General features: G+C 43.2%; 115 protein-coding genes and 2 tRNA genes. 25 read left to right on the plus strand and 92 right to left on the minus strand.

What is annotated here, in order from left to right; translation table 11 throughout:
• Window positions 1–413: 413 nt before the first annotated feature.
• The 3 genes from IOD06_RS11455 to IOD06_RS11465 all read right to left on the minus strand — a co-directional run bounded on the left by IOD06_RS11455 (window position 414) and on the right by IOD06_RS11465 (window position 6,132).
• Window positions 414–3,800 carry an ESPR-type extended signal peptide-containing protein gene (locus IOD06_RS11455; RefSeq protein WP_194620999.1) on the minus strand — a complete coding sequence of 1,129 codons (3,387 nt, stop codon included), beginning with the start codon at window positions 3,798–3,800 and terminating at the stop codon, window positions 414–416.
• Between the two features lie 491 nt (window positions 3,801–4,291).
• Window positions 4,292–5,194 carry a CDP-diacylglycerol--serine O-phosphatidyltransferase gene (pssA, locus tag IOD06_RS11460; protein WP_227670035.1) on the minus strand — a complete coding sequence of 301 codons (903 nt, stop codon included), beginning with the start codon at window positions 5,192–5,194 and terminating at the stop codon, window positions 4,292–4,294.
• 62 nt (window positions 5,195–5,256) lie between these two features.
• A complete protein-coding gene (locus tag IOD06_RS11465; protein WP_010196880.1) occupies window positions 5,257–6,132 on the minus strand; it encodes a 23S rRNA (adenine(2030)-N(6))-methyltransferase RlmJ in 876 nt (291 codons plus the stop codon).
• Between the two features lie 140 nt (window positions 6,133–6,272).
• Between IOD06_RS11465 and IOD06_RS11470 the strand changes: the two genes are divergently transcribed.
• The 3 genes from IOD06_RS11470 (at window position 6,273) to dapE (ending at window position 8,871) form a co-directional block, all read left to right on the plus strand.
• Window positions 6,273–7,025: a 2OG-Fe(II) oxygenase gene (locus IOD06_RS11470; RefSeq protein WP_194621000.1), complete on the plus strand. Its 753-nt coding sequence runs from the start codon at window positions 6,273–6,275 to the stop codon at window positions 7,023–7,025.
• 59 nt (window positions 7,026–7,084) lie between these two features.
• Window positions 7,085–7,549: a hypothetical protein gene (locus IOD06_RS11475; RefSeq protein WP_194621001.1), complete on the plus strand. Its 465-nt coding sequence runs from the start codon at window positions 7,085–7,087 to the stop codon at window positions 7,547–7,549.
• A gap of 107 nt (window positions 7,550–7,656) precedes the next feature.
• The gene (gene dapE, locus IOD06_RS11480) at window positions 7,657–8,871 is read left to right on the plus strand and encodes a succinyl-diaminopimelate desuccinylase (RefSeq protein WP_194621002.1); all 1,215 of its coding nucleotides are present in this window, start codon (window positions 7,657–7,659) and stop codon (window positions 8,869–8,871) included.
• 190 nt (window positions 8,872–9,061) lie between these two features.
• On the opposite strand, the gene IOD06_RS11485 is transcribed toward dapE, so the two are convergent.
• The 6 genes from IOD06_RS11485 to IOD06_RS11510 form a co-directional block, all read right to left on the minus strand.
• A complete protein-coding gene (locus IOD06_RS11485; protein ID WP_194621003.1) occupies window positions 9,062–9,544 on the minus strand; it encodes a GyrI-like domain-containing protein in 483 nt (160 codons plus the stop codon).
• Between the two features lie 107 nt (window positions 9,545–9,651).
• Window positions 9,652–9,861: a Fe-S cluster assembly protein IscX gene (gene iscX, locus IOD06_RS11490; RefSeq protein ID WP_010196865.1), complete on the minus strand. Its 210-nt coding sequence runs from the start codon at window positions 9,859–9,861 to the stop codon at window positions 9,652–9,654.
• Window positions 9,862–9,955: 94 nt separating this feature from the next.
• Window positions 9,956–10,519, minus strand: a complete 564-nt coding sequence (locus tag IOD06_RS11495; protein ID WP_194621004.1) for an acyl-CoA thioesterase — start codon at window positions 10,517–10,519, stop codon at window positions 9,956–9,958.
• A gap of 159 nt (window positions 10,520–10,678) precedes the next feature.
• Window positions 10,679–12,058: an NAD(P)(+) transhydrogenase (Re/Si-specific) subunit beta gene (locus tag IOD06_RS11500; protein ID WP_189586389.1), complete on the minus strand. Its 1,380-nt coding sequence runs from the start codon at window positions 12,056–12,058 to the stop codon at window positions 10,679–10,681.
• 14 nt (window positions 12,059–12,072) lie between these two features.
• Window positions 12,073–12,420 (minus strand): proton-translocating transhydrogenase family protein, encoded by a 348-nt coding sequence (locus IOD06_RS11505; protein WP_201574529.1) that lies wholly within the window; start codon window positions 12,418–12,420, stop codon window positions 12,073–12,075.
• Between the two features lie 143 nt (window positions 12,421–12,563).
• Window positions 12,564–13,730 (minus strand): NAD(P) transhydrogenase subunit alpha, encoded by a 1,167-nt coding sequence (locus tag IOD06_RS11510; RefSeq protein WP_194621005.1) that lies wholly within the window; start codon window positions 13,728–13,730, stop codon window positions 12,564–12,566.
• 480 nt (window positions 13,731–14,210) lie between these two features.
• On the opposite strand from IOD06_RS11510, the gene yaaA reads away from it, so the two are divergent.
• The gene (yaaA, locus tag IOD06_RS11515) at window positions 14,211–15,011 is read left to right on the plus strand and encodes a peroxide stress protein YaaA (protein WP_189586344.1); all 801 of its coding nucleotides are present in this window, start codon (window positions 14,211–14,213) and stop codon (window positions 15,009–15,011) included.
• Between the two features lie 152 nt (window positions 15,012–15,163).
• On the opposite strand, the gene IOD06_RS11520 is transcribed toward yaaA, so the two are convergent.
• The 3 genes from IOD06_RS11520 to IOD06_RS11530 all read right to left on the minus strand — a co-directional run bounded on the left by IOD06_RS11520 (window position 15,164) and on the right by IOD06_RS11530 (window position 17,947).
• Complete coding sequence (locus IOD06_RS11520) at window positions 15,164–15,541, minus strand: hypothetical protein (RefSeq protein WP_189586340.1); 378 nt, start codon at window positions 15,539–15,541, stop codon at window positions 15,164–15,166.
• A gap of 367 nt (window positions 15,542–15,908) precedes the next feature.
• On the minus strand, window positions 15,909–17,558 hold the full coding sequence (gene groL / locus IOD06_RS11525) for a chaperonin GroEL (RefSeq protein WP_189586337.1): 1,650 nt from the start codon (window positions 17,556–17,558) through the stop codon (window positions 15,909–15,911).
• A gap of 95 nt (window positions 17,559–17,653) precedes the next feature.
• Window positions 17,654–17,947: a co-chaperone GroES gene (locus tag IOD06_RS11530; protein WP_025652227.1), complete on the minus strand. Its 294-nt coding sequence runs from the start codon at window positions 17,945–17,947 to the stop codon at window positions 17,654–17,656.
• A gap of 851 nt (window positions 17,948–18,798) precedes the next feature.
• Between IOD06_RS11530 and IOD06_RS11535 the strand changes: the two genes are divergently transcribed.
• Window positions 18,799–19,569, plus strand: coding sequence for a DUF3108 domain-containing protein (locus tag IOD06_RS11535; RefSeq protein ID WP_194621006.1), 771 nt, complete (start codon window positions 18,799–18,801; stop codon window positions 19,567–19,569).
• 90 nt (window positions 19,570–19,659) lie between these two features.
• Here the strand turns inward: IOD06_RS11535 and IOD06_RS11540 are convergent, their stop codons facing one another.
• Complete coding sequence (locus tag IOD06_RS11540) at window positions 19,660–20,133, minus strand: hypothetical protein (RefSeq protein ID WP_194621007.1); 474 nt, start codon at window positions 20,131–20,133, stop codon at window positions 19,660–19,662.
• Window positions 20,134–20,173: 40 nt separating this feature from the next.
• A complete protein-coding gene (gene wrbA / locus IOD06_RS11545; RefSeq protein WP_194621008.1) occupies window positions 20,174–20,791 on the minus strand; it encodes an NAD(P)H:quinone oxidoreductase in 618 nt (205 codons plus the stop codon).
• 321 nt (window positions 20,792–21,112) lie between these two features.
• Between wrbA and IOD06_RS11550 the strand changes: the two genes are divergently transcribed.
• The 3 genes from IOD06_RS11550 (at window position 21,113) to IOD06_RS11560 (ending at window position 25,835) form a co-directional block, all read left to right on the plus strand.
• On the plus strand, window positions 21,113–22,666 hold the full coding sequence (locus IOD06_RS11550) for a YihY/virulence factor BrkB family protein (protein WP_194621009.1): 1,554 nt from the start codon (window positions 21,113–21,115) through the stop codon (window positions 22,664–22,666).
• A 161-nt stretch (window positions 22,667–22,827) separates the two neighbouring features.
• Entirely contained in the window at window positions 22,828–24,444 is a 1,617-nt protein-coding gene (locus IOD06_RS11555; protein ID WP_194621010.1) for a DUF2254 domain-containing protein, read from the plus strand.
• Between the two features lie 116 nt (window positions 24,445–24,560).
• Complete coding sequence (locus IOD06_RS11560) at window positions 24,561–25,835, plus strand: sodium:proton antiporter (protein ID WP_194621011.1); 1,275 nt, start codon at window positions 24,561–24,563, stop codon at window positions 25,833–25,835.
• 318 nt (window positions 25,836–26,153) lie between these two features.
• On the opposite strand, the gene IOD06_RS11565 is transcribed toward IOD06_RS11560, so the two are convergent.
• The 3 genes from IOD06_RS11565 to IOD06_RS11575 form a co-directional block, all read right to left on the minus strand.
• Window positions 26,154–26,702: a DUF2127 domain-containing protein gene (locus IOD06_RS11565; RefSeq protein WP_194621012.1), complete on the minus strand. Its 549-nt coding sequence runs from the start codon at window positions 26,700–26,702 to the stop codon at window positions 26,154–26,156.
• Window positions 26,695–27,789 (minus strand): dihydroorotase, encoded by a 1,095-nt coding sequence (locus IOD06_RS11570; RefSeq protein ID WP_141629679.1) that lies wholly within the window; start codon window positions 27,787–27,789, stop codon window positions 26,695–26,697. Before IOD06_RS11570 ends, IOD06_RS11565 begins: the two co-directional genes overlap by 8 nt.
• Window positions 27,790–27,960: 171 nt before the next feature.
• On the minus strand, window positions 27,961–29,034 hold the full coding sequence (locus IOD06_RS11575; protein WP_194621014.1) for an aspartate carbamoyltransferase catalytic subunit: 1,074 nt from the start codon (window positions 29,032–29,034) through the stop codon (window positions 27,961–27,963).
• A 408-nt stretch (window positions 29,035–29,442) separates the two neighbouring features.
• Here IOD06_RS11575 and IOD06_RS11580 point away from each other — a divergent pair, with 408 nt between their 5' ends.
• Together IOD06_RS11580 and IOD06_RS11585 are read left to right on the plus strand one after the other, a co-directional pair.
• Window positions 29,443–30,426 (plus strand): class 1 fructose-bisphosphatase, encoded by a 984-nt coding sequence (locus tag IOD06_RS11580; RefSeq protein WP_194621015.1) that lies wholly within the window; start codon window positions 29,443–29,445, stop codon window positions 30,424–30,426.
• A 102-nt stretch (window positions 30,427–30,528) separates the two neighbouring features.
• The gene (locus tag IOD06_RS11585; protein WP_194621016.1) at window positions 30,529–31,323 is read left to right on the plus strand and encodes an RNA methyltransferase; all 795 of its coding nucleotides are present in this window, start codon (window positions 30,529–30,531) and stop codon (window positions 31,321–31,323) included.
• Between the two features lie 115 nt (window positions 31,324–31,438).
• Here the strand turns inward: IOD06_RS11585 and IOD06_RS11590 are convergent, their stop codons facing one another.
• The 9 genes from IOD06_RS11590 to IOD06_RS11630 form a co-directional block, all read right to left on the minus strand.
• Window positions 31,439–32,629, minus strand: coding sequence for a cupin-like domain-containing protein (locus IOD06_RS11590; RefSeq protein ID WP_194621017.1), 1,191 nt, complete (start codon window positions 32,627–32,629; stop codon window positions 31,439–31,441).
• Window positions 32,630–33,003: 374 nt separating this feature from the next.
• Window positions 33,004–33,936 (minus strand): electron transfer flavoprotein subunit alpha/FixB family protein, encoded by a 933-nt coding sequence (locus tag IOD06_RS11595; RefSeq protein ID WP_010196802.1) that lies wholly within the window; start codon window positions 33,934–33,936, stop codon window positions 33,004–33,006.
• 132 nt (window positions 33,937–34,068) lie between these two features.
• Window positions 34,069–34,818 carry an electron transfer flavoprotein subunit beta/FixA family protein gene (locus IOD06_RS11600; RefSeq protein WP_010196801.1) on the minus strand — a complete coding sequence of 250 codons (750 nt, stop codon included), beginning with the start codon at window positions 34,816–34,818 and terminating at the stop codon, window positions 34,069–34,071.
• Window positions 34,819–35,257: 439 nt separating this feature from the next.
• On the minus strand, window positions 35,258–35,818 hold the full coding sequence (locus IOD06_RS11605; RefSeq protein ID WP_189586303.1) for a DUF421 domain-containing protein: 561 nt from the start codon (window positions 35,816–35,818) through the stop codon (window positions 35,258–35,260).
• A gap of 263 nt (window positions 35,819–36,081) precedes the next feature.
• A complete protein-coding gene (locus IOD06_RS11610) occupies window positions 36,082–36,294 on the minus strand; it encodes a cold-shock protein (RefSeq protein WP_010196799.1) in 213 nt (70 codons plus the stop codon).
• 355 nt (window positions 36,295–36,649) lie between these two features.
• On the minus strand, window positions 36,650–37,075 hold the full coding sequence (locus IOD06_RS11615; protein WP_194621018.1) for a hypothetical protein: 426 nt from the start codon (window positions 37,073–37,075) through the stop codon (window positions 36,650–36,652).
• 235 nt (window positions 37,076–37,310) lie between these two features.
• Complete coding sequence (gene ilvC, locus IOD06_RS11620) at window positions 37,311–38,327, minus strand: ketol-acid reductoisomerase (RefSeq protein ID WP_189586298.1); 1,017 nt, start codon at window positions 38,325–38,327, stop codon at window positions 37,311–37,313.
• 168 nt (window positions 38,328–38,495) lie between these two features.
• Complete coding sequence (ilvN, locus tag IOD06_RS11625) at window positions 38,496–38,993, minus strand: acetolactate synthase small subunit (RefSeq protein WP_010196775.1); 498 nt, start codon at window positions 38,991–38,993, stop codon at window positions 38,496–38,498.
• Window positions 38,993–40,792, minus strand: a complete 1,800-nt coding sequence (locus IOD06_RS11630; protein ID WP_227670040.1) for an acetolactate synthase 3 large subunit — start codon at window positions 40,790–40,792, stop codon at window positions 38,993–38,995. Before IOD06_RS11630 ends, ilvN begins: the two co-directional genes overlap by 1 nt.
• A 909-nt stretch (window positions 40,793–41,701) precedes the next feature.
• Here IOD06_RS11630 and IOD06_RS11635 point away from each other — a divergent pair.
• Window positions 41,702–42,205 carry a DUF4124 domain-containing protein gene (locus IOD06_RS11635; RefSeq protein ID WP_010196759.1) on the plus strand — a complete coding sequence of 168 codons (504 nt, stop codon included), beginning with the start codon at window positions 41,702–41,704 and terminating at the stop codon, window positions 42,203–42,205.
• Between the two features lie 29 nt (window positions 42,206–42,234).
• Here IOD06_RS11635 and IOD06_RS11640 read toward each other — a convergent pair whose 3' ends face one another.
• Window positions 42,235–44,037 carry an NAD(P)H-hydrate dehydratase gene (locus tag IOD06_RS11640; RefSeq protein ID WP_194621020.1) on the minus strand — a complete coding sequence of 601 codons (1,803 nt, stop codon included), beginning with the start codon at window positions 44,035–44,037 and terminating at the stop codon, window positions 42,235–42,237.
• Window positions 44,038–44,228: 191 nt separating this feature from the next.
• Here IOD06_RS11640 and queG point away from each other — a divergent pair, with 191 nt between their 5' ends.
• Window positions 44,229–45,455, plus strand: a complete 1,227-nt coding sequence (gene queG, locus IOD06_RS11645; RefSeq protein ID WP_194621021.1) for a tRNA epoxyqueuosine(34) reductase QueG — start codon at window positions 44,229–44,231, stop codon at window positions 45,453–45,455.
• Between the two features lie 102 nt (window positions 45,456–45,557).
• Here the strand turns inward: queG and lysM are convergent, their stop codons facing one another.
• The 6 genes from lysM to IOD06_RS11675 all read right to left on the minus strand — a co-directional run bounded on the left by lysM (window position 45,558) and on the right by IOD06_RS11675 (window position 50,095).
• Window positions 45,558–46,067: a peptidoglycan-binding protein LysM gene (lysM, locus tag IOD06_RS11650; RefSeq protein ID WP_010196747.1), complete on the minus strand. Its 510-nt coding sequence runs from the start codon at window positions 46,065–46,067 to the stop codon at window positions 45,558–45,560.
• Window positions 46,068–46,368: 301 nt separating this feature from the next.
• Window positions 46,369–46,605, minus strand: coding sequence for an acyl carrier protein (acpP, locus tag IOD06_RS11655; RefSeq protein ID WP_025652201.1), 237 nt, complete (start codon window positions 46,603–46,605; stop codon window positions 46,369–46,371).
• Window positions 46,606–46,877: 272 nt separating this feature from the next.
• Window positions 46,878–47,612, minus strand: a complete 735-nt coding sequence (gene fabG / locus IOD06_RS11660) for a 3-oxoacyl-ACP reductase FabG (RefSeq protein ID WP_240216692.1) — start codon at window positions 47,610–47,612, stop codon at window positions 46,878–46,880.
• A complete protein-coding gene (gene fabD / locus IOD06_RS11665; RefSeq protein ID WP_194621022.1) occupies window positions 47,603–48,571 on the minus strand; it encodes an ACP S-malonyltransferase in 969 nt (322 codons plus the stop codon). Before fabD ends, fabG begins: the two co-directional genes overlap by 10 nt.
• A gap of 428 nt (window positions 48,572–48,999) precedes the next feature.
• Window positions 49,000–49,182, minus strand: a complete 183-nt coding sequence (rpmF, locus tag IOD06_RS11670; protein ID WP_010196743.1) for a 50S ribosomal protein L32 — start codon at window positions 49,180–49,182, stop codon at window positions 49,000–49,002.
• Between the two features lie 319 nt (window positions 49,183–49,501).
• The gene (locus IOD06_RS11675; protein ID WP_194621023.1) at window positions 49,502–50,095 is read right to left on the minus strand and encodes a DUF177 domain-containing protein; all 594 of its coding nucleotides are present in this window, start codon (window positions 50,093–50,095) and stop codon (window positions 49,502–49,504) included.
• 185 nt (window positions 50,096–50,280) lie between these two features.
• Between IOD06_RS11675 and IOD06_RS11680 the strand changes: the two genes are divergently transcribed.
• Window positions 50,281–51,024 carry an elongation factor P hydroxylase gene (locus IOD06_RS11680; RefSeq protein ID WP_194621024.1) on the plus strand — a complete coding sequence of 248 codons (744 nt, stop codon included), beginning with the start codon at window positions 50,281–50,283 and terminating at the stop codon, window positions 51,022–51,024.
• Window positions 51,025–51,284: 260 nt separating this feature from the next.
• Window positions 51,285–51,905 (plus strand): L-threonylcarbamoyladenylate synthase, encoded by a 621-nt coding sequence (locus IOD06_RS11685; RefSeq protein ID WP_010196739.1) that lies wholly within the window; start codon window positions 51,285–51,287, stop codon window positions 51,903–51,905.
• 74 nt (window positions 51,906–51,979) lie between these two features.
• Here the strand turns inward: IOD06_RS11685 and rplQ are convergent, their stop codons facing one another.
• The 33 genes from rplQ to IOD06_RS11850 all read right to left on the minus strand — a co-directional run bounded on the left by rplQ (window position 51,980) and on the right by IOD06_RS11850 (window position 71,957).
• On the minus strand, window positions 51,980–52,339 hold the full coding sequence (gene rplQ, locus IOD06_RS11690) for a 50S ribosomal protein L17 (RefSeq protein ID WP_010196736.1): 360 nt from the start codon (window positions 52,337–52,339) through the stop codon (window positions 51,980–51,982).
• Between the two features lie 19 nt (window positions 52,340–52,358).
• Entirely contained in the window at window positions 52,359–53,366 is a 1,008-nt protein-coding gene (rpoA, locus tag IOD06_RS11695) for a DNA-directed RNA polymerase subunit alpha (protein ID WP_021813386.1), read from the minus strand.
• A gap of 81 nt (window positions 53,367–53,447) precedes the next feature.
• Complete coding sequence (gene rpsD, locus IOD06_RS11700) at window positions 53,448–54,089, minus strand: 30S ribosomal protein S4 (protein ID WP_010196731.1); 642 nt, start codon at window positions 54,087–54,089, stop codon at window positions 53,448–53,450.
• Between the two features lie 48 nt (window positions 54,090–54,137).
• Window positions 54,138–54,527 carry a 30S ribosomal protein S11 gene (gene rpsK, locus IOD06_RS11705; RefSeq protein ID WP_010196728.1) on the minus strand — a complete coding sequence of 130 codons (390 nt, stop codon included), beginning with the start codon at window positions 54,525–54,527 and terminating at the stop codon, window positions 54,138–54,140.
• 20 nt (window positions 54,528–54,547) lie between these two features.
• Window positions 54,548–54,904 (minus strand): 30S ribosomal protein S13, encoded by a 357-nt coding sequence (gene rpsM, locus IOD06_RS11710; protein WP_010196723.1) that lies wholly within the window; start codon window positions 54,902–54,904, stop codon window positions 54,548–54,550.
• A 252-nt stretch (window positions 54,905–55,156) separates the two neighbouring features.
• Window positions 55,157–55,273 carry a 50S ribosomal protein L36 gene (gene rpmJ / locus IOD06_RS11715; RefSeq protein WP_010196721.1) on the minus strand — a complete coding sequence of 39 codons (117 nt, stop codon included), beginning with the start codon at window positions 55,271–55,273 and terminating at the stop codon, window positions 55,157–55,159.
• 31 nt (window positions 55,274–55,304) lie between these two features.
• Window positions 55,305–56,636, minus strand: a complete 1,332-nt coding sequence (gene secY, locus IOD06_RS11720; protein ID WP_173240232.1) for a preprotein translocase subunit SecY — start codon at window positions 56,634–56,636, stop codon at window positions 55,305–55,307.
• A gap of 19 nt (window positions 56,637–56,655) precedes the next feature.
• Entirely contained in the window at window positions 56,656–57,096 is a 441-nt protein-coding gene (gene rplO, locus IOD06_RS11725; RefSeq protein WP_010196716.1) for a 50S ribosomal protein L15, read from the minus strand.
• Complete coding sequence (rpmD, locus tag IOD06_RS11730; protein WP_010196714.1) at window positions 57,096–57,275, minus strand: 50S ribosomal protein L30; 180 nt, start codon at window positions 57,273–57,275, stop codon at window positions 57,096–57,098. The genes rplO and rpmD overlap by 1 nt, the downstream gene beginning before the upstream one ends.
• 20 nt (window positions 57,276–57,295) lie before the next feature.
• The gene (gene rpsE, locus IOD06_RS11735; protein ID WP_010196711.1) at window positions 57,296–57,811 is read right to left on the minus strand and encodes a 30S ribosomal protein S5; all 516 of its coding nucleotides are present in this window, start codon (window positions 57,809–57,811) and stop codon (window positions 57,296–57,298) included.
• A 2-nt stretch (window positions 57,812–57,813) separates the two neighbouring features.
• A complete protein-coding gene (rplR, locus tag IOD06_RS11740; RefSeq protein WP_010196708.1) occupies window positions 57,814–58,164 on the minus strand; it encodes a 50S ribosomal protein L18 in 351 nt (116 codons plus the stop codon).
• 11 nt (window positions 58,165–58,175) lie between these two features.
• Window positions 58,176–58,709 carry a 50S ribosomal protein L6 gene (gene rplF, locus IOD06_RS11745; RefSeq protein ID WP_010196707.1) on the minus strand — a complete coding sequence of 178 codons (534 nt, stop codon included), beginning with the start codon at window positions 58,707–58,709 and terminating at the stop codon, window positions 58,176–58,178.
• Between the two features lie 223 nt (window positions 58,710–58,932).
• Window positions 58,933–59,331, minus strand: a complete 399-nt coding sequence (gene rpsH, locus IOD06_RS11750; protein ID WP_010196706.1) for a 30S ribosomal protein S8 — start codon at window positions 59,329–59,331, stop codon at window positions 58,933–58,935.
• 11 nt (window positions 59,332–59,342) lie between these two features.
• On the minus strand, window positions 59,343–59,648 hold the full coding sequence (gene rpsN / locus IOD06_RS11755) for a 30S ribosomal protein S14 (RefSeq protein ID WP_010196705.1): 306 nt from the start codon (window positions 59,646–59,648) through the stop codon (window positions 59,343–59,345).
• A 12-nt stretch (window positions 59,649–59,660) separates the two neighbouring features.
• A complete protein-coding gene (rplE, locus tag IOD06_RS11760) occupies window positions 59,661–60,197 on the minus strand; it encodes a 50S ribosomal protein L5 (RefSeq protein ID WP_010196704.1) in 537 nt (178 codons plus the stop codon).
• 21 nt (window positions 60,198–60,218) lie between these two features.
• Window positions 60,219–60,536: a 50S ribosomal protein L24 gene (rplX, locus tag IOD06_RS11765; RefSeq protein ID WP_010196703.1), complete on the minus strand. Its 318-nt coding sequence runs from the start codon at window positions 60,534–60,536 to the stop codon at window positions 60,219–60,221.
• 8 nt (window positions 60,537–60,544) lie between these two features.
• Complete coding sequence (gene rplN, locus IOD06_RS11770) at window positions 60,545–60,913, minus strand: 50S ribosomal protein L14 (RefSeq protein WP_010196702.1); 369 nt, start codon at window positions 60,911–60,913, stop codon at window positions 60,545–60,547.
• A 181-nt stretch (window positions 60,914–61,094) separates the two neighbouring features.
• A complete protein-coding gene (gene rpsQ, locus IOD06_RS11775) occupies window positions 61,095–61,367 on the minus strand; it encodes a 30S ribosomal protein S17 (RefSeq protein WP_010196699.1) in 273 nt (90 codons plus the stop codon).
• The gene (rpmC, locus tag IOD06_RS11780; protein ID WP_010196696.1) at window positions 61,364–61,561 is read right to left on the minus strand and encodes a 50S ribosomal protein L29; all 198 of its coding nucleotides are present in this window, start codon (window positions 61,559–61,561) and stop codon (window positions 61,364–61,366) included. Before rpmC ends, rpsQ begins: the two co-directional genes overlap by 4 nt.
• Window positions 61,561–61,974, minus strand: a complete 414-nt coding sequence (gene rplP, locus IOD06_RS11785) for a 50S ribosomal protein L16 (RefSeq protein ID WP_010196693.1) — start codon at window positions 61,972–61,974, stop codon at window positions 61,561–61,563. Before rplP ends, rpmC begins: the two co-directional genes overlap by 1 nt.
• Before the next feature lie 3 nt (window positions 61,975–61,977).
• Entirely contained in the window at window positions 61,978–62,706 is a 729-nt protein-coding gene (gene rpsC / locus IOD06_RS11790; RefSeq protein WP_010196691.1) for a 30S ribosomal protein S3, read from the minus strand.
• A 3-nt stretch (window positions 62,707–62,709) separates the two neighbouring features.
• A complete protein-coding gene (rplV, locus tag IOD06_RS11795; RefSeq protein WP_010196689.1) occupies window positions 62,710–63,039 on the minus strand; it encodes a 50S ribosomal protein L22 in 330 nt (109 codons plus the stop codon).
• A 10-nt stretch (window positions 63,040–63,049) separates the two neighbouring features.
• Window positions 63,050–63,325, minus strand: a complete 276-nt coding sequence (gene rpsS / locus IOD06_RS11800; protein ID WP_010196682.1) for a 30S ribosomal protein S19 — start codon at window positions 63,323–63,325, stop codon at window positions 63,050–63,052.
• A gap of 12 nt (window positions 63,326–63,337) precedes the next feature.
• Window positions 63,338–64,165 (minus strand): 50S ribosomal protein L2, encoded by an 828-nt coding sequence (gene rplB, locus IOD06_RS11805; RefSeq protein WP_010196679.1) that lies wholly within the window; start codon window positions 64,163–64,165, stop codon window positions 63,338–63,340.
• An 11-nt stretch (window positions 64,166–64,176) separates the two neighbouring features.
• Window positions 64,177–64,527, minus strand: a complete 351-nt coding sequence (gene rplW / locus IOD06_RS11810) for a 50S ribosomal protein L23 (protein WP_010196677.1) — start codon at window positions 64,525–64,527, stop codon at window positions 64,177–64,179.
• Window positions 64,524–65,126 (minus strand): 50S ribosomal protein L4, encoded by a 603-nt coding sequence (rplD, locus tag IOD06_RS11815; protein ID WP_010196673.1) that lies wholly within the window; start codon window positions 65,124–65,126, stop codon window positions 64,524–64,526. Before rplD ends, rplW begins: the two co-directional genes overlap by 4 nt.
• A 14-nt stretch (window positions 65,127–65,140) precedes the next feature.
• A complete protein-coding gene (gene rplC, locus IOD06_RS11820; protein ID WP_010196672.1) occupies window positions 65,141–65,779 on the minus strand; it encodes a 50S ribosomal protein L3 in 639 nt (212 codons plus the stop codon).
• A 48-nt stretch (window positions 65,780–65,827) separates the two neighbouring features.
• Window positions 65,828–66,139, minus strand: coding sequence for a 30S ribosomal protein S10 (rpsJ, locus tag IOD06_RS11825; protein ID WP_010196670.1), 312 nt, complete (start codon window positions 66,137–66,139; stop codon window positions 65,828–65,830).
• A gap of 407 nt (window positions 66,140–66,546) precedes the next feature.
• Complete coding sequence (locus tag IOD06_RS11830; protein ID WP_194621025.1) at window positions 66,547–68,157, minus strand: Rne/Rng family ribonuclease; 1,611 nt, start codon at window positions 68,155–68,157, stop codon at window positions 66,547–66,549.
• A 171-nt stretch (window positions 68,158–68,328) separates the two neighbouring features.
• Complete coding sequence (locus tag IOD06_RS11835) at window positions 68,329–68,994, minus strand: nucleoside triphosphate pyrophosphatase (protein WP_194621026.1); 666 nt, start codon at window positions 68,992–68,994, stop codon at window positions 68,329–68,331.
• 161 nt (window positions 68,995–69,155) lie between these two features.
• Window positions 69,156–69,641 (minus strand): rod shape-determining protein MreD, encoded by a 486-nt coding sequence (gene mreD, locus IOD06_RS11840; protein WP_194621027.1) that lies wholly within the window; start codon window positions 69,639–69,641, stop codon window positions 69,156–69,158.
• A gap of 136 nt (window positions 69,642–69,777) precedes the next feature.
• Window positions 69,778–70,644: a rod shape-determining protein MreC gene (gene mreC, locus IOD06_RS11845; protein ID WP_010196660.1), complete on the minus strand. Its 867-nt coding sequence runs from the start codon at window positions 70,642–70,644 to the stop codon at window positions 69,778–69,780.
• 284 nt (window positions 70,645–70,928) lie between these two features.
• Complete coding sequence (locus IOD06_RS11850; RefSeq protein WP_010196659.1) at window positions 70,929–71,957, minus strand: rod shape-determining protein; 1,029 nt, start codon at window positions 71,955–71,957, stop codon at window positions 70,929–70,931.
• Between the two features lie 671 nt (window positions 71,958–72,628).
• Here IOD06_RS11850 and gatC point away from each other — a divergent pair.
• The 7 genes from gatC (at window position 72,629) to IOD06_RS11885 (ending at window position 78,822) form a co-directional block, all read left to right on the plus strand.
• Window positions 72,629–72,943 carry an Asp-tRNA(Asn)/Glu-tRNA(Gln) amidotransferase subunit GatC gene (gene gatC, locus IOD06_RS11855; RefSeq protein WP_194621028.1) on the plus strand — a complete coding sequence of 105 codons (315 nt, stop codon included), beginning with the start codon at window positions 72,629–72,631 and terminating at the stop codon, window positions 72,941–72,943.
• A 70-nt stretch (window positions 72,944–73,013) separates the two neighbouring features.
• The gene (gene gatA, locus IOD06_RS11860; RefSeq protein ID WP_194621029.1) at window positions 73,014–74,510 is read left to right on the plus strand and encodes an Asp-tRNA(Asn)/Glu-tRNA(Gln) amidotransferase subunit GatA; all 1,497 of its coding nucleotides are present in this window, start codon (window positions 73,014–73,016) and stop codon (window positions 74,508–74,510) included.
• Window positions 74,510–76,036, plus strand: a complete 1,527-nt coding sequence (gene gatB / locus IOD06_RS11865) for an Asp-tRNA(Asn)/Glu-tRNA(Gln) amidotransferase subunit GatB (RefSeq protein WP_189586262.1) — start codon at window positions 74,510–74,512, stop codon at window positions 76,034–76,036. Before gatA ends, gatB begins: the two co-directional genes overlap by 1 nt.
• A 114-nt stretch (window positions 76,037–76,150) precedes the next feature.
• Window positions 76,151–76,227: transfer RNA gene (locus tag IOD06_RS11870), tRNA-Pro, on the plus strand.
• 199 nt (window positions 76,228–76,426) lie between these two features.
• Complete coding sequence (locus IOD06_RS11875; RefSeq protein ID WP_194621030.1) at window positions 76,427–77,455, plus strand: hypothetical protein; 1,029 nt, start codon at window positions 76,427–76,429, stop codon at window positions 77,453–77,455.
• Window positions 77,456–77,589: 134 nt separating this feature from the next.
• Complete coding sequence (locus tag IOD06_RS11880) at window positions 77,590–77,769, plus strand: hypothetical protein (RefSeq protein WP_194621031.1); 180 nt, start codon at window positions 77,590–77,592, stop codon at window positions 77,767–77,769.
• A 102-nt stretch (window positions 77,770–77,871) separates the two neighbouring features.
• Window positions 77,872–78,822 (plus strand): DUF1853 family protein, encoded by a 951-nt coding sequence (locus tag IOD06_RS11885; protein WP_194621032.1) that lies wholly within the window; start codon window positions 77,872–77,874, stop codon window positions 78,820–78,822.
• Between the two features lie 36 nt (window positions 78,823–78,858).
• Here IOD06_RS11885 and IOD06_RS11890 read toward each other — a convergent pair whose 3' ends face one another.
• From IOD06_RS11890 to IOD06_RS11925, 8 genes are all read right to left on the minus strand, one after another.
• Window positions 78,859–79,389: a DUF2726 domain-containing protein gene (locus IOD06_RS11890; RefSeq protein WP_194621033.1), complete on the minus strand. Its 531-nt coding sequence runs from the start codon at window positions 79,387–79,389 to the stop codon at window positions 78,859–78,861.
• Between the two features lie 296 nt (window positions 79,390–79,685).
• Window positions 79,686–80,888: a LysM peptidoglycan-binding domain-containing protein gene (locus IOD06_RS11895; RefSeq protein ID WP_194621034.1), complete on the minus strand. Its 1,203-nt coding sequence runs from the start codon at window positions 80,886–80,888 to the stop codon at window positions 79,686–79,688.
• A gap of 335 nt (window positions 80,889–81,223) precedes the next feature.
• On the minus strand, window positions 81,224–82,579 hold the full coding sequence (folC, locus tag IOD06_RS11900; RefSeq protein ID WP_194621035.1) for a bifunctional tetrahydrofolate synthase/dihydrofolate synthase: 1,356 nt from the start codon (window positions 82,577–82,579) through the stop codon (window positions 81,224–81,226).
• Between the two features lie 182 nt (window positions 82,580–82,761).
• On the minus strand, window positions 82,762–83,724 hold the full coding sequence (accD, locus tag IOD06_RS11905; RefSeq protein WP_189586383.1) for an acetyl-CoA carboxylase, carboxyltransferase subunit beta: 963 nt from the start codon (window positions 83,722–83,724) through the stop codon (window positions 82,762–82,764).
• 467 nt (window positions 83,725–84,191) lie between these two features.
• Entirely contained in the window at window positions 84,192–85,016 is an 825-nt protein-coding gene (trpA, locus tag IOD06_RS11910) for a tryptophan synthase subunit alpha (protein WP_194621036.1), read from the minus strand.
• A 53-nt stretch (window positions 85,017–85,069) separates the two neighbouring features.
• Window positions 85,070–85,831, minus strand: coding sequence for a hypothetical protein (locus IOD06_RS11915; protein WP_194621037.1), 762 nt, complete (start codon window positions 85,829–85,831; stop codon window positions 85,070–85,072).
• A gap of 157 nt (window positions 85,832–85,988) precedes the next feature.
• Entirely contained in the window at window positions 85,989–87,191 is a 1,203-nt protein-coding gene (trpB, locus tag IOD06_RS11920) for a tryptophan synthase subunit beta (protein ID WP_025652166.1), read from the minus strand.
• Window positions 87,192–87,383: 192 nt separating this feature from the next.
• Window positions 87,384–88,055, minus strand: coding sequence for a phosphoribosylanthranilate isomerase (locus IOD06_RS11925; RefSeq protein ID WP_194621038.1), 672 nt, complete (start codon window positions 88,053–88,055; stop codon window positions 87,384–87,386).
• A gap of 171 nt (window positions 88,056–88,226) precedes the next feature.
• Between IOD06_RS11925 and IOD06_RS11930 the strand changes: the two genes are divergently transcribed.
• Window positions 88,227–89,861 carry a deoxyribodipyrimidine photo-lyase gene (locus IOD06_RS11930; protein WP_194621039.1) on the plus strand — a complete coding sequence of 545 codons (1,635 nt, stop codon included), beginning with the start codon at window positions 88,227–88,229 and terminating at the stop codon, window positions 89,859–89,861.
• 82 nt (window positions 89,862–89,943) lie between these two features.
• Here IOD06_RS11930 and IOD06_RS11935 read toward each other — a convergent pair whose 3' ends face one another.
• Together IOD06_RS11935 and IOD06_RS11940 are read right to left on the minus strand one after the other, a co-directional pair.
• Window positions 89,944–90,168: a hypothetical protein gene (locus IOD06_RS11935; RefSeq protein ID WP_194621040.1), complete on the minus strand. Its 225-nt coding sequence runs from the start codon at window positions 90,166–90,168 to the stop codon at window positions 89,944–89,946.
• Window positions 90,169–90,463: 295 nt separating this feature from the next.
• Window positions 90,464–91,231: a DUF4230 domain-containing protein gene (locus tag IOD06_RS11940; protein ID WP_194621041.1), complete on the minus strand. Its 768-nt coding sequence runs from the start codon at window positions 91,229–91,231 to the stop codon at window positions 90,464–90,466.
• Window positions 91,232–91,845: 614 nt separating this feature from the next.
• Between IOD06_RS11940 and IOD06_RS11945 the strand changes: the two genes are divergently transcribed.
• Entirely contained in the window at window positions 91,846–93,564 is a 1,719-nt protein-coding gene (locus IOD06_RS11945) for a proline--tRNA ligase (protein ID WP_194621042.1), read from the plus strand.
• Window positions 93,565–93,651: 87 nt separating this feature from the next.
• Here the strand turns inward: IOD06_RS11945 and IOD06_RS11950 are convergent, their stop codons facing one another.
• The 5 genes from IOD06_RS11950 to IOD06_RS11970 form a co-directional block, all read right to left on the minus strand.
• Window positions 93,652–94,053 carry a lysozyme inhibitor LprI family protein gene (locus IOD06_RS11950; RefSeq protein ID WP_194621043.1) on the minus strand — a complete coding sequence of 134 codons (402 nt, stop codon included), beginning with the start codon at window positions 94,051–94,053 and terminating at the stop codon, window positions 93,652–93,654.
• An 84-nt stretch (window positions 94,054–94,137) separates the two neighbouring features.
• Window positions 94,138–95,013: an NADPH-dependent 7-cyano-7-deazaguanine reductase QueF gene (gene queF, locus IOD06_RS11955; protein ID WP_194621044.1), complete on the minus strand. Its 876-nt coding sequence runs from the start codon at window positions 95,011–95,013 to the stop codon at window positions 94,138–94,140.
• Between the two features lie 106 nt (window positions 95,014–95,119).
• Window positions 95,120–95,893 (minus strand): ABC transporter permease, encoded by a 774-nt coding sequence (locus tag IOD06_RS11960; RefSeq protein WP_189586377.1) that lies wholly within the window; start codon window positions 95,891–95,893, stop codon window positions 95,120–95,122.
• 32 nt (window positions 95,894–95,925) lie between these two features.
• Entirely contained in the window at window positions 95,926–96,888 is a 963-nt protein-coding gene (locus IOD06_RS11965) for an ABC transporter ATP-binding protein (protein WP_189586204.1), read from the minus strand.
• 426 nt (window positions 96,889–97,314) lie between these two features.
• Window positions 97,315–97,995 carry a cytochrome c5 family protein gene (locus tag IOD06_RS11970; RefSeq protein WP_194621045.1) on the minus strand — a complete coding sequence of 227 codons (681 nt, stop codon included), beginning with the start codon at window positions 97,993–97,995 and terminating at the stop codon, window positions 97,315–97,317.
• 363 nt (window positions 97,996–98,358) lie between these two features.
• Between IOD06_RS11970 and IOD06_RS11975 the strand changes: the two genes are divergently transcribed.
• Window positions 98,359–98,435 (plus strand) — tRNA-Arg (locus IOD06_RS11975).
• A gap of 692 nt (window positions 98,436–99,127) precedes the next feature.
• Here IOD06_RS11975 and IOD06_RS11980 read toward each other — a convergent pair.
• On the minus strand, window positions 99,128–99,517 hold the full coding sequence (locus IOD06_RS11980; RefSeq protein WP_194621046.1) for a DUF6122 family protein: 390 nt from the start codon (window positions 99,515–99,517) through the stop codon (window positions 99,128–99,130).
• A gap of 387 nt (window positions 99,518–99,904) precedes the next feature.
• Here IOD06_RS11980 and IOD06_RS11985 point away from each other — a divergent pair, with 387 nt between their 5' ends.
• A complete protein-coding gene (locus IOD06_RS11985) occupies window positions 99,905–100,264 on the plus strand; it encodes a hypothetical protein (RefSeq protein WP_227670038.1) in 360 nt (119 codons plus the stop codon).
• 48 nt (window positions 100,265–100,312) lie between these two features.
• Here IOD06_RS11985 and IOD06_RS11990 read toward each other — a convergent pair whose 3' ends face one another.
• From IOD06_RS11990 to IOD06_RS12035, 10 genes are all read right to left on the minus strand, one after another.
• Window positions 100,313–101,605: a hypothetical protein gene (locus IOD06_RS11990; RefSeq protein ID WP_194621047.1), complete on the minus strand. Its 1,293-nt coding sequence runs from the start codon at window positions 101,603–101,605 to the stop codon at window positions 100,313–100,315.
• 147 nt (window positions 101,606–101,752) lie between these two features.
• On the minus strand, window positions 101,753–102,589 hold the full coding sequence (gene tatC, locus IOD06_RS11995; protein WP_194621048.1) for a twin-arginine translocase subunit TatC: 837 nt from the start codon (window positions 102,587–102,589) through the stop codon (window positions 101,753–101,755).
• On the minus strand, window positions 102,586–102,972 hold the full coding sequence (gene tatB / locus IOD06_RS12000) for a Sec-independent protein translocase protein TatB (RefSeq protein ID WP_194621049.1): 387 nt from the start codon (window positions 102,970–102,972) through the stop codon (window positions 102,586–102,588). The genes tatC and tatB overlap by 4 nt, the downstream gene beginning before the upstream one ends.
• A gap of 55 nt (window positions 102,973–103,027) precedes the next feature.
• Complete coding sequence (gene tatA / locus IOD06_RS12005) at window positions 103,028–103,312, minus strand: Sec-independent protein translocase subunit TatA (RefSeq protein WP_194621050.1); 285 nt, start codon at window positions 103,310–103,312, stop codon at window positions 103,028–103,030.
• 77 nt (window positions 103,313–103,389) lie between these two features.
• Window positions 103,390–106,065 (minus strand): copper-translocating P-type ATPase, encoded by a 2,676-nt coding sequence (locus tag IOD06_RS12010; protein ID WP_265087676.1) that lies wholly within the window; start codon window positions 106,063–106,065, stop codon window positions 103,390–103,392.
• A gap of 140 nt (window positions 106,066–106,205) precedes the next feature.
• Entirely contained in the window at window positions 106,206–106,484 is a 279-nt protein-coding gene (locus IOD06_RS12015) for a DUF5676 family membrane protein (protein ID WP_194621051.1), read from the minus strand.
• A gap of 113 nt (window positions 106,485–106,597) precedes the next feature.
• Entirely contained in the window at window positions 106,598–107,251 is a 654-nt protein-coding gene (locus tag IOD06_RS13800; protein WP_194621052.1) for an isoprenylcysteine carboxylmethyltransferase family protein, read from the minus strand.
• Window positions 107,248–107,397: a hypothetical protein gene (locus IOD06_RS12025; RefSeq protein WP_194621053.1), complete on the minus strand. Its 150-nt coding sequence runs from the start codon at window positions 107,395–107,397 to the stop codon at window positions 107,248–107,250. The genes IOD06_RS13800 and IOD06_RS12025 overlap by 4 nt, the downstream gene beginning before the upstream one ends.
• 30 nt (window positions 107,398–107,427) lie before the next feature.
• Window positions 107,428–108,771: an APC family permease gene (locus tag IOD06_RS12030; RefSeq protein ID WP_227670039.1), complete on the minus strand. Its 1,344-nt coding sequence runs from the start codon at window positions 108,769–108,771 to the stop codon at window positions 107,428–107,430.
• Window positions 108,772–108,915: 144 nt separating this feature from the next.
• Window positions 108,916–109,243, minus strand: a 328-nt coding sequence (locus tag IOD06_RS12035; RefSeq protein WP_194621054.1) for a DUF305 domain-containing protein, incomplete at its 5' end; no start/stop codon positions are given.

The raw sequence follows: 109,243 nt of genomic DNA on the forward strand, positions 1-109,243 counted from the left end.
GGGTTATTAATGTGTAATCTACACACTAGTTACTTCCAGCTCGTCTTGATGAGGGCGTATTATAGACGCTTTAAATCCTGTGTCAAGAGGTAATTTCTATTTAGTTTGAAGTAAATGTCTCATCACTCATTCTAAACAGCCTTCCCTTTCAACTAGGGCGCATTATACGGGGTTTTAAGACTGGGTCAAGGGGTTTGATAGACTTATCTCATCTAAATAGAATCAGTTTATATATTTTAGACTATTATTTTAAACATTTGAGCTAGCGCACTGAGAGTATTGTATGTACAAAACATTGCTATCAAATGGCTAGTAGGACGATATAAGCCTTATAGGAATTAAACAAAGCCAATTCAGAACTGGCTTTGCTTAATATTTAGATTAGAGAGGTATTGATTGATTTAGTCGTCTATTTACCAGCCAAAACCTACACCTACCCCTGCAGATGATTCATCGTCACTAAAGGCACCACTAAAGGTCAATGACGTGTTATCAGAAACTACACGCTGATAACCGATAGCTACTGCTTGCTCGCCTCCTTGAAAGCCCATACCTAGACCTATGCGATTGCGCTGATTCATTCCACTCACACTAGTGCCCATGTTTTGAATAGCAGCGCTCATCGCTCCGACTTTATCGATACGCTGATCTTGCTCTTTGAAGCGTGAATCCACATCGCCCCTAAATGAGTTTAAGTTCTGATCGATTGTTGCAAAACGCTGATTGGTATAGTCATTAGCAGTATCTAAAGTTTGACTATCGCCCGCTTGGCTCTGTGCTAGATTGACTGCGTCATGGGAGTCAACACCAGCGGCAACATTGGTAATTCGGCGCTGGTTAGCCGCGCTACCCACCGATACGGTGTTATCAGCACTGGTCTGTGATCCTGCGCCTAACGCGACAGAGTTATCATTAGTCACACTGCTATTAGCACCGATAGCCACTGCATTGGCTGCTTGGACGTTCACCGACTCACCGATAGCAACGGAGTTTGAGGCATTAGTCTCCTTCGCAAAAGTTGGTGAGCCATTGGTATCAACTGTTGCCGCTGTAGCACCCACTGTTGCGTTGCTACCTAGTACTACTGAGTTACTGGTAGTATCACCAATGATGTTGTCGTTACCAACTGCATAATTGGCGTTACCACCAACAATATTAGGATCTCCAAACGCACCTGATCGATCACCTGAAACGATGTTGCCATTACCCACGCTGGTAGATTGATCGCCAGTCACTGTATTATTAGTGCCCATAGCGATGCTGTCCTTACCTTTAGATTGAGCGTTAACCCCAATTGCTATCGCACCGTCAGCAGTAGCGCCATTACCGTTATAATTACCTGCATCTTCACTGTCACTAGAGCCATTAACGCTAAAGAATCGAGCTTGGCTGTCTTCGATTTTACTTTCTAATTCAATTTTAGCTTCTTCGCTAATACCTGAATCACCTTTGTCTCCTTTAGCGCCGTCGATACCATCCTGACCTGTTAGTCCTTGAGCACCATCAACACCGTCTTTACCGTTAGTGCCATCAGCTCCATCTTGACCATTAATGCCGTCTACGCCATTAGTACCATCCTGACCGTTGATCCCATCAACACCATTAGTGCCGTTTAAACCATCTGTTCCGTTTTGACCTGCTGGACCTTGAGCTCCATCAGCACCATCTTGACCATTAATGCCGTCTACGCCATTAGTACCATCAGCACCATTAATGCCGTCTACGCCATTAGTACCATCAACCCCATTCTGACCGTCAATACCGTTTGTTCCATTGATGCCGTCAGATCCTGCTGGACCAGTTGGACCCTGTGCGCCAATTTCACCTTGATCGCCTTTAGGTCCAGGTGTTAGCTCAATCGCATTTATCTGTGTTTGCAAATCTGTCAACTTGCCATCAACTGCGGTAAATGCTGAACCGACATCACTGTAGTCAGTGTTATTGATACGATATTTGGGTGCTTGAAATACACCCATGCTGTTAAGCTGCGCGCCCCCACCCAAAGCAGCTGCTACATTGCCGAAATAAGAGATACCTGTTGTTTCTAACCTTTTTAACTGAGCAATATTAACGGCATCAGTATCAGATGTCCCTGCCGCTACGCCAGTGATTTGGCGAGTTTGCCATTGGCTAGAGCTGGCATTGCTGGTATCACCAACACTAACGGCACCAAGAGTTGATTGCCAAATAGGGCTAGTATCGCCATTAGCTGAATAACCTGCCGCGCCAGTTACGGTAGTCGTTTTACTTTTCGATCCTAAGGCAATGCTGTCACGCTTATCAGCCACTGCGTTAGTACCGAGCGCAACTGCTCGGATACCACTCGCCGTAGCACCGATGCCTAGAGCTTCGTAGTCACTCTGTGCAAACTCAAAAATTTGACCGCCAGTACCATCATCTTTAAAACGTCGACCATCATTATTAGTCTGAATGGGGGTAGTAGCCGCAGTAAAGTCCGCTTGCACAGTAGCACCTTCAACAGCAGCTACTGCAAATGTACTGCCACTACCGAGTGCAGTAGCCCCACTAGCATCGGCTCTACTATAACCACCTAATGCTGAGCTGGCATAGCCTGACGCTATATTGCTATAACCCACTGCTGAGCTATTGTTACCTGTGGCTTGGTTAAGGTAACCTGATGCTGAACTATTAAGACCTGAGGCAAAGTTGGCACGACCCATCGCTGAGCTGTCACTGCCTAAAGATCTGTTTCCCGTACCCAACGCTGAGCTATTATTAGATGAAGATTGGTTAGCTACACCTATCGCTGTGCTAGCAATACCAGAAGCTGTGTTAATACGACCCACTGCTGCGCTTTCATTAACTGAAGCATTATTGCCACGACCTATTGCTGAACTGTCATTACCCGAAGCAGTATTATCGTTACCCAATGCTGAGCTACGTTCACCAGAGGCCTCATTGCTATAACCCACTGCTGAGCTATTCAGCTTTGAGGCTAGGTTTAGACTACCTATTGCAGTACTACGGTCCTCAACAGTCGAGTTGTCGCTACCTATTGCCAAGCTATATTGACCTCCAGAGGTATTAATATAACCTACTGCTGAGCTAAATCGACCAGAGGCTATGTTCCTATGCCCTGCTCCTAAAGCCATTTGCCCATCCACTGTGTTGCTAGAACCTACCGCCGTACTATAAGTGTTATCTACGCTGTTTAGTATACCTAATGCAGAACTTCCTAGCTTATCAGCGCTATTTTGCGATCCTATAGCAGAACTAGCAATCCCTAAAGCTCTATTACCAGAACCTATCGCTGAACTATTTTCACCAGAGGCAGTATTAGTGTTGCCTACCGCTGAGCTATATAGACTTGATGCTTCATTTCTATGGCCCATTGCTGAGCTAAAAGCATTTGAAGCGGTATTGACATAACCTATTGCTGTTGCATTAGTATTCAAAGCTCTATTTTGGAAACCTACTGCTGAGCTGGATAAACCTGAAGCGGTATTGACGTAACCTATTGCTGTTGAATTGGCATTCAAAGCTTGGTTTTGAATACCACAAGCTATAGATGTATTTTGTGGAGCGACACTTCCATTTGGTCCACTGAACTGCGTTAAGCACACTTCCGCTTGACTACTCATCGCTGTCAATCCTAGCACTGAGCCAATTGCAACAGCAATGGCATGGCGACGTAGCGATGCGCCTGTTTTGCTAGTTGGCACAGTACCAACTTGACCTGATGTGTTGCTAGATTTTCCACCCGACTTACTGATTTCACTAACGGCGGTATAGCAACCCGTAGAACGATTAAAAACAACGCGGTAAACATGGTTTAACATGAAAGTATCCTAAGTGTATGTAGCATTACTGGTAAGGTATTTGATTATATTGTCGTAAAAAAAGAGCTGTGTTTTGTTGTAGCAAATAAACAACGGATGAGCTGTTCTACTAAAATTACGTACAGCCATTTCTGTCTTACTACCTAGCAATCTTGATTTTTCAAAATGAGGATAAAAATCAGTAGTTTCAAAGAAAAATAATGTATAAATTTGTAAAATTACATTTCTAGTGTATCAAAAATATTTATAATTTGTAAATAATAAATATGATATTACGGATAAACGGCAGATAAGATGTGAACTATTAAAGAACAGCTCATAATAGATTTATAAATAGCTGAGTAGCCCGAGAGCCTGTACTCAAAAATAAGCTGTCCTAGCACCAAATAAAAGCCATAAAAAAACCGCTTATTAAAAATAAGCGGTTTTTTTATGGCTTTATCTTACACTTTTAACTATTGTGAGGAATACAGCAGAATGTTTCAGTCATATTAACGCCAAGCCTTGGCTTTCAACGTCGTGAATATACCCGACAACGCATAAATAATACCAATCGCTAAAATACCAACAGGGATGTCATAAAGCACAATACTCATGACTAGTACCCCAATGATAAGAACCACAAAAGGTACTTTCTTTTTGTCAAATTCCTTAAAACTGTAGTATTTAACATTACTGACCATCAGTAAACCGCAAATAACGACCCAAGCCGCGAACAAGAACATGACAAGTGTATCGTACTGTCCTATCCACTGGTTATGGTCTATTGCTACCATAACAGCTGCGGTGACCAAAATTGCAGCAAGTGGACTTGCTAAACCAACAAAGTATTTTTTGTCGACAGTACCAACCTGCACATTAAACCGTGCCAAGCGGAAAGCACCACAAGCCGTGAATACAAAGGCACAGCCAAGACCTATACGACCCAAGGGCTGTAGCGCAAAACTATAAATCAAGATGGCAGGTGCAACGCCAAACGCTAGCATATCGGCTAAAGAATCATACTGCTCCCCAAACGGACTTTGGGCATTGAGCATGCGTGCGACGCGACCATCAGCCCCGTCAAGAATTGCGGATAAAAAGATGGCTAAAGAGGCTTTGTAAAACTCACCTTGCGTACTCACCAAAATCGAGTAAAAGCCTGACAATAGTGACAAAGTAGTGATCAAATTGGGCGCTAAATACACACCGCGACTGACCACACGTTTCCCTTCAGCAACTTCTGCCTCAATCACCTCAAAGGTCAAGCCATCGTAGCTATCATTATCCGCTAAGCGGATATTAAACTCATGCTCATCAACAAAAGGTGGCTGGGTGGCTGCATTATCTTGCAACAAACCATCGTTTTGAGGCGCATTGTTTGGTTGGCCGGTAGGTGGTTGCACGTTTGTCATCTTAATATCCTTATTGGCCGACATTGCTATTCGTTTACTAACACCCTTATTTACTGACGTCATTATTCGCCGACGAGCCAGCGCACATTGGTCGCACTATCAGGCGTTAAGTCTGGGGCATTGGCAACTTTTAGTACTGGCTGCAAGAAACGTAGAATTTCACGCGCATGGTTATCGAACTGCCATGGCGGATTGATAATCAGCATTCCTGTGCCGTTAAGACCCACGGCGATATCGTTAGGATAAATATTTAGCTCACAAACCAACTGACGTCTCATTTCAGTACGTTTTAGCTTTTTATAGAACAGCTCTACCGCCTCAATGTTTTTGATCGGGAACCATAACGCATATGTGCCTTGTGGCCACTTATTATAAGAGTGCACCAATAGATCGATCAGGCGAGTAAAATCTTTGTGTTCTTGCTCGTAAGGAGGGTCCAAAAATATGAGACCACGACGTTCTTGTGGTGGAATAACGGCACGAATACCTTCAAACGCATCACGATGATGAATGCCGATTGGCAGTTTATGTAGCTGATAGTTAAGCGCATCGTACTCACTGGCTTTGGCTTCAAACGCTTCGCCGCGCACGCCTGCATCTGGATTTTTTTCGATATGATGCGCAATCCACCAAGGCGAACCAGGATAGACTTTTTTGTCATAAGTGAAACGGGCTTGCTTGATACCTTCTATATAGTCTTTGACAGCAGGCGGTGCTTTTTCGACATCGGCTTTTACTAAAGATTGGATACCACCTTTAGCTTCTCCTGTCTTGCGCGCCTCTTCACTGGCAAGTGAATACAATCCACGACCGCCATAAGCATCAAGCACATAAAAAGGTTTGTTTTTTTGCCCCAGCTGGTTGAGTAATTGTACCAATAAAATGTGTTTGACCACATCAGCAAAGTTACCAGCGTGGTAGGCGTGTTTATAGTTCATAAGTTCAAAAGTTTAAATAAGAAAAATTGCATCTATGGTAGCATAGGCAGAGTAAAAGATAACGATGGTTTTGGTAAAAAGGCATCGATTGGCTGTGTATTGTCAGCTAATTGAGTGTTTATTGATAACGGCGAGACGAAATGACGAAGATTACTAGCAATCTTGAGGTGACACAATTGGTTGTCGATCAGCCAATTGGTCAGGATAATCCGCCTCTGCTGTTTGTCCCAAGTGAAGACTATAGCCATGAGCCGCCAACTCAACACGTCCTGCAAACATCTGACTTTGACGTTGATTGGGAAAACAAGCTAACAGATACGCAGTTTGATAAGTTTGTAGAGGATGGCTGGCTAATCATTGATGATGTCTTTGACAGTACTGCATTATTAGCGCTACAAGCGGAAAGTGGTTTTATTGACTATCGTGATGCAGAGCTGACTGCTGGCATTCGCCTCAGTGATATCCGTGGTGATAAAATCCGCTGGATCACGGAAAATTTCTTTGCTGGTTATTATTATTTGCAAAGTATCAATACACTTGCCGCTTTGTTCAATCGCAGTTTGTTTGCTGGTATTCGTCATAGTGAAGCGCATTATGCTTGCTATCCAGTTGGTTTTGGCTATCAATGGCACAGTGACAATCCGGCTGGTCGTGACGAACGTGTTATTTCGGCCGTGTTTTATCTCAATGATGAATGGGCATCAACTGACGGCGGCGCACTAGAAATCGTCGATACACATGGCATTCATCATAACGTCATGCCTGTCGCCAACAGATTGATCATATTTGCCAGCGATCTACAGCATCAAGTACAAATCGCTCATCGCCAACGCTACTCTATTGCGACTTGGTTAAGGCGCGATGATGCTATAGTCTTGATTGCGCCACTATGAGCGTAAATTTGATACTAGCTATTATTTGAAATAAGCCTTGTTAACTAAGGATAATGACAATGCATAGGGCCTTGTTTAGAAACTTTCTCTTAATTATTATATTCCCTCTGGTTGTGAGCTGTGAGACGCTTAATCATCAAGCTCCTACTCAACAACACAATGAGTTCTTTTTTACCTATTATTTGCCGAAGTCCACTCCTGAAAAACCTATAATAATTAATCCGACCGCTATTACTACTGAATTCAAATATGAGGATGGATGTCTACTTGCATTTGATGGAAGTAAATGGATGACACCTGTATTTCCCGAAGGACATGCAGCTTTTGATAGTCATAATAAGACTTTAAAACTACTAGGAACAAGTTATAAAATGGGTGATGTCATTTCTGCGGGTGGCTATGTGAGTGCTTACAATAGTGACAAAGTTAAAAATTATAGTAATACGCTAGCCGAAAAGTGTATTACAGAGTATCTAGCAATATATTACGGTGATTATGAGAAAATTTACTTGGATAAAAATTAAAGTTATTTTGAGCATCATAATTGATAAACATCAGCATTAGATAAATCTTATAAAAATAAGCCAGATTTTATCACAAGAAATATTAAATCAACTTATCTAGGAATGTCATGAGTTCAGAAAATAATAGTAAAACCCATCAGCAAGAAACTCTAGATTTAAGTATTGCGTTATTGGAACGACCTTCCGTCACCCCAGATGATGATGGCTGCCAAGATATGTTGTCAGAACGATTAGCGCAAGCGGGGTTTGACTGCGAGTTTATGTATTTTGGCGATAGAGATAAGACTGGCGAGCATGCTGAAGTCAAAAACTTATGGGCGCGCCGTGGCACAGCCGATCCAGTTATTTGTTTTGCTGGGCATACCGATGTCGTACCAACAGGCGATGAAAACAATTGGACTTATCCACCATTTACGCCAACTATCGCTGACGGTTATCTATGGGCGCGCGGTGCTGCTGACATGAAAACAGGGATTGCCGCCTTTACTGTCGCAGCCGAGCGTTTCGTTGCTAATCATCCTAAGCATAAAGGCTCTATTGCTTTTTTAATCACCTCAGATGAAGAAGGCCCATCAATTAACGGCACCGTCAAAGTCATTGAAACCTTAGAAGCACGTCAAGAAAAAATCACCTATTGCTTGGTTGGCGAGCCATCAAGCACCGATACGTTGGGTGATATTATCAAAAACGGTCGCCGTGGCTCATTGGGTGCGGTGCTAACTGTCACTGGTAAGCAAGGTCATGTCGCTTATCCGCATCTCGCGTCCAATCCCATCCATGCCGCTATGTCAGCATTAGCAGAACTGACAAACGCCACTTGGGATAACGGCAATGACTACTTCCCTGCGACGTCTCTACAAATTTCTAATATAAATAGTGGCACAGGCGCGACTAACGTCATTCCTGAGACACTTAAAGTCGTGTTCAACTTCCGCTTTTCAACGGAAACGACCGAAGATGAGTTAAAGGCGAAAACGCACGCCATTTTTGATAAGTATTTTACGGATAGCCAGATTTTAGAGAATAAGGCCAGTTATGATATCCATTGGAAATTGTCAGGTCAGCCATTTTTGACCCCAGAAGGTAAGCTAGTGTCTGCTTGCCAGCGTGCGATTAAAGCAGTGACCGATGTTGATACTACGTTATCTACGTCTGGCGGCACATCAGATGGACGCTTCATTGCGCCAACGGGTGCACAAGTGGTTGAGCTTGGCGTGCGTAATGCCACGATTCACCAAGTTGATGAAAAAGTTGAAGTTGATGATTTAGGAAAGCTTGCGCAGATTTATGAGGGGATTTTAGAAAATTTACTACTGGACTAATTGTAGTTATTTAAAGTAAAAAAGCGCAATCTGATTTAGATTGGCGCTTTTTTATTTATGATTTTGATAGGCATTAATTCAATAACTTAAGTTAATTACTAACTGATAGCTTTTATCAATGCACTTTCATGTTTTTTGCAGCCAATTTTAGATAGAAACTGTCTTTTGGCGGCTTATAACACGAATAGCTTTATTCAATACCAATATAAAGATCTATTTGCCCAAACTCTAGATTACCACCGATATACTGCTCAAAATCGACCTGATAAGTTCTAGTATGCTCACAGCTTGGATCGTTAAAGTAAGTCCAAGCATTCTCCCAAGCGTTCATCACTGTATTAGGCATTCGACCTTGTTCAGAGAATACCAAGTATTTCCCTGCAGGAATGCTGACCGTTACTAAATTGCCAGCACTTTGCTGCTCTTGCTCACTGTCTACTTTCCAACTCGCTACGACATCAAAAGCGCCTACTAAATCATCACTCTCATAGTTATGAAAAACACCATAAATGTCTTCACCTTCAGAAAGCTGCTTCACATGGTTTTGGTAGAATTTTTGCCATAAACGACCCAATTTAGCAGTGTCATGGCTGATTTCAGCGTTATTAGTGGTACGAGCACTGATGCCTTTGCAAACTATCGCTTCAGATAGCTCTTTAATTTGTGAAGTCATGATAGCACCTGTCCTGTATATTTAGTCGATTTTTTATTTGAAATAGTACGTAGATTATAGTTAGTTGCTTATAGAGTACGTAACTTATAGTTAGTAGCAAAGTTACTCTAATCCGCTTCATCAATCCAGTTCATTTGAATGGCTTCTAAGATGCCTTCATTTGATTTTTGTGGATCATCATCAAAGCCTTCAAGCTCGGTCACCCAACGATGCAAATCTGTAAAACGTATGTACTGTGGATCGGTCTCTGGAAATTTTTCATAAAGCTCGATAGCGATATCTAAGCTGTCTGTCCATTTTAGTTTTTGTGGAATCATAATGGTACCTTCTTTTTTAATTTTAAGAAAAAATGTTATCGCTTTAATAGCCCCCATCCTACCAAAATTCGTCTTATGATTATAGGCAAGTTCGTTAAGCTGTCTCTGTTGCTTCAGCTGGCTCAGCAGATTTGGTAGACTTAACTGCTACTTGGTGTTCATTCCACGTGGTAATCGTATCCGTCATCTGCTCGCCTGTCATATCCAATACCTTTGGTGTACGCATACCGTTATCGTCTGTAAAAACAAACTTAGTCATGCCGACGCCCATTAGCTGGTTTTTTACAAAGAAGCGATGCTCAAAATATACATATTTGTGATCCCATCCTGCGACCGCACTACTGAGCGTCATTTTGTCCAAAAACTTAATTTGCTTAAGATAAATCATCTCTTGCATGGCGATGACCCAGTTTAGGGGCTTAATACCTTTTTGATGACAGTGCTTCATTACCCATCGCGTAATGTTTAGCTCAATAAAAGATAGGTAACGGTAGTTAGGTAGATGGTCGCGAAAACCCATATCATGTGGCAATATTCGATAATGGCGAACTGTCGGTGCAGTCAATGTCTCTATACTGAGCGTCTCACTCACTGATTGTTGCTTAAGTTGTTGTTTTAGCAAACTAACCATAATAAAAAAACGTATCAACATATTCATAAATAACCTTCTTAACTCTTATTTTGTATAAACTTATTTGATGTAAACAATGATTGAATATAAGCGAGGCGTACCTTAACGCAAAAAAAGCCACCTCAGTGACTTTTTTATTTAAAAGCTTATATTTAGAAGTAAATATTTAACCGCTTACTCTAAAGATTAATGAGCGCCATTGATACTACGTACCATCTCTTCTACCATCTTTTTCGCATCGCCAAAAATCATCATGGTTTTGTCCATGTAGAACAAGCTATTATCAAGTCCTGCATAACCCGTACTCATCGAACGCTTGATAACCATGACTGTTTGCGCTTTGCTGACTTCTAAGATTGGCATACCAAAGATTGGTGAAGTCGGATCATCTTTTGCAGATGGGTTGACCACGTCATTGGCACCGATCACTAAGACCACATCCGTACTAGCGAAGTCTGAGTTAATCTCATCCATCTCAAGAATATCGTCATACGGCACATCTGCTTCAGCCAATAGGACGTTCATGTGTCCAGGCATACGACCAGCAACTGGATGAATGGCAAAACGAACGTTAACGCCTTCTTCTTTTAACAGCTCATACAGCTCTTTTACTGCATTCTGCGCGCGACCTTGCGCCATACCATAACCTGGTACGATCACAACGTTGCTGGCATTGGCCATCAAGAAGCCTGCATCTTCTGCTGAACCAGCCTTGTAGTTCTTTGGCGCGCCATCGTCTCCGCCTGCTGCCACAGCTGACGTGCCCATACCACCGAACAGTACGTTGAGTAATGAGCGGTTCATAGCTTTACACATGATATAAGACAGAATCGCACCTGATGAGCCGACCAGCGAACCTGCGATAATAAGCATTGAGTTGCCGAGGGTAAAACCAATACCCGCTGCTGCCCAACCTGAGAATGAGTTCAATAGTGATACAACCACTGGCATATCGCCGCCACCGATTGGTGCAATCCACATCCAACCAAAGATGACCGCAATCACTGCCATTGCATAAAAGGCAGGTAATGAATCAGTGACGAAATACATGCCGCCAAACCCGATCATCGCAATAAACAGTAGCGCTTGGACAGGTTTGACCCATCCTCCGACCAATGTTTTGGCCCAGCTCTTCGCCGCCAATTTACCGAAAGCAAATACTGACGCTGAGAAAGTAATCGCACCGATAAAGCAACCGATGAACAATTCGACACGAGCAACCGCGCCATGCTGCTGCTCAGTATGCAATACGGTTGCCAAGGCAATCGCAACTGCTGCCAAACCGACGAAAGAATGCATCAAGGCAACGGTTTCTGGCATTTGGGTCATCGCGACCGTTTTTGCCTTCCACATACCGACGACCGCACCCAATACCATGGCACCAATAATCAACCAAAGAACAGGGCCTTCTGCTAAGAAGAAAGTGGTCACAACAGCAATCGCCATCGCCGCCATACCAAAGCGGTTGCCGCGAATAGCCGTTTTTGGACTAGATAAACCACGTAGGGTTAAAACGAAAAGAATAGCGCCGACTAGGTAAAACCAATCCGCATTTGCCGCAATCATTGTTGAAAAATCATTCATGCGTTGCCTCCATTTTCAGTCGTCCCAGTTTCAAGAGCGGGTGCTTTTTTCACTTTGGGTTTAAACATCGCAAGCATACGCTCAGTCACGGCAAAACCACCAAAGATGTTGACACTGGCTAGAAATACCGCAAAGGCACCCAGCAAGCTGGTTGGTGTAAATATAGAGCCATCAATCGTGACGGTCTGTAGCATCGCACCAACGATGACAATACTTGATAATGCGTTGGTGACGGCCATCAATGGTGTGTGTAGTGCAGGCGTAACGCCCCAAACCACGTAGTATCCGACAAAAATAGCGAGCACAAATACAGTGAAAATCGCTACAAATGGTGTACTACTCATGGCGGCACCGGCTGGCGCGGCAGCTAAAATAGTGGCAATCATCTTATCCTCCTAAAAATTTATTCGTTACTGGCAAATGTATGGTGACAACGTTAGTAGTAACAATGTTGTGATGACAGGCTGTAAAAACTTAGCCAGTCAAACTAGCGTTTGGCCAGTCGTACCTGACTGTCATGTGTCACCGCCAGTGCGCCCTGAATCTCGTCTTCCATGTCTAAGTTAAGTGCCAAGTTAGCTGATGCGTCACCTGCTGAAGCGTCATCGCCAGCAGGCGCAATTAAGGTTGTGATAAAGTTAACCAAGTTGTTGGCATACAAATCTGAAGACTGCGCCGCTAGCATCGATGGAATATTGGCGGCACCAACAATACGCACGCCATTGTCCGTAGTGATGGTTTCGTTAGGCACACTGCCTTCTACGTTGCCGCCCGTTCCAGCAGCCATATCGATCAGCACTGAGCCTGCCTTCATTTTGGCAAGCGTTGCCCCGTGCACCAAACGTGGTGCATTACGACCAGGAATCTGCGCCGTCGTAATCACGATATCGGCATTGCTTAACGCTTTGTCTACCACAGCGGCTTGGTCTTTGATATATTGCTCTGATGGTGTCCACGCATAGCCGCCTGTCGCTTTGGCTTTTTGCGCTTCTTCTTCACTCATCGGTACATCAAGCCATTTACCGCCTAGGGATTCAACTTGCTCTTTAGCAGCAGGACGTAGATCACTGGCTTCTACCACTGCGCCTAAACGCTTTGCCGTCGCAATGGCTTGTAAACCTGCAACCCCAACCCCTAAGATGACCACTTTGGCAGGCTTAACTGTACCCGCTGAGGTCATGAACATTGGAAAAGGACGTGAGTATTCATTCGCTGCCAGTAATACCGCTTTATAGCCGGCAAGGTTGGCTTGTGATGACAAGACATCCATATTCTGTGCGCGTGACAATGTGCGCGGCAATAACTCCATCGCAAAAGCAGTAGCGCCTTTGGCAGCATAAGCATCTAGCTGTGTATTACGATACGGGTCGAGCATCCCAACGACAATTTGACCTGTGGTCAAATGTTCTATCGCCGCAGCAGGTAAGTCATTGACCGTAGTAATAATTCGAGACTGTGTAATGACCTCGGCGCTACTACTGGCAATCTCGGCACCGGCAGCTTGATACATTTCATCAGCATAATATGCTGCTTGACCTGCACCTGACTGTATGACGACTTCAAACCCAAGCTTACGCAATTTTTTGACTGCGTCTGGGGTTATCGCTACGCGACTTTCGCTCGCGATATCTGCACTGATTACACCGATTTTCATACCGTCTCCTTACTTACGTCTTAATGACTACTTTTAATACCCTCAACGCACATTGAAAAAGCACAGGGGACAAAAAAACCTTTGGTCACTACTGGTTTAACATTAACGACCAAAGATTATCAATTTAATAAATGATAGCTGGTTTGCCATCATGCCTTTTTATTATAGAGATATCATCGGCTAACTTTCATTGACTAATGATGACCCACAAGTAAAATAAAAAGTTAGGCATTTACACCATCTGCATAACTTTTATTGTTATATTAAAAATTTTTATTTTTCAACTAACTTGTCAGCCCTTATGGTACATAGGCTAAGAGAATCAGTAACGACCTGTGACATAACTATAAACTACCAGTATACTGTTAAAAAATACAAAACCGCGACGAGTAAGTCAAGTTAAACCTGTGTATATCGTATAATGAGAAAGCTTGACACCTCAATAGGTCGGTCATTGATTTACTATGATAAGGAATAACGATGTATTTTGTACTCTCCCCTGCCAAATCTTTGAATGAAAAAGACACTGTGCCAGTCAATTTAGGCAACTACTATAGTCAGCCTGAGCTGATTGAGCACTCACAGGCACTGATGAAAATCCTGAAGTCAAAAGAGCCGATTGATTTGCAAGAGCTGATGAGCATCTCTGATGATTTGGCACAGCTGAATGCACAGCGTAATCAGGACTGGTCTTGGAGTGCTAATACTCACTTTACGGACAGTAATGCTAAGCCCGCAGGCTATTTGTTTGATGGAGATGTTTATACGGGTCTTGATATGTATCACATGGACAAAGACACCGCCATTTACGTCAATGAACATCTGGGTATTTTGTCCGGTCTTTATGGCGTGCTAAAGCCACTGGATTTTATTCAGCCGTATCGACTTGAGATGGGTACTAAGCTTAAAAATGAGCGTGGCGATAATTTATACGAGTTTTGGGGCGAAGAAATCACTGAGATTATTAATAAGCGCATGGCTGATAGCGATGACAAAGTTTTGGTTAACCTTGCTTCTAATGAATACTTTAAAGCGGTAAAGAAGAAAGCCTTGAATGCGGAGATTATCACGCCAAGATTTGAAGATGAAAAGAATGGCCACTATAAAGTCATTAGCTTCTATGCCAAAAAAGCGCGTGGACTAATGGTGAAATATGCGGCAGATAATAAGCTGACCAATGCTGAACAGCTAAAGCAATTTGATTTGGCTGGATACTACTATTGTGAAGATGCTTCTGATGATAAAACGTGGACGTTTAGACGGGATGAGGCGAGTCAGTAGCAGTAATACCTTCAATCAACCTCTGCCTGTGATTAATCTCTAATTGTAAGACCCTAATAAATATAAAGTCTATTAGGGTCTTATTTTATGTATATAGAGTAAGTGACTCATAAAGTATGGCTTTTAAAATTGTTGATGAGAGAACGAATAAATTATAGAGAAATCTCAACCTCTATCTTAATTGGTCTTTTTAGATGAATAGTCACTTTAATATTAATAGACGCTGCTTCTGGCGGCTCATTATCTAAAGCGCCATTGACGATATGTGCTATTTTCATCGCTTCTATATCTTTGAGCTCAAAGCCGCTCGCTTTGGCATTTTTCATAACCTTTTCGTAAATCTCCTTTTCATTGGTATTGCGTTCTTTGTTATTAAACGACAGCTGCATCACTTGTGGTCGTTCAACCCGAGACATGCTCATCGCTTTTTGAGACGTTTGCATACTATTCTGAAATTTATATTCAGCTGAACTAGGAACAGAAAATAGAGCTAACGCTGATACTGCCATCACAATCGATAGTATTTTCATCTGTTAATTCCTTATGGTTTGATTGATTGCTTGCGACTCATAGCGAATATATTCGCTATAACAACTATATCTTAATAATCAGTTAATTGAAAATTTAAATTTATATTAGAAATATTAATCAAATTTGATATAAAAAACCTCAGTAAGCTCAGCTCGCTGAGGTTTTTCTGTGTACGCTAACTATTGTATTAAACGCAAAAAAGCCCTGCTATCTTTCGATAACAGGGCTTTTATGATTAAACAGACTTTGTGACGTTGGTAATATTTCTAGCGAAAAGCGATTTGTCGAGGAAGACGAGCGAAAATAGTACCTATTGTACATTAAGCGCATCTGACGAAGAAAAATCGCTTTGTAGTAAAAGTAAAATTACATCATGCCGCCCATTCCACCCATACCGCCCATTCCACCGCCAGCACCCATGCCAGCCATACCGTCATCGCCTTGTGGCAAATCGGTAATCATAACTTCAGTGGTTAGCATTAGACCGGCAACAGAAGCAGCGTTCTCTAGCGCTGAACGAGCGACTTTAGCTGGATCAAGGATACCCATCTCTAGCATATCGCCATATTCGCCAGAAGCTGCGTTGTAACCGTAGTTACCGCTACCGCTCTTCACTTCGTTGACTACCACTGAGGCTTCTTCGCCAGAGTTGGTCACGATTTGACGTAATGGTGCTTCCATCGCGCGACGTAAAATATTGATACCCGCGTTTTGGTCGTCGTTATCACCACGTAGCTCAGACAATGCATTCATTGCACGAACTAGTGCAACACCGCCACCAGGGACAACGCCTTCTTCAACTGCGGCACGAGTGGCATGTAGCGCATCATCAACGCGATCTTTCTTCTCTTTCATTTCAGTTTCAGTCGCAGCGCCAACTTTGATAACGGCAACGCCGCCAGCCAGTTTAGCCATACGCTCTTGAAGCTTTTCTTTGTCATAGTCAGACGTTGATTCTTCAACTTGACGTTTGATAGATTCAACACGGTTTTCGATATCTGCTTTGTTACCAGCGCCATCGACGATCACAGTGTTTTCTTTACCGACAGTGACTTTCTTAGCGGTACCAAGTTGCTCTAGAGTAGCAGTCTCAAGGCTCAGACCAATCTCTTCAGAGATAACCGTACCGCCAGTTAGCGTTGCGATATCTTCTAGCATCGCTTTACGACGATCGCCAAAACCTGGTGCTTTAACGGCACAAGTTTTTAAGCCGCCACGCATGTTGTTCACAACTAGAGTTGCCAATGCTTCGTTTTCTACGTCTTCAGCAATGATTAGCAACGGCTTGCTCTGCTGCATGACTTGCTCAAGTAATGGTACGATCTCACGGATGTTGCTGATTTTTTTGTCAACCAATAAGATATATGGGTTTTCAAATTCAGCAGTCAGGCTGTCTTGCTTGTTCGCAAAGTACGGGCTGATATAACCACGGTCAAACTGCATACCTTCTACGACTTCTAAGGTATCTTCAAAGCTTGAACCTTCTTCAACCGTGATAACGCCTTGCTTACCGACTTTTTCCATCGCTTGAGCAATCAATTCACCGATTTTGGTGTCTGAGTTGGCAGAGATAGAACCAACTTGGGCAATCGCTTTTGAATCGTCTGCAGGGGTAGATAGCAAATGGATTTGCTCAACAGCTGCACGTACCGCTTTATCGATACCGCGTTTTAGATCCATTGGGTTCATGCCAGCGGCAACTGATTTCATGCCTTCTTGCAAGATTGACTGAGCCAATACCGTTGCAGTCGTTGTACCATCACCAGCGACATCGTTGGTACGGCTAGCGACTTCACGAACCAATTGAGCGCCCATGTTTTCAAATTTGTTTTCAAGCTCGATTTCTTTGGCAACCGAAACACCATCTTTAGTGATGGTAGGTGCGCCAAACGACTTATCGATTACCACGTTACGACCTTTAGGGCCTAGTGTTACTCGTACTGCATTTGCTAGAACGTTTACGCCGTCCATCATTTGTTTACGGGCATCTATGCCGAATTTTACGTCTTTTGCCATGTTAAATTACTCCACTATTATAAGTATGAGAATGCAATTAAATGTTTCAATGATATTGTCAAAAATGCGCTGAGTATAAAAACACTCAAAAAGGACTAGCCTTCTAACACACCCAATACATCAGATTCTTTCATGATAAGTAGTTCTTCGCCGTCAACCTTGACAGTTTGACCAGCATATTGACCGAACAAGACTTTGTCGCCAGCTTTTACATCTAACGCGCGAGTTTCACCGTTGTCACGAATCTGACCGTTACCAGTTGCTAGTACTTCACCTTGTGAAGGCTTTTCTTGAGCAGAACCAGGAAGCAAGATACCACCAGCCGTTTTTGTTTCTTCTTCTATGCGGCGGACAACAATACGATCATGTAAAGGACGAATATTCATCAATATGTCTCCAATAATTTAGTTATTTACAATAAGGGTTTATTTGAATTAATGGTCTCAATACCAATATCTATAAGCATTACCGCTTAAAAGCAGCATTCTAAAGATAAGCTTTGAGCTTGTATCAAAAAGTGGGGGCAAGATGGGCTAGCTTCAAGTGTAAACGCCAAAAATTTACAAGATTATTCTAGGGTCTGTTGAACATTCAAATATTAGGACTGCTGATCGATAACATCGCATCAAACTAGGCGTAAACCGACGATAATGTCGAGACCTTAGCTAGGTTTATAACAACGTTTGGGGCAATTTTAGCATCAGCCTTTCAGGGCAGGGATATTTTTTGCCAATACATGGCGAAATTGTCTACCCTAGAATGACTAGGCGTCAAAAATTTCACTGCGTATTGTCTAAAAAATAGCCACTGCCAGTGCCATATTTGAATGTTCAATAGACCCTAATGATAAGTCAGTATTCAGTGTTTTCTATCATTTAATATTATTTAGCAAATGCAATGTACGAACTTTGGAAAAATGAGAAGTGAATATATTGAGGAATGTTGGCTGGATAAAAGGCTGAATGAAAGACTGAATGAAAGGCTGCTAAATCGCGGTACTTAATATAAAACCTATGTTTTATTTGTCTCTTATTTCTGACTTTACAGCAAGTTACCTCTAACCGTTGTATTAAGCTTTATAGCAACATTTGCTACAAGCACTACACGTGCCAGTCTGCTGTTGCTCTTGAAAATGTAACAGAGTATGACCATTATAGGGGCTAGAAATATAAGCTATCAACATAATAAGAACTATCGATAAAAGCTGCTATATCAGCATCATATTAACTAAGGAACATCCATGAGTTTTTTATCAAAAAATAAAAAGTCATCAATAGCCGATTCTAACAACACCACACGTAGCAAGTCCAAACTCTTAACTGCCTTGACCTCGGGCGTTAGTATTGCTGCTATCGGAGCTTTAAGTATGACCGCACCTACCCTTGCCAGAGCAAAAACCATTCAACCATCGAACGCCAATTATAGCTTTACCGTTGAAGACAAATATAAAGGCACGGCTACCCGTACGCTCAACAAATCGGGCAATACATGGAAGTACAATGTCAATGCACGGGTGGCTGGCGTCGCAAGTGCGGCACAAAATAGTACGTTTACCATCAATGGTAACAATGTGATCCCAACTCAGGCCAGTACCACCTATAAGCTCCTAGGTATTGGACGTACACATAAATTAGACTTTAACCCAAGTAGCAAAAAGGTCACCAGTAACTATAGAGGTAAAACCTCAACCATGAGTATGGCGCAGCAAGCCTTTGATGATTTGAGCCTTGAGGTGCAAATTCGCCAAGATTTACTGAACGGTAAATTCTCAGGTAATTACTATATGGCGAAGAAAGATAAAATTGAGAAAACACCCTTTAAAAAATCTGGCAATACCAAAATCACCGTGCCAGCCGGTACCTTTGATACCGTGCGTGTCGATCGTATCCATGATGACGACAGCCGCTCTACCAGTTTTTGGTTAGCGCCAAGCTTAGATTATTTACCGGTAAAAGTAAGTCAGATTAACGATGGCAAAAAGATGGACTTAGAATTAACCAAAGTCAATTAAGGCTTTTATCATACCAGTAAAAAGACGAAAAAAAGCGGCGCTCTAATGCAGAGCGCCGCTTTTTTATGCTGGTAAATCAAGAATAAACGACTAGCGAGAACGAGGCTGCTTAACGACATTATTCATCGATGGTAGACGCTTTAGTAAAATAAATAACCAAACATTGATTGCAAATAGTAAGACAAAATCAAGCAAATAGACCAGAATTTCAATCACGCTGCTGCCATAAAAACGAGTAAACAGCACGACCCCACTAGCCCCTAAGTACACCAAGGTCAGCATACTGCCAATCAATAGCATATAGGGCGAGCGGCCGCGTAATATCACTGGTGTCAAGATAAAAGCCGGAATCAACCACAGCGTTTGCCAAGCGATGCCACCAATGATATCAGGGCTAGTCGGATTAAAAACACTGATCATAATCGGCAAGGCCAGTAACCGGTATGCCATCCAAACCAACCACGTGAGCAGCAAGCGTTGACGCATCGGTGCAATAGGCTTGCCAGCGTCAGTAGCTTTTTCTATTGGGGCATTAGCCTCGTTATCAGAACGGTTAATAGCCATTAGAAGTATCTTTTCCTTATAAGCAATATATCAGTGCGGCTTAGCGACCAAAGTTAGCCTGTGCTAAAGCCGTCGCCGTAATGGCAAGTCTACGACCTTGCGCAATTGCCAGTTCACGCTCATCAGCAGATACCGGTTGATCATGCAACGCGCCGCTAACATGACTCACGCCATAAGGCGTACCACCACGATTGGTACGATTGAGGGCGGATTCTGCATACGGTATACCCACGATCATCATGCCATGGTGCATCAACGGTAACATCATGGTCAGCAGTGTCGTCTCTTGACCACCGTGCATCGAGCCGGTCGCTGTAAATACCGAAGCTGGCTTGTTTTGTAGATTGCCTGCCAACCAAAGGGTGACAGTATTGTCCCAAAAGTATTTCATGGGCGCGGCCATATTGCCAAAGTGCGTCGGACTACCAAGCGCCAGACCGCTGCAACCTTTGAGATCATCCATCGTGCAATACAAATCACCTTCGTCCGGTATCGCAGGCTTGCTTGCCGTGGTTTCGGGTGCAACGGTAGGCACAGTACGGATACGTGCGGTCATGCCAGCATCCTCAATCCCTTGTGCAATCGCATATGCTAATGTCTTAGTCGTACCATAACTCGAATAATAAAGCACCAAAACATAAGGGGTGGTCTGACTCATTAGCAAAACTTCCTCATAAAATCGTCGACGTTATTGTCTTTATCAGTATTCGCAGTGTACCAGCGTTTTACGCTGCCATTAGGCAGTCAGTTTTTGCACAGCCACTTCTATGCCTGTGTATCGTCCAAAGTTAAACACTAAAATATATGTGCACATTATGCCCCAGTCATTGACTGACATGCAAACAAACGCTGCTCGACATTGTAGCGAGCCAAACCCGTTAACGGTGGCTACCGTGCATTTTGACACAATTATTTGGCAGATGCGGGCGGTACATTTTTGTTACACTATTGTCACTCTTATCGCTGCTAAATGGTCGACATGGAAAACTTATTAAAAAAACTCCCATTTTTACACCAACGATGGTTTCAGTTCTTACGATTTTTGATTCGGCACTTTTTTGAAGACAACTGCCAACAAAAAGCGGCGTCACTTACCTATACGACCATGCTATCTATTGTACCGATACTAACAGTACTACTGATGATTTTATCCTCAGTACCAGCATTGGCTTCGGTCAGAGCACAGATTTATGAGGTGATTTATAGCAACTTGCTGCCACAATCAAGCATGCAGGTCAGCGAGTATATCAATAGCTTTGCGGAAAAATCATCAAACCTCACCATCATTGGTGCGATGGTGTTATTTTTTACGACCATCATGACTTTGACGACCATTGAGCGCGCTTTTAACCAAATCTGGCGCGTAGAAAATCGTTCAGGTGGCATCAAAAGCATGCTGCGCTATTGGACCATCGTTACCCTAGGGCCGCTTGTGTTGGGTACGGCATTTATCGCCTCAAGTACCGTGCAAAGCCTGAGTTTTTTAAACCGCCAAATTGCGGGTTATGGTATTGATTGGTCTTTTTGGGTACAAGCCGTCTCAATTGGCATCACCATCGCTGGTTTTATCGGGATGTATTGGTTTATCCCAAAAGCTCGCGTGCCAGCAAAAAATGCAGCGATTGCCGGTATCTTTGTTGCCATCGTCTTTGAGTTGATGAAGCATCTTTTTGGTACTGTGATGGCAAACTTTACCAGTTACGAGGCGATTTATGGTGCTTTTGCCGCGCTACCTATCTTTTTATTATGGATATATTTGTCTTGGAATTTAATTTTATTAGGGGTTGAGATTAGTTATACCTTGACGATTTTTGAAACTGAGGAAGTCTACCCGCGCCATCCGCTGCTTAGCTTGTTAGACATGCTAAATCTCGTGTATACCCATCACTTAGAGGGTGAAGCGGTTAGCGAGCAAGCACTACGTAATGTGCTGGGCCGCAAAGAGTTACCAAAGTGGTATACCTATATTAACTATCTGCAAGATAGCAATCTCATTACCATGACCGAAGACGATGACTATGTGCTCAAAAAGGACTTGCGCAACATGACGTTATGGGACTTTTATCGTACATTGCCTTATCCGCTACCTATCAAGGATGAGCTGGACGAGATGAATCAAGAAGATCAGAAACCTTGGTTAAGCCTGTTGGTCGCTCGATTTGAGAATACTGAGGCATTTGCCAAAGCACAGCTAAACTTACCATTGGGCACTATCTTCACAAACAGTGAGCCTCGCAAAAAATCAGCAAATGACGACGCTGACTCTCATCCGCATAAGAGGGACAAACTGTTTAGAAAAACGATGACTACCCCAACTCAGCAATTAGCCAAAGATACTTCAGATGTTCATAATGATGTCCCGCATTTTGACCCTGTGGCGTATGATAAAGACAGCGATGTAGACTGCGACAATCATGACCATGAAATTGTTATTCCTAAAGACACTGGCGAACAACCAGTAAAAACCGATGCTGGTAGACGCGAAGGTAAAAACACTATCATTACTGAAGCAGACAATCCAAAAGCAATATGAGTAAAATCAGTAATTGAGCGGTAATAGTACGGTTAGCAAGGGAAACCCACCCCGGTTGGATGTCATGCTTGCCGTACTTTCTTGTATTGAACTGATGATGAATTTAACCAACAAAGCAATATAACTGTCAAATAACTATTATTTTGGATACCTCAATACCTATGGCAGCCAATGACCATGCTAAAAACAGCCTCTTTACCCGCGCTGTCAATAAAGGACAAAACGGACTAAAAAATCTCGCACAGTTATGGTCGCTAAAGACGCTAACCGACTTGCCTGATCGCTTTAGAAACCTTTGGGAGCATTTGATTGGCTCTTATTGGTTTATCCCGACTGCTTGTGTACTCGTGGGTATAATACTCGCGCCTATCTTAGTCACGATTGATGAGCACTTTGACCGTGAAACCGTCAGGGAGCTCAGTTTTGCCTTTACGGGCGATGATGATGCGGCACGCGCAATTATGACCGCGATTGCAGGGGCGGTACTTGGCGTCGCAGGCACCACGTTTTCGATAACTATTGCCGTATTATCAATGGCCTCCTCGCAATTTGGGCCGCGATTGTTACGTAATTTTTTGACAGATACGCCAAACCAATTTGTCTTAGGTGCGTTTATCGGTACCTTTAGTTATAGTTTATTGGTCTTAAAGTCGATTCATAAGTATGACGTTGCATTTGGTGTGCCGCAGTTAGCAGTAACCTTTGCCATTATCATGGCGATTATCTGTGCCTTGTTATTAGTATATTTTGTCCAACATATGGTACATGCCATTCAAGCATCGCATGTCATTCAAAATGCCAGCAACGATGCGATTAAAAGTATTTACCATTGGTATAGTGACCAGTGTGATATCACACATCAGCGTGATGTTGAAGACAATGACGTTGAGCAGTTTTACGCTTGGCCGAAGACGACCATCTATTCGCCAAGCTGTGGTTACTTACAACAAATTTATCTAGAATCGTTAATCACATTGACACAAGACTACGGTGGCGTGGTGCAACTCCATGCCAATCTTGGCGATTTTGTCACTGACAAAAACGTTATTGGCTATTTTTATCAACGCCCCGCTGATCATCCAAACAACCTAAAGAGGACGAAGACAGCACACTTGGCTGTTATTCCGCGTACACCCGATGGCATGTTTTGGCAGCGCTTTGCCACCTGCATACGTATTGAGCAGCGCGTAACACACTCTAATGATATCGCTTATAGTCTAGGACAAATGACCGAGATAGCCGTGCGTGCCCTGTCTCCTGGTATCAATGATCCCAAAACGGCGGTCAATTGTGTACAGTCACTGACCACTTGCTTGAGTATTATCATGCGTCGTCAACCACCAAGTCCTTATCACTTTTATACGCCACCAACGCAAAACGACGACGCTGATACTAGCAAAGAGCAACGATTTACAATGCTAGCTGTCGTCACTCATACACCAAGAATATCAGACTTTATTGATACTTCACTTGGTGAGATACGCCGTTACGCAACTGCCGATTTGATGGTGCTAAAAGCCCTCTGTCAGGCAATGGTCGATCTGAACTACGCTCGAGTAAATACAGCACAACAGCAAACCCTGCTGCACGAACTGAAATTGGTTGCGCGCGCAGGCGAGGAAAATCTGAGCTATATCGAATTAATCGATGATCTAAAAGCCATGTGCCAACAGGCAACGCAATTTATCCTTGACGACGACTCTGCTCATCAATATTTTGCATATGTTGGTGAGTTTGCTGCCCACATTGATAAGGCGTTACAGACAGAATCAAGCTAATGATCTGAGTTATTGGCACATCAAATGCCAGCAGATAAGAACAAACACTCTATTGACGCAACACTCATAAGCTTTTGGCTTAGAGATATCTTTACATTCACCCTGAGACTTCTTTCATGGCATCTACCACCAGTCTGACCATCCTTGAAATCAGCGCGATTTTTTTATCTATTACCGCTTTATTGACCTATGTTAATCATCGTTTTATTGGTTTGCCCACCACCATTGGTGTCATGGTCATCTCCATTCTCTTATCTATCGGCGCGATTTTTTTGGGCTTTTTAGGCTTTGACCAGCTCATTGATTATGAGGTCAGCTTATTAGAGCAGCTTGATTTTACTGAAGTACTACTCGACGGCATGCTTTCTATGCTGTTATTTGCAGCAGCGTTGCACGTCAATATTAGTGATTTAAAACGTTATAAATTACCCATTGGTATTCTTGCAGGTATCGGCACCATAGTGTCATCGTTACTCATTGCCACTGCCCTGTATTTTATGCTGCCCCTATTTGACTTTGGCCTACCCTTTCTGTGGTGCTTATTGTTTGGTGCTTTAATATCACCGACTGATCCGATTGCAGTCATGGGTATTTTGGCATCGGCTGGTGCGCCAAAAAGCATCGAAACGGTCATTGCTGGCGAGTCCTTATTCAATGATGGCATCGGCGTCGTTATTTTTGTCTTGCTGCTTGGTATTTTGTCTAGCGGTGATATTCCAACCGCTAATTATGTAGCACATACCTTGGCTGTCGAGGCTGGTGGCGGTGTTGTCTTTGGCTTAGTGCTCGGTGCGATTTTGTATTATTTAATAAAGAGCATTGATAGTTATCAAGAAGAGGTGCTATTAACCTTAGCAGGTGTCATAGGTGGCTACGCGCTGGCCAGTCATTGGCATTTATCAGGGCCACTGGCCATGGTAATGATGGGATTAATGGTCGGCAACCGCGGTCGCGAGCTGGCAATGAGTGATAAGACTCGCCACTATATTGATTTGTTTTGGGAGTTAATAGACGAGATTCTCAACGCTATTTTGTTTGTTTTGATTGGTCTTGAAGTTGTGATAATCGCCTATTCGGGTAACTTATTTATCGCAGGTGGTCTGACCATTATCATCGCTCTATTAGCAAGGCTGATCGTGGTTGGCATGACTACTAAGACCTTTAGTCGTCAACTTAACTTGCCAGCTGGTGCATGGAAAGTGCTGACATGGGGCGGATTGCGCGGTGGTATCTCGGTTGCCCTAGTACTGCAATTGCCTATGGGCACAGAGCGCGATATCTTATTGGCACTCACTTATGCCGTCGTCATTTTCTCCATCTTGGTGCAAGGGTTGAGCGTCGGCAAAGTCGCCAAGAGCATTCGTACGGATGAGAAAACCGTTGAGCTATAGTCAAAGAACTCTAAAACGCTACGATACTGCTGATATTACTTTTCACTGACTATGTAAACAATAAAAATACCAATCATAAAAGCTTGCAGATAATAAAAACCCAGTATAAAGCCATTAACTTTATGCTGGGTTTTTTAATCAGTATCTATAGTCAAGGAATGTTAGAATCGCTACAAGGCAACCGAGTATAGATGTATATTTAATACCTCAAGCGAGGTTAACGCTGTAACGCTTTTATAGTGGATTGACTATAGTACACTGAGTCCATCTAGGGCAGGTAACACCGTAGCGGTTTAAAAGTGCTCTGACTATAAAACTTTATATTAGACCTTTTTGCTTCATATTACGATACACCACAATAACGATGACAATGTTTAAAATAAAAATAGCCAGCTTAAACCAGTCAAAGGGACGGGCAATCAAATAATACAGTTCTATAGGAATAAATATTCCGTAGCCGATGACGCTGAACCAATAGGCCCATGTCTTATCTTGCCACAAGCCATAAGCTTCAATGAAACGTATCGCTGCATAGACAAATATAAATAATAGAAATAAAGGCCAATTTTTACTTGCCTGCTGGGCAATCCGCACGATGCTGTCGATTTGCGGTGCAAGAAAATGACCAAAGTTCTGCTGCCAAGTTTCTGTGGCAGTGGCGAGCCAACGCTCAAGGTCAGTATGCCATAACCATAACGCGACTGCCCCGAGTAGCGCGCTGACCCCTTTAGCCACTTCATAGACGGCTACCGCTTTAATCGACTCACTAGATTCACCGCGTAACCTATCATCATGACTTGACCGGTCATGGCGATTAGCCCTCGAAGATGTCTGTAAATCCTCGTCCCGTTGGGGAAAATTAGCCAAAGAACGTCTCCACGACGCGCCCTTGCAATTTCTGATTAAAGAACGGCGTGTTTTTACCATTTGACAGCATCGATTGCGCAGTGACTTGCCACTCGATATTCGGATCGACCAATACGGCACCGCCAATGTGTTCATATTGCGTGCTAATGCCAGCGATTTTTGCAGGATTTAGACAGATTTTATCGACCAACTGCTCTAGCGTTAATACGTCATCATTGACCAGTTGACATGCCAGCGCCATAAAGGTATCGAAGTTTGAAATACCGGGTGTACAATCGGCAAAGGGCGCTTTTTTGGCAGTACTGTTCAATGGCTCATGATGACTACAAATCGCATCAATGGTGCCATCTTTTAATCCACGACGGATGGCTTGCTGATCTGTATTACTGCGCAGTGGCGGTAACACGTAAGCTTGGGCATTAAAACCCTCTAAATTATCATCGGTTAAATACAACTGATGCATGGCCACATCACAAGTAACCGGCAAACCTTTATCCTTCGCCCAGCGCATTAGCTCAATGGAAGACTTACATGACAATTGGCTAAAATGAGCAGCAATTCCCGTTTCTTCGACCATCAATAGCTGAGTAGACAAGGCCACAGTCTCTGCAATCCATGGAATACCTTTTAGTCCATGATATGAGGCAATATAGCCCTCATGTGCCACCCCATCTCCTGACAGACTGGACTCGTCAGGATAAAAGAATACTTTCATCCCAAAGGTTGCAGCATATTCTAAAGTACGCAGCAATACCAAATCATTGGCAAAAGGTCTACGCGCATTAGACACAGCAATACAGCCCCCTTTTTTGAGTCCTGCGATATTAGATGGACGCTCACCTTCCAAACCTGCCGTTAGTGCACCCAAGATATGCAAATAAATACCGCCATCTTCAAGCGCGCGCTCACGCAAACCTTTTAACAGCGAGCCGTTTTCTAAGATAGGATTGGTATCGGGTGGCGTCACTACATGCAAAAAACCATTGGCTCGAGCAGCGCAACCTTCTGACTTTAGCGTACCGTGTTGTTGTTGGCCTGGTTCACGTAGACGGGCACACAAATCAACCAACGGTGGCAGCAACCACATCTCGCGTCCAGCCTCAAGGCTAGCCAGCTTATCTCTCGCAGTATCTGAAAGTGATGCTTTAAAAGTATCAGGGAGATGGTCAATGAGCGGTGCATCAGTATTGAGCATAGTAGACATGAGCGTTATTACCGTATCAATAAAATAAGTGAGAATAAAACAGCGCGGCAGCGATTACTTACCAGCTGCTTGATGAGCGCGTTGACCTTCCATCGCAAGCGACAATACCGCCATACGAATAGCAATACCGTTATTCACCTGCTTTAAAATCACAGATTGTGCCCCATCGGCAACGCTAGAGGCAATCTCCACCCCACGATTCATAGGTCCTGGGTGCATCACCAACGCATCAGGTTTAGCAAGTGCGACCCGCTCTGGAGTGATGCCATAGTGCTTATAGTATTCATTTGATGACGCCAGTAATGGCGAGCCAATACGCTCGTTTTGAATTCTCAAGCCCATAATCACATCGCAGTCTGTCACGCACTCATCCATATTTTCATAAACTTGTACACCAAAACGCTCAATGCCTTTGGGCAACAATGTACGTGGTGCGCAGACACGAATATCTGTAACGCCTAGCGTTTGCAAGGCGCTGATGTCCGAGCGCGCGACGCGTGAATGCTTTATATCCCCAACGATTGCCACCGATAATTCTTCAAAAGGACGCGGCGCTTCACGGTGAATGGTGAGCATATCCAGCATGCCTTGGGTCGGATGGGCATGCCAGCCATCACCGCCATTGATGATAGCAATGTCTGGTGTGACTTCGGTCGCCATAAAGTGGGCAGCGCCTGAAGCAGAATGGCGTACGACAAAAATATCCGCCGTCATGGCTTGTAGGTTCCACAAGGTATCTCGCAGGCTTTCGCCTTTTTTAGTGCTAGATCGTTCAATATCGATATTGAGCACATTAGCACCCAGACGTTTTTCTGCCACTTCAAAGGTCGTGCGCGTACGCGTTGATGGCTCAAAAAACAGATTCATCACCGTGTAGCCTTCCAGCTCAGGACGATTGATTAATTGTCCATTATCATCAAAAAATGTCTCAGCTTTAGCAATAATCGCCTGCAATTGGGCTTTATTTAACCCTTCTACGCCCAAAAAATGCCGGATGCCGCCATCTATATTAAGCTGTGGACGACTTAACGAGGTATTTAGTTTTTGATGAATGGTATCGGGGTCGAATTTGGCATAATCTGTCGGTGAGATGCTGTGTGTTGCGCTACTATCAATAGAATTTGACATAATGACAAGTCTTTATCGTTGGTTTATATGAGTCAATAATAACGGATTATTCATCTTTGTTTGTTCATTTATAACGGATACGCACAGATACAGGGACATTTAGGCGCTTATTTGCTACAATTTACCCTAATAGTATAAGCGATGTAAAACAAGTTCGGCAGCGCTATTAGATATCGGCAGTGCTATTAGATAATAGTCATAGACCTATACCCACCACAATAAAAAACCAGTACTCTAAAACTATCAATGAATAATAACAGAGATAGTGTAGCTGATTTTGTGTGTGGGACAAAGACGCCGTACCACCTATTTAAATATTTACCTGCTCCAAGAGTGGTTAATGCTACCTGCAAACTGCTTTAGCGCTTATCTTTTTTCAAATTTCTAGGCCATTTATTAGGAAGCCTCATGACGACCTTAGCACACTATTTAAACGCCAATGCGACCAGCCCTGCACTGAATGACGTCATTACGACGGTCACAGACGTTGGCAAAACTATTTCGCAGTTGCTTAGAAAAGGGGCGTTGGCAGATATCTTGGGTGAAGCCGGCAATCAAAACGTCCAAGGCGAAGAGCAAAAAAAACTAGACGTACTGGCAAATGATTTATTGCTTGATGCGTTGGAAAAAAATACCCATTGCGCAGGTGTTGCCTCAGAAGAGCTTGATGATGCTACCGCCGCCAATGCTGATGGCAGTCTTTTGGTATTGTTCGACCCCCTTGATGGCTCATCAAATATCGACATCAATATGGCAGTGGGCACTATTTTCTCTATTTTACCGTATGAGCGTCAAGGTCAGACAAGTGAAAATAGCGATTATTTGCAAGCGGGTAATAAGCAGCTAGCAGCTGGCTATTTATTATACGGCACTTCTACCGTCCTAGCATTGACCATAGCAGATAAGGTTGTCATGTTTAGCTTAGATCCAGACACCAATGACTATGTACTCATTGAAGACCATGTCCAAATCGATGCTGATACAAGCGAGTATGCGATCAACAGCTCAAATTATCGCTACTGGCGCGCACCCATGCAACAGTATATCGATGAATTGATTGCTGGCGAAGCTGGTGTGCGTGGTCGCGATTTTAACACCCGCTGGGTTGCCGCCATGGTTGGTGATGTGCACCGTATCTTATGCCGCGGTGGTCTCTTCACTTATCCGTTTGATACCAAATACGCTCACAAAGCAGGGAAATTGCGCTTGATGTATGAGGCCAACCCAATGAGCTTATTAATCGAGCGTGCTGGTGGCGGTGCTACTGATGCTGTCCATCGTATCCTAGATATCGAACCGACGGATATTCATCAGCGCGTCCCAGTGGTACTCGGTAGCAAGAATGAAGTCAATTATATTAAAGACTTACATGTAAAGCACACTGATAAATAAGTCAGCTGAACCAGTCCGGTAACACTCATTATAATGTCCATTATTGATGTGGATTTATAATGAGTGTCCAAATTCTCTATCTTTTTTTCTAAGCGATCCATTATGGTAGCAAATCCCACCGAGCTGATTACCTCAGATAAAAATACGACGGTCAAACTGGTCAAGGCACTATTGGCGCAAGCTCGACAGCGTAAAAAACAAGGTCAAACTGTCATCGAAGGGATTCATCTCATCGATGCAGCTCTACGTAGCGACTACCCGTTTACCCAAATATTGCTAGCAGAATCCGCCCATAACCATTCTGAGGTGCAGCAGGTTTTAACTCGTCTGCCGACTTATACGCCTATTCTAACGCTATCAGACTCGCTATATGAGAGTATTCGTAGCTTGGGTACGGGTATCGATATCATGGCGCTTATCAATATACCGACGCCTAGCTTAGCGATAATTAATGATGACTGCCTGATTCTGAATGATGTCCAAGACAGTGGTAATGTTGGTACATTACTACGCACCGCAGCAGCAATTGGCATCAAGAACATACTCTGTACCGATGCCACAGCACAAGCATGGTCTCCTAAGACGCTAAGATCAGGTATGGGTGCGCAGTTTGCCCTAACTATCTATGAAGGTCTAAGTGTGCAAGACATCTTAGATTATGTCCAAGTACCACTTTTAGCGACCAGTTCACATACCGATACGATTATTTATCAACATGACTTAAAAGAACCAATCGCTTGGATTATGGGACATGAAGGTCAAGGCGTTTGCGATGAATTGATGCAGTGTGCCACCCCTATCGCTCTACCACAGCCCAATGGTCAAGAAAGCCTCAATGTCGCCATTGCAGGCTCATTATGCTTATATGAAACGCTACGTCAAAGAAGCTACTCTTAAAGCGCACTGTCATTTATGTAGTAAAGATAAAAGATTGATAAAAAAATGACTGAATAAATATATTTATTCAGTCATTTTTTTATTTAGATCTGATTCGTTCAACTCTACATACACATTAGTTTTGTGCTTCCATAAAGCTCGCGGAATAGTTGTTCGGTGCATTAAAGTTAGTAAAACTAATACTAATAGATTTTTCCAGTCCATTCACACAATGCCACCACCCGATAGGAATGAATAATGCATCGCCAGCTTCAATAGTGATTTCAACTGGGGTCACATGCCGCATCAAAGGATGGTTCTTCAGATCGAAAGTAGGAAAATCCACTTCACTGTATACGTGCAAATCATTGTATAACCAAGGTACTTGCCATGCTGGAATCAATGTTACTTTCTTAGCACCATATACTTGAACCAGCATATTATTGGTCAAATCGTGGTGTAGCGGTGTAAAGGTTCCTTTGGGTCCCATCCAAAAATACGTACTAAAGGCCGCATCATTGTCCAAAAGCTGTCGATAACCTTTACCAAAATCACCGATGTCATCAAGTGCCGGTTTAATGGTTTCAACGTTTTGTTGCGTGTTATTAGCAGTCATATAATAGTTGTTACTTTCACCGTCATTTTCTATCATATTGACAAATTCAGACATCAGCATTGATTTACGATACTTATCAGAATGACGTTCAAAAAGCGCATCATTCTCGCGGTTGAACTGCACCTGAATTTCTGCATCTCCCAACGTATCTGCAAAATACTGTGGGCTCCATTTTTTTAGTGCTGGCCAATGGTCAATACCTTTTTTCAGTACCACAGGCTTATGTTTACTATAGTAATCTTTAATAAACACCTCAAACGGTGGCGTATCGATCACATCAATTTTCTGATTATAACCAGGATCTAACTTGGCCAAGTCATCGCAGGTGCTAAGCAGCCATTCTCGTTTTTTTAGGAGCTTAGCGGCTTTAATGCCTGCTTGTAGGTAAGGACTTTTAGAAGCCGTCTCTATTTCTAGTAATATCTCCGCATGACTAAACCCTTGCTGCGTCAATACGTTCGCAATACTGTTTTTACTCGTGCCTTCAAGCAAATTGGTAGCGACCCATTCTTTCCAGTTATTTGGTAGCCTACGAATCGGTTGTTTACTGTCGTTTGCTGCTACCTTAAAATCATCACTCAGTGCGACTTTTATTTGAGCATCTGAAAAGCGATTATCCTTTAGTGTTTGAACGATTGTCTCTGTTTGAACACCGCGCATCATATTCGTTGCTACCCAATCATTCCATTCCTGAGGTAAGCGTTCTGACATGTTTAATCCTGCCTCCATTAGTATCTCCTAATCCCTTAACGTACTAATTAATTGGTCTATCATTTAGTCATCTATAGTCAGATCAATCTAAAAAAATACAAATCAAATGATAGTATCAGTATATTAGCTGACATTTATCCATTTGACTAGCGTGTGCCCTCATTTTGATAGGTCTTATAAAATCGAGATAAATTCTAAGGCGTATTACCATTTTGAAAATAGTAATAAAAACAAGCTAAATTACAGCGATATAAAAAGTGGCATAGAAAATATCAGCATCTAAAATATCCCATAAAAAAGCCCCCGATTCATTGAATCGGAGGCTTTACGATTTATCATAGATTAAGCGATATCAGATGCTTAATCGTTCAAGCTTAAACCTTGCTGGTTAGCTCAGGCAATGCTTCAAACAAATCAGCTTCTAAGAAGTAATCCGCAACGCTAGCGATAGGCGCTTCTGGGTCATTGTTGATAGCAACGATGACTTTAGAGTCTTTCATACCAGCTAGATGCTGAATAGCACCTGAGATACCAGCAGCGATATATAGATCCGGTGCAACGATTTTACCCGTTTGACCGACCTGCATATCGTTTGGTACATAGCCTGCATCAACAGCAGCACGTGATGCACCAACCGCTGCGCCTAATTTGTCGGCTAATGGCTCGATGTACTTAGTGAAGTTCTCACCATTGGCCAATGCACGACCACCAGAGACAACAATACCAGCTGAGGTCAATTCAGGACGGTCAGATTTCGCCATCTCTTCGTTAACAAAGCTTGATTTACCTGTTTCTTGTACGTTATCGATTGCTTCAACTGTGGCTGAACCACCTTCGCTCGCGACTGGATCAAATGCGGTCGTACGTACAGTCAATACCACTTTATCTTCTGATGTTTTAACAGTCGCTGTTGCGTTGCCTGCATAGATAGGACGCTCAAAAGTTTGCGCATCTACGACAGCAGAGATTTCTGACAACATGCTCACATCAAGTAATGCCGCAACACGTGGCATGAAGTTTTTGCCAGTCGTTGTAGCAGGTGCAATGATATGGCTGTAATCACCAGCAATATCAGCAACCAATAGCGCTATGTTACCAGCCAATTGATGCTCATAAGCTGCATTGTCAGCCAATAGTACTTTAGCCACGCCTTCAGCTTTTGCTGCTTCATCAGCCACTGCTTGCGCGCCGCTACCAGCGACCAATACATGGACATCACTACCCATTTGTTTAGCAGCAGCGATAGTGTTTAAAGTTGCCTTTTTTAGACTGGCATTGTCATGTTCTGCATATACCAAAATTGCCATTGTTTTTATCCTTTATTTGTTCGTATCATCTATTCATGTGGTCATCTGTTCATAAAATTATTCGTACGCTTAGCTTTAAAATACACGAGCAGCGTCATGATAATTTTACACAGAATACGCTATAACAAAGTACTAGATTACTTTTGCTTCGTTTCTTAGCTTATCGACCAATTCATCAACTGACTTCACTGTAATACCAGCTTTACGTTCAGCAGGTGGCACAACTTTAATAATCTCTTGCTTAGAAGCCATATCAACACCAAAATCAGCTGGCGTTTTTTCATCAAGTGGCTTTTTCTTCGCTTTCATGATGTTAGGCAGTTTGGCATAACGTGGCTCATTCAAGCGCAAATCAGTTGTAATCACCGCTGGCAAGTCAAGCGCAAGCGTTTGTAAACCACCATCGATTTCACGTGTGACGTTGACTTTATCGCCTTCAACTTTCACTTCTGAGGCAAACGTACCCTGACCAATGCCCATCAATGCGGCTAGCATCTGACCAGTTTGGTTGTTGTCGTCATCAATCGCTTGCTTACCCAATAGGATAATATCTGTAGATTCAGACTCAGCAATGCTTTTCAGAATCTTAGCGATTTGCAGTGGATAAGGCTTGGCGTCAGTCAATACTAAAACACCACGATCAGCACCCAATGCTAGCGCTGCACGGATTTGCTCTTGTGACTCTTTTGGACCAATAGACGCAACAATGATTTCATCAATCACACCCGCTTCTTTTAGACGAACGGCTTCTTCTACTGCAATTTCATCAAAAGGGTTGATTGACATCTTAGTGTTAGATAGATCCACGCCAGAGTTATCAGCTTTTACACGAACTTTTACGTTATAATCAATGACACGCTTGACCGCTACTAATGCTTTCATACGTTCCTCGTTTATTAATGTTATGAATTAAAAAATTGTCAGTTAAGAACCAAAGGTTCATCTTTTAAACTGTCGTTCAAAGTGCTACTTAAGGTCGTTACTGCCTCAACAGCAAATTAATAGTCAGAAATGCCAAAACAATACCAAAGGGTATCGGTCTACTATTCCCTACTCATCAAATCTGTTAAAGCTAAGCCAACCGTTATTATCAGACCTATCTATCTTGCGCGAGCAGCGCCTTAAGGTCAAGGCAGTGCCGTGAATAATGCGTCATAAATTTGTCACTATTCTTAAAAAAATAGTTTATAGACCTATTATTTACGGTTTCATTCTAATAAGGGGCTTAACCTTTTGCCCTTTATAGCATTATCATCGCATTACTTACTTAACGTTTTGTTATTATTTATCACCTCAATGCTTTTTATGCCCTTAAAACAATTTATAAAGTGCTTTTATCAGGCTTAATCAACAAATCACTATCACGAATATCATCAAACAACGACCAATCGGGAATGGTGTTATCATTTTTAATGACACTCATGTCCCCTGTGGTTTCCATAATAACTGCAAAGACTTCGCTCTTGGATTTGAGCCCATTTTTGCGTAGTACTTCTTGCACATCACTGGTACTCAAATTCGCTTCTTTTAGGTTATCCAAAAAATATTCACCATGCGCCATCAGTATGATGGCCTGATTATCAATCAAGGATTTCAAGGGTTTGACTTTACGTCTGATAACTGAGATAACCCCTTGAATCATAAATAGCACAGCAACGGCGAATAAGCCTTGTAACAAAGACGGGCTATCGGACAACACTGTTGAGGCCAGTATGCTACCAATACCAACTGTCATGGCAAAATCATGGCTCGAGAGCTTAGAAAAACTTCGTAGCCCCATCAATCGCGTAAATAACATGAGTCCTAAATAAAACCCAAGCGCTGATAATGAAATACCCAATACTTGCTGCCATTCAATTGAAAACCATGTATGCCACTTCATAAAACACCCTCTTTCCTGCATTTTTATTACGTAAATACGTTACATTATCTGGAATCATCGACCGTTCAAACCGCTAGTATTTAACGACAGTTATTTTCAATGTGAAATAAATGGCACAAAAAAAGCAACCTGATGAGAGGTTGCTTTTCTTTAAAGTCTAAACAGTATTTTTATTGTTTTAACAAACAAAGAAATCTATACATCTTATTAAAATTAACATTGCTGAGAATACTGTTAACAGTGATACTCAACAGCCGTTAAAATTAGATGGCTTCGATTTGCTCAGCTTGTGGGCCTTTTTTGCCATCACCTAAGATGAAAGATACTTTTTGGCCTTCAGCTAGGGTTTTGAAACCGCCACCTTGGATAGCGCTGTAGTGAGCGAATACGTCTTGTCCGCCATTGTCTTGAGCGATAAAACCAAAACCTTTAGCTTCATTAAACCACTTTACAGTGCCTTCAACTTTATCTGACATAAATTTTCCTGACTCTTTAACTGTTGGCGAGACGTGTGTCATCACCGATTAATTGATATATACCCTAGATTCTTTGCTGAATGCGACGGCTCAAACTCATAATATATCAAAGAGATAACTTATGGTTTTCGCCTCAAATCCATTGAGTACAGCTTGATTATAACAGTTTTTTTTGACTGCAACATATTAAATTACAGAGTTTTGTAAACAATATAAGAAGCCTTTAATCACCATTTAGCACCGTACTTTAATGGCTCGTTATCTCTTCTAGACCCTGTTTATTACTTTCAATTTCAATATTCTTGTTATATATATTCAATAATAAAAATTAGATCCTATCACTTTTTGCATACATTTACTGTGCTATAGGTAGCCATGGTGAGGTCAACACCAGTAAGCAAAGGGCAAAAAATATCAAAGAAAACGATTGGCTATAAGCAATATACTTAGCTGGTATGATCAAATCTTTGGGTGAATCTGGGATACCTTTACGCTTTAACAATTTGGTGCCGTAAACCCAACCAAACACCGTATAAATCCCGTATGCCGCAGGTACTGCAACCGCTAACGGCGTTAGATCGATCACGTATAACATCACCACAGAGATAAAAAACCATGAAGTGTCTAGCAGCGAGCTGATTTGAAAAAACTTAGATTGTGGCAGCTTGCCATCGGTGCCTTTGAGCATCTCACCTTCGATCCAAATCAAAACAGCCACGACAGCACTAAGAGTAATATACACGAATTGCGGCGTTAGCCAGTCTGGAAAAGATATTTGCACAACATACAACCTGTAATCTATGGAAAAAATAAGAAGAGAAACAACCATCGACATAGTCATCTAACTGAACCGACGACGCTTGCTTATATTGGGTGCTATTGCTAGTTTTCAACCGTTACTATTGAGACATTTTCAAAAATATCTTTGTATTGATAGCAATAAAAAACCCGTGCTATCACTTGATAACACGGGTTTTTTTAAGGCTTCTTAAGCCTTATTATCATAAAATATTGACTTAGTTTTTGTCTTTATCAATGATTTTATTACCACCAATCCATGGCATCATACCGCGTAGCTTAGCACCAGTGATTTCAATTGGATGCTCAGCATTGTTACGACGACGAGCCGTCATTGATGGATAGTTGGTAGCACCTTCACTGATGAACATTTTTGCGTATTCGCCAGACTGGATGCGTTTTAGCGCGTTACGCATGGCTTCGCGTGATTGCTCATTGATAACTTCATTACCAGTGACATATTCGCCGTATTCAGCGTTATTACTGATTGAGTAGTTCATGTCAGCGATACCGCCTTCATACATGAGGTCAACGATAAGCTTAAGCTCATGCAAACACTCAAAGTAAGCCATTTCTGGCGCATAGCCCGCTTCTGTTAGCGTTTCAAAACCCATTTTTACTAGCTCAACAGCACCGCCACAAAGTACGGCCTGCTCGCCAAATAGATCAGTTTCAGTTTCATCTTTGAACGTGGTTTCGATGATGCCTGAACGACCACCACCAACACCAGCTGCGTAAGACAAAGCTAATTGCTTGGCTTGACCTGAGGCGTCTTGATAGATAGCGATCAAATCTGGAATACCGCCACCTTTGGTGAATTCGTTACGAACTGTGTGACCAGGTGCTTTCGGGGCAACCATGATGACATTAAGATCGCTGCGAGGAACGACTTGGTTATAATGAATCGCGAAACCATGAGCGAAAGCTAACGTAGCCCCTTCTTTGATGTTAGGCTCAATCTCATTGTTATAAAGCTCTTTTTGGAACTCATCAGGGGTCAAAATCATAACCACGTCAGCAGCTTTAACTGCATCAGCAACTTCAGCAACCTTTAGACCAGCGTTTTCCGCTTTTTTCCATGAGCTTGAGTTTGCACGTAGACCAACAGTCACATCGACGTCTGAATCTTGTAGGTTAAGTGCGTGTGCATGGCCTTGTGAACCGTAACCAATAATCGCAACTTTTTTGCCTTGGATAATCGATAGATCGCAATCTTTATCATAATAAACGTTCATAAATAGAGTCCTTTTCCTCAATCATGGCGTGCCATGGATAGTAAACGCCTATGCAGTAGCCATTATCGTAAAATGGTCACTAACATAAGCGTTATGTTAATGGTAAATAGATAGATTATAACTAAAATGATTTTGATTAACTATTCAGTTGCTCAGCCACTAAGCGTATTAAATACTCAGTGTTTTTTCTCCACGTGCAATACCAATCACACCCGAACGTACCACTTCTAAGACACGTTCTCGACCGATAGTATCGATAAAACCATCTAGCTTAGCCGTATCACCAACGATCTGAATCGTATAGAGGTTGGCATTGACGTCAACAATTTGTGCACGGAAAATATCTGCGCTGCGTTTGATCTCTTCACGTACGCTACCCGTTGCGCGAACTTTGACTAGCATTAACTCGCGCTCAACGTGAACGGTGTCTGATAGATTAAGCACTTTAACCACTTCAATCAATTTATGCAATTGCTTGGTGATCTGCTCAATTCTTTCAGGAGAAGTAATCGTCGTCACTGTCAGACGCGAAATACTCGGATCTTCCGTTGGGGCGACGTTTAAGGTTTCGATATTATAACCACGTTGTGAGAACAAGCCGACTAACCGCGACAACGAACCCGCTTCGTTTTCCATCAATACCGAAATCAGATGTTGTTGTTGCATTAGGTACGCTCCCCTTTGGTTAACCACATATCACGCATCGTCTGTCCAGCGATTTGCATTGGATACACATGCTCATTACGATCGACATAAACGTCAATAAATACCAGCTTGTCTTTCATTGCCATGGCTTCTGCAATCTGTGCTTCCATGGTGGCAGGATCAGTAATCTTGATACCGACATGACCATAACTTTCAGCTAGCTTTACAAAGTCTGGTAATGAATTCATATAAGATGACGCATGACGACCCTCATACAGCATATCTTGCCACTGTTTTACCATACCCAACTGCGCGTTGTTTAGGTTCAAGATTTTGACCGGTAGATTATATTGCAGGCATGTCGATAGCTCTTGAATATTCATCTGAATAGAGCCTTCGCCAGTAATACAGACCACATCACGATCTGGATTAGCAAGCTTGGCTGCCATTGCATATGGTAAGCCAACGCCCATCGTACCTAAACCACCCGAATTGAGCCATTGACCTGGCTCTAGATAAGTATAGTAAAGCGCGGCAAACATCTGATGCTGACCGACGTCACTGGTGATAATGGCGTTGCTGTTGGTCACTCTGTCTAGTGCTTGTACGACACTTTGTGGCTTGATGCCGTTTTCGGTACTGGTGTCATAACGCAGACCATGACGCTTACGCCATTCATTAATCTGTGACCACCAATCTAGTAGGGCATGCTGCTCCAATTCTTTATCTTCACCGATAATCTCTAACATATCCGTAAGAACCGATTTTACGTCACCAACGATAGGAATGTGGGCAAGAATAGTCTTGGAGATAGAAGCTGGATCGATATCGATATGAATAATAGTCGCATTCGGGCAGAATTTTTTGACATTATTAGTGACACGGTCATCAAAACGCGCACCAACCGCCAAAATAACATCTGCATGATGCATGCTCATGTTGGCCTCATAAGTGCCATGCATACCGAGCATGCCCAAGAACTGACGATCAGAGCCAGGGAACGTTCCCAAACCCATTAGCGTATTGGTCACTGGCAAGTTTAGACGATGTGCAAGTTCGGTCAGCTCTTTATGGGCTTTACTCCAAATCACGCCACCACCAGCATAGATAACAGGACGCTGCGCTGATAATAAGGTCTCAACCGCTTTTTTGATTTGGCCGCCATGCCCCTTCACTGAAGGCTGATACGAGCGTATAAACACCTCTTCTGGGTATTCGTAGGCATATTTTTCGCTAGGCGCGGTCATATCTTTTGGTACGTCAATTACGACAGGACCTGGACGACCAGACTGCGCAATAAAAAAGGCTTTTTTGACAATCATTGGAATTTCGCTAGCATGGCGTACTTGAAAGCTATGCTTAACGATAGGACGAGAGACCCCGATCATATCGGTTTCTTGGAACGCATCTTCACCGATTAGGCTGCTTGGTACTTGACCTGAAATCACGACCATCGGAACTGAGTCCATGAAGGCGGTGGCAATAGCTGTTACTGTATTGGTAGCACCAGGACCTGACGTGGCCAGCACGACACCTGTGTTACCAGTCACTCGCGAATAAGCATCTGCCATGTGGCCAGCTGCTTGCTCATGACGCACTAAAATATGTTCGATGTTTTCTTGCTGAAACAACGCGTCATAAATGTGCAGCACTGCGCCGCCTGGATAGCCAAAAATATATTTGACACCCTCATCCGTCAGCGATTGCACCAGCATCTCAGCACCAGATAGCATCACAGGCTGCTTGCTACCTTCAGCAAGACGTTGTTGCTTTTCTTCAAAATTTTTGGCGGCATTACCTGTTTGGGTATGTCCCGTCATATTCGGACTTTGCGTGGTTTGCGTGGTTTGCGTGGTTTGCGTCACTGTCATCACCTTTTTTTGCGGCGAGAATTTGCATTATTTTATAAAAGAAAACAACCACGTTTGGGCGTTATTTTAAATCTTATAAAAATGATTGCCAATCCTTGTCCATATCAAGAATGTCTGCCCACTATATTTAAGCAATCGCGTCGTACAACGCAAGATAATACTCAAACACAGCAATGTATTTGGGGTCAGTTTTGTGACAGGAGTTTATCGATATACCATGACAAGATACGAATGCATCTATAAAAGAGGCTTATTACTTATGAGCGATAGTGTTTGTAGAAGAGGCGCTGCTATAGCTAAAGTCATAAAATAATTCTAATAGCCAATACTACGTCATAAGATCATCTGATCTTATAATAGGCTAATAAAAAACATCATAACCAAATATTGTTTTGCATTTAATGCAAGCAATACAACCGCAAAAATCCACACTTAGCGTATTTCAAATAATAAGTTTATCTTAGTCATTGTAGACAGATAAGTCCGGAGACAACATATACAGTCATTAATAATAATCGCTATGATCATCATTTTTGCCATATCATTATCACAAAGAAAATAAAACGACGTAAGCTACCGATAAGTAACCCGCAGTTCTCATTCTCAAGTGCCACGGCAATATCATAAAAGCCGCTCACTGACCAATCAACTGCTATTATATTCAATGGTTTGAGTCCTATTGTCAAGAAAAACTTCTAAAACCCACCCCTAACTATTAGTTATTAAATAATGTACATTCATAAGCATTATTTGCTAAAATCAAACGCTACTGTATTCATATTGTTATTTATCGATGTAAATACTGCCTTTAAATAAATATCTACCTTCATTTTTTACCCCCTTAAGAGGACCGCTACTATGGCATACACGTCTACCATACATACCCCTGCCAAGCTGCTCATCAGTATCAGTACTGCGTGTATGATAATGCTGTCAATGAATGCCAGTCATGCTATCCAAGTGTATAAATCGATTGGTACGCATGGTGAAGTGAAGTACAGCCAGCATGCGCCGCAAGAGGGTAGAAATATTGAAGTGATCGAATTTCGTAGCGATGGTAGACAGAACAACGCAGGTCAGCTAGCGGGTAAAACAGAAGCTAACCAAAATACACCTACTCAAAGTGCAGAAGAACAGCGCGTTGCCCAGCTAGAAGCACGTATTAAGGATCAAGAAGCGCAGGCTAATGCACAGCGCTGCCAATCACTGCGTAATAACCTAACCAATCTAAACGTTGGCGGGCGCATCTATGAGATGGATAGTGATGGCAAACGTGAATACTTAGATGGTCGCGAAATCGAGCTTAAGCGTGAGCGCGTGCAGCAGGCCATCACTCAGTATTGTAATGGCTCTACGACCTAATCTTGATGTAATACGGCATACTGCTCTACTTAATTTTGATTGGTAATCAGTTGCATCACATGACGAATGGCTGCTGGCATATCTTGCGCTTGTAGCCCGCGCTGTCCAATCAGTAGCGAGCTATTATGTTGGTAATGGTCAGTATCATTCACCAAGGCGTCTCCTGCTAGCGCATGCAGCAGAACCGCTTGGTGTAAGCAGCGCGCTTCGTCTTCTAGATCTTTTTGTGCCAACAGCCCAGCAATCACCCCAGATAATACATCGCCCATGCCAGCGGTGGCCATGCCAGCATTACCTACGCCGCAAACATAAATATACGCTTGCGAACCCTTGTGTTCTAATACCCTTAGCTCCAGTACCAATGAACCAGCGCCTTTTAACACCCAATCACCGCCATAAGTTTTAGCACACTGTTTTATAGCTGCTAATCGATCATTTTCTACTACACTAATTTTCTTATCAAGCAATCTAGCCGCTTCACCACTATGCGGCGTCAAACAAACCTGATGATCCATGCTGTGTTGTCGCAGCTGAGCGATGAGTTCGTGTTTATGAGGATGCTCACGACTCTCCATCTGCAATGATGCCAAATGATAAAGACCATCTGCATCAATGACCAGTGGCTTCCCCTCTGCTATAGCAGCCTGAACATAACTGATGAATAATGCTTGTGCCTTTTTATCACGCCCCAATCCCATGCCAATGGTAACGACGCTAGCGTCCTTAATTAATGTTTTCACCCCCTCTTTATCATGCAAATCAATCGTCATCGCATCGGGTAATGACGTTAATAAGGCGCCATGAAAGGCATCGTGACAAGCCACGGTAATTTTGCCCGCACCTGTCGCCATGACGCTACTGGCAGATAGTATGGCTGCCCCGCCCATACCTTGCGAGCCATCAATGCGATTACCACCAATGACCAAGACGTGACCATAGCTGCCTTTATAACTGTTCTGTCGACGAGCATTTAAAGCGTGCGCTACAGTCACTAAAGTGGCGGCTGAGTTGTTTGACTGAGTCGGTATTAACGGTATATCAATCACGCTCCCGCTATAGTCCATGCCATCTTTGGTATGTAAGCCGAATTTACGGGCAATCAAACACAGCGTCACGTCAGCTTTTATGGCAATGCGCTCAAATACTTGACCAGTAGAAGCCACTAAGCCACTCGGGATATCAACGGCAATTGCCAAATCATCATTTGATTGCGCTACTTTGTTAAAGGTGCTAATAGCCTGCTCGTAAACACCTTCAGGTGCACGGTCCAGTCCGATACCAAATAATGCATCGATATAAATATCAGCTTGCCAGTCCGCTCCTTTTAGCTCACTTTGATTGGTACCACTATCCTCAAAGCGTTGATAATTCACCTTAGCAGAGAGCGCTATTTGTTGCGCTTGCTTAGCATCGGATACAACGTCGTGTTTGTCTACTTTGTTAGCAATTTCTACTTGATAATCTGTATCTAGATCCTCGGCAGCATAGCCGACTGCGATTACTTTTACCTCCCAGCCTGCCTGCTGCAAATAGTAAGCTATAAGCCAACCGTCACCGCCATTGTTCCCCTTTCCTACCCAGATACTCGCTCGTTGCTGACAACTATTACGTCGATAGACTTTATGATCAGCTGAGGCACCAGCTTTCAGATATTTTTTCTCATAGAGCTGTTCTATATGCTGCGCCATTTGCCAAGCAGCTTGCTTCATTAATCCAAAGCTGTCATAACCTTCTGCAAACCATGCTTGCTCCATAGCGTAGACTTGCTCGCTGCTATATAGGGCTATCGGTCTCGTTGTGTCTGATGAAAATACATTGGATTGAGTTTGCATACCGTTCCTCGATTATTTTTATTGGTTTTTTATCATATCAAAACTTGCTGGTTACTCGCTTGTCTAAGCTTAGCAAAAGCTCACTTTGACTTATGTATCAATATGAAATGTGAGATTATTTGCTTTTATACTTGCGCTCTTAGCTCACTGGCTTATCATATCGGTATTCACTCTATTGCCTGCTATCACACATGAATAATCCTTCTAAAGTAAACTTGCCTGTCCCTTTAAGTCAGCAGAAAACGTCTCCTGAGCCTAACCCTGCGCCCGAAAAAAAGATTACTGTGAGTAATAGCCCAACGTTTGCTACCACCGCAGAGGTAAAGCAATGGATCAAGGCTCAAGCACAGTCTTTAGGGTTTGCCGACTGTGGTTTCTTATCCGTGCATCATCCTTTATTTACTCAACAAATTGAACAATTGCAACGGTGGCTGGATAAAGGCTATGAAGGCCAATTGCAGTTTATGCATAACAATCACCACCTACGTGCGCATCCTGCCCAACTGGTAGAAGGGGCAAAAACCATCATCAGCGTGCGTATGGATTACCTCACTCAGACACCTACCCCGCGTGCGGTCACTGATGATGATCATCCCAATCAAGGTATCATTGCGCGTTATGCCAGAGGCCGTGATTATCATAAGACGATGCGCAGCCGCTTAAAACAATTAGCCTTAAAGATAGAAGCGATGCTTGCTGAATGGCAGCATCTAGATATTGGAGCTGATGCAGAATTTATTTTTAGACCTTTTAGTGACTCTGCCCCTATCTTTGAGCGTCCTATTGCAGATGCAGCAGGACTTGGCTGGACGGGCAAGCATACGCTATTGCTAAACAAACAAGCGGGCTCATTCTTTGTGCTGGGTGAGTTGTTTATGAGTCTTGAGTTACCGGATGATGAACCAGTAAAAGAGCACTGCGGCAGTTGCAGCGCCTGTATTGATATCTGCCCAACCCAAGCGATTGTCGCACCCTATGAGCTCAATGCTTCTGCCTGTATTTCTTATTTAACGATTGAGCATGATGGCATCATTGATACCAAATATCGACGCGCAATTGGCAATCGCGTCTTCGGTTGTGACGACTGTCAGCTCATTTGTCCGTGGAATCGCTACGCCAACCTTACAACCGTAGAAGATTTCACGCCACGGCATCAGCTTGATAACAGCAGTTTGCTTGAGCTGTGGCAATGGCAAGAAGCAGAGTTTATGAAAAAAACTGAAGGCAGTCCGCTCAGGCGCACAGGGTATGTGAACTTTTTGCGCAATATCGCCATTGGACTTGGCAATGCTAATCCCAGTATAGAAATCGTCACTCATCTACGATCTAAGTTAGGCCTGCATAACGACATGCTGGACGAACATATTCATTGGGCGCTTACCGAACAAACTGAGAAATTAAATATCAGTAATCGGTAAACCTATGCCTTTTAGATACAAAAATGCCTCTTATTAAAGAGGCGTTTTTTACTGTATTAAACATGCTGATGCTAATTAAGCTTAGGATTTATGGACTAGGGATTAAGGCTTAGGAATGCGTAATACTTGACCAGGATAAATTTTGTCTGGATCAGACAACATAGGCTTATTGGCTTCAAAGATTTTTGTATAATCACCAGATGAACCATAAACATCTTTAGCAATCTTAGATAGGCTGTCACCAGACTTTACGGTATACATCGTAGATTCAGGCGCATCTTCTTCGATATCAATGTTATCAATGACTTTAGCGACGTTTTGGACATTACCAATAGCGATAATGGCTTTTTCACGGTCGGCCTGTGTTTTGGCGTTACCGCTGATTTCAGCAGTATCCGTCGAACCGTTATATTTAATTTTTAGGTTACTGATATTGAGGTTCTGCTGCTGGATGCGACGTAGCAAAATGTTGGCAACCGATTGTGCTGAAGGCTCACCGCTGGCGACAGGCGTACTAGCGTCTGCTTTGGTTTCTGATTTAGCGTCATGCTTTTCGTCGTCACGGTTAAAAATCTTATCACCGATGTCTTTTGCAAAACTAAACATACCCATATAACTGCTCCTTGAAATACTATTATTTATTATTAATCGTTATTCTTTTAATGGTAATTATATCTAGTAATTACTATTATTTCTTGTTTACCATTATTAGTATAGGCAAAGACATATATGATGAATAGTAATAGTATGTTGAGTAATGTTGATTTGGCGTAGCTTATGTTAATGAAATGAATCACTAGATGAGCATAAATGACTGGGATAGACTCTTAGAATAAATAACGAACATAAAAAAACCGCTTATCTATGCTGTATAGATAAGCGGCATTGTAAGACTTGCTAAGCAAATAGCGAGTTATAGCTGGGCTTGTACGTAGTCGATTGCTTTTTGAACCGTCGTCAATTCAGCTGAATCTTCATCAGGAATAGTGATGCCAAAATCGCTTTCGAATGACATAACCAATTCGACTAGATCCAATGAATCAGCGCCTAAATCTTCCATAAATGAAGCATCATTGTTGATGTCTTCAACGTTCATACCTAATTGCTCAGCTACTGCCGCCTTTACTCTTAGCTCGGTATCATTACTCATGTAGATTGCTCCTTTATCATCTATTATTTTTAATAAACTGCGATAGCGCGATAGTTAAACGTTATCGCCTAGTATATAAAATGGAATTTGCCAGATCAGCATTGCCGTCTGAGTACTCTATGACACGTTATACGTTCTGTCTAATGTCTAGTAAAGCCCTGCTATCATACAGGGCTTTGACGTAAAAGTATTCGTCATTATAGCACCCTTTATTATAGTTTACACTCGTTCACACAGTTTTTTATTATAAGTATGTAACACTTGTGCGTCACTTACATATACATGCCACCATTGACAGGAATAACAGCACCTGTGATGTAGCTGGCTTCGTCACTAGCTAAGAAATGTACGGCAGCTGCAATGTCTTCTGGCTGCCCAAGACGACTAATAGGCACGGCATCTAGCATCGAATTTAGTAGGCGCTCGTCAAGCTCATCCGTCATATCCGTCTCAATTAAACCGGGTGCCACACAGTTGATCGTGACTTGGCGTGAGCCGATTTCACGTGCGAGTGTACGGCTAAAACCTTCTACGCCCGCTTTAGTCGCCGCGTAATTAGACTGACCAGCATTGCCCATTTGAGCAACGACAGAGGTAATATTAATGATACGACCACGACGCGCCTTCATCATACCGCGTACCGCACGTTTACTCATGCGATAAACCGATGTCAAATTGGTATCAACCACGTTCTCCCAATCTTCATCTTTCATGCGCATCAATAGACCGTCTTGGGTAATACCAGCATTGTTAACCAGCACTTGCACCGCGCCATAGACGCTTTCAATCTCTTCAAATAACTTATCGATTTGTGCCGTATCGCGTACGTCTAATACACGGCCAATACCACCACTATCATGTAAATAACCATCAACAAGTTCAGCACCTTTTTCTGTGGTGGCTGTCCCAATCACGAAATGTCCTTCCTTTGCAAAACGTTTGGCGACTGCCTTGCCAATACCGCGACTGGCACCAGTCACTAGGGTAATCGTACGGCTCATGATAATACCTCCATTAATTTATCAAGACGGGTGGGCTTGTCAGTAGGATAGCTGGCAATTGGTTGCGCTTGACGCTTGGCCAAATTACTCAATACATTGCCACTGCCACACTCGATTAAAATATTAATTTGCTTATCAGCCAGCTCTTGCATGGTCTTTGACCATAGTACTGGCTCACTTAGCTGCTCGGTTAATGCTTGCTTAATACCTGCCGCACTACTCTCAACACGCGCATGACGGTTTTGAATAACCGGAATGGTTGCTTGATCAAACTTAATAGCTGCTAAGGCTTCCGCTAAAGCACTACTTGCTGGCGCCATAAGCGCACAATGTGATGGCACGCTCACCTTTAGTGGGATGGCTTTTTTGCCAGTATTTTTTACTTTATCGATGACAGCTGTGACGCCTGCCGCATTTCCTGAGACCACAACTTGTCCTGGACTATTGAAATTTGCTGCTCCGACAATCGCGCCATCAACATGCTCGGTTGCCTGCTCGCACAAGTTTTCCACACGATGATCTTCGAGCCCTAGCACTGCTGCCATCGCTGTATCGATACCTACTACCGCCTCCTGCATCAACTGACCGCGCGTATGTACTAATCTAACCGCATCAGCAAGCGATATCACTCCAGCGGCACAAAGGGCACTGTACTCACCTAGAGAATGACCCGCTAAATAGCACGGCGGTTTTTTGAATTTTGGTTGTAAAATACGCCAAATGGCAATACTAGCCGTCAATAAGGCTGGCTGAGTATATTGCGTTTGATTGAGCTTTTCTTCATCCTGACAAATTGCCCATAAGTCTTCACCCAGTGCTTCGCTTGCTTCAGCAAAAGTATCACGAATCTCTGGATAAGCTTCAGCGAGCTCGCTGGTCATACCGACAATTTGTGAGCCTTGACCAGGGAAAAGCACCGCAATGCGGGTTGGCTGTTTTTTTATCATATCGGGTACAGAGGCCATAACCAATATTCCTTATGTAATTGAAAACATCCCTAAAGATAATCGGGAGTATTGTAAAATTAGGGGCGGTCTAGAGTTATATTTTTAACTGATCACTCAGACAGCTGATTATAAGTAAACTATACACTGACAGATACTATTATCATAGCTGATGCAAAAATGAGGCGTTAAGGTAAGATAATATTTAGCTTTTGACAGTTTTTTAGGCACCGCATTTGATAAAAAATTACGTGATAAAACCCAATGATAGGGAGCTACGTCATAAAAAATTCATAGCAAAAAGCCAAGTTATCCCACCACATAATATATGGTAGCGAAATAACTTGGCTTTCTTTAGCTCAAAACTTATTGCCTAATAATAGCGGTACAAAAAGCCGTAAAGTGCCATCAGCACCATCGTATTGTTGCATCACTGATTAAATAGTCAATTAAGCGTCTTGACTGACCTTGAACAACTGACGACCACGATAAAAACCATCTTTAGTCATGTGATGACGACGATGTTTTTCACCAGTGGTAGCATCTACGCTTAGCTCAGCCACTTCCATACGATGGTGTGAACGGCGCATGTCACGACGAGAACGGCTTTTACGACTTTTTTGAACAGCCATGATATAGCTCCTATACTTAAAAGGGATAAGCTTAAAATTCAGCTTTAGTCGATACTGACAGAGGCTATATAATCACAACAACCTAAGTCTTACGCATCATTAGTTAAATAGATTGCCACGTGCATTAAAATGCTAACTACGTCTAAAATCTATAGTCAATTTGCCTAGTCAGTTTTTATATGCAAGTAACCTGTTGCTAGAATGCAATAAACGGGACATTATACGCATGTTTCATCGATTAATAAAGCCCTGCGTACGACTCTTCTGCACAAAGCCGATAAAAGGCATTCTAAATCAATTGAATACAGCATTTTTTCTTTTATAACTTGCCTTTCAACGATGCTAAAGCGGCAAAAGGATTTTCATTTTCTTCTTCTTCAGGTATCTCACCAAATTGCTCAACCGTCATTTCACAGTCATCGTGCTTCGGTGCCATCGGTGTTTTAAGCAATATTTCATCTTCAACCAATTTTTTCAAAGGCAATAAGCGCTCTGGCGACTGCTCAGTAATGACTTCATCAAGCAATAAATAGTCCTGCTCTTCATTGACTAGGCGCACTTGGCTCTCGTCATCGAGTAGTGCAATATCATAATCATCAGTTAAGTCAGTGGCTACGGGCTGCAAGCAGCGCTGGCAAGTTAGCCATACATCACCCGCCAATTTAAATGACAGATGTAAGACATTATTACGACGATAAAGATTGGCAGTGAGCTGGATTTTTTCTTGTTCATGCTCGGTCGTCAGTATAGCGGAAAGACGCTCAAAAGAAGTAGGCTCTATCTCTCCTGCCCACTCAAAGCCAGTATCTTCCCATTTATTTAAGGAAAGGTGTTCGGGCATATTACTCGATATAGGATTCTGCATATTATCAGCTTGAGCCGCTGAAGGCTTGCTTACTGGAGTGCTTGACATACGCGGCCTCATTCATCAAAAACGGTGTATAATATTGCCTGCCATACTATCGGAAAGCGCTGAGTAGCGCTAGCGCTAGTATGTTAAGATTTTTTGACCTTTGGGTTGCCTCACATTTTTATTTACTCATTTCATGTATAGAGTACCAACAGTCTCTTATTTTTTATTCGGTCAATCTTCTATCTATGATATCGCCTACCGCCAACCCTGATTTTTCTGCATTGTGGTCTTCTATTGATACGACTCTTTTGCTTCAACATCTCACTGACTTAGAAGATACAGCTATAGAATGCCCTATGAGCACTCTAAAGACTTGCATACCCGATTCTAAAATAAGTACAAACCTAAAAGATTTAGCAGATCAATGGCAAAAACTGTCTAAGGAAAGTGCGTCTATAGCAGATACTGAAAAATCAGCAACCAATTGGCTTATTTGTTTGTTTAATACCGTGTTTGCCAAGCATCAAGTGATATTAGCATTTGGTAATGGTGAACCAGAATATTTCCCTGCTCAGAACAATCAGCCAGCACGAATCGAGTTTGCCAACGGATTTTTTGCCAGTGCGCTGCATGAAATGAGCCATTGGTGTGTCGCTGGTAAAGAACGTAGAGGCCTACCCGACTTTGGCTACTGGTATGCACCAGATGGGCGTTCAGCCGCTCAGCAGCAAGCATTTGAGCGCGTAGAGATTAAACCGCAGGCGCTTGAGTGTTTGTTTACTCTTGCCTGTGGATATCACTTTCGAGTCTCACAGGACAATCTGTTTGCCGACTTCGATACCAGTGGTAGCACTTTTGCTCAGGACGTTTATTTACAAGTTGAAGCTTATATTACCAAGCCAGTAACGCTGCCACGTGATGCCAAAACTTTGCTACGGGTATTATTAAGTGTTTGTAACGATAAGTTAACTAACAGCGAGCCACGATAAATCTCTATAAGGTTCATGACAGCGAAGCTCGTAAGATGTTAACGATTTCCTACCAACCGTAACGCCTTGCCAATAAACTTATATTTGCTTTAAGCTATACTGATATATAAGTAGATTTTGTGGTGCAGCTAAGATAAAGCGAAGCTAGCAAAAGATTGACTCATTATTACTCTTATTTCTTTCTAGCATTATTTCTTTGATAACAACTCATCCACCATCTCAAAAGTATATAACCTATAATTATAAAACAAGGAACTATTATGCAAGTGCTCTATATTCATCCCGAAAATCCGCAACCGCGTCTTATTGAGCAAGCCGCTGATCTATTACGCAAGGATCAATTAATCATTTATCCTACCGATACCAGTTATGCCTTTGGTTGTCGTTTAGGTGCAAAAGACGCCCTCGAAAAATTAAAGCAAATCCGTGAGCTTGATGATAAGCATCAATTTACGTTATTGTGCCGAGATTTAAGTGAAATTGCTAATTATGCAGCAGTAGATAATGTGCAATTTAAGCAGCTTAAGGCTCATACGCCAGCTCCTATTACCTTTATTCTTAATGCCACAAAAGACGTACCAAAGAAACTGGCACATGCGAAGAAAAAAACCATTGGTATTCGTGTGCCAAGTAATCCTATTGCCCAAGCACTCTTGGCAGCCATGGACGAGCCTATCTTAACCAGCTCATTAATATTACCAAATCGCGATGATATACTTGATGATCCATTTGAAATAGAAGATCTGTTAAGCAACCAAATAGACGGTCTCATCAACGCAGGTATAAAAACCACTAAGCTAACCACTATCGTTGATATGACCAGTAGCCAGCCTGAAATCATCAGACAAGGTGCTGCTGACGTTAGTTCTTTGTTATTATAACTACTTATTTAAACGCATAAAAAAAAGCTCCAATCGATTGGAGCTTTTTTATGAATCATATATTCAGTACAAAATTAGTCACGATCAACTAATTCTACATATGCCATTGGCGCATTGTCACCATCACGATGACCGCATTTTACGATACGCAAATAACCACCTGGACGCGTCTGGTAACGAGGACCTAACGTGCCAAATAATTTGCCTACCATAGCTTTGCTACGCATACGGCTGAATGCTAAACGACGATTAGCAACGCTGTCTTCTTTAGCCATAGTGATCAATGGCTCGGCAACGCGACGTAGTTCTTTAGCTTTTGGTAAAGTTGTTTTGATCAGTTCATGCTCAAATAATGAGTTAGTCATGTTCTGAAACATTGCCTTACGATGACTGCCGGTACGACCCAGCTTGACTCCACTCTTACGATGGCGCATAGTCAAAAATCCTTAAAGTTTAACGGCTACGATAAGAAAAGCGATCATCAACACGTAAATCAGCTGGTGGCCAGTTATCTAGGCGCATACCGAGCTCTAAATCTTTAGACGCTAAAACGTCTTTGATTTCCGTTAATGATTTCTTACCAAGATTTGGGGTTTTTAGAAGTTCAGTCTCTGAACGTTGTACCAAATCACCGATATAGTAAATGTTTTCAGCTTTCAAGCAGTTGGCTGAGCGAACCGTTAGTTCAAGATCGTCCACAGGGCGTAATAGCACCGGATCAACCTCTTCTTTCTCTTTCACAGGCTCAGGCGCTTCTTCAGCTTCTAGGTCAACAAAGATAGAAATCTGTTGTTGTAAAATAGTGGCTGCTTTACGAATTGCTTCTTCTGGATCTATAGTGCCATTAGTTTCAAGCTCAATGATAAGACGATCAAGATCAGTACGCTGCTCTACACGAGCGTTCTCAACCTGATAGGCAACACGAAGCACAGGACTAAAACTTGCATCAAGCTTTAAGCGTCCAATTGCCTTAGTATCACCATCTTCACGGCGCTGGTTTGCTGGCTCATATCCACGACCCATTACTACGCGCAAACGCATCTTAAGATGACCACGATCACTCAATGTACCCAATACCAATTCTGGATTGATGATGTCAACATTGTGTGGTAGCGCGATATCTGCAGCAGTAATAGTGCCTGGACCTTGTTTATCCAAGGTCAAAAATACTTCATTTTGGTCATGAAGCGTAATTGCCAAGCCTTTTAAGTTCAAAAGCAAGTCAAGTACATCTTCTTGTAGCCCTTCAAGCGTAGAGTATTCATGGTCAACGCCATCAATCTCAGCTTCAATGACTGCAGCACCAGGTAATGAAGATAACAAGATACGACGTAAGGCATTACCTAGGGTATGCCCAAAGCCGCGTTCTAACGGTTCGAGCGTGACTTTCGCAATCGTTTCATTAACCGTATCCACGTTAATGGCATTCGGCGTTAGAAACTCAGTTGCATTTAGCATCATGATGTCACCTCGATTTATTAAACTGGTTTAATTAACGTTAATTGCTCAATGCCATTTTCATGACATCGAGCAGTACGTCATTTACTTAGAGTATAGCTCAACGATCAAGCTTTCGTTGATTTCAGCAGGTAGATCAATACGATCAGGCGCTTGTTTAAACGTGCCTTGTAGTTTGCTGTGATCAACATCTAGCCATTCTGGAATACCACGTTGTGTCGCTAATTCGATAGCGTTTTTAATACGTAGTTGTTCGCGAGACTTCTCTTGGATAGCGATGACATCACCATCTTGAAGCTGAATTGATGGAATGTTCACACGAACAAACTCATCACGGCCAGCTTTTTTTACCATAACAGTACGATGACTGACTAGCTGACGTGCTTCTGCGCGAGTTGAGCCAAAGCCCATGCGATATACAACGTTATCTAGACGGCTCTCAAGCATGGCTAGTAGGTTTTCACCGGTAGCACCGCGCTTACGAGCAGCTTCTTTATAGTAGTTAGCGAATTGACGCTCTAGTACACCATAAATACGCTTAACTTTCTGCTTTTCACGCAGCTGTAGAGCATATTCTGAGGTCTTATTACGGCTAACGCCATGTTGACCTGGTGGACGACCAGCTTTTTTCGTTTTAACATCGTATGGTTTAACACCAGACTTAAGGCCTAAGTCTGTACCTTCACGACGTGATAATTTGAGTTTTGGTCCAATATAGCGGGCCATTGTTATGTCTCCTATAAGCTTTTGGGATAAAAAGCTTCGTCTTTAATATTAGACGCGGCGCTTTTTCGGCGCACGGCAACCATTGTGTGGGATTGGGGTTACATCAGAGATGCTGTTAACTTTATAACCCAATGCACCTAGTGCTCTTACCGCAGACTCACGACCCGGTCCTGGTCCTTTGACCAAAACGTCGATATTCTTAACACCATATTCTTGAGCCGCTTTACCAGCGACTTCAGCTGCAACCTGAGCTGCAAATGGTGTAGATTTACGTGAACCACGGAAGCCTTGTCCACCTGAAGTGGCCCAAGCCAATGCATTACCCTGACGATCGGTAATCGTAACAATGGTGTTATTAAAAGACGCATGGATATGGGCTATGCCCTCCGATACTGAACGACGAGCCACCTTTTTGCGACTGCGAGTGTCTTTTGCCATCTTTTAGCTTCCTAAGTTAATTATCTTTTGAGAGGGCGTGTCGGACCCTTACGAGTACGAGCGTTGTTCTTGGTGTTCTGACCTCTAACTGGTAGGTTACGACGATGGCGTATGCCACGGTAACAACCAAGATCAACTAAACGCTTGATATTCATTGAAACTTCACGACGAAGATCACCTTCAGTCATGTAATTTGCAATTTGTGCACGGATAGCATCTAACTGTGTATCATCTAACTGACTAACTTTAGTAGTAGGGGCAATGCCAACTGCTTCTAATATTTTCTGAGCAGTGGTACGACCTACACCAAAGATGTAAGTTAGTGAAATAACAGCATGCTTATTATCCGGAATGTTTACGCCGGCAATACGAGCCATTGATTTCTCTCCATTAAAGAAAAATAAGCGTTATTTATCAATAAGGCATTATTCTTCAGAATTGTTGCTGTTAATACTAAATATATTATGGTCACTGTCGCTGTTTTGGCTTAGTTAAAAGCCTAACCATTGACAGCATTACAAAATATTCTGCATAAACACGGCAAGTGGCGGATGATATCCCATCCGCCGTTATTTTTCAAGTATTAATTTAGATAGTAACAAAAGTTTAAAACTTTATGATACTAAATATTAACCTTGACGTTGCTTGTGGCGCGGTTCTGCTGTACAGATGATATGTACACGGCCTTTACGACGCACAACTTTACAGCTACCACAAATCTTCTTAACTGATGCTTGAACTTTCATAGCATACTCCTTGAAATATCGTACCGCTCATTTAAGGTTGAGTGGGCGATTGAATTAACGTCTGATCATGATATTGATGGGTCATCAAATGCGCTTGAATCTGCGAGATGAAGTCCATTACCACAACCACCATAATCAGTAAAGATGTACCACCGAGTTGAAACGGCACACCAAACGATGACTGGACGACCATCGGCATTAAACAAATAACCGTCATATACATCGCGCCAATAAAGGTCAGTCGGTTTAATACATGATCGAGGTAACGCTGAGTTTGTTGTCCAGGGCGAATACCAGGGATATACGCACCACTACGCTTAAGGTTTTCTGCTACTTCACGCGGGCTAAATACCAATGCCGTATAAAAATAACAGAAGAAAATAATCATCGCGCCAAATAGTACTAAATATAGCGGTTGCCCTGGGGACAACACCAATGCCATATTTTGCAATATTTTTTGTACAAAAGTAGGATCAGTTGATTGACCAACCCACTGCCCTAAACTTGCAGGGAACAGTAACAAAGAACTGGCAAAAATAGCTGGGATAACCCCTGCCATGTTCAGCTTCAACGGCAAATGTGATTGCTGTTGAGCGTATATCTTGCGACCTTGCTGCTGTTTTTGTGCATAGTTGACAGGGACACGGCGCTGAGCACGTTCAATATAAACAATACCTGCAGTAACCGCGATGCCTAATAGTACAAAAATGAACAGTACAATCAGGTTCATCTGACCTTGATTGACCTGTTCGATAGACTGCGAAATCATACCTGGCGTACCAGCCACAATGCTCGCAAAAATAAGCATTGAGATACCATTACCAACGCCGCGTTCTGTAATCTGCTCACCAAGCCACATTAAGAACATCGCGCCCGCTACTAATGAAGTAACGGCTGGAATATAAAAAGTCAAACCAGAGGATAAGGTAAGATTTTGGCTGATTAAGCCAGCACACATTCCTAATGACTGTACTAGAGCTAAAGCAAGTGTCCCTTGACGGGTGTACTTGTTTAGCTTGCGTCGTCCCGCTTCACCTTCTTTTTTGAGGGCTTCAAGCGATGGCAGTACTGCAGACATCATCTGTACAATAATCGATGCTGAAATATATGGCATAATGCCAAGCGCCATAATAGACATACGCTCTAGCGCACCACCTGAGAACATATTAAACATGCTCAGAATGGTGTTTTCGTTGCGCGAAAACAGATCAGCCAAGTTAACTGGGTTGATACCCGGAACTGGAATATGTGACCCTAAACGATAAACAATCAATGCGCCGATTAAGAATAATAAACGCGTCCATAATTCATCATACTTGCGTATGAAGGCAAATGGATTAAGCGGTATACCAGCCGATGACATTGATTGTTTTGACACGTTACTACTCCTCGATGCTACCACCAGCAGCTTCGATTGCTTGCTTAGCGCCTTTAGTCACTTTAATACCTTTAAAGGTATAAGCTTTAGTCACTTCGCCTGACAACATTACACGAGCACGCTTCATATCATGACGGATAAGATTAGCAGCTTTAAGTGTTTCAATGCTGACCACATCGCCTTCAATTTTATTCAATTCAGACAGACGGACTTCAGCAGTCGTCATTGCCATTCTACTGGTAAAACCAAATTTTGGTAGACGGCGATATAAAGGCATTTGACCACCTTCAAATCCTGAGCGTATGCTAGAACCTGAACGAGATTTCTGACCTTTTACACCACGACCACCAGTCTTACCAAGACCTGAACCGATACCACGACCACGACGTTGGGCAGTTTTCTTTGCGCCAACACCTGGTGATAATTCATTTAATCTAAGACCCATTACGCTTCCTCCACTTTTACCATGTAGTTGACGCGATTGACCATACCACGGGTTGAAGGAGTATCTTCTACTTCAACAGTATGATTAATACGGCGTAAACCCAATCCTTTCAAGCTCGCTTTGTGGCTCTTTAGGCGATGGGCACCCGATTTAAATTGAGTGACTTTCATTTTTTTCATCGTAACTCACCTAGTCTAAGTTAACCCAAGATTTCGTCTACAGATTTACCACGTTTTGCTGCCATCTTCTCTGGAGTTGACATATCACGTAAACCGTTAAACGTAGCGCGAACCACGTTAGCAGTATTGGTAGAACCATAACATTTAGTCAAAACATCTTTGACACCAGCAACTTCTAACACAGCACGCATTGCGCCACCAGCGATTACGCCAGTACCTTCAGATGCAGGCTGCATGTAGACTTTACTAGCACCATGACGTGCTTTGATCGGATGATACAAAGTTGCATCGTTTAGCTCAACAGTAATCATATTGCGTTTGGCAGCTTCTAGCGCTTTTTGAATAGCAGCTGGCACTTCACGTGCTTTACCACGACCAAAACCAACACGACCATTGCCATCACCAACAACAGTTAATGCGGTGAAAGAGAAAATACGACCACCTTTAACTACTTTTGCGACGCGGTCAACGGTAACTAAGCGTTCTACTAAACCGTCTGTTTGCTCATTTTTATCATTTTTATCATTTCTAGCCATGATTAAAACTCCAATCCGTTTTCGCGAGCTGCTTCAGCTAAAGCTTTAACTCGACCATGATATTTAAAACCACTACGGTCAAAGGCAACTTTAGTAACCCCAGCTGCTTTTGCGCGTTCTGCGATCATTTGGCCTACAGACGTCGCTGCATCAGCGTTGCCAGTCGCGCCTGAGCGCAAGCTGCCGTCTAAGGTAGATGCCTGAGCAATCACTTCACCACCGTTCGGAGAGATAATCTGGGCATAGATGTGCTTTGGCGTGCGATTAACCGTTAAGCGATGTACGCCTAAATGACGGATATGCGCGCGGGTTTTCTTAGCTCGACGCAGACGAGCTGCTTTTTTATCAAACATTTCAACTCACCTTATTTTTTCTTAGCTTCTTTGCGAACCACATGTTCGTCGCTATAACGAATACCTTTGCCTTTATAAGGCTCTGGTGGGCGGAAACCACGGATATTAGCCGCTGCTTGACCAAGCTGCTGCTTATTGTTTGATTTCAAAACAATTTCAGTTTGCGTTGGGGTTTCAGCTGACACACCTTCAGGTAGCGTATATTCTACTGGATGAGAGTAACCAACGTTTAGCGTTACTTTATTACCAGTAGCTTGCGCGCGATAACCAACACCAATTAATTGAAGACGTCTTTCAAAGCCTTCATTCACGCCAGTAACATAATTGTTAAGCAGGGCGCGCATGGTGCCAGTGTGCATCATGGCTTCTTTTGAATCGACTGTAGGTGAGAAAATGATCGCATCATCTTCCTGTTTCAGCTCGACCAATTCATGCAGGCGTAAAGACAAATTGCCGTTCTTGCCTTTCACTTCGACCTGCCGATCGTTCAAAGTAACGCTTACGCCGTTTGGCAGCGTCACTGGGGCTTTAGCCACACGAGACATAGGAATATTCCTTAAAAAATTAACTTCTTTATATTAGCGAAAAAACTAACAGGCTAAAAAGCCTGCTAGTTTAGCATAGTTGTTCCCATTAAGCACCATTCAATTTTATCAACTTCAAATGCTTAGCTTTCTTCAAGCTCATTGCAAATCATTATGGACTTACAAAAGCTAAAAGGGGTTCAAGTAGACTTTGTCGTCTCATCACCAATAGCATAAATGCTAATTAGGCAACGAATGCAACGATTTCACCACCGATACCAGCAGCGCGTGCAGCACGATCGCTCATGATACCTTGGCTAGTCGATACGATAGCAACACCCATACCTTGCTTAACAGTAGGGATAGCGTCTTTACCGCGATGCTGGCGTAAACCAGGACGGCTAAAACGTTGGATAGTTTCGATGACAGCTTTGCCTTCGAAGTATTTCAGTTCAATAGTCAATGTGGCTTTATTGTTGTCTTGTTCAGTAACAACAGCGTTCGCTACATAACCTTCGCTAACCAGTAAATCAGCAATTGATTTACGTAATTTAGAGCTCGGCATTGCTACCGATACTTTGTTAGCCATTTGTGCGTTACGAATACGGGTTAGCATATCCCCAACGGTATCTTGCATACTCATATAGTTACTCCTTACCAGCTTGCTTTACGAACACCAGGCACATCGCCTTGCATGACACGCTCACGCAGCATATTGCGTGATAAGCCAAACTTGCGGAAGTAACCGTGAGGACGACCGGTGATAGCACAACGATTGCGCAGACGTACTGGTGATGAATTGCGTGGAAGAGCTTGTAGCTCTAGCATCGCTTCCATACGAGTTTCGTCACTTGCAGTCATATCACTGATAGTTTCTTTTAGCTTGATACGCTTTTCAGCATATTTAGCAACCATTTTTTCGCGCTTTAATTCGCGGTTAATCATGCTCTTCTTTGCCATAACGTCTTTACCTTATTTAAATGGGAAGCCGAATGCTTTGAGTAACGCACGACCTTCTTCATCATTACCAGCTGACGTGGTGATTGTCACATCCATACCGCGGATACGATCAATTTTGTCAAAGTCTACTTCTGGGAATACGATTTGTTCTTTGATACCCAATGAGTAGTTACCACGTCCGTCAAAGGCTTTAGGTGAAAAACCGCGGAAATCTCGAATACGAGGAATTGCAATGGCAATGAGACGATCTAAAAATTCGTACATTTGCTCACCGCGTAGCGTTACTTTACAGCCAATTGGCCATTCTTCACGAATCTTAAAGCCAGCAACTGATTTACGCGCTTTAGTGACCACAGGTTTTTGACCAGCAATCGCGGTCATATCAGCTACCGCACCTTCAAGCAATTTCTTGTCTTGAGACGCGCCGCCTACACCCATGTTAAGTGTGATTTTAGTGATTTTAGGCACTTGCATCACATTCGCTAAACCAAGGTCTTCTTTGATTTGCTGCTTTAGTTCATCGTTATATAAAGATTTTAATCTTGCCATTACCATTACACCCTTAGTGTCTTACGCAGTCGCCACTACTTCACCGTTCGAACGATAGACGCGTTGTTTGTTGCCGTCTTCGCCGAATTGATAAGTAATACGATCAGCTTTTTGGGTTTGCGCATTTAATATTGCGACATTTGAGATATGCAGAAAAGCTTCTTGCTTAAGAATGCCACCTTCAACGCCAGTTGCCTGATTTGGCTTCTGATGTTTAGTAACAATATTAATGCCTTCAACTTTAATACGATCGTTTTTTACAGCTTGTACAGTACCTTGTTTGCCTTTATCTTTACCAGCAATCACGATAACTGTATCGCCTTTACGTAATTTTGACATGGATTACCTCACAATACTTCTGGTGCTAGGGATACAATTTTCATAAACTGATCACCACGTAGTTCACGAGTTACCGGTCCAAAAATACGAGTTGCAATCGGTGCTTTGTTTTGGTTCAACAATACCGCAGCATTGTCATCAAAACGCAGAACAGAACCATCAGGACGACGAACGCCTTTTTTGGTACGTACAACTACCGCATTCATCACGTCGCCTTTTTTAACACGACCGCGAGGAATGGCTTCTTTAACCGTTACTTTAATAATGTCGCCAACTGATGCATAACGACGATGAGAGCCACCCAGTACTTTAATGCACTGAACTCGCCTTGCACCGCTATTGTCTGCAACTTCCAGCATTGACTCAACCTGAATCATAGCGTTACTCCACACGTATGAGCAATAAAAACCAGTTGCTGCCGCTAGCACAGTATGAGTAGTCGGCATTTTAATATAAATAACCGCTGCTACTCTTAATGTGAGTGATATACGCTCGGCGCAATCAGCATCCTTAAAAAGGCGGCTATTTTAACAGCTTCTGGCTTTTAATGCAATTTACTTAGATTTTTTCTACTTTTTCAACCACATCAACCAAAGTCCAAGACTTGGTTTTTGAGATTGGACGCGTTTCTTTGATGCGGACAAGGTCGCCTTGTTGGCAAACGTTATTCTCATCATGAGCTTTGATTTTTGTAGAACGACGAAGCTGCTTGCCATACAAAGGATGACGTACAAGACGTTCAATCAAAACTGTGATGGACTTGTCCATCTTGTCGCTGACAACTCTTCCTGTCAATACGCTAGCATTAGCTGTTTGATTGTTATCGCTCATGAGTCGCCTCGTTGTTTCTCGTTAATCAAAGTCTGAATCTGAGCAATCGTGCGACGATTGCCTCTGACTTCATGGGTATTACCCAACTGACCAGTTGCTTTAGCCATACGAATACGGAAAGCATCAAGTTGCTTTTCATCAAGTAACTGGGTCAGTTCTTCTAATGATTTATCACGTAATTCACTGATCTTCATTACATTATCGTCCGCTTAACAATGGTAGTTTTAAAGGGCAGTTTTGCTGCAGCAAGCGTGAAAGCTTCACGTGCAAGCTCTTCTGGTACCCCTTCAATTTCATATAGCACTTTACCAGGTTTGATTTCGCATACCCAATATTCAACAGGACCTTTACCTTTACCCATACGTACTTCTAATGGCTTGTTGGTAATAGGCTTGTCTGGGAATACACGAATCCAAATCTTACCGCCACGCTTAATTTTACGAGTGATGGTACGACGTGCTGCTTCGATTTGACGGGCTGTCATACGACCGCGCGTCAATGATTTTAGACCAATTTGTCCGAATGCAACGGTGCTTCCACGATGAGCTAGCCCAGTGTTACGACCTTTATGCATTTTACGAAACTTGGTACGTTTTGGCTGTAACATAGTTTAACCTCTGTCTGAGTTTCGACGGTTTCCGTTTCCGCGACCACGGCGTTTTGGCGCACGAGTCTGCTCTTCTTTGACGGGATTATAAACACTGTTCATACCGTCAAGGATCTCTCCGCGGAAGATCCAAACTTTTACACCGATGGTGCCGTAAGTTGTCTCTGCACGTACTGACGCATAGTCAATATCAGCGCGAAGTGTATGTAATGGCACACGGCCTTCACGATACCACTCACTACGAGCAATCTCAGCACCGCCAAGACGACCAGACAGCTCAACTTTAATACCTTTAGCACCAGAACGCATGCTGTTCTGAACCGCGCGTTTCATCGCACGACGGAACATAACACGACGCTCAAGCTGGCTTCCGATACCGTCTGCTACCAAACGTGCATCAAGATCAGGTGACGTGATTTCTTCAATGTTGACCTGAGCAGGTACGCCCATAATTTTGGTCAATTCTTTTTGAAGTCTTTCGATATCTTCGCCTTTCTTACCGATAACAATACCAGGACGCGCAGTGGCGATGGTAATCTTAGCGGCGCCAGTAGGACGCTCGATCATGATGTTGCTGATCATAGCGTTATCTAGCTTTTTGCGTAGATACTCACGAACTTGAATGTCGTTAATGAGGTATTCTGAGTATTGTTTAGGGTTAGCATACCAATTTGCATTATGCTTTTTTACAACACCAAGACGAATTCCGATTGGATGTACTTTTTGACCCATAACTTATTCTCCTACCTTTATAGTGATGTGACAGGTACGCTTACTGATACGATCAGCGCGACCTTTGGCACGTGGTAGGATACGTTTTAGCGTAATGCCTTCATCAACGTAGATGGTTGATACTTTAAGGGTATCAATGTCTAAACCGTTGTTGTTTTCGGCATTGGCGATGGCTGAGTTAAGACATTTCTTAACAAACACAGCGCCTTTTTTATTACTATACGTTAGGATATCCAAAGCACGCTCGATAGATTTGCCACGAACTTCATCAGCAACGAGTCTAACTTTTTGTGCCGATATGGCGGCACCGCGTAATTTTGCAGTTACTTCCATGGTAAGCACCTTATCTCTTAGCTTTTTTGTCAATGCCGTGACCACGATACGTACGAGTCGGGGCAAATTCACCTAGTTTATGACCAACCATCTGCTCACTTACAATAACCGGTACGTGAGTACGGCCGTTGTGAACAGATAAAGTTAGGCCAACCATTTGTGGCAGAATCATCGAGCGGCGCGACCAAGTCTTAATTGGTTTGCGTGAGTTGGTGTCTAATGCATTTTCAACTTTAGCAAATAAGTGCGCGTCTATGAATGGACCTTTTTTCAATGAACGAGGCATGAAATTCTTCCTTTATTTCTTCTTGGCGCGGCGGCGGATGATCATGTTGTCAGTACGCTTATTGTGACGCGTTTTAAGTCCTTTAGACTTCTGACCCCAAGGGCTAGTTGGATGGCGACCTTTATTACGACCTTCACCACCACCGTGTGGGTGATCAACCGGGTTCATAGCGACACCACGAACAGAAGGACGAACACCACGCCAACGTGAAGCACCAGCTTTACCAAGTGATTTCAAGTTGTTTTCAGTGTTAGAAACTTCACCAATAACAGCACGGCAATTCACGTGTACACGGCGTGTTTCGCCAGAGCGCATACGTAGAATAGCATAAATACCGTCACGACCTAGCAACTGAACACTAGCACCCGCAGAACGAGCCATCTGTGCACCTTTACCGATTTTAAGTTCGATATTATGGATCACAGTACCTAGTGGTATGTTTTTTAGCGGTAAACAGTTACCTGGACGAATTGGTGATAATTCACCTGACATTACAGTATCGCCAACTACTTGTTTCTTAGCAGCGATAATATAACGACGTTCGCCGTCAGCGTACTTAAGTAAAGCAATATGCGCAGTACGGTTAGGATCGTATTCAATACGCTCTACTGTAGCTGGGATATTGTCTTTAGTACGTTTAAAATCAATAATACGATAATGTTGCTTATGACCACCGCCGATGTGACGAGTAGTGATACGGCCATTATTGTTACGACCACCGGTCTTGCTTTTTGATTCTAGAAGCGCTGCAAACGGACGACCTTTATAAAGGTGTGGATGCACTACTTTTTCAACAAAACGACGGCCTGGTGATGTTGGCTTTGCTCTTACGATAGGCATGAGTGTAATCCTTATTCGTTATTCGCTGTTTCACTAGTAGAAGCAGTCGTATTCGCGACCTCTTCACCAGCATCAGCCATTTGTACATCTTGACCAGCTTTTAAGGTAACATAGGCTTTTTTATAGTCATTACGACGGCCGATACTTTTACCAAAACGCTTTGTCTTACCTTTAACGTTCAATGTGTTTACTTTTAAAACTTCAACACCTTCAAACATCATCTCAACTGCTTTTTTAACTTCTAACTTAGTAGCGTTAGAGTCAATTTTAAATACCTGCACACCAAGTGAGTCGCCAAGCATTTGAGATTTCTCTGAGAATACAGGTCCTCTTAGGATCTGATAAAGTCTTGCGTTATTCATGCTAGTGCTTCCTCAAATTGTTTCGCAGCTTCGACTGTCATGATCACTTTATCAAAAGCGATCAAGCTCACTGGATCCACTTCACTTGTATCAAGTACATTGACATGTGGGATGTTTCGAGCAGCTAAGTATAAGTTTTCGTCAACTTCTTTGGTGACGATTAATGCACGTGATGCATTTAACTCACCTAACTTTGCGATAAGCTCTTTAGTCTTAGGTCCAGAAACGCTCAACTCTTCAACCAAGATCAAACGCTCTTGGCGAATCAATTCGGCTAGGATACACTGCATAGCACCGCGATACATTTTACGGTTGACTTTCTGTGACCAATCTTGTGGTTTGGCCGCAAATGTGCGTCCGCCCCCACGCCAGATAGGACTACGAATAGAGCCTGCACGAGCACGACCAGTACCTTTTTGGCGCCATGGCTTAATGCCACCGCCAGAAACTTCGGCACGGGTCTTTTGAGCGCGTGTACCTTGGCGAGCACCAGCAAGATATGCGGTGACGACTTGATGCACTAGTGCTTCGTTGAATTCACGACCGAAAGCCGTATCAGAAAGCTCAACTGCCGCCCCTGTAACTGTTTTTAAATCCACGTTAATCCCCTTGCTTAGGCTTTGACTGACGGACGTACGATGACATCGCCACCGGTGGCACCTGGGATAGCACCCTTGATGACAAGTAACCCATTTTCAACATCAACCGATATCACTTCTAGGCCTTGAACGGTAACGCGTTTGTTACCCATCTGACCTGGCATTTTTTTGCCTTTGAAGACTTTACCTGGTGACTGGTTTTGACCAGTTGAACCAATGGCACGGTGAGATACTGAGTTACCATGAGTGGCATCTTGCATGCTGAAGTTGTGACGCTTCACGCCGCCTTGAAAGCCTTTACCTTTACTGTTTCCTGTGACATCAACCATCTGACCTTGTTCAAACAAGTCAGCTAGGATCTCACCACCAATCTCACGACCTTCAAGATCGCTGTCATTGGCACGAAATTCCCAAACACCACGACCAGCGGCAACGCCGGCTTTAGCGAAGTGACCTTTTTGAGCTGCTGTTACGCGGCTGTCACGACGGGTGCCTGTGGTGATTTGGATGGCTTGATAGCCATCTACATCAGTATTTTTTACTTGAGTAATGCGGTTAGCACTGATCTCAACCACTGTTACAGGGATAGATGCGCCTGCTTCAGTGAAGACACGGGTCATGCCGCATTTTTTACCGACTAAACCGATCGCCATTTTAGACCTCTTTATATCTTATATTAATGGGTTGGGTGTTTATGTGCATTAACCCAAAGCAATTTGAACGTCAACACCCGCCGCTAAGTCAAGCTTCATTAGCGCATCCACAGTTTTATCGGTAGGTTGAACAATGTCAACCATACGCTTATGAGTACGGATTTCGTACTGATCACGAGCGTCTTTGTTTACGTGTGGTGAAGTTAGAACGTTGAAGCGCTCAATGCGAGTCGGCAACGGTACAGGACCACAAACTTGCGCACCGGTGCGCTTTGCAGTATCAACAATCTCTTGTGCAGATTGATCAATCAGACGATGATCAAAAGACTTAAGACGGATACGGATTCTCTGGTTAGCCATGCCAGCAAGCTCCTAATATGTGCTTTCGTCATTCTTGCTTTGCAAAGATATGACCAAAAGCCGTTTGGTTAAATATTTACTTAAAGCTGCCTTCTGTTCTTAACCAGAATGAGTTCTTTATCCGAACTTGTAGCGTGCCAAAAGCAAAATAGTTTAAAGCCCCGCCGACCCTTCCATAATAGGATGTCAGCAAAGGCATAATGAAATAGTGCTAGAAACGATGCTCTAGCTGTCATAGCGCCAGCTGTTTGATTGGCTGCGCATATATAATTCAGTGGTATATATTATACATAGTATTTCAGTCATTGCAAGAGCAATATCTATGGCATTTCAAGATATTAGGCTTTATAAACAATGTCACTTGTAGTCGATAATTCGCGTTAAATATCTTAGTGATGGGCAAACCATTAGTCTAGAACAATATCATACTGCTCTTGGGTATAGAGATTTTCGACATCAAAAGTAATCACCCTACCCAGCAGATACTCTAAATCTGCTACCGTATCCGACTCTGAGGTGAGTAATAAATCAATGACTGCGGCATGGGCAACCACCGTAAACTTCTTAGGAGAATTATAGGTACGAGCACAGCGCATGATTTCACGGAATATCTCAAAGCAAACGGTTTCAGCGGTTTTGACAAAGCCGCGGCCTTGACAAGTTGAACACGGCTCACACAACTGCTGCCCTAGCGATTCACGAGTACGTTTACGAGTCATCTCTACCAAACCAAGTTCACTGACTTGGGTAATCTTCGTCTTGGCATAGTCTTGTGCCAGTTGCGACTGTAAACTCTCCAGCACGTCATCTTTATGCTGCTGCTCCAACATATCAATGAAGTCTAGGATAATAATACCGCCAAGATTGCGCAAACGCAGCTGTCGAGCGATGGCATGAGTGGCTTCTAAGTTGGTTTTGTAAACCGTATCTTCTAATGAACGTCCACCAACAAAAGAACCTGTGTTGACATCAATCGTGGTCATCGCTTCGGTCTGGTCAATAATTAAGTAGCCACCTGACTTTAAGTCAACGCGACGTTTTAAAGCATCACGTAAATCGTCTTCAACCCGATGAACGTCAAATAAAGATTGCTCCGCGGTATAATGCACAATTCGATCATAGACGAAAGGCACGAACTCTTTAGCGAAATGCCTGACTTGCTCGTAGATTTGTGCATTATCAATGACGACTTTTGCGGTATCGGTATGTACTAGGTCACGAATCGAGCGTAGTGGCAGAGCCAACTCTTGGTAAATAAGCTCTGAGCTTTGATGATGATTGATTTCCTGACGACGCGCGCAGATAGTCCGCCAAAGCTGTAACAAATAATAAATGTCTTCTTCTAGTTTATCAACAGGCACACGCTCGGCAGCTGTACGAGCAATCAGCCCACCTTTTAGGTTGACGGTTTGCATCAAACTATTTAGCTCAGTCTTGAGACGGTTACGCTCTTCTTCGCCATCGATACGCTGTGATATGCCGATATGATCACTCGATGGCAAATATACCAGATAGCGCGACGGCAGAGAGACGTTGGTGGTAAGGCGAGCGCCTTTACTGCCCAATTGGTCTTTTGTCACTTGGACAAGAATACGTTGGCTTTCATGCAAGCGGTGCTGGATAAGGGTTTTAGAAACAGGAACGACATCGGTACTTTGCGCACTGACCACTGGCGGGCTGACGTCTAAACTATCAACACCGTTTTCCACCACAGTGTTGTCTGTATTCGTATTTGCCTCCTTCTTACTCTCCTCAGGTGCTTTATTTTTTCTTTCTACTATTGGGCGAGGCTCGCGCTGCATATCATTGACATGTAAAAACGCTGTCCGTGACTGACCGATATCAACAAAGGCCGCTTGCATACCCGGAAGGACACGCACAACAGTACCCAGATAGATATTACCAACCAAACCCAGTTTGTGATGTCGCTCAATATAGATCTCGCCCAAAATGCCGTTGTCTAGCACGGCGACACGCGACTCCATTGGACTAATATTAATCAGCAGCTCTTCGGACATAATGTTTTCTCTTATCTTTCAGCTTTCTTGTTAGACAGTCATCGTCTATTAGATTTACAGTGTAACAAATGCAACTTGCTCTTGCCCATTACCCTAGCGTGTCGTTATGTGCAGACAATGAACGGCGGGCTTTTAGCGCATTGACCAGGGCTGCTCTACCATTGTGGCTTTTTAACGAGTGCCAGTATTTAGAATATCTTTAAGCAATGCCAGCGTTTGCGAAAGCGGCAAGCCGACGACATTGGTATAGCTACCATTGATACGGCTAACCCAGGCAGCACCCAAACCTTGAATACCGTAGCCACCTGCTTTATCAGCAGGTTCGCCACTCTCCCAATAACAGCTCATCATCTCCGTCGTCAGAGGTATAAAGGTGACTGCCGTACGTTCGGTGAGTTGTTGTTGCTTGACGACTTGGAATACTGGCTCATGGTTTTCTGTATGAGTGTGCGTAGAAACTAAGGATACATGGGTAGCTTGTACTGCCGTCCATACTTCATGGGTATTATCTGACATTTGCTGCCACATACGATAAGCGTGCTCGCGATCGGCTGGTTTTACCAGTACCGTCTGACCATCTGGTAGCACACCAATGGTATCAGAGGTCAAAATAATAAGCTGCTCAGCGAGATTGTCTTTGTTTTTTTCAACGGTGTCATTTAGCTGTTGTACTGCGGCAGCCGCTTTGGCAGCGACCATACGCTCAATATAGTTTTTTGGTAGCTCATTATCTTGTGGTGTTTCATCGATATCGACGCTCATGACCGTAAAATCCAACTGCGCTCTAGCGAGCAACTCCCGACGACGCGGTGAACCAGAGGCTAAAATAATATCCATCGCTATTCTCTTATTTTATGATCATATTAATTATCAAAGGCACAGAGACTTTCAGGATTGGCAGCTTTCATGTTGAGCATAAATTCTACTGCCAATCACATTAACACTACTAATAACAGAAAGGCTCTCAAAAGAAATTATTGAGGTAGTAACTGAATTGATTAACGCGCAAATTTTCGTAACACTAAGAGCACTAGAGGCCAGCTGACTATACTCATCAATAAGGAAAAGGCAGACTGCGCGACAAAAATGTTTTGGATAAACATCTGTAGCATCCACAAACTCAGTTGAAACAGCAGCAAGCCTAATGAAGCGATAAGCCAAGCATTGACAGTATTTAACTTTCTGACATAAATGCTACTGATCTTGATAACAAGTGCCACCATCACAGCAGCAAAAGCTTGCTGACCTAAATGGGTGTCCATCAAAAGGTCTGCCGCTAAACCAATGGTAAACGCGGTAAAGATACCAACGTAACGTGGCTGAAACAGCAGCCAAAAAATCAGCACCATGATCATAATCATGGGACGCAAGGTAGCCATACTAGGACTTAATGGATAGACATTGAGCGATGAGGCAACGACAAAGCTGGTAACAATCGCAATGAGCAAGATCCCGATTGGGTGCCTAGAGTCAGAATACGTCATGAATACCTACCTTAGCGAGTGTTTGGTGGCGGCCATTTGAACGTCTATTTAGCTGAAAAAACATCACTAAAAAGGTATGGGTGAAGACACTATAGAGCGAGCCCGGCAAAGTGGTTAGCGATGTATAAATTGAATATCAGCCGCCATTACTATCGAAACCCACATTACTTTTATCTATCAGCTTGTCTTGAAGCACTAATACATAGGCATTATCGATAAAATTTGCCGCTGGCGTGACTTCAATACTTCTGAAGTTATCTGCTTGCGTGTCTTTGACATGAGCGATCCGACCGACTCGATAGCCTGCTGGAATGCGGCCACCTAAACCTGAAGAAACCAGCTCGTCACCCACGCGCACGTCTGAGGTTTTGAAGACATAATTGAGGCTTAAAGAAGTGGGTATTCCTTGACCCGTCACAATCGCCCGCTGACCCGTACGTTTAACCGTTACTGCTACCGACTGCTGCTCATCAGTAATGAGCAGTAAGCGACTGGTATTGGGATAAACATTGATAATCTGACCCAATATGCCATCTTCGTCGATGACCGTTTGACCGACTTGCACGCCATCTTGCGCGCCTTTATTAAGCACGACGATTTGGCGAAGTAAATTGGTGTCTGTACCGATAACCTGTGCCAAATTTAGCTCAAACTGTTCAGGTTTGGTAGTCGACAAGATGCCTTGCAAGCGCGCATTTTGTGCCAAAATATAATCTTGCTGCTGGAGCTTGGCCTGCGCGTGAATCAACTGCGATTTTAATTGCATGTTTTCGCGGCGTAGCGCTTCTTTTGATTGTAAGCTGCCACTTGCCCAATGCTTAGCATAGCTTGGCAATAGTGACAATTCATAGATAGGCTGCATAGCGGCATGGCTGGTATTGCGTACAGGACTGAACCATTCCGGATTTTTGCTATCGAACCACATCATTATCAACGCTACTATCAATACAATAGCAGCCTTACGAAGTGCTAATGGCTGGCGTGCAAAAATACTTGGCGTCATAAGTCATCTAATTAAGGTTTTCTAATGTGAGCAATACCTAGCGCTAGTTATAACAATGTTTAATGATCTCATCGTTATCAGCATTTAGTGGCGATGCTTGTAGCTGGCAATTAGTAATATGATTAAAGGCAGCGCAACTGGCTACCTTTATCGTTATTTACTTTTATCGTTAAATCGAATGTTTGACAATCGTGTTAACCGTCACTGAAGCATGCTTGTAAAAAATCACGGTTAACAGCAACTGATGTTCATTTAAATAAAAAGCTACTTAAACAAATGGTCACTTAAACAAAAATCATATTTAAGCTTTTATTATTGATAAAGTCGAGGGCGATACCGCCACCACGACTGACGCAAGTCAATGGATCGTCAGCGACTGTCACTGGCAAACCCGTCTCTCTTGAAATCAGCTTGTCTAAATCACGCAACAATGCACCGCCACCGGTCAAGACAATACCACGCTCGGCAATATCTGATGACAGCTCAGGTGGAGTTTGCTCAAGTGCTGCTTTTACCGCACTGACAATACCGCTTAGTGGGTCGCTTAACGCTTTTTGCACTTCTTCTGAATTGACCGTAAAGGTCTTTGGCACGCCTTCTGCCATGCTACGACCACGAACTTCGACTTCTAATTGACTGTCTTCATTCAGGGCCGAGCCTACTTCTTTTTTGATACGCTCAGCAGTGGTTTCACCAATCACACAACCGTGGGTACGGCGTACATGGGTGATGATGGCTTCATCAAATATGTCGCCACCGATACGAATCGACTCGGCATACACGCAACCTGATAGAGCAATAACCGCAATCTCAGTTGTACCACCACCGATATCGACCACCATTGAGCCACTCGCTTCATGCACTGGCATGCCAGCACCAATAGCAGCGGCCATCGGCTCTTCTAGCAATAGCACTTTGCTTGCGCCCGCTGATGATACGGCTTCACGGATGGCTTTGCGTTCAACGAGAGTTGATTTGCATGGCACACAAACGACCACGTTGGGCTGTGCCATAAAACGCTTCGCCTTTACCTTGCCGATAAAGTGCTTAAGCATTTTTTGGGTCACTTCAAAGTCAGCAATCACGCCGTCTTTTAGGGGACGAATCGCCGTGATATTGGCAGGCGTACGACCAAGCATCTGCTTGGCATCGATGCCAACCGCAGCAACGGTAGGGTTATGGGTACGATTGCTTCGTAGCGCGACCACCGTAGGCTCATCGAGCACCACGCCTTTATTAGGAATAAAAATTAAAGTGTTCGCAGTACCAAGGTCGATAGCGATATTATTTGATAAAAATCCAAACAGGTTCATGACTAATATATCCAGCGTCTTACGAATGAGGCGAATGAGAGTGACTGAGAGGGTTACTCGTCAGTGTTGAGCAGGTCGTCGTTAGACATCAACTGTGGCGAAATTGGTGCATCGCAACAAGTCAAACCTAAGCAATAATGATGAAATGACAAAACTGAGCTAAATTATACCGATTTAGCTCAAAAAAAACACAGGTATTTGCATCAGTAAGGCAGGATTTTGATCTTAAACGCTAAAAGTTGTTACAAAGTTTGAAATGGCAGTGAATACCATTCGATCTAATGAAACATCATTTAATTCAATAACTAACAAGGCTCTACAGGCAAATGATAGTTTTGCCTAGCATCACAGGTGCATACTGTAACGTATTTCAGAACGTAATGGGTAAGCAATTGAGAATCATGCGGTCAATTTTGCAAATCTTTGTGAATCATGGTGGCTTGGTTGAGATTGTGCAGCAATCAAGCGTCAGGCTCTGTAAACTTGGGTCAGATGCTTTATAATAAGCCTATGCTATCTCACTTTTATTTTAGTAGCCAATTATAGTGGTTGCTTTTAACAGCGATTTAATTTTAATAACTGGTTTTAACAGCGGCTTTTTAAGTATTTGTTTTAAGCGCTATTTTTAAACCTACTTACTCTAACGAAAACTGTCCTTCACTGGAGAAACTATGTCACAGCAACCAGCAACGTCTGACAGCAATGTCAGCCGTGAAGAAATCCTAGAAGTTGCCAGCCTTGCGCGCTTGGGTGTCGATGAAACGACCGCCAACAGCTATGCCAACGAAATCAGCAAAGTATTAAAACTGATGCATACGCTTGGTAATGTGGACACGACTGATGTTAAACCACTATCGAATATCCATGAGGCTTGCCAAGACTTGCGTGCCGACGTCGCCAAACACGATATCAACCGCGCGCGCAACCAATCGGTTGCGCCAGCAGTTGAAGACGGTTTGTATCTGGTACCACAAGTGATTGAATAATTGGTCGGCTCTATTTCTGCCTTTATCTCATTTTATTTTATGCTATTAACATTTTGACGGACGACACCCTATGTCTGAACTTCATTTATTAAGTACTCAGCAGTTGATTACTGGCTTACAAGACAAACAATTTAGTAGCCTTGAGCTGACAGAACACTATATCAAGCGTATCGATGCGCTAGACAGCAAGATTAATAGCTTTATCACTCATACCTCTGAGACAGCACGCGCACAAGCGCAAGCAGCGGACGAGATGCGGGCGCAAGGCGATCAACGCCCATTACTTGGTGTACCGATGGCGCACAAAGATATTTTTTGTACCCAAGGCGTACTGACGACTTGTGGCTCAAAGATGCTACATAACTTTGTGTCACCTTATAATGCTACTATCGTGTCAAACATCGACAAAGCAGGCATGATTAGCTTAGGTAAGCTCAACATGGATGAGTTTGCGATGGGCTCAGACAATAGCAGCTCATACTACGGTACGGTGCAAAACCCTTGGAATCTAGAGCGCGTCCCTGGTGGTTCATCAGGTGGCAGTGCTGCCGCGGTTGCCGCAGGTTTTGTGCCAGTCGCAACCGGTAGTGACACCGGCGGCTCTATTCGTCAGCCTGCGTCATTTTGTGGTCTAACTGGTATCAAGCCCACTTATGGTCGCGTCTCTCGCTTCGGTATGATTGCCTATGCCTCAAGTCTGGATCAAGCTGGTAGTATGGGTCGTAGTGCCAAAGATTGCGCTTATCTATTGCAACCAATGATCGGGCACGATCCACGCGATGCAACGTCTATCAAGTATGACATGCCTGACTACGTACAAGACCTCAACGATGCAGAAGCAGCCGCTGGTGATAAACCCTTTGCTGGTCTACGTATCGGTGTCGCTAAAGAATACTTCACTAAAGGGCTTGATGCTGAAGTAGAAACAGCCGTACGTGCTGCTTTGACAAAATACGAAGAGTTGGGCGCAACCATCGTAGAAGTGAACATTACTGATCCTGAAATCACGCTGGCGACTTACTACATGCTGGCTCCTGCCGAAGCATCATCTAACCTGTCACGCTTCGATGGCGTGCGCTTTGGCTATCGCTGTGAAAACCCAACCGATCTTATCGATCTATATACGCGCTCACGTTCTGAAGGTTTTGGTCCTGAAGTACAGCGCCGTATCTTGACGGGCACTTACGCATTATCTGCTGGTTATTTCGATGCTTATTATACTAAAGCACAAAAAATACGCCGCTTAATCGTTAAAGATTTCGAAGGCGCTTTTGCCAACTGTGATGTCATCGCCAGCCCAACGGCACCAACGGCTGCTTACAAGCTTGCTGAAGACCTCGATCCTGCTACCATGTATTTGGGCGATGTTTATACCATCGGTGTTAACTTAGCCGGTCTGCCTGCGCTCAGCCAACCAGTCGGTTTGACCTCAGACGGTCTACCAATTGGCTTACAATTAATCGGTAAGCATTGGCAAGAGAGTCAACTGCTCACGACTGCGCATCTATTCCAGCAGCATACAGATCATCATCTACAGCACTCTGCCATCGCAAAGGAGACGGTATAATGAACACAGCAACTACTGATAACAATGCCGTTCGCGAGCACGCTGTTCGTAAAGAGCTGTTCGTTGATGGTTACGAAGTCGTCATCGGTATCGAGATTCACTGCCAGCTAAATACGGAAAGTAAGATTTTCTCAAGTGCGCCCACTGACTTCGGTCACGAGCCAAACACACAAGCCAGTATTGTAGATTTGGGTCTGCCTGGTGTCTTGCCAGTGCTAAATGCTGGCGTAGTCGATCGTGCGCTAAAATTCGGCATTGGCGTCAATGCTGAGCTGGGTCTATTTAATACCTTTGACCGTAAAAACTACTTTTATCCTGATTTGCCTAAAGGCTATCAAATTACTCAGATGGCCAACCCGATCGTTGGCGAAGGGTATATCGATGTCGTGGTTAATGAAGGCGAAAAGAACGAATATCCGAAACGTATGGGTATCACCCGCGCGCATTTAGAAGAAGACGCTGGTAAATCTGTCCATGATGCTGTCGATGGTATGACTGGTGTCGATCTCAACCGTGCTGGTACACCATTAATCGAAATCGTCTCTGAGCCTGATATGCGCTCTGCTCACGAAGCACTGGCCTATATTAAAGCCATTCATCAGCTGGTCACGTGGTTGGGTATCTCAGATGCGGTCATGGCAGAAGGCTCGTTCCGCTGCGACTGTAACGTTTCTGTGCGTAAGCCGGGTGCAGAATTGGGCACGCGTACTGAGCTAAAGAACTTAAACTCGTTCCGCTTTATCGAACGCGCCATCAATCGTGAAATCGAGCGTCAAATCGACATCGTTGAAGACGGCGGTAAAGTCGTGCAAGCGACGATGCTATATGACCCAGAGCGCGACGAAACTCGTACGATGCGTACCAAAGAAGACGCCAACGACTATCGCTACTTCCCTGATCCTGACCTACTGCCTGTCCGCATCGAGCAGCATACGGTTGATGCGATCAAAGCGGCGATGCCTGAGCTACCAGTGGCTCGTCGTGCTCGCTTTGAAGAAGCACTTGGTCTGTCAGAGTATGACGCTCGTATCTTAACTGGTAGCCGTCAAATTGCCGATTACTTCGAAGCAGTCGTCGCTGAAGTAGGACAATCAGATGCCAAAATGGCAGGCAACTGGGTCATGGGCGATCTACTCGGCGCACTGAACAAAGATGACAAAGATATCATCGACTCCCCTATCAGCGCCAAGCAATTGGCTGGCATGCTAGCGCGTATCAAAGACGATACCCTATCTGGCAAGTTGGCTAAGAAAGTCTTTAGTGCCCTGTATGAACGCGCGGGCGGTGATGCTGATGATGCCGCTGACAAAATCATCGAAGAAAAAGGTCTCAAGCAAGAAACCGATACGGGCGCTATCAAAGCCATCGTTGAAGAAGTCATTGCTAAAAACGAAGCGATGGTGGATGAGTATCGTGGCGGTAAAGAAAAAGCCTTTAACGGTCTGGTCGGTCAAGTCATGAAAGCCAGTCGCGGTAGTGCCAACCCGCAGCAAGTCAACCAAATTCTAAAAGAGCTACTGGGTTAAGGTTAATTGCTGATTGGTTATGCTGACTGTGATACGTAAATTAAGGTTATAGATTTTGGCTAAAATAAATAGCCCTTGCAATATGCCTAATTTTGCGTAAAATAGTCAGTCATTCGGGGCGTAGCGCAGTCTGGTAGCGCACTACACTGGGGGTGTAGTGGTCGCAGGTTCAAATCCTGCCGTTCCGACCAAACATAGTAGTAAAGAGAAAAGCCAATCATTGTTTTCAATGGTTGGCTTTTTTTTGTGCTAAATTTGATTGGTAATTGTATGATGTCTTGAATGAATAAATAATAGCCTTGCAAGGTACAATCAGTTGCTGAAAATCAGCTGTAATATGGCTTTAAATTGGTATTTACTTGTAATTATTTTTATTTAAGGATATGAATTGTGTTCAACCTAAATATTGGACAATTTAGCTATTATAAACTTCAAGAAGCTTCTGATTTTTTGAATGTTAAGCATGCCACTCAAAATACTACTCCTATTAAGCTACTTAAAAAAGCAATTGAATATAAAGTACGTTTATTTATATATGGAAAAAACTTTAGTATTGATGGAGACTATGTATTTGAATCATTTTTATCAAAAGAAAATCAAAAATACTCAGATATGAGTGAAGCTGAAAAGCTAGAACGGAGAGAATACAATAAGAAAATAAATGGCGTAATTGATGATATGTTGTCAGAATTACTAAATGATAGAGGTGCTTTTCTTCAAATAAAGAATGAAGCGATTGAAACACTACCTTTAATACATAAAATAGATACTCAAAATATTGGAGAAGGAGATTTATTTGAAGGGTTATTGCCGATAGATAATTTAAAGGCAGAATCGAATAATCTAGAGTTTATAAAGCCTTACTTATTGAATAAGTTCAACAATAGCGTGGGTTTTACGCTGGCACATTATCCGAAAATTGAAATTTATTATGATTTGGAAGAAGAACTAGATGCAGCTTTGAATAATGCTATTGAAAAATGTTCCTTGAAAATAATTGACTACTTTTGCGTACACAAAGAGGAGAACAAATTATTAATTATAGAGCCTTATTTCGAAATAACTTTGGACGATTTGATAATACTTGATGATGATTTAGTTAAGCTTGAACAACTTATACTAGGTAATGATATAACAGAAAATATTCAAACTAACTTCAGTCCCATTACTCTAGGTAGAAAAGGATTAAGTCAAGGCAAAGCACTGGCTCAGCATATTGCTAGACATATCGCTGAAAAAGAATGGCAAGCAGATAAAGGTCAAGAAGTAAGAATGAGTGATATGACTAACATCGTATGGGCTAAATTACATAAGTTAGGATTTAGCAATGAACTACCAGATCAAGCAAGAAGCCTTAAACCTTGGATTAGAGATATAGCTCCTGATTATGCTAGTGAAGCAGGCAGACCGCAATCATAGCTTAAATGTACTTCAACCTAGCTTAACCTATATAAACGTAGGTTAAGGGAATTTTCTTAATCGACTCTATTTCATAGAATAAATCCATGAAACGTCACACATCGTAGTGTAACGACATAACATGGAGCTAGATAATGACTCAGCAAGACTATACCCCGCCTAATCTAGAGAAAAAACCACCGCATAACGCGCCCAGCAACTTATCAAAATGGCTACTGCCAATATTAAAAATGGTACTCAGTATTCTATTACCTTACTTGCTATCACCACCTGATATCAGTATTCATATCCATCACATTAACATCATGTTTTAAAGTAAAAAAACTGAGCACTACCCTAGCCGATACTCGTGTCCTATAGACTTTTATAGAGCGAGCCGTTAGGGTAAATGCTACACCTTTACACTGGTTCACCTTATGTCAGAGCCTATCGCTCAGCCCACCTCTACCCGCCTGATAGCTGATGCCTCTTGGGAGCGTTACCGCCGACCTTATGTGCGTGATTTGGCGTATGCGCTTGCTTGTCCTAACGTCTTAACACAGTGGATAGACTTTGCACCGCATGAAAATACACATGCTATTTCAGTTCATAGCGTTAGCTTTTGGCAAGCACAGTTTGAGGCGTACGAGCAACGATTAACAGAGCTAGACACCACTGCCACCTATCAAGATCTGACGCGTTATTTACTCAAGCGCCCAAGTCCCAATCGATTAGGATTTCACTTTGAAGGGTTACTGTCATTTTGGTTAGAGGATGGGTTTGCGCGCAAGCTGCATCCGTACGAGACGCTCGCTAATAACGTACAGTTATTTAACGGCAAGCAAACGACTGGCGAAATAGATCTAATTTTGTATAACCATCGAGACAAGCTGGTTGAGCATTGGGAGCTGGCCATCAAGTTTTTTATGGGGTCAGCACCGTTTGAACCTGTTAATTGGGTTGGGATTAATGCCAATGACAATTTGCAGCGCAAGATGACACATATGCAGACCAAGCAGTTTCGGGCGGTGTGGGTAGATACAGAAAATCATGGGCAAGTTAAAATTGATAAACGTTATGGCATTATAAAAGGACGATTCTTTTTACCAATGGATACCAGTAACTTTAGCTACCCTGCTTGGCTAGCACCGAGCTTTCCCATGCACGAATGGTGCGATAAGTACGACACGAGCACTCTCGCGATGCTTGATATCAGAGCCTTGCGCGCTGCTCATTATATTGAATGGTTTAGCAAACGCGACTTTTATGATGAACGTCCGTCGGCACTTATCCATTCTGAAAACGGTATCTTAAAAACAGGATTATACTTTGAGGGTGATAGACCCATCGTCATTTACCCGAAACAGCATGATGAGAAAAGCAACTGATTAAGCATTATTCCTAAAGGTTTTATCTACTAACGCTCAATAACTCTCAATCACCTGCATCAGCTCATATCTGAGCATATCAGCACTGGGCATGCGCTCAGCGTGAAAGCGAACCATGGCAATACCTGCACTGGCTAGAGCTTTGTCTTTTTTATCGTCTGCTTTTTGACGTGCTTTGCTACTATGCGTCCAATCATCAAGCTCTATAGCGACTAATGTAGTCTGAGCATCGACATCCACGATCACATAATCCACGCTTTGACGGCAGATACGATTGAACCAAAAGCTACGCTCAGAGGTCTCATCACTATTGGCTTCGATGATGCGTGACAGCTGAACTTGGACAAATATATGATATTCCGGCAATGCATTTTTTAACTTATTAAAAAATATTACCTCGGTATCGGTCATGATGGGCATCGGTGCAAATGGCCAAATAGCCAGCTCATCGCCGCGTACTGGCTTTGGATCAGGCTCAACGACTGGGGGTTTTTTCAATAGCTTTGGTACGGTAATCAGCCCTAAAAACCCAACAGCCAATATTAAAAATATAACGCCAAATGACATGGTTTTACCTTATACAATATGAAAGTGATTGGCTGAGTGTCATCATTCGCACTGAATCCATGACGGGCCGATCACAGCAGGGCAACCTTTATAGGCTGACAGGTTATACAAAAAGAGATAATAAAAATGGCGCTCATCTTAACTAAGGATGCGCCACTCGGCAATCTATAAAGCAAAAAAACACGACAGCATATGTCGTGTTTTGATAGAAAGCGAATAAAGACCCAACCAATATCTTGAAAAATGTCTCTTCTATTCAGATGTAATCATTTAATGATAGTAGACGAGCCTCTATCTTAACGCCAATAAAGCACCCAAGCGCTCGTCGTATTTACTTTGGGATCGCTATTGATTTTGTCTTTTAATGCCAAGGCCGCGACTTTGCCACGCTCAGGACCGACGACGACTCGGACGCCGCGACTGGTAGCACTGGTCTTCACTTGATAACCTGCTGATTTGAATTTTTTGGCCAATTCATCGGCTTTGGCTTGGTCATTCGCCAAGGCAACCTGCACCCCAAAGCTGCCTTTGGCATCGGTTTCTTTGACTTCTTTACGGGCTTCACTGAGTTTTTGCTGAGCGTCGCGTTTGGCATCAGTCGATTTTTTTGCGAGCGCATCTTCTTTTTTGCGTTTTTCTTCACGAGCCTGTTCAGCTGCTACTGCTTCACGTGCTAAACGATCCACCTGCTTGCGCGATGGAATGGTAATACTCTGACCCAGTTGTAGCGATGTCGATGGCGAAAGGTTATTCGCTTGTGCCAATACTTCTACGGGCATGTTGTATTGCCGCGCCAGTTTTATCAGCCCATCACCTCTTTTTACTTGATAGTCAGAAGGCGATTTTGGTGGCTCATTTTTGGCGGCTTCTGCTGCTTGTTCCACTGCTTGTTTCTTTTTCTCAGCCATGGTCTGAGCATCAGCTTGCTTTTTCGCTTCCGCTTGGCGCTTGGCTTCCGCTTCTTTTTTGGCGGCAGCTTGTTCTTTTAGTACGGCCTGTTTTTTGGCTTCTTGTTGCTGGGCTTGAGCGGCCTTTTGCTTATCGCTATCGCTCGTGTTGGTCGCCGCGGCAGTTGCTTCATCATTAGTACTAGGCTGTGCGCTTGATGTTTGAACCACATTTTGAGCAGCTTCTGAACTGTCGTCATCGTCGGCAGTTGGTGCACTATTGGCTATATACTGCTGATTTTCCGCACGCGATTTTGCCAAGGCTTGCGCCTCCGCAGTCTCTTGCTCCGTCAAAAACTGTTGCGCCCGTTTTTCTTGCTCAGCTACCCGCGCAGCACGTTCTTTTTGCTTTTGCGCCAGGATACGCTTTTCAGTGTCGATGTCAGTGGTCAGTGGCTGCGGCGCCTCTTGCTCGGCACTTGGCTTATCGACCATTGCCGTCGCTGGCTCGGATGTATTACCATCACCAATTTGTTGCACCATGGCATATAGCATTACGCTACCGCCGATAATCATCCCAATGCCCAATAAGGCTTGTCTCGAAAAGTTCATCCGTTTACGTCTCTTAGTTGGTAATAAGGTTGATTGGTCAGCGCGGTTATTGTTAAAACCCTATCAGATAATATCCTACCAGTCGTCTTGATAAATAGCCACTGCCGCCAGTTACTGCCATCCTCTCTCAAAGATTATGTCATATTTATAACAGCACTTTTTTATGAAAGCTATTCTTTATGAAAGTACTTTTTATAAAGCACTCTATAAAATACCTTATAAAAAGCCTCTTTGTTTGCAAAAGCTCTTTGATTATAAAGTATATTTTTTATGCTGTCTGCTCTCACGCTGCTGTTAAGATTAACATTAAACCCGTCATATTTTCACTTAATTTCTCATTTTTCAAGTGCTGCCAATGCCTCACCAATAGTATGAAAGGAGCCACAAACGACAATGAGATCTTGTGGTTGACTGCCATTGATAACGGCCTGCGTCGCTTCTGATAAACGTTTAAACTCATGTATTTGCGTACTATCCACATAGTTACTTAAGATATTTTGCAACTGCTGAGTACTTGCCGCGCGTGGATAATCAATTTCAGCGATGAACCAATCACTAATCGGCAAGCCTGATTCGGTCAAACGCTGCACGACCTTGTCGATATCTTTATCCGCCAACATGGAAAATAGCATTTTAATGGTTGCAGGTGTGCTATCAGTTTGTTCATCATTATTTTGCTTCGCCACATGCTGCTGCCAGAGCGGTGATAATTGCGCTAATAAAAACTCAACCCCTTGCTCGTTATGTGCCACATCAAATAGCCAGTGCCGATTCTCTAACCCTCTATAATCAAAGCGACCTGCCAATTTAACGGTCTGTAGCGCCTGCTCAATAGCAGCAATATCGATTTCTAATGAACTGGCTAACACTGCTGATAAGGCATTGGCAGTATTGGTCAATGACAGTGCTGGTCGTGGCAATTGTAGAGTAACAGCAGCATTACTATATTGCCAAGTAATTGCATCAATCTCGCGATAATGAAAATCTTGCCCTACTTGATAACAAGTTGCTTGATTCTTATCGATAGCCTGTTGCACACTGGTTGGCATATCGGTAGCGCCATAAATTAGGGGAATACCATTGCGTAAGATTCCTGCTTTTTCGCGACCAATATCTTCGACATTGTCACCGAGCCAATCGACATGATCGATACCAATATTGGTAATCACCGCCATGTCAGGGTCGATAATATTGACGACATCTAAGCGCCCACCGAGTCCCACTTCTAATACCCATACATCACAATCGGCTTCGGCAAATATCAATAAAGCAGCCAATGTCGTCATCTCAAAAAACGACAACGTCAAAGCGCACTGTAACCGTGCTGCTTCTACTTTGTTAAAAGCGTTGATTAATGTCTCATCGCTGACCATTTCGCCATTAATGCGTACCCGCTCGTTAAAGGCGCTGAGATGCGGTGATTGATAGAGAGCAGTTTTATAACCTGCTGCTTGGCACATCTGTGCAATCACTGCCGTCGTTGAGCCTTTACCATTGGTGCCTGCCACGGTAAATACATAAGCATCATCTTTCGCTGACTGTACCACACCCAGTGCTTCAGCGACTGGCAACACGCGCGACAAGCCCATATCTATCGCTGAGACGTGTATCTGCTGCATATAATCAAGCCATTCCGTTAAATCGGCTTTATCATTGGGGCTAGCGGGATTAGAAGCTTGAGAATCAGACATGGCGCAAACCTATATATAATTTTATGAAAATAAAAACCGTGTATCTGCTAACTAAAACCAAAAATAGCATTTACCGTTATATGACGATAAATGCTATTAAGGAGTTTTGCATATTTTAGAGATATTAACACGCTGCTAAGCAGTTATAAAACTTATAAACTTAATCCGCTGTTTATTTGGTGCTAAGCATTGACATTAGGAACGCCACATAACTTCGCCAGCAAGCGATAAATGGTATCGATAAGCTGATGACGATGTACCACTTCATCGACCACGCCATGCTCTAACAAGAACTCGGCACGCTGGAATGGTTCTTCTAATGTCTCACGGACGGTTTGCTCAATCACACGCTTGCCAGCAAAGCCAATCATGGCTTTTGGTTCTGCCAGATGGATATCACCGAGCATAGCGAGCGATGCAGTCACACCGCCATAAACAGGATTGGTCAACACGACGATATACGGCACGCCAGCAATTCTTAAGCGTTCAATTGCCGCTGCGGTACGAGCCATCTGCATCAAAGACAACAGCCCCTCTTGCATACGCGCACCGCCTGAGGCTGCAAAGCAAACTAGAGGTACTTTATCTTCAAGCGCTTTTTCAGCCGCTTGGACAAATCGATCGCCGACGACTGACCCCATCGAGCCGCCCATAAAGCGGAAATCAAAAGCACAAGCGACGACGTCAAGATTGCGCAGCTTACCATACATGACAATCAGCGCTTCAGATTCGCCCGTTTTTTCTTGTGCTTCACTCATACGCTTTGGATATGGCTTACTATCGACGAATCTTAGCGGATCTTTTGCCGTAAATTCTTGCCCAAGCTCACCATCTACTTGATCCAATATCCAATGCAGACGCTCGCGAGCACTCATCGGTAAATGATGATCGCAATGCGGGCATACATAGCAGTTAAAAATAAGCGCAGTGTTGGTAATCATCGAATGGCAATTACTGCACTTGGTTGACGGTTCAGTCTCTACTGCTGTCAAAGGCGCTGTCAATTGCTGCTTGATACCTGGTACTGAGCGATTAAACCACGATTGCCCAGCGGTGTTGCCGTTCGGCTCGACGTTGTTTTTTTCAGTATTATTAGGATTAGTCATATCAGGTTTTGTTATTGTATCAGTCATATTATTTGCCATCATCAAAGGCTTATCGACAAGTTGGCTCATTCCCTTGTCCTTGAGAGTTTAATGGTTGTCTAAACAAAGTGTCAAATACCAGCATAACATGAGCAGTTATGGGACACGTTTACATATCCATATCACAGTCTATCGTACTTATGGATAAAGATCAGCGATAGGATTATCAACAAATGCTATTTTAAAAACCACTATCATAATTATATTAGTTTACACTCGTAAACTAAATTTAGCAAAGTCATTTGATCTTGTGTTTATAAATACTAAGTACTTATAAATATTAAGTCTTTATAAGCCGTAAATCAACGTGGCTACGCTATGGACTATTTCTCAGGTTCATACAGTGGAACTTATATAATGTCGATGATGAATGCCAGTGAGTCGCCTGCCATCAGCAAACGCGACCCATTCTGCGCTACCGATGATTTCTATAGGCGATCGCCATATAAGGCAATGACCATATAGATCTAAGCGCTCAAGCTATCCAACGCGCCGCGTAGCTCGTCCATCTTAGCCATGATCTTTTGCTGAGCAGCCGCAACAGCCGTCGCATCGCTCGCATCTATATTAGCAAAATTCTGTACCAACGCACTGCCAACGATGACACCATCCGCATAAGTACCAATCGCTTTTGCAGAAGCCCCATCACGGATACCAAACCCGACACATACTGGAAGGTCTGTCGCGGCTTTAATGGCTTGTACTTGGGTCGCCACAGCAGCTGTATCTAGCGTTGCTGAACCTGTCACGCCTTTCAATGACACATAATAGATATAACCGCCACAATGGGTTAATACTTGCTTACGGCGCTCAGGCAAAGTGGTTGGGGATAGTAAGAAAATCTCATTTATCGAGTTGTCAGTTAAGTGCTGGGTAAAGCTACCCGCCTCTGCTGGTGGCAAATCAACCATCAAGATACCATCTACGCCAGACTGCTCACACAGCGCAACAAAGTTATCATAACCAATGATTTCAACTGGGTTGAGATAACCCATCAAAATGATTGGCGTTTGCGTATCTTGCTGACGAAACTCAGCGACCATTTTTAATGCATCACGCGTACTGGTACCTGCGGCTAATGCACGCTCACCTGCCAAGGCCACGACTGGGCCATCTGCCATTGGATCAGAGAATGGTAAGCCCAATTCGATCATATCTGCACCATGCTTGACTAAGTCATGAAGCAAGCCTACTGTCGTCTCTGGATTGGGATCGCCTGCCATTACATAAGGAATAAGGGCTTTTTTATTTTGTGATTTTAACGTTTTAAAAGTGCTTTCAATACGGGTCATAGTGTTCTCTTATAATTTTGTTAAATAAATTTTTAGCTTATCTGAATGTGTTTTTACCAGCCAATATCCATTAAATTATCAGGATTATCCTGCGATAAATATTCGATACTATTAGCTTTTTGCTTATGAAAGGTATTCATAATATTCAATATTTCACGTAGATCAATATAATGTTGACCATTCAAAATATTGTAATGCTCATATAATGTAAATTTTTTGTGAGCTAACAAGCCGTCAATCCGTCTGCCTTCATTTTTCATAGCTTCCACATGTTCTTTTTTATATATTATCGAAAAACCAATACCAGAATGACTGCTTTGATTTAGAGAAAACTTTTCAACATCATCGAAGCTTACTGTTTGATCATGATGTAGATTATCAATAAATATAAAGAAATGAGATAGAAAGATAATGCTATTTTCTTTAATAACCATAATTGGCACATGCTTCCAAGTCAACCGCTTTGCGACCCATGGATTTGGAACGACAAAACTGTTATAGGCACGATGCACCCAATACGTCATCATAACGAAAAACAACATGGGTATAGTTAAAAGAGACCAAAGCCCAAGAATACTTCTTACAATTTCATCAATTGTTGTAACCGTATAACTTGTCGAAAACTCCCAAACGGCCATCAAGACATACATCACTACCCATACAGTGGCAACTACAAATAAACCATAACTCTGCCAAAAACTGACTCTTTCAGTAGGCACACCCACACTTATTGTGACTGGCGCTGTTAGCACCGCTTGATCTGGATACTTGCTCAACTGGCTAGGCTTACTCGGTATTAAGCGGTTCAAATTCATCAAGGTATACTATCGATAATAAAAACATAACCAGCAACATTGGTAATTACTTTGCTCTATAGAGCAAAGTAATTACCGTATTGAGATATAGAAAATTTATTCAACTTAATAAGCTGCTAAACCTTCTTGTACAATAATCTGAACTCTTCTATTTTTACTACAACTCAATCCCTTCTGCTTTCATTACTGAATGCAAATCTTTATCACCGCGACCTGACATATTGACGATAATCGTTTGATCAGGCGTCATCGTCTTAGCTAGCTTCAATGCATAAGCAACGGCATGCGCAGATTCGAGCGCAGGGATAATACCTTCTTTGCGCGTGACTTCATGAAAGCCTTCTAACGACTCTTTATCAGTACAGCCCACGTATTCAACGCGCTTCATGTCTTTTAAGAAGCTGTGCTCAGGGCCAACGCCTGGATAATCAAGACCCGCAGAGATAGAATGCGTCTCTTGAATCTGTCCGTCATCATCTGCCATTAGGTAAGTACGATTGCCGTGCAATACACCAATACGACCAGCTGCTAGTGGCGCTGAATGACGACCTGTTTCGATACCATCACCTGTCGCTTCGACGCCATACATTTTGACATCAGTATCATTCAGGAAGTCAAAGAACAGACCAATCGCATTTGAGCCACCACCGACACAAGCGACTAGGGCATCTGGTAATTTGCCAGTCATTTGCAAATGCTGAATGCGCGCTTCTTTACCGATAATCGCTTGGAAATCACGCACGAGTAGCGGATAAGGATGCGGGCCAGCGACCGTACCAATAATGTAATAAGTGCTATCGACATTGGTAACCCAGTCGCGCATCGCTTCGTTCATCGCATCTTTAAGGGTACGTGAGCCAGAAGTGACCGGCACAACCGTCGCACCAAGCAAACGCATACGGTAAACGTTCATCTTTTGGCGTTCGACATCATCGGCACCCATATAGACGATACATTCTAACCCTAAACGTGCGGCAATCGTCGCCGTCGCTACGCCATGTTGCCCTGCGCCCGTCTCAGCGATGATACGTTGCTTGCCGCTCATTTTGGCAAGCAAGGCTTGTCCGATGGTATTATTTACCTTATGCGCACCAGTATGGTTAAGGTCTTCACGCTTAAAGTAAATTTGCGCGCCGCCAATCTCGTCACTGAGACGCTTAGCATGATAAAGCGGTGTTGGACGACCGACATAATTGACCAAATCGTTGTGATACTCTTCCCAAAATGCAGGATCGGCTTTGACTTTGGTATATAACGCTTCTAGCTCTTCTAGCGCTGCCATCAAGGTTTCAGAGACAAAACGACCGCCATGCACACCAAAGTGCCCACGGGCATCGGGATACTGATTGAAGTCTTGCACATCAGTTGGATTGGTAAAAGTATTGACGGCTTGTGCCGTGGCTGATAAATCTTTGTTAGCGACATGACTCATGATAATTCCTACTGTAATAAGTGGTATTTTTTAATATAAATAGTGGAGAACGAAAAAATAAGATTTGAGCAGAAAATCGGAATAACGACCAAATAAGGATAAAGGTGCTTTATGAATCGCTTAGATGGCGTCAGTGACCGTCACGCTTTGCCATCGATCGCGTTTGACCGCTTTCATAAAGGCGCGCATTTTGGCAGCATCTTTTTTACCTTTAGCTGCCTCGATGCCACCGCTGACATCAACGGCATAAATGGGTAGCGCTGTCGTCGCAGCGACGTTTTGGGCATCAAGACCGCCCGCTAAGACAATCGGTAACGAGCTATTATGTGGGATAAGGCTCCAATCAAAGCGCGCACCTGTACCGCCATATTTATGCTGATGATAGGCATCGAGCAAAATACTACTCGCCCCTGCCGCTGCAAAGCTATCAATACACGCGCTCACGCTAGCAAGGGTGTCTTGCTCCGCATTGATACGTAAGGCTTTTATCCAGCGTTTATTGACCGCGTTTGCCAATTGTTGGCACTGCTCAGGGCTTTCATCACCGTGGAATTGAATGATATCAAATGCGACATTATCCGCCAGTTCAACCAGCGCTTCGTGTGACATATTAACCACCAAGGCGACGACGCTGACAAAGGCAGGAACGGCGGTGCTTAAGGTTTTGGCTTGTTCAATGGTCACAGCACGCGGACTGGGCGGATAGAATACCAAGCCGACCGCATCTACACCCAATTGGGTGGCGGTATGAATATCAGCTACGTCGGTAAACCCGCAAAACTTCACGTGCATGGTGTGACCTTAAAGTACAGCAGCCAGTGATTGGCTGTCATAGCGATTAAGCATAAAATGATGAGGATTTGTTACTCAATGAGTAAATCAATTGCATCCAAAAACTTATCCTAGCATACTTTTATTCATAGTTTTGTTTATGATTGCGATTGATTAATATGAGGATACTTAATGTCTAACACTGCGTCGGCAACTACCAATACCATTGATAACAACGATGACAATAACAATGATAATACCAGCACTAGCCCCGCCCATTATTTGATGTGGTTTCGCCGTGATCTACGCCTACATGACAACACTGCTTTAGCAGCGCTTTGTGAGCGTGCCCATGATAATGACGCATCAGTAAGCGCTGTATTTTTCCTCACGCCTGAGCAATGGCAAACGCACGATATGTCATTGGTTCAACTCGATCATATCGCCCGTACCTTGCCTATATTGGCAAATGACTTGCACAAACAATTAAATATCACCTTGCATGTACAGATTTGCGATAGTTTCTCTGATTGTGCGGATTCATTAAACGCCTTATGTGCAGCCAATAATATTAGCGGCGTCATGGCCAATCATGAATACGAGGGCAATGAGATTGAGCGCGATGCACAAGCGAACAAGCTGCTAGCAAAAAATGACATCGAGTTTATACGCTGGCATGATCAATGCATTTTACCACCGAAAAGCATCACCACCAATGACGATAGTATGTATCAGGTATTTACCCCATTTTATAAAAAGTGGCGGCATACCTTGGAAGTTAGCAACATACAAATGCATAAAGCTTTAGCAATCGATAGTGATATCGATAGCAACAAGGCTACTTTGGAAATATCAAAACAGGCCGTCAATACTGTCGACGCGATAGAAGCGTTAAGCCAAAAAGTGGTTGAAGACTACCAACAGTCATTAGCAGATAATACCCAGCTCAGTCATATTGATAGTGAGGCACAGCTTACTAACGCACGTGACGCCTATCCTGCTGGAGAAGTGGCGGCTTGTCACCGCTTAGATCAATTCGTTGCGGATGACATTCATAACTACGATGTCAGCCGTGATGTGCCAAGCTTGCACGCCACCAGTCAGTTGTCAGCGTATCTGACGATTGGGGTCATCAGTCCCAGACTTTGCTACTTGCAAGCGGCTAAAGCACAAGAACAACTGCATGGTAATGATGGCGACAATGAAGATATTAACCGCTGGATCAGTGAGCTGGCGTGGCGAGACTTTTATCGTCATGTATTAGCGGATAAACCAAAGCTTATTCAGCATCAGGCTTATAAACATGAGACTGATATTAAGATTAATTGGTCGTATCATCAAGAAGATTTTGATGCGTGGTGTACGGGCAGGACTGGTGTGCCCTTAGTCGATGCCGCGATGCGTTGCTTAAATGCCACAGGGTTTATGCACAATCGCTTGCGCATGGTCACCGCGATGTTTTTGACCAAAGACTTATTGATTGATTGGCGGTGGGGCGAGCGTTATTTTATGCAGCAGCTGATAGACGGCGACTTTGCCTCAAATAATGGCGGCTGGCAGTGGAGCGCTTCGACCGGTACGGACTCTGCGCCCTACTTCCGTATTATGAATCCCTTTAGCCAAGCCAAAACGCATGACCCTGATGGGGAATTTATAAAGGAATGGTTACTTGAATTAAAGGATATGCCTGCCAGCACCTTGCATAGCGAAGACAAAATACGTAAAGCTATCAACACCGACGATATGTTTGGGAAGGTAGATTACCCCGCACCAATGGTCGAACACAAAGCGGTACGGCAACTGGCGATTGCTGAATTTAAAAAATAATGAAGCACGGCATCATAGGGAGACGAATATTCATAGAATAAGGTCTATTGGCTAAAAAACACGTGACTGACTAACCGCTTCGCTACTTAACTTCCGTCATAGTGCTTTCGGGAACATCAACATTGTGAGTGTTATTTGGCGTCTCTAATGTTTTTATTAGAATGCTATATAAAGCAAATGCTAATAAGGTGAAGCTGATAATTAACAATATCCATGTCGCAAACGGAAGTCTTTCTGTCAGCTTGAGGTTTTTATTCGATTTATCGCGCTTATCATTAGCAGCAGGTTGATTATTGAAAATTGTCATATGCATCACCTCTTATATTATATGAGTTTTCTTATCATCAATATTTATAAGACTGGTATAAATTTTTCTAGGACTTGTCATCATTTAGACGTAGCCTTTGAAAAATCAATTTCAGTAGTACTTTATTCTTTTTTTAGAATAAATTCATTATATACCACTATGATAGCGTGGTTATCGATAATTTTAAACTAAAAATATTAGGGCGTGTCCTCAATCTGAATGGAAACAACTAAGTGGGCTACAAATGAAGAGATGCCTTGACTAGAGCCCTCAATAAGCATTTAGGTCTCAAAATCTACGACGTACTTACTGGCAATTGACACGCGCCTGCCCCTTGAGTGGTAACCGTCACAATTGCACCTGTCAACGCAAACAGTTGCTGCAACTGCGTTTGGGCGTTCTGTAGTGCCATATTCATGACATCACCACGGCAGGCACGCTCTAACACTTCTTTTTTTGCCATGCTTTGAGCTTGGTCAAATATTTTAGGATCAACTTGCATCATGCCAAAAGCCCCTGTCTGCCAATCATAAATCTCGATATCATCCAAATAGACTGAAAATATCTCTGAAGGTGGCAAAGTAATATTAATCTGCGGCATTATAGAAGCTGGAGTAGCTGATGTATTATTATCGCCTTCCTGCGCTTCCTCTAGTGTGGCATTAATTTGTGCTGTAGTAGGTGGTATCACTTGCACCATTCCAGGCGTCAATGCACTCAGATCAATCCCTGCCTCTACGCGACCACGGGCGATAAACAAGCCCTTTTGCTCATCTTGCCATAACTTCATCCAGCTCCCTGGACGCTGGCTTGTGATGACAGTATCTACGCTAAAGGCGACCGTTTGTAGGCGATTGAGCTGCTGAATCTTCGTGACCACACCCTCACGAGTGATGGTCTCTATCGGCGCTTCTTCAGTTATATTTTGCGCAGTATAAATAGCAAAAACGATAGCGACCAACCCAATAAGTAACACCAGCCACGACATCAAAGCAATGGGTTTTTTCGCTTGTGTGTTAGTCGAACGGTTATCAACAGGAGAGCGATTATCAGGACGGTTCATATAAGCACCTTTAAAGTTTCATCGTTTATTTTTATAACTACACACAGTTAGGACTACACATTTAGGACTATACAAAAGATCACGTCCTAAATGATAAATGCTATTTTTGAGCAACGACTTCAAGTAATAACTACCAATCCTCTACATAATTTTTAATGAATACCTCTATGTAAAGCACGATATCTTTCCGCACATTTCCACACAAATGCCTTTAAAATCAGTAAATCATCGGGTTACTGTGGTGATATTTACCTGTTTACGTCACGTTCGGCCTGAAAAAACAAAAAGTCATTGCGTCTTAGGCAAACTTTACCTAACATAGTCAGATTGCATGAACAAAAATGTCAGCATATATTTATTTTTCGGGCTTCTAACCTGAAAATTGGTGTTTGAATAGCCCGATATATTGATGCATAAATTAAAAACTTCCCCTGCTGTATGCAGGAAGTAGTTACTGAAGTATTTTTTGTGAAATCATCCTTTAGCTAGGCGATGTCCTAGCCTATTACCAAGTAATAAAGGTAAGCTTGCGGCGGTTCTGAAACTCTCAGCCACACGCTCAACATCCTACTATTTCTTATTTTTTTTATCGTTGATAAGGTTACGCTTTATTTATGAAAGCCAGTCAATTTTTGTTTGCCACTCTAAAAGAAACCCCTAGTGATGCTGATATCGCCTCTAGCCAGTTGATGGTGCGCGCCGGTCTTATTCGCAAAATCGCTTCTGGACTGTATATTTGGTTGCCCATGGGGCTGCGCATCTTACAAAAAGTCGAACGTATTGTTCGTGAAGAGATGCAAAATGTCGGTGCACAAGAAGTGCTCATGCCAATGACTCAGCCAGCAGAACTCTGGCAAACGACCGGACGTTTTGATGATTACGGTCTTGAGCTGTTGCGCTTTAAAGACCGCCATGATCGCGATTTTGTGCTTGGTCCAACCCATGAAGAAGTCATCACCAATCTTGCTCAGGGCGAGCTACGTAGTTATAAACAGCTACCGATTACCTTCTTTCAGATTCAAGGTAAATTTCGTGATGAGATTCGTCCACGTTTTGGCGTGATGCGTGCGCGTGAGTTCACCATGAAAGATGCTTATTCATTTCATGTTGATCAGGCCTCACTGGCTAAAACTTATCATGATATGTATGACGCTTATACGCGTATCTTTACCCGCTTGGGCTTAGATTTCCGTGCAGTACAAGCGGACACAGGCTCTATCGGTGGTTTTGCCTCGCATGAATTCCATGTCTTGGCAGACAGTGGCGAAGATGATATTGCATTCTCAGACTCATCTGACTATGCAGCCAACGTTGAACTAGCAGAATCTGTCAGCACTGCTGAGCGTCAGCCGCCTAAGATGGCACGTGAAGACGTCTTAACCGAAGATATGACCAGCTGTAAAATGGTTGCAGAACACTTAGACATCCCATTATCAACCACGGTTAAAACCTTAATCGTCCATGGTCATACCGAAGACGATGAGCCACAGCTGATTGCGATTGTGCTGCGCGGTGATCATCAATTAAACACCATCAAAGCAGAAAAAATCGAAGAAGCCAACGTGCCGTTGACGCTAGCTTCTGATGAAGAACTGAAAGCAGCTGGTCTGCATAAAGGTTATATCGGTGTTGACTTAGATATGCCTGTGTTTGTCGATCGCTCGGCAGCAGCCTTATCAGACTTTGTCACTGGTGCGAATGAAGTTAACAAGCACACTATTGGCATGAACTGGGCAAGAGATACCCGTCTCACCCGCATCGTCGATGTTCGAAATGTGCAAGAGGGCGATCCTTCTCCTGACGGTAAAGGTAGCCTAAAAATCAAACGCGGTATCGAAGTGGGTCATATCTTCCAACTGGGTGATAAGTATTCACAAGCGATGAACTGTAAGGTTTCAGGTGAAGATGGCAAGCCAGTTACCCTAATGATGGGTTGCTATGGTATTGGTGTTAGTCGCATCATCGCCGCTGCAATCGAACAGAACAACGATGAAAACGGTATCATGTGGCCAAAAACGCCGACTGTTTCTGACTCGATTGCACCGTTCGAAGTGGCTATCATACCGATGAAGTCGAAAGAAGAGACCGTCATGCAAACCGCTACTGCGCTGTATGAAGAGCTAAAGTCTCAAGGTGTCAATGTGTTGCTCGACGATCGTAACGAGCGTCCAGGCGTTAAGTTTGCTGATCTTGAATTGATTGGTATTCCGCATCGTATCGTGGTCTCTGACCGCAATCTTGCTGAAGACAAATACGAGTACGTCAATCGCCGTGAAACAGAAAAGCAAATGCTTAGCCGTGAAGAAGTCATAGCAAAAGTAAGCGGCAAATAGTCTGATTAGCACAGACTGTGCCATAAAAAGCGCCTATCTCGATTAATGAGATAGGCGCTTTTTTTACTTATAAAAAAATGAAAATTGTTATTTGATATTATATTTTTTAGCAATCGCCTTACTACGTTTCTGACTCTCATTAGCAGTACAGACATTAGCGTAAATCTGGGCGTACACCACAGAATTATTCATTGGACCTTCGTATTCAAAGTCACACTTATCATTACGATCCTTTAACCATATACGCTGCTCTTTATCCAACTGCTCTTTTTGTGTCGTATTCAAAGTACGATAAGCACTCATATAAACTTTATTAAGACGATTTTTTTCGACTATAATCGCATCGTTACCACAATCATAAGCCACTTCCATATAAGCGTCTTCACAGTTATATTGATTTTCGATAAACTCCGCTTGTGCCGATTGCATGAGAGAAACAGACAAAGCAGCTACTGCTAGCGCCGTCAAAAAACCAGTTGCATCTTTCATCTCGACCTCCCAAGCAAAGCAAAATAACATTTGCCTATATAAGTATATAAACGGATTTGATGAATATTAGCAAGCACTCTTAGTCTACTGACGAATTAAGCGGCTTGGCTTCGGCAATAAGCTTATATCACTCACGCGACAAGGGTTGATATCGATACCGCCTCGGCGCGTATACCACGCACGAACCATCAGCTCGCTTGGCTCATAGTACTGACTCAAATCAGCGAATATTTGCTCCACACACTGTTCATGAAAGCCATTGTGCTGACGGAAACTTAAAATATAACGCAGCATTGCAGCTTCGTCGAATGTCTTATCACTGATAATCGAAACCGCAAGCGTGCCCCAATCGGGCTGATTGGTCACCGGACAATTACTACGCAATAGATTTGAATAAAAATTATAATGCTGAGTGCTGTCTATCTCAAAATTAGCATGCGCTTTGGCCTCACTCAATAACGATGCATCAGGATGCTCGCATAATGCGATTTTATCATTGCTACCTGCTAAGGCATCATCGATACAGACACCCTCAGGCTGAGCAATCAATAAGCCTGTTGCTTTATCATTCAGGTCATCATTTAGACCAAACAACTCAACTTGTACGTCTGCTTGCACGCAGGCGGATAAATCTTTGGCAATCAGCGTCTGCACTTCTACCCAATTAGTAAATTCAGTAAAGTTGATACTGTTTAGATATAGCTTGAGTGATTTTGACTCGACGATAAATGGAGAACTAGCGGGTATACTAAAGCGCGCGATGGCAACCTGTGAAATACCTTGCTGGTTAAGCCAAGACATCTCGAATGCCTGCCACCAATCGACGCCAACCATCAACTTATCGTCTTGCCAGCCAATAGCAGCGCGCCCCATACTGCGGGCAATAGGATACAAGGTTTCTGGACTATACTCAGTTGGATAGTCGGTGGTTTGCTCACCCAAGATGCCGTGAATACTCATCTGTCTTCCTAATATTGAACAGTTAAAAATTGATTCTAAAAATACTAATCAGACAGTGCATGCGCTGTCTTTTAAATCATAGACATCATAAGTTAAATCATAGACATTATAAACGCACACGCGAACCATCACTGAGCAGACGATAAGAGATGATATAAAACACCACACAGAATACAAAAATCGCTGCCATTGAATACCAGACATTGACATCAGAATACCCTAAAATCCCGTAGCGAAACGAGTTTACCATATAGACAATGGGATTGAGTAAGGAGACAGTTTGCCAAAATGTTGATAACCCTTCCATTGAGTAAAATACCCCACCCAAAAAAGTTAAAGGGGTTAATACAAAGCTTGGAATAATAGAAATATCATCAAATGAGCGAGCAAAGACGGCGTTAATAAAGCCGCCAAGCGAAAAGAGTATCGAAGTGCCAAGCACAGTAAATACCGTCACAAATAAATGCTCAATGCCAAGATCTGTAAAAAATAGCGCGACGATGGAGACGATAATAGCGATGGCCAAGCCGCGGAAGATACCACCGCTGACATAACCCATCAAGATAGCGTGCTTAGAGACAGGAGAAACCAACAGCTCCTCAATACTCGAAGTAAACTTGGCGCTAAAAAAGCTGGAGACCACATTAGAGTAACTATTGGTAATCACCGCCATCATAATAAGACCAGGAACGATGAATTGCATATAAGGCACACCGCCCATCTCACCCACTCTATCGCCTATCATCCTACCGAAGATAACGAAGTATAGCGTCATAGTAATTACGGGTGGCAATAAAGTCTGTGGCCAAATACGTAAAATACGGCGCACTTCTTTTAGCAAAATCGTCTGAAAAGCAATCCATTTTTTGGACCATGACATGCTGTCACTAGGGTCTACTACTATTTTCTGATTCATAGTCCTGACTCCTTCATACTGTCTCCATTCTGGATATTTTTGTCGACAAGGCGCATAAACAATTCTTCTAACCGATTGGATTTATTACGCATACTAGCAATCGTAATACCTTGCTCAGACAATTGCGCAAACACGCCATTCAATGACTCACCTTCTGTTAAGGTCACTTCAAGCGTAAAATCGTCTGGCTGCGTCACTTCGGTGACACCTGTTAATTGTAACGGATGCTCAAGCGGAGTAGAGATATCAAAGACAAAGGTCTCAACCGATAACTGTGCGAGCAAATCCTTCATATCTGTATTAATTCGAATCTCACCATGGTCTAAAATAGCGATACGCTTACAGAGTTGCTCTGCCTCTTCAAGATAATGAGTGGTCAGAATAATCGTGGTGTTCTCTTCGATATTAATCTGCTGCATGAATTCCCACATAGAACGGCGCAGCTCAATGTCTACCCCTGCGGTTGGTTCATCGAGAATCAATAATTTGGGCTTGTGGATCAATGCGCGGGCAATCATCAAACGACGTTTCATACCACCTGATAACTCGCGTGACATACTGTCGCGCTTGTCCCATAAACCAAGCGCGGTCAATAGCCTCTCGGCCCGAGGTTTTGCTTCTTTGGCAGAAATACCAAAATAGCCTGCTTGTGTAATCAGAATATCTTCGACTTTTTCGAACATATTAAAGTTAAACTCTTGCGGTACTACGCCAAGATATTGCTTAGCAACCGAAGGGTTCTCTAACAAGTCATTGCCAAAAATATGCACACTGCCTGTTGTGGGCTTAAAAAGTGAGCTGATGATGCCAATCATTGTTGATTTACCCGCCCCATTGGGACCAAGTAACGCAAAGAATCCCCCTTGTGGTACTGTGAGATCTACTCCCTTCAATGCCGAAAAGCCATTGTCATAAGTCTTGGATAAATTTTTTATCGTAAGCGCTGGTGCCTCAGACATGCAAACCTCTTTATTTGTTATAAATTTATGTGAAAATTGACTATTAAAATACTAGGGCGTGGCATCACTTAGATCGTGCGGCTTAAAATGAGAAGTACTGCTGCTAAATAAGGAGGAAATCGCTGTAGATATAAATATATTGACAAGATTTCTGACAGAATTTAACAGGCTTTAGTTATTTTAAGACCAGCAAATGTATAAATACGCTAATTGATGACAGGCCCTAATATTTGGCAGAGACAATCTAATGTCTTAAGGTGAGGCTATTAGCAACGAATTTCAACTGTGTTCTATTAGAAGCACCATATTAATAATACTCATCATTAAAAAAGCGCCTACCTCATTAAATGAAATAAGCGCTTAGTCAATGCGTATCTTAAAAGCTTAGTAAGCTATTCATCACGGTCAGTAATGGCTGAGCAACAATTAGCTGGCTTCACCAACCATATAATCTACTGCATTTTGAACTTCTTCATCAGGGATATCCGCACCACCTTTAGCAGGCATCGCGTTGAAGCCATTGATCGCATGGGTGTATAGAGTATCTTTACCTTTTGCTATACGTGGTCCCCAAGCCCCTGCATCCCCTAACATAGGTGAACCAAGCAAACCTGAAGCATGACAAGTCTGACACACGGCATTGTATACTGCTTTGCCATCGCGAGGGCCATCACCTGCCGAAGGACCTGATGAGCGTGCCGTTACATCACAAACCTCATCGTCTTCGAAACATACTGTAGCGACAGGCTGAATACGAGCAATCAAGTTAGGATACAAAGCAATGAGCTTTTGTACTTGCGGCGTATCTTGTGGAATGGGTTCTTCATCCGCCGCAGGCGCTGCTGCTGCTACTTCTTCCGTTGCCGCAGCGTCATCTGTAGTACCGTCTGCTTGCCCGCTCGCATCGACCGCAGCAGTGTCATCTGTAGTATCGGCGGCAGCTTGGGTATCATCACCTAACTGTTGTGGCGCGTTTTCGACCACATCTTGCGCTTCTGCTACATCAGAGACAGTTACAGGTGTGCCTGCAACATCTTCCGCTTGGCTCACCGCGATACTAGCAATTCCTAGAATGGCAGCTGCCGATAACATCACTACTTTTCTCATTCGTCACGTTCTCTTATTACAGATACAAGGGCTCGCATGATTTGGACATTCTGTTTATCCTCCTTCGACGACAAACATTTCGTCATCAATAGCAAACAGCCATCCCGTCAGCGCGCGCACTTGTAATCGGTGATTATAAATATGAATTTTCCCTGACATTATAAGGGAAAAGACGGGCAAATTGCCATGCTTGTTTACTGACTATCCTGTTTTTTCTTAAAAAACGTCAATAGCGGGCTTCGCTCATTGGCTTTCTGGCTTTTATTTGTTAGACTAGGCGGTCTTTATTTTTCGACAGACTGCCCTGCCAAGAATACTCAATTAAACGCAGTATTGAGCAACCTAGCAGTCAACTCGTATTATGCGCTCGTAGCTCAGTTGGATAGAGTATCGGTCTCCGAAGCCGAGGGTCGTGGGTTCGATTCCCGCCGAGCGCACCACTATTTATAGCTTAAGTTTTGTTCAAATTTCGCCTCAAGCATTATATTGTTTGAGGTTTTTTTGTGTTTGAATTTTAGATTAAGCCTTTTATTTATAAGGGCTGGCTATTTTATACATATAAAAACATAAGAGACAGTCTACTCTTTAACAATGAATGAGCTATGAGTTTGTGTGCATGCCTTCCACCTGTCAATCGATTTGCCAGCAGTTAAACTATAGGTAGCTTATTTCCCTTATCTTGATCAGTGTAGATAACAACGCAACTAACAACCTTTGATGACTGCTCCTCTACCGTATGGTAGCCTAGCTTATCCAGTATACCCACGTCTCTTGCATAACCACTTATCTGTCTAATATCATCAATGATATAGCTTAAATTCCTTTTTTGTTGATAAAGAGACTATATTTTATTAAATAACGTCGCCGATCTGCTTGATACAACACGTGGCACATTGAATAGTCATACTAAACTGAAGAAGTAGCGGTTAGTTCTTTCCGCTATGCCTGATTAGAAACAGAGCTATCTCACTAAGCTTAGAGTAACAAGCTAGACAAACTTAATCCTCGAATTGGAACACAAGCGGTCTAATGCGAGGACTTATTCAGGATTGGATAGCGATATATCTACTTCTAGGAGTCATTAAAGAGATGATTTATGAGAGAGATACAAAGGGATGTAATCACAACCGTATTAAAACTTAATAGCTCTACCTAACCACGCTACCAACTCACGGGCAGGAGCCTGACTCAAACACTGTGGACAATCAATATAGGTCATTATACAGTCATTTAAATCAGTCAACATATGCAGTAATAACCCTAAACCAATTATCTTATAGGGCTTTGGTAAAAACAACATGCCCGCATATACTGCCATCGCATAATAAGTATGTAGCGGATGGAAATTAATACTACAGCGATTGGGCGAAAAGATAGGTGTCGCTAGCAGATGATCTAAATCAACTAGCATTGTTGCTAACAGAATCAAATAAACTCGCTTATAGTCACTACGAAAAAACATATAGGCGATGATCAACGGCATGCCAAAATGTAGAAAATAATGGATAACGGTTTGACTCATCGCTTTTTCCGAACTAAGAAGGTGTTTTAAAAAGTGTTCTAAGAGTATCATACACGATCTGAGGTATACCTTCACACCTGAAAGACAAGTGCGAATCCACCACCTGGTGTACGCAAGTTAGTCACCTGACCTTGATAAACACGTGCAGCAGGCAACATACTAATCTGCCGTCGGGAGACCCCAGTAAACGGCGTTTCGGTCTGATAATAACGAACGAGTAAACATGGAACTGTATTTATTGCTATGGCTATTTTTGGAGGAATGATGACTCTTGTAAGCCAATCCCGCCGAGCAGCAACATCAGCAGTGCTTGCCCTGATGGTATGGAGCGTAAGTTTCTTTCTCCATTTTTTTTGGGAGATGGCACAGGTACCGTTCTTCTCCGGCATGGCCGAAGCGAGACACTGGGACGTGGTCTGGCTTTGTACACGTGCGACCGTCGGTGATGCCAATATTGCTTTTGGCGCTTACGTGCTTGCGGCATTGTTTGTAAAAGATTGGCTCTGGATTGCAAAGCCGTGGCGTCTGTCGACTTTATCGATATACCTTGCCGTTGGCCTGACCATAACAATACTCTTTGAATACTGGGCAACTGGCGCTGGCCAAAGGTGGAATTATAGTGGGCTGATGCCTGATGTTCCGTTACTAAGCATAGGTGCGTTGCCGCTCGTTCAGTGGGTGGTCATTCCGATACTGTTAATCTACACTGTCAAATGGATGTTCTTAGGTTGGCAGATATCCAAGTAATAGAGGTTAGCATTAAAGGCAGTTGGTGCTATTTAGTTCACTACACCATTACACTTGGAAAACAGGCGCAAATCCACCCCCTGGTGTACGAAAATTAGTCACCTGACCTTGATAGATACGCCCAGCAGTTAGTAACAGCTGTCCTGCATAGGTATAGAGACGTATATCTACCTTTTTGGTCGTCACAACATCATCGATTTTTATTGATCGCTCTCCTGCAGGAACAAAGGTCTGTGCGATATAATCCTCATCCAGAATGTTCTCAAAAACGCGTCGAGTCAGCTTGCTACCGCGATAGACCCCTTTGCTTCCATGACCAGCAACTGGCTTAAAAAACAGCTGTCGCCGAGTACGCCACAACTCTGCTGCCTCGTCTTTTGATACAAGCTTAGTCTTTGGTACAGACTTTTCAAGGTACCTCGCTGCAGCCTCATCTAGTCCCCAAGCGCGCAATGTCTGCGGATCGGATAGTAAGGCTAAGTTACGCTTATTCGCAAATATAGCATGCACATGGGGATTGGGTGTCACCACCACAGCATCCTCTAGATAGGCACTTTTAAGCACGGCGTGATTAGGGTTTTCAAATGCAAAGTCGACCAACCGATTATAGATCATATCAATGGGCTTACCATGCGCTGTCAGCTTGCCATCAACATAGTTAAGTTCAGACGGATCAAGTATAACAGTATCAATGCCCTTAGCTTGAAGTAGTCGGCAAGCCAGCTGAAACTCTAAATACATGAACTGGCTTTTGGGATCATTATCGATAATAGCTATGCGATTAGGCATGGCAGTAGCCGATTGTCGCTGCCACTCTTGTATGAACATGTTAGTGACGGCTTCTTCAAACCCATCAAGCATTTTAGTAGTCTCAGCACTTTGCTCGGAAGGGTGGCAGCATTGTTTTTGTGCGCGGGCAAGTGCTACGTTTAAAAATGCGCCTCCAGCGTTAGTATTGATCTCAATAAGTTGAGGGCCATCGCTACCTAAGTGAAAGTCATAACCCATAAAGGCTCCTATTGGCCCTGGATCGAAAGCAGCAATTTTGGGTGCCCATGACAATACTTGCTGTTGGTAAGATGGAAGTTTAGCAGCCGACTCAATAGCTGCGACGATTCGCACCATTGTCTCTATCTCTGTTTTAGGGACAAACACCGGTGTTGCTGAAAAAATCTTATTAAGCTCATTAGCTCCTATTGGGTTGTCTCTAGTGTCTGACAATTGATTTTGAAGGATAATATTAAGTACTTTACGATCTAAAGTACGGCAATAGCACTCTTTATTAAGTTGATCTGCAAGATTGTCATTCACTTTATCTTGGTTATTGCTTAGGTGTTCCATTTAAATCTCATTACTAAGTTTAGTGGGTATGCTGATAAGGTTTAGAAAACAGCCAAAGTAAAAAAGGTATTTGAAATGTTTAAGATAAGGTTGTTTTTATAGTTGTTTTATAAAATAGTCATTGTGCGCTATAGCTATTTTGCGAGGTTAGACAGTTTTATGTTCTTCTTTGATTAACATTTTTGCTAAAAACAAACCTAACTCGAACAGTAGCCACATCGGAATCGCTAGCAATAGCATAGATATGCCGTCAGGCGGTGTTACTACCGCTGCAACCGCAAAGCAGCCGACAATAATATAACGACGCTTGTCTGCTAAATTCTGAGTAGAAACGATTCCAACCATTATCAGTAGTAAGGTAACCACTGGAATCTCAAAAGTCAGTCCAAACACCATAAACAACTTGAGGGCAAAGCTCAGATAACTATCAATATCGGTCATCGGTATAACGTTCTGCGGCGCGAATAGGATAAAAAATTTCAATACACCTTTGAGCACGACAAAGTAGGCAAAAGCAACCCCCGTATAAAATAGAAATATCGAAGACAACAGCACAGGAATAGCAATTTTCTTCTCTTTTTTATATAAGCCAGAAGCTATAAATGACCAAATTTGATACAAGATATAAGGCATTGCTAAAAATGCGGCGACGAATATCGTTAAGCGAATGGGAGCCATAAAGTTTGACGTTATATCAGTGGCAATCATGGTCGAATTGATGGGTAACTGAGCCACTAATGGGTCTGATAAAAGATTATAAAGCTCGCGTGAAAATCCTACCAATACTAAGAATATAATTAAGACGGCCACGCATATTTTGATGAGATGCTTGCGCAGCTCTATTAAATGTTCGGTAATAGGCATATCACTGAGCGTACCTAACCTATCTCCAGACTCATTATTCTGTGTTGTATCTGTTGGCGCCTCAAGTTCCGTAGCAGCGATTTTTTCTTGTCGACTTTTTCGCTTTTCAAATAGGCTCACTGATCCGCCTCCTGTTTAATGAACGAGGAGGAAGTATTCGGTTGATGCTCTTTATCATAAGAGGTGATTGGTTGATGTGAAGCATCTAAGCTTTGGTTCTGCGAGTCTTCAAACTTTTGCATACTACCGCGCATCTCTGCTAGTTCACGCTTCATATCTGACTCAGTCTGACGAATTTTTGCAAGCTCATTTTGCATTTGTTGGCGCGTTTCAGCCAGATCAAGCTCAGCTTCTATTTCAGACTGTAGAGTGGATACTGTACGGCGCAGTTTGGCATACCATTGCCCAGCCGTACGCGCGGCCTGCGGCAGTTTTTCTGGGCCCAATACGATTAAGGCTATGACGCCAAACAAGAGTAACTCGGAAAATCCGATATCAAACATAACAGTCACATATATTAAAAGACTATTTAGTGCCGCTAATTATAAGCGGCTCGCTTCATACTTTGTGCTGATCATCAGTGGTGACAGGGCTGATTTCTGTACCATCAGCCTGAGCCCCTACCTGCGTATTTAAATCATTACTTGTAGCTGGCGTACTATTTTCATGGTCAAGTGAACGATTATTGCGAGCACGCTCGGTTTCTTCATCTTTGACTGCTTCTTTAAAACCCTTTACTGCACCGCCTAAATCTTTACCAGCATTTTTAAGCTTAGCGGTGCCAAATACGACCACCACCACAACCAATAAAATCAGCCAATGTGTAATAGAAAAACTACCCATAACGATATCCTTATTTTTAAATTCTAATAAAACCCGTATTGGGCATTACGTTTTGACAATTTTTCCTAACATTCATATCACAAGTCTAACCTACGTAGTCTAAGCGCGTTAACAATCACCGAGAATGACGACAAGCTCATAGCTGCCGCTGCTATCATTGGACTAAGTAGAAGCCCAAATACGGGATAGAGCACACCTGCGGCAATTGGGACACCAAGTGCATTGTAAATAAAGGCAAAAAACAGGTTCTGTCTGATATTGCGCATGGTGGCGTGGCTAAGCTTATAAGCTTTAGCAATACCCATTAAATCACCTTTTAGCAGGGTAATACCCGCACTCTCCATCGCCACATCTGTTCCTGTACCCATAGCGATACCAACATTCGCCTGCGCTAGTGCGGGCGCATCGTTGATACCGTCACCTGCCATTGCTACCAATTTACCGCTATCTTGCATCTCTTTGACGATACGGTTTTTGTCCTCTGGTGAGACGTCGGCATGGACTTCATCGATACCTAATTTATTGGCGACTGCCTGCGCGGTTTTTTCGTTATCACCCGTTAGCATGACGACTTTTAGTCCCGCGTCATGAAGCAGTGAAATAGCCTCTTTGGTGCTTGGTTTAATAGGGTCAGCAACTGAAATAATACCAGCAGCTTTACCATCTATAGCCACAAACATTACCGTTTCACCGTCTTTTCTACGGACATCAGCTTTAATGGACAGCTCATTATCAAAACTATTTAGGCTTTCCATAAGCTTAGAGTTACCAATAGCGACGTTCTTACCATCGACCACGGCTTGTACGCCTTCGCCAGTAGTCGAATTAAAGTCAGTAGCTTTAGGAATAATGAGTGATCTTTCTTGAGCCGCTCTAACGATAGCTTCTGCCAAAGGATGCTCGCTGGCACTTTCTACTGCGGCTACCAATGCGAGGAACTCGTCTTCATCTTGACCTACCTGCGCGTCAATTGCAGTAAGCTCGGGCTTACCAGCGGTCAATGTTCCGGTCTTGTCGACGACAATAGTATCGACTTTTTCCATACTCTCTAACGCTTCAGCATTTTTGATGAGGACGCCGTTTTGTGCGCCTTTGCCAGTACCAACCATGATTGACATCGGCGTCGCCAGACCAAGGGCACAAGGACAAGCAATAATCAGTACCGCAATCGCATTAACCAAAGCATAAGCCATAGCGGGCTCAGGGCCGAATATCGCCCAGACAATAAAGGTAATGACGGAGCAGATAAGCACAATCGGTACGAACCACCCAGCTACCTTATCTACCAATTTCTGTATAGGTGCGCGGCTACGCTGAGCTTCAGCAACCATTTGTACAATTTTGGATAATACCGAATCTGCTCCAACATTGACCGCTTCGATCAATAGTGTTCCGGTGCCATTCACCGTACCGCCAGTGACTGTATCTCCTTGTGCTTTTGATACAGGGATTGGCTCACCCGTTACCATTGATTCATCAACATTACTATTGCCATCGATCACTGTACCATCTACGGGTAGTTTCTCACCCGGTTTAACCCGTAGCTTATCGCCAGTGACGACCTCATCAAGCGAGACTTCGACTTCGTTGCCATTTTCATCGACACGTCTTGCAGTCGGCGGTGCGAGCTCAAGCAATGCTCGAATCGCGCCTGAAGTTTGACTTCTGGCTTTGAGCTCTAATACTTGACCCAAAAGTACTAAGGTTACAATGACAGCTGCCGCTTCGTAATACACACCGACTTGACCATTAGCGTCTCTGAAACTGTCTGGGAAAATATTGGGAAAAAAAGTCGCGACAATACTAAAAATATAAGCAGCGCCTACGCCTATCGCAATCAAAGTAAACATATTGAGATTGCGACTTTTTATAGACTGCCAACCACGGACAAAAAACGGGGCGGCGCCCCAAAGCACGACAGGGGTCGCAAGCACTAACTCAGCCCATTGTAAGATCTGTGATGAGATACCATACTGACTGAAATTAACTACGTTTACGTCAAACATACCGCTCATCACATATATTAATAGCGGTACAGTCAGTACTGTACAAACCCAGAATCGACGAGTCATATCATCGAGCTCTGAGGTATCTTCTTCACCGATAGTAAGCGTTTCAGGCTCAAGTGCCATGCCGCATATTGGACAGCCACTATTCTCAACATCTCTGACTTCAGGGTGCATAGGACAGGTGTAGACCGTGCCATCATAATCAGCAGGAACTTTGTCGTATTTACCGCCTTTGATAGATTTTACATCAGTGCTGTTAGAAGTATCCGCTCCATGACCATGACAACTTGCATGACTGTCTTCATCAACAACCTCGTCTTCAGGTTTAAGGAACATGCCGCATATCGGACAATCGCTCTTTTCAGTATCCCTGACCTCAGGATGCATCGGGCAGGTATAAACGGTTCCGCTATAATTTTCTGGTACTTTATCGTACTTACTATCTTCAGTAGAATGGGCATCGGTATTTGACGGGCTATGGCAGCTTGTATGGTCATCTTTCATTGCTACCATCTCGGTAACAGTGTCTTCAGGTTTAAGAGACATTTTGCATATGGGACAGCCGCTATCTGTAACGTCTCTCACTTCGGGATGCATAGGACAGGTATAAACGGTTCCGCTATAGCCAGTTGGCACCTTATCGTAAGTGATATCTTTATTAGGTTCTATGCCTGTATTCACTGTACCGTCACAGCAATCATGGTCTTCGCTGTTCGAAGTATTTTTTGTCGTATCGTGTTTCATGACTATGTTCCCGTTATTGATTGCAATGATAGTTTAGGGCTAAGTCGCCAGCTTTTGATCCCATCCAAGATTAGGGCACTGTTCGTCGTTCTAAGCATAGCTGACCTATCTGAGCCGAAGATTCAATGGCTACGCTAGACTCATCCTGCTTTGGCAAACCAGCGATATAGCGGTACAAACACAATCGCAAAATACCAACCATAAAGATAGGATTCGACAAATCCAATTAGGAAACCTGACCATGTCAGCCATTCAAAACCAGGTAGCAGCGGTGCCCAAGCCTCATGCATACTTATCTGCTCAGGTGCGAGTAGGCCAAAGCCTATGCACAAGAGATAGCTGATGAGCAGAAACAGAGACACACTGTTGCCCACAGAGCCAATTCCTAAAGTATTCGCTTTTGAATTCACTTCGTTCATCTTGACTCTCCTTAGTTTTACAAAACACATTCCATGCTAGCTCACCGACCGTTTGATTATCTATTTCAACTATAAACACTTGGTGTGAGTTAAATTTTCATGCTGAATTGACATCACTTTTTAACTTGTGAGGCGGCAGCCAGCTGGCGCCAACGTCCCCAACGGGGGATGAACATCGGCACTTGCCGTTTATAGGCAAGGTAGTCTTCACCAAATGTTTCGAGCATATGTTGTTCCTCACGTCGAGCGAGCCATGTATACACTAGTATGATCACTGGAAATAGAACGATTGAGAATAGCGTTGGCCAATGCACTACGCCTTCCCCGAATAGCGCAATAAACAGCCCAGTGTACTGGGGATGTCGCACGTAGGCATAAAGTCCTTCAGTCATTAGGCGATTTTCGACCCGTGCTTTATGGACTTGGCGCCAACCTTGAGCAAAAAGACCAACTCCTAAAAATGCAATAGCATAGCCAAGTAGCATTGAGATCATCATGCCCGTCTCACCTAGACCAACAAGAGTTGACCATAAACTGGCACTGACATATTCGCTATCCAAACCAAAGAAACGGATCAATAAATAAATGGTGAGCGGAAAGCCATACATCTCTGCGTAGAGCGCGATAATAAAAGCCTGAACTACGCCGGCTCCAGCCCATTCACGCCAGTTCTTCGGTGCGAAATAACGGTAAAAGAACCAAGAAATCAAAACAATAACAATTAGCGCGATGCCCCAAGCGCCAGCGTGTTCAAATAGTTCATTCACAACGCTTTTTCCCTGCTTTCTTTGCGCAAATATTTCAGAATTGCCATAATAGCCAACACGAGCACGGTGAGAAACAGTACAGCAAATAGCATACAGATAATCACACCGCCCCAGCCCATGCCTTGCATCATTGTTTCATTCATCATAGCATATCCCTACAGCTAGTAATGTTATTGTCAATGCTGGTGTGCAAGCGCATCATTTTCTATAGCCTTTTTCCTTGCTGACGACTTGAGGTAAATCTGCTCAGCCACAGCAATCACTATAATAGTGACAATTGCCACGCCAATCACAAATGGATCTGAATTCAGTTTAATCCAGACAAAGCCCCCGAGAACCAAAAGATCAAGAAGTATGGCCACTGCCGGTACCCATATCACAGCTTTCACGTCTTGCCGAAGGTATCGCAGAACACCCCAATGAATGGCAATATCCATGATTAGATAAAAAACAATCCCAAGCGCTGCAATCCGTGACAAATCAAACAATGTCGTGAAAGCCAATCCTAGAACTACGGTATAGACGAGCGTGTGTTTTTGAACGCTTCCTGGCATCCCTAAATGACGATGGGGTACTAGCTTCATTTCGGTCAACATAGCAAGCATCCGCGAGACTGCAAAGATACTAGCAAGGAGACCGCCAGCGGTAGCTACCATTGCGATTGCCACTGTGAACCACAGACCATAATCGCCAAGCGCTGGCCGTGCTGCAGCAGCCAAGGAATAGTCTTTGGTTTCAATAATTTCGGCAAGAGATAGATTGCTTGCTACAGCGAAACCCACAAGTGTATAAATCACTACGCAGATTGCAATCGAAATAACGATAGCCCGACCAACATTACGATGTGGATCTTTTACCTCTGAGCCACTATTAGCTATTGTGGTAAAGCCCTTAAATGCCAGTATACCTAGCGCCGTTGCGCCAAGAAAATTACCAACGGTACTCGCATCGCCTAAAGTAGAAGAGTCAACTGCAAGACTATCGGCCAGCCATACACCTACCAATCCAAAAACGAGAATACCGACAATCTTTAGGATACCGATAAAGGAGGCGACCCCTTGGATCCAACGATTACTGAGTAGGTTAATTAGAAATGCGGCAAGAATAAGTGCTGCGCCAAGGACGGACACCATACGGCCACTATCATCACCACCGAACAGCTGCATCGTATATGACCCGAACGTCCGAGCCAGAAAGCTCTGTGCAATAACCATAGAAAAATACATCAGTAAGGCGTTAAACCCGGTTGGCAAACGATCTCCGTATGCCTGATGCAAGTACATCGCAACACCACCAGCTGACGGATAGGCGTTAGATATTTTGATATAGGAATAGGCACTAAAAGAAACAACGATTGCAGCAGCCAAAAAAGCCAATGGGAAAAGCGAACCTGTCATCTGAGCCATCTGCCCAGTCAATGCAAAAATACCGGCGCCAATCATGACACCGGTACCTAGCATAACTGTGCCTGATAAGGTTAGGCTATCTTGCTGATAACGAGTCGTTCTGTTTTGTTCCATGCCTATTAATCCTTTCACTACCTTTTTGACTAGTAGGATTTTGAATCTGCGGTGGATGAGAACTTTGAGTGAAGGGACCTACATGAGTACTGTAACCATTCGATAGATTACTATTTCCTTAGTTTAAAACACTCTTATAATCTTTTACTCTAGATCTGTGATAAGCGCTTGCATCTCAGCGATTTCACGCTTTTGCGCTTTTATAATATCGTCAGCAAGCTGTTGTACACGCGGATCTTCAATATCAGCACGACTACTGGTTAAAATAGCAATCGAGTGATGCGGTATCATCGCTTGCATCCAATCGACTTGATCGACAGTCGCTTGAGATCTAACGCCCCAAATACCAACAGCAAACATCAATACGCTCAGACCATAGATCATCAAATTGACCCTGGTCTTCTTATACATATTGGTCATAAATGCCAACATGACCACTGCCATACCGGCACCCATGTAGAGCGCCATATAA

Source organism: Psychrobacter sp. N25K4-3-2, from assembly GCF_015351755.1.
GTDB lineage: Bacteria > Pseudomonadota > Gammaproteobacteria > Pseudomonadales > Moraxellaceae > Psychrobacter > Psychrobacter glaciei.

What these genes read in the sequence shown, in the direction of transcription:
- IOD06_RS11830 (WP_194621025.1), bottom strand. Translation starts at nt 68,157, where the DNA reads ATGTCCGAAGAGCTGCTGATTAATATTAGTCCAATGGAGTCGCGTGTC.
- IOD06_RS11950 (WP_194621043.1), bottom strand. Translation starts at nt 94,053, where the DNA reads ATGAAAGATGCAACTGGTTTTTTGACGGCGCTAGCAGTAGCTGCTTTG.
- IOD06_RS11520 (WP_189586340.1), bottom strand. Translation starts at nt 15,541, where the DNA reads ATGAAAATACTATCGATTGTGATGGCAGTATCAGCGTTAGCTCTATTT.
- IOD06_RS11600 (WP_010196801.1), bottom strand. Translation starts at nt 34,818, where the DNA reads ATGAAAGCATTAGTAGCGGTCAAGCGTGTCATTGATTATAACGTAAAA.
- ilvN (WP_010196775.1), bottom strand. Translation starts at nt 38,993, where the DNA reads ATGCAACAACAACATCTGATTTCGGTATTGATGGAAAACGAAGCGGGT.
- mreD (WP_194621027.1), bottom strand. Translation starts at nt 69,641, where the DNA reads ATGACGTATTCTGACTCTAGGCACCCAATCGGGATCTTGCTCATTGCG.
- rpsJ (WP_010196670.1), bottom strand. Translation starts at nt 66,139, where the DNA reads ATGGCTAACCAGAGAATCCGTATCCGTCTTAAGTCTTTTGATCATCGT.
- IOD06_RS11895 (WP_194621034.1), bottom strand. Translation starts at nt 80,888, where the DNA reads ATGAACTTTTCGAGACAAGCCTTATTGGGCATTGGGATGATTATCGGC.
- dapE (WP_194621002.1), top strand. Translation starts at nt 7,657, where the DNA reads ATGAGTTCAGAAAATAATAGTAAAACCCATCAGCAAGAAACTCTAGAT.
- IOD06_RS11630 (WP_227670040.1), bottom strand. Translation starts at nt 40,792, where the DNA reads ATGACGGGACATACCCAAACAGGTAATGCCGCCAAAAATTTTGAAGAA.
- IOD06_RS11880 (WP_194621031.1), top strand. Translation starts at nt 77,590, where the DNA reads ATGACTCAGCAAGACTATACCCCGCCTAATCTAGAGAAAAAACCACCG.
- IOD06_RS11555 (WP_194621010.1), top strand. Translation starts at nt 22,828, where the DNA reads ATGGCAGCCAATGACCATGCTAAAAACAGCCTCTTTACCCGCGCTGTC.
- IOD06_RS11500 (WP_189586389.1), bottom strand. Translation starts at nt 12,058, where the DNA reads ATGATTGCGGCAAATGCGGATTGGTTTTACCTAGTCGGCGCTATTCTT.
- IOD06_RS11685 (WP_010196739.1), top strand. Translation starts at nt 51,285, where the DNA reads ATGCAAGTGCTCTATATTCATCCCGAAAATCCGCAACCGCGTCTTATT.
- mreC (WP_010196660.1), bottom strand. Translation starts at nt 70,644, where the DNA reads ATGACGCCAAGTATTTTTGCACGCCAGCCATTAGCACTTCGTAAGGCT.
- rpsK (WP_010196728.1), bottom strand. Translation starts at nt 54,527, where the DNA reads ATGGCAAAAGACACTCGCAGTCGCAAAAAGGTGGCTCGTCGTTCAGTA.
- fabD (WP_194621022.1), bottom strand. Translation starts at nt 48,571, where the DNA reads ATGGCCTCTGTACCCGATATGATAAAAAAACAGCCAACCCGCATTGCG.
- rpsS (WP_010196682.1), bottom strand. Translation starts at nt 63,325, where the DNA reads ATGCCTCGTTCATTGAAAAAAGGTCCATTCATAGACGCGCACTTATTT.
- IOD06_RS11640 (WP_194621020.1), bottom strand. Translation starts at nt 44,037, where the DNA reads ATGCAAACTCAATCCAATGTATTTTCATCAGACACAACGAGACCGATA.
- gatC (WP_194621028.1), top strand. Translation starts at nt 72,629, where the DNA reads ATGTCACAGCAACCAGCAACGTCTGACAGCAATGTCAGCCGTGAAGAA.
- IOD06_RS11850 (WP_010196659.1), bottom strand. Translation starts at nt 71,957, where the DNA reads ATGAACCTGTTTGGATTTTTATCAAATAATATCGCTATCGACCTTGGT.
- secY (WP_173240232.1), bottom strand. Translation starts at nt 56,636, where the DNA reads ATGTCATCGGCTGGTATACCGCTTAATCCATTTGCCTTCATACGCAAG.
- IOD06_RS11535 (WP_194621006.1), top strand. Translation starts at nt 18,799, where the DNA reads ATGAGTTTTTTATCAAAAAATAAAAAGTCATCAATAGCCGATTCTAAC.
- IOD06_RS11990 (WP_194621047.1), bottom strand. Translation starts at nt 101,605, where the DNA reads ATGGAACACCTAAGCAATAACCAAGATAAAGTGAATGACAATCTTGCA.
- IOD06_RS11635 (WP_010196759.1), top strand. Translation starts at nt 41,702, where the DNA reads ATGGCATACACGTCTACCATACATACCCCTGCCAAGCTGCTCATCAGT.
- ilvC (WP_189586298.1), bottom strand. Translation starts at nt 38,327, where the DNA reads ATGAACGTTTATTATGATAAAGATTGCGATCTATCGATTATCCAAGGC.
- acpP (WP_025652201.1), bottom strand. Translation starts at nt 46,605, where the DNA reads ATGAGTAATGATACCGAGCTAAGAGTAAAGGCGGCAGTAGCTGAGCAA.
- gatB (WP_189586262.1), top strand. Translation starts at nt 74,510, where the DNA reads ATGAACACAGCAACTACTGATAACAATGCCGTTCGCGAGCACGCTGTT.
- pssA (WP_227670035.1), bottom strand. Translation starts at nt 5,194, where the DNA reads ATGACAAACGTGCAACCACCTACCGGCCAACCAAACAATGCGCCTCAA.
- IOD06_RS11470 (WP_194621000.1), top strand. Translation starts at nt 6,273, where the DNA reads ATGACGAAGATTACTAGCAATCTTGAGGTGACACAATTGGTTGTCGAT.
- IOD06_RS11945 (WP_194621042.1), top strand. Translation starts at nt 91,846, where the DNA reads ATGAAAGCCAGTCAATTTTTGTTTGCCACTCTAAAAGAAACCCCTAGT.
- rpsH (WP_010196706.1), bottom strand. Translation starts at nt 59,331, where the DNA reads ATGAGTATGCAAGATACCGTTGGGGATATGCTAACCCGTATTCGTAAC.
- rplV (WP_010196689.1), bottom strand. Translation starts at nt 63,039, where the DNA reads ATGGAAGTAACTGCAAAATTACGCGGTGCCGCCATATCGGCACAAAAA.
- IOD06_RS11575 (WP_194621014.1), bottom strand. Translation starts at nt 29,034, where the DNA reads ATGTCAAATTCTATTGATAGTAGCGCAACACACAGCATCTCACCGACA.
- groL (WP_189586337.1), bottom strand. Translation starts at nt 17,558, where the DNA reads ATGGCAAAAGACGTAAAATTCGGCATAGATGCCCGTAAACAAATGATG.
- gatA (WP_194621029.1), top strand. Translation starts at nt 73,014, where the DNA reads ATGTCTGAACTTCATTTATTAAGTACTCAGCAGTTGATTACTGGCTTA.
- yaaA (WP_189586344.1), top strand. Translation starts at nt 14,211, where the DNA reads ATGTATTTTGTACTCTCCCCTGCCAAATCTTTGAATGAAAAAGACACT.
- tatA (WP_194621050.1), bottom strand. Translation starts at nt 103,312, where the DNA reads ATGGGTAGTTTTTCTATTACACATTGGCTGATTTTATTGGTTGTGGTG.
- rplC (WP_010196672.1), bottom strand. Translation starts at nt 65,779, where the DNA reads ATGGCGATCGGTTTAGTCGGTAAAAAATGCGGCATGACCCGTGTCTTC.
- rpsD (WP_010196731.1), bottom strand. Translation starts at nt 54,089, where the DNA reads ATGGCCCGCTATATTGGACCAAAACTCAAATTATCACGTCGTGAAGGT.
- IOD06_RS12010 (WP_265087676.1), bottom strand. Translation starts at nt 106,065, where the DNA reads ATGAAACACGATACGACAAAAAATACTTCGAACAGCGAAGACCATGAT.
- IOD06_RS11550 (WP_194621009.1), top strand. Translation starts at nt 21,113, where the DNA reads ATGGAAAACTTATTAAAAAAACTCCCATTTTTACACCAACGATGGTTT.
- IOD06_RS11455 (WP_194620999.1), bottom strand. Translation starts at nt 3,800, where the DNA reads ATGTTAAACCATGTTTACCGCGTTGTTTTTAATCGTTCTACGGGTTGC.
- IOD06_RS11475 (WP_194621001.1), top strand. Translation starts at nt 7,085, where the DNA reads ATGCATAGGGCCTTGTTTAGAAACTTTCTCTTAATTATTATATTCCCT.
- rpmC (WP_010196696.1), bottom strand. Translation starts at nt 61,561, where the DNA reads ATGAAGATCAGTGAATTACGTGATAAATCATTAGAAGAACTGACCCAG.
- IOD06_RS11980 (WP_194621046.1), bottom strand. Translation starts at nt 99,517, where the DNA reads ATGAGTCAAACCGTTATCCATTATTTTCTACATTTTGGCATGCCGTTG.
- IOD06_RS11935 (WP_194621040.1), bottom strand. Translation starts at nt 90,168, where the DNA reads ATGACAATTTTCAATAATCAACCTGCTGCTAATGATAAGCGCGATAAA.
- IOD06_RS11675 (WP_194621023.1), bottom strand. Translation starts at nt 50,095, where the DNA reads ATGTCAAGCACTCCAGTAAGCAAGCCTTCAGCGGCTCAAGCTGATAAT.
- rpsN (WP_010196705.1), bottom strand. Translation starts at nt 59,648, where the DNA reads ATGGCAAAGAAGAGCATGATTAACCGCGAATTAAAGCGCGAAAAAATG.
- IOD06_RS11985 (WP_227670038.1), top strand. Translation starts at nt 99,905, where the DNA reads ATGGCCGAAGCGAGACACTGGGACGTGGTCTGGCTTTGTACACGTGCG.
- IOD06_RS11885 (WP_194621032.1), top strand. Translation starts at nt 77,872, where the DNA reads ATGTCAGAGCCTATCGCTCAGCCCACCTCTACCCGCCTGATAGCTGAT.
- IOD06_RS11495 (WP_194621004.1), bottom strand. Translation starts at nt 10,519, where the DNA reads ATGAATATGTTGATACGTTTTTTTATTATGGTTAGTTTGCTAAAACAA.
- IOD06_RS11590 (WP_194621017.1), bottom strand. Translation starts at nt 32,629, where the DNA reads ATGTCAGAACGCTTACCTCAGGAATGGAATGATTGGGTAGCAACGAAT.
- IOD06_RS11925 (WP_194621038.1), bottom strand. Translation starts at nt 88,055, where the DNA reads ATGCACGTGAAGTTTTGCGGGTTTACCGACGTAGCTGATATTCATACC.
- IOD06_RS11585 (WP_194621016.1), top strand. Translation starts at nt 30,529, where the DNA reads ATGGTAGCAAATCCCACCGAGCTGATTACCTCAGATAAAAATACGACG.
- IOD06_RS11465 (WP_010196880.1), bottom strand. Translation starts at nt 6,132, where the DNA reads ATGAACTATAAACACGCCTACCACGCTGGTAACTTTGCTGATGTGGTC.
- IOD06_RS12030 (WP_227670039.1), bottom strand. Translation starts at nt 108,771, where the DNA reads ATGGAACAAAACAGAACGACTCGTTATCAGCAAGATAGCCTAACCTTA.
- IOD06_RS12015 (WP_194621051.1), bottom strand. Translation starts at nt 106,484, where the DNA reads ATGAACGAAGTGAATTCAAAAGCGAATACTTTAGGAATTGGCTCTGTG.
- IOD06_RS11915 (WP_194621037.1), bottom strand. Translation starts at nt 85,831, where the DNA reads ATGAATTTGAACCGCTTAATACCGAGTAAGCCTAGCCAGTTGAGCAAG.
- IOD06_RS11580 (WP_194621015.1), top strand. Translation starts at nt 29,443, where the DNA reads ATGACGACCTTAGCACACTATTTAAACGCCAATGCGACCAGCCCTGCA.
- IOD06_RS11510 (WP_194621005.1), bottom strand. Translation starts at nt 13,730, where the DNA reads ATGAAAATCGGTGTAATCAGTGCAGATATCGCGAGCGAAAGTCGCGTA.
- rpoA (WP_021813386.1), bottom strand. Translation starts at nt 53,366, where the DNA reads ATGATGCTAAATGCAACTGAGTTTCTAACGCCGAATGCCATTAACGTG.
- lysM (WP_010196747.1), bottom strand. Translation starts at nt 46,067, where the DNA reads ATGGGTATGTTTAGTTTTGCAAAAGACATCGGTGATAAGATTTTTAAC.
- IOD06_RS11965 (WP_189586204.1), bottom strand. Translation starts at nt 96,888, where the DNA reads ATGTCTGAGGCACCAGCGCTTACGATAAAAAATTTATCCAAGACTTAT.
- tatB (WP_194621049.1), bottom strand. Translation starts at nt 102,972, where the DNA reads ATGTTTGATATCGGATTTTCCGAGTTACTCTTGTTTGGCGTCATAGCC.
- IOD06_RS12025 (WP_194621053.1), bottom strand. Translation starts at nt 107,397, where the DNA reads ATGATGAATGAAACAATGATGCAAGGCATGGGCTGGGGCGGTGTGATT.
- rplO (WP_010196716.1), bottom strand. Translation starts at nt 57,096, where the DNA reads ATGGGTCTTAGATTAAATGAATTATCACCAGGTGTTGGCGCAAAGAAA.
- IOD06_RS11930 (WP_194621039.1), top strand. Translation starts at nt 88,227, where the DNA reads ATGTCTAACACTGCGTCGGCAACTACCAATACCATTGATAACAACGAT.
- rplP (WP_010196693.1), bottom strand. Translation starts at nt 61,974, where the DNA reads ATGTTACAGCCAAAACGTACCAAGTTTCGTAAAATGCATAAAGGTCGT.
- IOD06_RS11505 (WP_201574529.1), bottom strand. Translation starts at nt 12,420, where the DNA reads ATGAGTAGTACACCATTTGTAGCGATTTTCACTGTATTTGTGCTCGCT.
- IOD06_RS11890 (WP_194621033.1), bottom strand. Translation starts at nt 79,389, where the DNA reads ATGTCATTTGGCGTTATATTTTTAATATTGGCTGTTGGGTTTTTAGGG.
- queG (WP_194621021.1), top strand. Translation starts at nt 44,229, where the DNA reads ATGAATAATCCTTCTAAAGTAAACTTGCCTGTCCCTTTAAGTCAGCAG.
- IOD06_RS11605 (WP_189586303.1), bottom strand. Translation starts at nt 35,818, where the DNA reads ATGAAGTGGCATACATGGTTTTCAATTGAATGGCAGCAAGTATTGGGT.
- wrbA (WP_194621008.1), bottom strand. Translation starts at nt 20,791, where the DNA reads ATGAGTCAGACCACCCCTTATGTTTTGGTGCTTTATTATTCGAGTTAT.
- queF (WP_194621044.1), bottom strand. Translation starts at nt 95,013, where the DNA reads ATGAGTATTCACGGCATCTTGGGTGAGCAAACCACCGACTATCCAACT.
- IOD06_RS11570 (WP_141629679.1), bottom strand. Translation starts at nt 27,789, where the DNA reads ATGTGGTTGCTGCCACCGTTGGTTGATTTGTGTGCCCGTCTACGTGAA.
- rplW (WP_010196677.1), bottom strand. Translation starts at nt 64,527, where the DNA reads ATGAATAACGCAAGACTTTATCAGATCCTAAGAGGACCTGTATTCTCA.
- rpsM (WP_010196723.1), bottom strand. Translation starts at nt 54,904, where the DNA reads ATGGCTCGTATTGCCGGCGTAAACATTCCGGATAATAAGCATGCTGTT.
- rpmD (WP_010196714.1), bottom strand. Translation starts at nt 57,275, where the DNA reads ATGAAAAAAATGAAAGTCACTCAATTTAAATCGGGTGCCCATCGCCTA.
- rpmJ (WP_010196721.1), bottom strand. Translation starts at nt 55,273, where the DNA reads ATGAAAGTTCAAGCATCAGTTAAGAAGATTTGTGGTAGCTGTAAAGTT.
- rplX (WP_010196703.1), bottom strand. Translation starts at nt 60,536, where the DNA reads ATGTCAAAATTACGTAAAGGCGATACAGTTATCGTGATTGCTGGTAAA.
- IOD06_RS11940 (WP_194621041.1), bottom strand. Translation starts at nt 91,231, where the DNA reads ATGAACCGTCCTGATAATCGCTCTCCTGTTGATAACCGTTCGACTAAC.
- rpsQ (WP_010196699.1), bottom strand. Translation starts at nt 61,367, where the DNA reads ATGAGCGATAACAATCAAACAGCTAATGCTAGCGTATTGACAGGAAGA.
- rplQ (WP_010196736.1), bottom strand. Translation starts at nt 52,339, where the DNA reads ATGCGCCATCGTAAGAGTGGAGTCAAGCTGGGTCGTACCGGCAGTCAT.
- IOD06_RS11835 (WP_194621026.1), bottom strand. Translation starts at nt 68,994, where the DNA reads ATGGATATTATTTTAGCCTCTGGTTCACCGCGTCGTCGGGAGTTGCTC.
- IOD06_RS11540 (WP_194621007.1), bottom strand. Translation starts at nt 20,133, where the DNA reads ATGGCTATTAACCGTTCTGATAACGAGGCTAATGCCCCAATAGAAAAA.
- iscX (WP_010196865.1), bottom strand. Translation starts at nt 9,861, where the DNA reads ATGATTCCACAAAAACTAAAATGGACAGACAGCTTAGATATCGCTATC.
- rpsE (WP_010196711.1), bottom strand. Translation starts at nt 57,811, where the DNA reads ATGGCTAGAAATGATAAAAATGATAAAAATGAGCAAACAGACGGTTTA.
- IOD06_RS11560 (WP_194621011.1), top strand. Translation starts at nt 24,561, where the DNA reads ATGGCATCTACCACCAGTCTGACCATCCTTGAAATCAGCGCGATTTTT.
- folC (WP_194621035.1), bottom strand. Translation starts at nt 82,579, where the DNA reads ATGTCTGATTCTCAAGCTTCTAATCCCGCTAGCCCCAATGATAAAGCC.
- rplE (WP_010196704.1), bottom strand. Translation starts at nt 60,197, where the DNA reads ATGGCAAGATTAAAATCTTTATATAACGATGAACTAAAGCAGCAAATC.
- IOD06_RS11680 (WP_194621024.1), top strand. Translation starts at nt 50,281, where the DNA reads ATGATATCGCCTACCGCCAACCCTGATTTTTCTGCATTGTGGTCTTCT.
- IOD06_RS11595 (WP_010196802.1), bottom strand. Translation starts at nt 33,936, where the DNA reads ATGGCAATTTTGGTATATGCAGAACATGACAATGCCAGTCTAAAAAAG.
- trpA (WP_194621036.1), bottom strand. Translation starts at nt 85,016, where the DNA reads ATGACCCGTATTGAAAGCACTTTTAAAACGTTAAAATCACAAAATAAA.
- rplB (WP_010196679.1), bottom strand. Translation starts at nt 64,165, where the DNA reads ATGCCTATCGTAAGAGCAAAGCCAACATCACCAGGCCGTCGTTTTGTT.
- IOD06_RS11970 (WP_194621045.1), bottom strand. Translation starts at nt 97,995, where the DNA reads ATGAGAAAAGTAGTGATGTTATCGGCAGCTGCCATTCTAGGAATTGCT.
- rpsC (WP_010196691.1), bottom strand. Translation starts at nt 62,706, where the DNA reads ATGGGTCAAAAAGTACATCCAATCGGAATTCGTCTTGGTGTTGTAAAA.
- rplR (WP_010196708.1), bottom strand. Translation starts at nt 58,164, where the DNA reads ATGTTTGATAAAAAAGCAGCTCGTCTGCGTCGAGCTAAGAAAACCCGC.
- IOD06_RS11960 (WP_189586377.1), bottom strand. Translation starts at nt 95,893, where the DNA reads ATGTCATGGTCCAAAAAATGGATTGCTTTTCAGACGATTTTGCTAAAA.
- rplN (WP_010196702.1), bottom strand. Translation starts at nt 60,913, where the DNA reads ATGATTCAGGTTGAGTCAATGCTGGAAGTTGCAGACAATAGCGGTGCA.
- IOD06_RS11485 (WP_194621003.1), bottom strand. Translation starts at nt 9,544, where the DNA reads ATGACTTCACAAATTAAAGAGCTATCTGAAGCGATAGTTTGCAAAGGC.
- accD (WP_189586383.1), bottom strand. Translation starts at nt 83,724, where the DNA reads ATGGCAAATAATATGACTGATACAATAACAAAACCTGATATGACTAAT.
- rpmF (WP_010196743.1), bottom strand. Translation starts at nt 49,182, where the DNA reads ATGGCTGTTCAAAAAAGTCGTAAAAGCCGTTCTCGTCGTGACATGCGC.
- IOD06_RS11610 (WP_010196799.1), bottom strand. Translation starts at nt 36,294, where the DNA reads ATGTCAGATAAAGTTGAAGGCACTGTAAAGTGGTTTAATGAAGCTAAA.
- rplF (WP_010196707.1), bottom strand. Translation starts at nt 58,709, where the DNA reads ATGTCTCGTGTGGCTAAAGCCCCAGTGACGCTGCCAAACGGCGTAAGC.